100 protein-coding genes, 1 tRNA gene and 2 riboswitches (1 of these 103 only partly in view) are annotated in these 115,343 nt (G+C 66.1%); of the genes, 57 read left to right on the forward strand and 44 right to left on the reverse strand.

The features are described 5' to 3' along the window. Nucleotides 1-171 precede the first annotated feature (171 nt). Nucleotides 172-870: a 50S ribosomal protein L25/general stress protein Ctc gene (locus sphst_RS06810; RefSeq protein WP_043156676.1), complete on the reverse strand. Its 699-nt coding sequence runs from the start codon at nt 868-870 to the stop codon at nt 172-174. 255 nt (nt 871-1,125) lie between these two features. Then, nucleotides 1,126-1,992, reverse strand: a complete 867-nt coding sequence (locus tag sphst_RS06815; protein WP_051916317.1) for a TraB/GumN family protein — start codon at nt 1,990-1,992, stop codon at nt 1,126-1,128. A 203-nt stretch (nt 1,993-2,195) separates the two neighbouring features. On the opposite strand from sphst_RS06815, the gene sphst_RS06820 reads away from it, so the two are divergent. The 3 genes from sphst_RS06820 to ppdK all read left to right on the forward strand — a co-directional run bounded on the left by sphst_RS06820 (nt 2,196) and on the right by ppdK (nt 8,103). Then, nucleotides 2,196-3,035, forward strand: a complete 840-nt coding sequence (locus sphst_RS06820; protein ID WP_031393692.1) for a glycine--tRNA ligase subunit alpha — start codon at nt 2,196-2,198, stop codon at nt 3,033-3,035. Nucleotides 3,036-3,159: 124 nt separating this feature from the next. Further along, nucleotides 3,160-5,376 (forward strand): glycine--tRNA ligase subunit beta, encoded by a 2,217-nt coding sequence (glyS, locus tag sphst_RS06825; protein WP_031393691.1) that lies wholly within the window; start codon nt 3,160-3,162, stop codon nt 5,374-5,376. A gap of 63 nt (nt 5,377-5,439) precedes the next feature. Continuing rightward, nucleotides 5,440-8,103, forward strand: a complete 2,664-nt coding sequence (ppdK, locus tag sphst_RS06830; RefSeq protein WP_031393690.1) for a pyruvate, phosphate dikinase — start codon at nt 5,440-5,442, stop codon at nt 8,101-8,103. 205 nt (nt 8,104-8,308) lie between these two features. Here ppdK and sphst_RS06835 read toward each other — a convergent pair whose 3' ends face one another. The 8 genes from sphst_RS06835 to sphst_RS06870 are packed head-to-tail and all read right to left on the reverse strand — an operon-like array spanning nt 8,309 to nt 15,955. Beyond that, nucleotides 8,309-8,710 carry a hypothetical protein gene (locus sphst_RS06835; protein ID WP_043156674.1) on the reverse strand — a complete coding sequence of 134 codons (402 nt, stop codon included), beginning with the start codon at nt 8,708-8,710 and terminating at the stop codon, nt 8,309-8,311. A 54-nt stretch (nt 8,711-8,764) separates the two neighbouring features. After that, a complete protein-coding gene (locus sphst_RS06840; protein WP_192070668.1) occupies nt 8,765-9,760 on the reverse strand; it encodes a type II secretion system F family protein in 996 nt (331 codons plus the stop codon). A gap of 7 nt (nt 9,761-9,767) precedes the next feature. Continuing rightward, nucleotides 9,768-10,739 (reverse strand): type II secretion system F family protein, encoded by a 972-nt coding sequence (locus tag sphst_RS06845; RefSeq protein WP_107045335.1) that lies wholly within the window; start codon nt 10,737-10,739, stop codon nt 9,768-9,770. 53 nt (nt 10,740-10,792) lie between these two features. Then, nucleotides 10,793-12,085 carry an AAA family ATPase gene (locus sphst_RS06850; protein ID WP_107045336.1) on the reverse strand — a complete coding sequence of 431 codons (1,293 nt, stop codon included), beginning with the start codon at nt 12,083-12,085 and terminating at the stop codon, nt 10,793-10,795. After that, nucleotides 12,085-12,720: a CpaD family pilus assembly protein gene (locus sphst_RS06855; RefSeq protein WP_031392856.1), complete on the reverse strand. Its 636-nt coding sequence runs from the start codon at nt 12,718-12,720 to the stop codon at nt 12,085-12,087. Before sphst_RS06855 ends, sphst_RS06850 begins: the two co-directional genes overlap by 1 nt. A gap of 35 nt (nt 12,721-12,755) precedes the next feature. Next, nucleotides 12,756-14,354, reverse strand: a complete 1,599-nt coding sequence (locus tag sphst_RS06860) for a type II and III secretion system protein family protein (protein WP_234387499.1) — start codon at nt 14,352-14,354, stop codon at nt 12,756-12,758. Nucleotide 14,355: 1 nt separating this feature from the next. Next, entirely contained in the window at nt 14,356-15,411 is a 1,056-nt protein-coding gene (cpaB, locus tag sphst_RS06865; RefSeq protein ID WP_107045338.1) for a Flp pilus assembly protein CpaB, read from the reverse strand. Between the two features lie 49 nt (nt 15,412-15,460). Next, nucleotides 15,461-15,955 carry an A24 family peptidase gene (locus sphst_RS06870; protein ID WP_031395063.1) on the reverse strand — a complete coding sequence of 165 codons (495 nt, stop codon included), beginning with the start codon at nt 15,953-15,955 and terminating at the stop codon, nt 15,461-15,463. Nucleotides 15,956-16,003: 48 nt separating this feature from the next. Here sphst_RS06870 and sphst_RS06875 point away from each other — a divergent pair, with 48 nt between their 5' ends. Together sphst_RS06875 and sphst_RS06880 are read left to right on the forward strand one after the other, a co-directional pair. Next, nucleotides 16,004-17,020, forward strand: a complete 1,017-nt coding sequence (locus tag sphst_RS06875) for an alpha/beta fold hydrolase (protein WP_107045339.1) — start codon at nt 16,004-16,006, stop codon at nt 17,018-17,020. Continuing rightward, nucleotides 17,017-18,099 (forward strand): NAD(P)/FAD-dependent oxidoreductase, encoded by a 1,083-nt coding sequence (locus sphst_RS06880; RefSeq protein WP_107045340.1) that lies wholly within the window; start codon nt 17,017-17,019, stop codon nt 18,097-18,099. Before sphst_RS06875 ends, sphst_RS06880 begins: the two co-directional genes overlap by 4 nt. Before the next feature lie 17 nt (nt 18,100-18,116). Here the strand turns inward: sphst_RS06880 and rnhA are convergent, their stop codons facing one another. The 3 genes from rnhA to ispH are packed head-to-tail and all read right to left on the reverse strand — an operon-like array spanning nt 18,117 to nt 20,552. Beyond that, a complete protein-coding gene (gene rnhA / locus sphst_RS06885; RefSeq protein WP_051916473.1) occupies nt 18,117-18,593 on the reverse strand; it encodes a ribonuclease HI in 477 nt (158 codons plus the stop codon). Continuing rightward, a complete protein-coding gene (gene thrB, locus sphst_RS06890; RefSeq protein ID WP_107045341.1) occupies nt 18,590-19,540 on the reverse strand; it encodes a homoserine kinase in 951 nt (316 codons plus the stop codon). The genes rnhA and thrB overlap by 4 nt, the downstream gene beginning before the upstream one ends. Nucleotide 19,541: 1 nt before the next feature. Next, the gene (ispH, locus tag sphst_RS06895; RefSeq protein ID WP_081877646.1) at nt 19,542-20,552 is read right to left on the reverse strand and encodes a 4-hydroxy-3-methylbut-2-enyl diphosphate reductase; all 1,011 of its coding nucleotides are present in this window, start codon (nt 20,550-20,552) and stop codon (nt 19,542-19,544) included. Between the two features lie 119 nt (nt 20,553-20,671). Here ispH and sphst_RS06900 point away from each other — a divergent pair, with 119 nt between their 5' ends. The 5 genes from sphst_RS06900 (at nt 20,672) to gcvPB (ending at nt 26,547) form a co-directional block, all read left to right on the forward strand. Beyond that, a complete protein-coding gene (locus tag sphst_RS06900) occupies nt 20,672-21,310 on the forward strand; it encodes a hypothetical protein (protein WP_234387500.1) in 639 nt (212 codons plus the stop codon). 288 nt (nt 21,311-21,598) lie between these two features. Next, a riboswitch (glycine riboswitch) is annotated at nt 21,599-21,717 on the forward strand. A gap of 1 nt (nt 21,718) precedes the next feature. Further along, nucleotides 21,719-21,823, forward strand: a riboswitch (glycine riboswitch). A 46-nt stretch (nt 21,824-21,869) separates the two neighbouring features. Next, the gene (gene gcvT, locus sphst_RS06905; RefSeq protein WP_081877647.1) at nt 21,870-23,117 is read left to right on the forward strand and encodes a glycine cleavage system aminomethyltransferase GcvT; all 1,248 of its coding nucleotides are present in this window, start codon (nt 21,870-21,872) and stop codon (nt 23,115-23,117) included. 1 nt (nt 23,118) lies between these two features. After that, nucleotides 23,119-23,490, forward strand: coding sequence for a glycine cleavage system protein GcvH (gene gcvH / locus sphst_RS06910; RefSeq protein WP_031395016.1), 372 nt, complete (start codon nt 23,119-23,121; stop codon nt 23,488-23,490). A 121-nt stretch (nt 23,491-23,611) separates the two neighbouring features. After that, complete coding sequence (gcvPA, locus tag sphst_RS06915) at nt 23,612-24,970, forward strand: aminomethyl-transferring glycine dehydrogenase subunit GcvPA (protein WP_107045342.1); 1,359 nt, start codon at nt 23,612-23,614, stop codon at nt 24,968-24,970. Next, entirely contained in the window at nt 24,967-26,547 is a 1,581-nt protein-coding gene (gene gcvPB / locus sphst_RS06920; RefSeq protein WP_031396530.1) for an aminomethyl-transferring glycine dehydrogenase subunit GcvPB, read from the forward strand. Before gcvPA ends, gcvPB begins: the two co-directional genes overlap by 4 nt. A 179-nt stretch (nt 26,548-26,726) precedes the next feature. Here gcvPB and sphst_RS06925 read toward each other — a convergent pair whose 3' ends face one another. Then, nucleotides 26,727-27,623, reverse strand: a complete 897-nt coding sequence (locus tag sphst_RS06925) for a DMT family transporter (protein WP_107045343.1) — start codon at nt 27,621-27,623, stop codon at nt 26,727-26,729. Between the two features lie 186 nt (nt 27,624-27,809). Here sphst_RS06925 and sphst_RS06930 point away from each other — a divergent pair, with 186 nt between their 5' ends. Beyond that, on the forward strand, nt 27,810-29,345 hold the full coding sequence (locus sphst_RS06930) for an aminoacyl--tRNA ligase-related protein (protein ID WP_107045408.1): 1,536 nt from the start codon (nt 27,810-27,812) through the stop codon (nt 29,343-29,345). Here sphst_RS06930 and sphst_RS06935 read toward each other — a convergent pair. Beyond that, complete coding sequence (locus sphst_RS06935) at nt 29,339-30,301, reverse strand: cation diffusion facilitator family transporter (RefSeq protein WP_031396525.1); 963 nt, start codon at nt 30,299-30,301, stop codon at nt 29,339-29,341. The two genes, sphst_RS06930 and sphst_RS06935, sit on opposite strands and share 7 nt — an antisense overlap. A 146-nt stretch (nt 30,302-30,447) precedes the next feature. Next, nucleotides 30,448-30,606 carry a hypothetical protein gene (locus sphst_RS20880; protein WP_166746134.1) on the reverse strand — a complete coding sequence of 53 codons (159 nt, stop codon included), beginning with the start codon at nt 30,604-30,606 and terminating at the stop codon, nt 30,448-30,450. Nucleotides 30,607-30,797: 191 nt separating this feature from the next. Between sphst_RS20880 and sphst_RS06940 the strand changes: the two genes are divergently transcribed. Then, nucleotides 30,798-32,183 (forward strand): helix-turn-helix domain-containing protein, encoded by a 1,386-nt coding sequence (locus sphst_RS06940; protein WP_031396524.1) that lies wholly within the window; start codon nt 30,798-30,800, stop codon nt 32,181-32,183. Between the two features lie 198 nt (nt 32,184-32,381). Next, entirely contained in the window at nt 32,382-32,741 is a 360-nt protein-coding gene (locus tag sphst_RS06945) for a response regulator (RefSeq protein WP_031396523.1), read from the forward strand. A 38-nt stretch (nt 32,742-32,779) separates the two neighbouring features. Here the strand turns inward: sphst_RS06945 and sphst_RS06950 are convergent, their stop codons facing one another. Beyond that, nucleotides 32,780-33,727, reverse strand: a complete 948-nt coding sequence (locus sphst_RS06950) for an aldo/keto reductase (RefSeq protein ID WP_031396522.1) — start codon at nt 33,725-33,727, stop codon at nt 32,780-32,782. A gap of 334 nt (nt 33,728-34,061) precedes the next feature. After that, complete coding sequence (locus sphst_RS06960) at nt 34,062-34,433, reverse strand: hypothetical protein (RefSeq protein ID WP_031396521.1); 372 nt, start codon at nt 34,431-34,433, stop codon at nt 34,062-34,064. A 207-nt stretch (nt 34,434-34,640) separates the two neighbouring features. Between sphst_RS06960 and sphst_RS06965 the strand changes: the two genes are divergently transcribed. From sphst_RS06965 to metH, 4 genes are all read left to right on the forward strand, one after another. Next, nucleotides 34,641-35,594, forward strand: coding sequence for an ArsR/SmtB family transcription factor (locus sphst_RS06965; protein ID WP_031396520.1), 954 nt, complete (start codon nt 34,641-34,643; stop codon nt 35,592-35,594). After that, nucleotides 35,591-36,535: a methylenetetrahydrofolate reductase [NAD(P)H] gene (gene metF, locus sphst_RS06970; protein WP_107045344.1), complete on the forward strand. Its 945-nt coding sequence runs from the start codon at nt 35,591-35,593 to the stop codon at nt 36,533-36,535. The genes sphst_RS06965 and metF overlap by 4 nt, the downstream gene beginning before the upstream one ends. Nucleotides 36,536-36,664: 129 nt before the next feature. Further along, nucleotides 36,665-37,723, forward strand: a complete 1,059-nt coding sequence (locus sphst_RS06975; RefSeq protein WP_031396518.1) for a homocysteine S-methyltransferase family protein — start codon at nt 36,665-36,667, stop codon at nt 37,721-37,723. A 134-nt stretch (nt 37,724-37,857) separates the two neighbouring features. Next, entirely contained in the window at nt 37,858-40,485 is a 2,628-nt protein-coding gene (gene metH / locus sphst_RS06980; RefSeq protein WP_107045345.1) for a methionine synthase, read from the forward strand. A 56-nt stretch (nt 40,486-40,541) separates the two neighbouring features. Here metH and sphst_RS06985 read toward each other — a convergent pair whose 3' ends face one another. Continuing rightward, nucleotides 40,542-41,750 carry a cation:proton antiporter gene (locus sphst_RS06985; RefSeq protein WP_107045346.1) on the reverse strand — a complete coding sequence of 403 codons (1,209 nt, stop codon included), beginning with the start codon at nt 41,748-41,750 and terminating at the stop codon, nt 40,542-40,544. Nucleotides 41,751-41,987: 237 nt separating this feature from the next. Here sphst_RS06985 and sphst_RS06990 point away from each other — a divergent pair, with 237 nt between their 5' ends. Continuing rightward, a complete protein-coding gene (locus sphst_RS06990; RefSeq protein ID WP_031395765.1) occupies nt 41,988-42,920 on the forward strand; it encodes a hypothetical protein in 933 nt (310 codons plus the stop codon). 120 nt (nt 42,921-43,040) lie between these two features. Here sphst_RS06990 and sphst_RS06995 read toward each other — a convergent pair whose 3' ends face one another. Then, entirely contained in the window at nt 43,041-44,729 is a 1,689-nt protein-coding gene (locus sphst_RS06995; RefSeq protein ID WP_199848939.1) for an alkaline phosphatase family protein, read from the reverse strand. A gap of 70 nt (nt 44,730-44,799) precedes the next feature. Between sphst_RS06995 and sphst_RS07000 the strand changes: the two genes are divergently transcribed. The 4 genes from sphst_RS07000 to sphst_RS07015 all read left to right on the forward strand — a co-directional run bounded on the left by sphst_RS07000 (nt 44,800) and on the right by sphst_RS07015 (nt 50,175). After that, nucleotides 44,800-46,833 (forward strand): protein-disulfide reductase DsbD family protein, encoded by a 2,034-nt coding sequence (locus tag sphst_RS07000; RefSeq protein ID WP_031396664.1) that lies wholly within the window; start codon nt 44,800-44,802, stop codon nt 46,831-46,833. A 71-nt stretch (nt 46,834-46,904) separates the two neighbouring features. Next, a complete protein-coding gene (locus tag sphst_RS07005) occupies nt 46,905-48,428 on the forward strand; it encodes a circularly permuted type 2 ATP-grasp protein (protein WP_031396663.1) in 1,524 nt (507 codons plus the stop codon). Further along, on the forward strand, nt 48,428-49,363 hold the full coding sequence (locus sphst_RS07010; protein ID WP_031396662.1) for an alpha-E domain-containing protein: 936 nt from the start codon (nt 48,428-48,430) through the stop codon (nt 49,361-49,363). Before sphst_RS07005 ends, sphst_RS07010 begins: the two co-directional genes overlap by 1 nt. Beyond that, nucleotides 49,363-50,175 (forward strand): transglutaminase family protein, encoded by an 813-nt coding sequence (locus tag sphst_RS07015; protein ID WP_031396661.1) that lies wholly within the window; start codon nt 49,363-49,365, stop codon nt 50,173-50,175. The genes sphst_RS07010 and sphst_RS07015 overlap by 1 nt, the downstream gene beginning before the upstream one ends. Nucleotides 50,176-50,185: 10 nt before the next feature. Here the strand turns inward: sphst_RS07015 and sphst_RS07020 are convergent, their stop codons facing one another. Together sphst_RS07020 and sphst_RS07025 are read right to left on the reverse strand one after the other, a co-directional pair. After that, nucleotides 50,186-50,959, reverse strand: coding sequence for an arginyltransferase (locus tag sphst_RS07020; RefSeq protein WP_031396660.1), 774 nt, complete (start codon nt 50,957-50,959; stop codon nt 50,186-50,188). Nucleotides 50,960-51,082: 123 nt separating this feature from the next. Then, entirely contained in the window at nt 51,083-52,339 is a 1,257-nt protein-coding gene (locus tag sphst_RS07025) for a threonine ammonia-lyase (RefSeq protein ID WP_031396659.1), read from the reverse strand. Between the two features lie 57 nt (nt 52,340-52,396). On the opposite strand from sphst_RS07025, the gene sphst_RS07030 reads away from it, so the two are divergent. Continuing rightward, nucleotides 52,397-53,251: an NAD(P)-dependent oxidoreductase gene (locus sphst_RS07030; protein ID WP_107045347.1), complete on the forward strand. Its 855-nt coding sequence runs from the start codon at nt 52,397-52,399 to the stop codon at nt 53,249-53,251. Beyond that, the gene (locus tag sphst_RS07035) at nt 53,248-54,933 is read left to right on the forward strand and encodes an amidohydrolase (RefSeq protein ID WP_107045348.1); all 1,686 of its coding nucleotides are present in this window, start codon (nt 53,248-53,250) and stop codon (nt 54,931-54,933) included. Before sphst_RS07030 ends, sphst_RS07035 begins: the two co-directional genes overlap by 4 nt. A 13-nt stretch (nt 54,934-54,946) precedes the next feature. Here the strand turns inward: sphst_RS07035 and sphst_RS07040 are convergent, their stop codons facing one another. The 4 genes from sphst_RS07040 to sphst_RS07055 all read right to left on the reverse strand — a co-directional run bounded on the left by sphst_RS07040 (nt 54,947) and on the right by sphst_RS07055 (nt 58,790). Continuing rightward, on the reverse strand, nt 54,947-55,294 hold the full coding sequence (locus sphst_RS07040) for a hypothetical protein (RefSeq protein WP_159043542.1): 348 nt from the start codon (nt 55,292-55,294) through the stop codon (nt 54,947-54,949). A 109-nt stretch (nt 55,295-55,403) separates the two neighbouring features. Then, nucleotides 55,404-56,105, reverse strand: coding sequence for a response regulator transcription factor CtrA (gene ctrA / locus sphst_RS07045; RefSeq protein WP_031396653.1), 702 nt, complete (start codon nt 56,103-56,105; stop codon nt 55,404-55,406). A 185-nt stretch (nt 56,106-56,290) separates the two neighbouring features. Next, on the reverse strand, nt 56,291-57,784 hold the full coding sequence (gene zwf / locus sphst_RS07050) for a glucose-6-phosphate dehydrogenase (RefSeq protein WP_056406099.1): 1,494 nt from the start codon (nt 57,782-57,784) through the stop codon (nt 56,291-56,293). 112 nt (nt 57,785-57,896) lie between these two features. Next, a complete protein-coding gene (locus sphst_RS07055) occupies nt 57,897-58,790 on the reverse strand; it encodes a LysR family transcriptional regulator (protein WP_031396651.1) in 894 nt (297 codons plus the stop codon). Nucleotides 58,791-58,905: 115 nt separating this feature from the next. Here sphst_RS07055 and sphst_RS07060 point away from each other — a divergent pair, with 115 nt between their 5' ends. After that, nucleotides 58,906-59,625, forward strand: a complete 720-nt coding sequence (locus sphst_RS07060; protein ID WP_031396650.1) for a pirin family protein — start codon at nt 58,906-58,908, stop codon at nt 59,623-59,625. 65 nt (nt 59,626-59,690) lie between these two features. Further along, entirely contained in the window at nt 59,691-60,290 is a 600-nt protein-coding gene (wrbA, locus tag sphst_RS07065; RefSeq protein ID WP_031396649.1) for an NAD(P)H:quinone oxidoreductase, read from the forward strand. Nucleotides 60,291-60,322: 32 nt separating this feature from the next. Here wrbA and sphst_RS07070 read toward each other — a convergent pair whose 3' ends face one another. After that, entirely contained in the window at nt 60,323-61,078 is a 756-nt protein-coding gene (locus tag sphst_RS07070) for a M15 family metallopeptidase (protein WP_107045349.1), read from the reverse strand. Between the two features lie 46 nt (nt 61,079-61,124). Here sphst_RS07070 and sphst_RS07075 point away from each other — a divergent pair, with 46 nt between their 5' ends. From sphst_RS07075 to sphst_RS07090, 4 genes are all read left to right on the forward strand, one after another. Next, nucleotides 61,125-61,850, forward strand: coding sequence for an RluA family pseudouridine synthase (locus sphst_RS07075; RefSeq protein ID WP_051916423.1), 726 nt, complete (start codon nt 61,125-61,127; stop codon nt 61,848-61,850). Continuing rightward, entirely contained in the window at nt 61,843-62,256 is a 414-nt protein-coding gene (gene arfB / locus sphst_RS07080; RefSeq protein WP_031394492.1) for an alternative ribosome rescue aminoacyl-tRNA hydrolase ArfB, read from the forward strand. Before sphst_RS07075 ends, arfB begins: the two co-directional genes overlap by 8 nt. Nucleotides 62,257-62,275: 19 nt before the next feature. Continuing rightward, nucleotides 62,276-62,758 carry a GAF domain-containing protein gene (locus tag sphst_RS07085; RefSeq protein WP_031394493.1) on the forward strand — a complete coding sequence of 161 codons (483 nt, stop codon included), beginning with the start codon at nt 62,276-62,278 and terminating at the stop codon, nt 62,756-62,758. 130 nt (nt 62,759-62,888) lie between these two features. Beyond that, nucleotides 62,889-63,758, forward strand: coding sequence for an RcnB family protein (locus sphst_RS07090; protein WP_107045350.1), 870 nt, complete (start codon nt 62,889-62,891; stop codon nt 63,756-63,758). Nucleotides 63,759-63,761: 3 nt separating this feature from the next. Here sphst_RS07090 and sphst_RS07095 read toward each other — a convergent pair whose 3' ends face one another. After that, entirely contained in the window at nt 63,762-65,045 is a 1,284-nt protein-coding gene (locus sphst_RS07095) for a M20/M25/M40 family metallo-hydrolase (RefSeq protein WP_031394496.1), read from the reverse strand. 94 nt (nt 65,046-65,139) lie between these two features. Further along, nucleotides 65,140-65,595, reverse strand: coding sequence for a universal stress protein (locus sphst_RS07100; RefSeq protein ID WP_031394497.1), 456 nt, complete (start codon nt 65,593-65,595; stop codon nt 65,140-65,142). A 134-nt stretch (nt 65,596-65,729) separates the two neighbouring features. Here sphst_RS07100 and sphst_RS07105 point away from each other — a divergent pair, with 134 nt between their 5' ends. From sphst_RS07105 to sphst_RS07175, 15 genes are all read left to right on the forward strand, one after another. Next, nucleotides 65,730-67,109 (forward strand): pyruvate dehydrogenase complex dihydrolipoamide acetyltransferase, encoded by a 1,380-nt coding sequence (locus sphst_RS07105; protein WP_107045351.1) that lies wholly within the window; start codon nt 65,730-65,732, stop codon nt 67,107-67,109. 111 nt (nt 67,110-67,220) lie between these two features. After that, the gene (locus sphst_RS07110; protein WP_031393452.1) at nt 67,221-67,433 is read left to right on the forward strand and encodes a hypothetical protein; all 213 of its coding nucleotides are present in this window, start codon (nt 67,221-67,223) and stop codon (nt 67,431-67,433) included. 44 nt (nt 67,434-67,477) lie between these two features. Then, nucleotides 67,478-67,819 (forward strand): acyl-CoA thioesterase, encoded by a 342-nt coding sequence (locus sphst_RS07115; RefSeq protein ID WP_042466532.1) that lies wholly within the window; start codon nt 67,478-67,480, stop codon nt 67,817-67,819. A gap of 21 nt (nt 67,820-67,840) precedes the next feature. Continuing rightward, nucleotides 67,841-69,235 (forward strand): dihydrolipoyl dehydrogenase, encoded by a 1,395-nt coding sequence (gene lpdA, locus sphst_RS07120; protein ID WP_031393450.1) that lies wholly within the window; start codon nt 67,841-67,843, stop codon nt 69,233-69,235. A 202-nt stretch (nt 69,236-69,437) separates the two neighbouring features. Continuing rightward, complete coding sequence (locus sphst_RS07125) at nt 69,438-69,959, forward strand: DUF2975 domain-containing protein (RefSeq protein WP_043156533.1); 522 nt, start codon at nt 69,438-69,440, stop codon at nt 69,957-69,959. After that, nucleotides 69,959-70,189, forward strand: coding sequence for a helix-turn-helix domain-containing protein (locus sphst_RS07130; protein WP_031393448.1), 231 nt, complete (start codon nt 69,959-69,961; stop codon nt 70,187-70,189). Before sphst_RS07125 ends, sphst_RS07130 begins: the two co-directional genes overlap by 1 nt. 17 nt (nt 70,190-70,206) lie before the next feature. Then, complete coding sequence (locus sphst_RS07135; protein ID WP_043156530.1) at nt 70,207-71,154, forward strand: ABC transporter ATP-binding protein; 948 nt, start codon at nt 70,207-70,209, stop codon at nt 71,152-71,154. After that, nucleotides 71,151-72,650 carry an ABC transporter permease gene (locus tag sphst_RS07140; RefSeq protein WP_031393446.1) on the forward strand — a complete coding sequence of 500 codons (1,500 nt, stop codon included), beginning with the start codon at nt 71,151-71,153 and terminating at the stop codon, nt 72,648-72,650. Before sphst_RS07135 ends, sphst_RS07140 begins: the two co-directional genes overlap by 4 nt. 60 nt (nt 72,651-72,710) lie before the next feature. Then, nucleotides 72,711-74,756, forward strand: a complete 2,046-nt coding sequence (locus sphst_RS07145) for a M13 family metallopeptidase (RefSeq protein WP_031393445.1) — start codon at nt 72,711-72,713, stop codon at nt 74,754-74,756. A gap of 405 nt (nt 74,757-75,161) precedes the next feature. Beyond that, a complete protein-coding gene (locus sphst_RS07150; protein ID WP_031393444.1) occupies nt 75,162-78,269 on the forward strand; it encodes a TonB-dependent receptor in 3,108 nt (1,035 codons plus the stop codon). A gap of 55 nt (nt 78,270-78,324) precedes the next feature. Further along, on the forward strand, nt 78,325-79,875 hold the full coding sequence (locus tag sphst_RS07155; RefSeq protein ID WP_031393443.1) for a tryptophan halogenase family protein: 1,551 nt from the start codon (nt 78,325-78,327) through the stop codon (nt 79,873-79,875). Next, nucleotides 79,872-81,407: a tryptophan halogenase family protein gene (locus sphst_RS07160; RefSeq protein WP_031393442.1), complete on the forward strand. Its 1,536-nt coding sequence runs from the start codon at nt 79,872-79,874 to the stop codon at nt 81,405-81,407. Before sphst_RS07155 ends, sphst_RS07160 begins: the two co-directional genes overlap by 4 nt. Nucleotides 81,408-81,566: 159 nt before the next feature. Further along, nucleotides 81,567-83,117: a GH39 family glycosyl hydrolase gene (locus sphst_RS07165; protein WP_325049446.1), complete on the forward strand. Its 1,551-nt coding sequence runs from the start codon at nt 81,567-81,569 to the stop codon at nt 83,115-83,117. 21 nt (nt 83,118-83,138) lie between these two features. Further along, nucleotides 83,139-84,695, forward strand: a complete 1,557-nt coding sequence (locus sphst_RS07170; protein ID WP_107045354.1) for an alpha-L-fucosidase — start codon at nt 83,139-83,141, stop codon at nt 84,693-84,695. Nucleotides 84,696-84,828: 133 nt separating this feature from the next. Further along, the gene (locus sphst_RS07175) at nt 84,829-86,877 is read left to right on the forward strand and encodes a beta-galactosidase (RefSeq protein WP_234387501.1); all 2,049 of its coding nucleotides are present in this window, start codon (nt 84,829-84,831) and stop codon (nt 86,875-86,877) included. A gap of 58 nt (nt 86,878-86,935) precedes the next feature. Here sphst_RS07175 and sphst_RS07180 read toward each other — a convergent pair whose 3' ends face one another. From sphst_RS07180 to sphst_RS07190, 3 genes are all read right to left on the reverse strand, one after another. Then, complete coding sequence (locus sphst_RS07180; RefSeq protein WP_107045355.1) at nt 86,936-87,928, reverse strand: SDR family oxidoreductase; 993 nt, start codon at nt 87,926-87,928, stop codon at nt 86,936-86,938. A 107-nt stretch (nt 87,929-88,035) separates the two neighbouring features. Then, a complete protein-coding gene (locus sphst_RS07185; protein ID WP_031393998.1) occupies nt 88,036-88,965 on the reverse strand; it encodes an AEC family transporter in 930 nt (309 codons plus the stop codon). Continuing rightward, entirely contained in the window at nt 88,962-90,455 is a 1,494-nt protein-coding gene (locus sphst_RS07190) for an FAD/NAD(P)-binding protein (RefSeq protein WP_081877533.1), read from the reverse strand. The genes sphst_RS07185 and sphst_RS07190 overlap by 4 nt, the downstream gene beginning before the upstream one ends. Nucleotides 90,456-90,702: 247 nt before the next feature. On the opposite strand from sphst_RS07190, the gene sphst_RS07195 reads away from it, so the two are divergent. Continuing rightward, on the forward strand, nt 90,703-91,974 hold the full coding sequence (locus sphst_RS07195; protein ID WP_031394000.1) for a PQQ-dependent sugar dehydrogenase: 1,272 nt from the start codon (nt 90,703-90,705) through the stop codon (nt 91,972-91,974). Then, the gene (locus sphst_RS07200; protein ID WP_051916353.1) at nt 91,971-92,849 is read left to right on the forward strand and encodes a hypothetical protein; all 879 of its coding nucleotides are present in this window, start codon (nt 91,971-91,973) and stop codon (nt 92,847-92,849) included. Before sphst_RS07195 ends, sphst_RS07200 begins: the two co-directional genes overlap by 4 nt. A 490-nt stretch (nt 92,850-93,339) precedes the next feature. Here sphst_RS07200 and sphst_RS20420 read toward each other — a convergent pair whose 3' ends face one another. Both sphst_RS20420 and sphst_RS07210 read right to left on the reverse strand, forming a co-directional pair. Beyond that, nucleotides 93,340-93,765, reverse strand: a complete 426-nt coding sequence (locus sphst_RS20420; RefSeq protein WP_128082073.1) for a hypothetical protein — start codon at nt 93,763-93,765, stop codon at nt 93,340-93,342. A 366-nt stretch (nt 93,766-94,131) separates the two neighbouring features. After that, nucleotides 94,132-94,680, reverse strand: coding sequence for an FxDxF family PEP-CTERM protein (locus sphst_RS07210; RefSeq protein WP_107045356.1), 549 nt, complete (start codon nt 94,678-94,680; stop codon nt 94,132-94,134). Nucleotides 94,681-95,080: 400 nt separating this feature from the next. Between sphst_RS07210 and xrtV the strand changes: the two genes are divergently transcribed. The 6 genes from xrtV to sphst_RS07240 all read left to right on the forward strand — a co-directional run bounded on the left by xrtV (nt 95,081) and on the right by sphst_RS07240 (nt 103,072). Then, nucleotides 95,081-95,974, forward strand: coding sequence for an exosortase V (gene xrtV, locus sphst_RS07215; RefSeq protein WP_159043543.1), 894 nt, complete (start codon nt 95,081-95,083; stop codon nt 95,972-95,974). Nucleotides 95,975-95,978: 4 nt separating this feature from the next. Beyond that, entirely contained in the window at nt 95,979-96,668 is a 690-nt protein-coding gene (gene epsI, locus sphst_RS07220; RefSeq protein WP_159043544.1) for an exosortase-associated protein EpsI, V-type, read from the forward strand. Between the two features lie 257 nt (nt 96,669-96,925). Further along, a complete protein-coding gene (locus sphst_RS07225; protein ID WP_031393054.1) occupies nt 96,926-97,786 on the forward strand; it encodes a hypothetical protein in 861 nt (286 codons plus the stop codon). 1,399 nt (nt 97,787-99,185) lie between these two features. Further along, nucleotides 99,186-100,202 (forward strand): endonuclease/exonuclease/phosphatase family protein, encoded by a 1,017-nt coding sequence (locus sphst_RS07230; protein WP_051916195.1) that lies wholly within the window; start codon nt 99,186-99,188, stop codon nt 100,200-100,202. A 290-nt stretch (nt 100,203-100,492) separates the two neighbouring features. Then, nucleotides 100,493-101,800 (forward strand): mechanosensitive ion channel family protein, encoded by a 1,308-nt coding sequence (locus tag sphst_RS07235; protein WP_234387502.1) that lies wholly within the window; start codon nt 100,493-100,495, stop codon nt 101,798-101,800. 249 nt (nt 101,801-102,049) lie between these two features. Then, nucleotides 102,050-103,072 (forward strand): potassium channel family protein, encoded by a 1,023-nt coding sequence (locus tag sphst_RS07240; RefSeq protein ID WP_031393057.1) that lies wholly within the window; start codon nt 102,050-102,052, stop codon nt 103,070-103,072. Nucleotides 103,073-103,146: 74 nt separating this feature from the next. On the opposite strand, the gene sphst_RS20425 is transcribed toward sphst_RS07240, so the two are convergent. Next, complete coding sequence (locus tag sphst_RS20425) at nt 103,147-103,317, reverse strand: hypothetical protein (protein ID WP_159043545.1); 171 nt, start codon at nt 103,315-103,317, stop codon at nt 103,147-103,149. Here sphst_RS20425 and sphst_RS07245 point away from each other — a divergent pair. The 3 genes from sphst_RS07245 to sphst_RS07255 all read left to right on the forward strand — a co-directional run bounded on the left by sphst_RS07245 (nt 103,310) and on the right by sphst_RS07255 (nt 106,177). Further along, nucleotides 103,310-103,567, forward strand: a complete 258-nt coding sequence (locus sphst_RS07245; RefSeq protein WP_159043546.1) for a glycoside hydrolase family 97 N-terminal domain-containing protein — start codon at nt 103,310-103,312, stop codon at nt 103,565-103,567. The genes sphst_RS20425 and sphst_RS07245 overlap by 8 nt on opposite strands. Nucleotides 103,568-103,939: 372 nt before the next feature. Beyond that, the gene (locus sphst_RS07250; RefSeq protein WP_107045357.1) at nt 103,940-105,928 is read left to right on the forward strand and encodes a BCCT family transporter; all 1,989 of its coding nucleotides are present in this window, start codon (nt 103,940-103,942) and stop codon (nt 105,926-105,928) included. 45 nt (nt 105,929-105,973) lie between these two features. Next, nucleotides 105,974-106,177, forward strand: a complete 204-nt coding sequence (locus tag sphst_RS07255) for a hypothetical protein (RefSeq protein ID WP_031394312.1) — start codon at nt 105,974-105,976, stop codon at nt 106,175-106,177. On the opposite strand, the gene sphst_RS07260 is transcribed toward sphst_RS07255, so the two are convergent. The 7 genes from sphst_RS07260 to sphst_RS07290 all read right to left on the reverse strand — a co-directional run bounded on the left by sphst_RS07260 (nt 106,163) and on the right by sphst_RS07290 (nt 111,866). Further along, a complete protein-coding gene (locus sphst_RS07260) occupies nt 106,163-106,507 on the reverse strand; it encodes a hypothetical protein (RefSeq protein WP_051916399.1) in 345 nt (114 codons plus the stop codon). The genes sphst_RS07255 and sphst_RS07260 overlap by 15 nt on opposite strands. Nucleotides 106,508-106,764: 257 nt before the next feature. Continuing rightward, a tRNA-Glu gene (locus tag sphst_RS07265) sits at nt 106,765-106,839 on the reverse strand. Between the two features lie 47 nt (nt 106,840-106,886). Then, the gene (recJ, locus tag sphst_RS07270; RefSeq protein WP_031394310.1) at nt 106,887-108,638 is read right to left on the reverse strand and encodes a single-stranded-DNA-specific exonuclease RecJ; all 1,752 of its coding nucleotides are present in this window, start codon (nt 108,636-108,638) and stop codon (nt 106,887-106,889) included. An 84-nt stretch (nt 108,639-108,722) separates the two neighbouring features. Continuing rightward, nucleotides 108,723-109,406, reverse strand: coding sequence for a prolyl hydroxylase family protein (locus tag sphst_RS07275; RefSeq protein WP_031394309.1), 684 nt, complete (start codon nt 109,404-109,406; stop codon nt 108,723-108,725). A gap of 91 nt (nt 109,407-109,497) precedes the next feature. Then, nucleotides 109,498-110,394: an RcnB family protein gene (locus sphst_RS07280; RefSeq protein ID WP_107045358.1), complete on the reverse strand. Its 897-nt coding sequence runs from the start codon at nt 110,392-110,394 to the stop codon at nt 109,498-109,500. A gap of 124 nt (nt 110,395-110,518) precedes the next feature. After that, complete coding sequence (locus tag sphst_RS07285) at nt 110,519-111,064, reverse strand: (2Fe-2S)-binding protein (protein WP_107045359.1); 546 nt, start codon at nt 111,062-111,064, stop codon at nt 110,519-110,521. Between the two features lie 40 nt (nt 111,065-111,104). Next, a complete protein-coding gene (locus sphst_RS07290) occupies nt 111,105-111,866 on the reverse strand; it encodes a class II aldolase/adducin family protein (RefSeq protein ID WP_031393685.1) in 762 nt (253 codons plus the stop codon). 172 nt (nt 111,867-112,038) lie between these two features. Between sphst_RS07290 and sphst_RS07295 the strand changes: the two genes are divergently transcribed. Next, nucleotides 112,039-113,346, forward strand: a complete 1,308-nt coding sequence (locus sphst_RS07295) for a sugar MFS transporter (protein ID WP_031393684.1) — start codon at nt 112,039-112,041, stop codon at nt 113,344-113,346. Nucleotides 113,347-113,425: 79 nt separating this feature from the next. Here the strand turns inward: sphst_RS07295 and sphst_RS07300 are convergent, their stop codons facing one another. After that, a complete protein-coding gene (locus tag sphst_RS07300; RefSeq protein ID WP_051916316.1) occupies nt 113,426-114,631 on the reverse strand; it encodes a CaiB/BaiF CoA transferase family protein in 1,206 nt (401 codons plus the stop codon). A 50-nt stretch (nt 114,632-114,681) separates the two neighbouring features. Beyond that, nucleotides 114,682-115,343 carry the 3' portion of an acyl-CoA dehydrogenase gene (locus sphst_RS07305; protein WP_031393682.1) on the reverse strand. Its footprint extends 535 nt past the window's final position, so 662 of the gene's 1,197 nt are visible here — the last part of the coding sequence; its start codon lies beyond the right edge, outside the window; its stop codon occupies nt 114,682-114,684.

The raw sequence follows: 115,343 nt of genomic DNA on the forward strand, positions 1-115,343 counted from the left end.
GGCGGGAACCCATAGTGGCAAACCTCTCGATTCCATAGGAAGGTCCGAGGGTCTGGATCCCCGCCTGCGCGGGGATGACGGTTTTTTGGGTGGGCGGAATGGCTTACAAAACGAAACGGGCGGGAAAGCCCTAGCTTTCCCGCCCGCCAGATCGTCCGAAGACGAAGGAGATTAGTCCTTCTTCTGCGGCGTGATCTTGTCGTCGTCGTTGTGATCGTCGTTAGGCTCGACCACGGGCTCTTCGTCCGAAGCAGCCTCGGCAGCCTGCGCCTCGGCGACTTCAGCCTCGAGCTCTTCGTCCTCGACGGTCGGGACGGTCGGCGGCACGATCGTGGCGATCGCGAAGTCGCGGTCGTCGATCGCGGGCGTCGCGCCCTTGGGCAGCGTCACGTCGCTGATATGGATCGAATCACCGATTTCCATGCCGGCTAGCGAAATCGAGATCTCGCTCGGGATGTCCGATGCGTCGACGACCAGCTCGACCTCATGGCGCGTAATGTTGAGGACGCCCTTGCCCTTCTTGATGCCCGGTGCGTCGTCCTCGTCGGTGAACACGATCGGCACGGCGACCGTGACGGTCGAATGCTCGCCGATGCGCAGGAAGTCGACATGGATCGGGCGATCCGTGACCGGGTGGAACGCAACGTCCTTGGGCAGCGTGCGCACGCCGTTGACCATCACGACCGAATTCATGAAGTGGCCGGTCATCAGCGCCTTCATCAGCGCCTTTTCCTCGAGGTGAACCGAGGTGGGTTCCTTGTTCAGGCCGTAGATCACGGCAGGCACGCGGCCATCACGACGCAGCGCCCGGGAGGCTCCCTTGCCAACCCGGTCACGCGTCTCGGCTGCGAGCGTCAACTGGTCGCTCATCGATATTCTCCGAAACTCGTTTGTTGTTCTTCCCGCCCACGCCTCCAGGGATGACCATGGACCGGAAGCGCGGGCGCATAGCGGAAGAAGAGCGCAAACGCAATATTCCCCCTCTCCCCTCAGGGGAGAGGGAGGGGCCCGCACGCACGTGCGTGCGGAAGGGTGAGGGCACGGTCCGCCACAGACGCGTGCCCTCACCCTTCCGTCGCCTACGGCTCCTCCCTCCCTCTCCCCCGAGGGGAGAGGGTAAGTCGCTCAATACTTCACCCGCTCCGCCTTCACGCCAAGCTTCGCCAACTGCGCCTGAACGCTGTCCTGCCCCGCCAGATGGCCGGCGCCGACCGCGACGAACACCGTCCCCGGCGACTTCATCCGGTTCGCGACCCACTCCGCCCATCGGGCGTTGCGATCGATCAGCAGGGCCTTTGCCACCTCGGGCGAGTCCTTCAGGCTTTCGTTCATTTCGCGCGCGAGCGCCTCGGGATCGCCCTTCGCCCATTCGTCGACCATCGTCGCCATCGTCGTCTCGAGCTTGGGGAGTTCGTCGATCGTGCTGCCGAGGAACTGCAGCTGCGCCTGTTGCGACAGCCCGCCGAAATAGCCCAGCTGCTGCTCCGCGGTCTCCAGCCCCGTCACCGGCTTGCCCGCCGCCTTGGCCGCGGCAGTGATCACCTGCTCCGGCCCGTTCGCCGCATCATAGCCAAGCTTCGACAGTGGCGCGATCGACAGGTTCGTTGCCGCGAGCCACGGGCGGAACCGATCGAACGCGTTCGCCGGCAACCCCAGATCCGTCACCGCCTTGGCATAGGCCGCGCGCTTGTCCGCGGGCAGCTGTTCGGTCAGCGTCGGCCCGTCCTTCGTCACGCCGGTCGCCATGACCAAGGTCTGCATCTTGGCGGGATCGGGCATCACCAGCTCGAGCACGACCTGCTGCGAGCGGTCGAACGCGGTCTTCACCGCCTCGTCGAACCACGTCATGCCGGGTTTGAGCACATGGATTGTCCCAAACAGGTAGATCGTCGTGTCCTTGTCCTTCACCACCCACAGGGCGGGATCGGCATCGTTCGCCGCCTCCACGGGCTTTGGCGCGACCTGTGCGCAGGCGGGCAGCGCGAACGCCATCGCGATGGCGGACAGCGTCGAGCGCAGCGGGGCGGAGCGAAGCGACGCGAGTCGGGAAAACAGCTTCAAGGGGAGGGCATCCTCATCGTTGGTCGGCCCCATGTAGGATGCGCGATCGCAACGCACCACTTGCCTCGCGCACCCCCATCCGCCAAAGCCCGCGCGTGACCCAGCCCCTGAAAAAGCCTCTTAGCTTCCAGCGCATGATCCTCACGCTCCATGACTATTGGAGTGATCACGGGTGCCTGATCCTGCAGCCCTATGACATGGAAATGGGTGCGGGCACGTTCCACACCGCGACGACGCTGCGCGCGCTCGGTCCGAAACCGTGGAACGCCGCGTTCGTCCAGCCCTGTCGCCGTCCCACGGATGGCCGCTACGGCGAAAATCCGAACCGGCTCCAGCATTATTACCAGTATCAGGTGATCCTGAAGCCATCGCCGGCGAACCTCCAGGAACTCTATCTGGGCTCGCTCGCTGCGATCGGCATCGACATGCTGAAGCACGACATCCGCTTCGTCGAGGATGATTGGGAGAGCCCGACGCTCGGTGCCTGGGGGCTCGGCTGGGAGGTCTGGTGCGACGGCATGGAGGTGACGCAGTTCACCTATTTCCAGCAGATGGGCGGCTTCGACATGAAGCCCGTCGCGGGCGAGCTGACCTACGGGCTCGAGCGGCTGGCGATGTATATCCAGGACAAGGACAGCGTCTACGACCTCGCGTTCAACGACGCAGGCGTGACCTATGGCGAGGTGTTCCTGGAGAACGAGCAGGAGATGTCGAAGTGGAACTTCGAGATCGCCGACACGGACTCGCTGTTCGACCAGTTCCGCAAGCACGTCGCCGAATGCGAGAACAGCTTGAGCCACAAGCTGCCGATCCCGGCCTATGAGCAGGCGATCAAGGCCAGCCACGTCTTCAACCTGCTGCAGGCGCGCGGGGTGATCTCGGTCGCCGAACGCCAGGCCTATATGGGCCGCGTCCGCGACTTGGCGAAAGGCGCCTGCGCCGCCTGGATGGACAAACACGGATGGGCGGCGTGATGCGCCCCTGCGCCGCAGGCTGTATCTCTTCTTCTCTCCGCGTTCTCTGCGCCTCCGCGCGAACAGATTGTCGCGCAGAGACGCAGAGAACGCAGAGTGTTTTTGCTCCGACCGGTGAGCCCGAATGACCGACTTCCTCCTGGAGCTCCGCTCCGAAGAAATCCCCGCCCGTATGCAGGCGAAGGCGCGCGAGGATCTCGCGAAGCTGTTCACCGCCGAGCTCGCCAAGGCCGGGATCGCCACCAGCGTGCTCGTCACCTATGCGACGCCACGCCGCCTGGCGCTGATCGCGCGCGATCTGCCGATCGAGACTGCTGCGGTGTCTGAAGAGGTGAAGGGCCCCAAGACGTCGGCCCCCCCGCAGGCGCTCGAAGGGTTCCTGCGCAAGACCGGTCTCACGCGCGAGCAACTGGTCGATCGCGGCGGCACGTTCTTCGCGGTCACCGAAAAGCCCGGCCGCGCCACCGCGGACGTGCTTGCCGAGGCGATCCCCGCGATCGTCCGCGCGTTTCCCTGGCCCAAGTCGATGCGCTGGGGCGATGCCTCCGCCAGCACCGAATCGCTGCGATGGGTCCGCCCGCTGCAGGGCATCGTCGCGCTGCTCGGCGAAGAGATCGTGCCGTTCGAGATCGCCGGCATCGCAAGCGGCGCCGCCACGCTCGGCCATCGCTTCCACCATCCGTACCAGATCACGATCGGCGGCGCACACGACTATGTCGAGAAGCTGCGCGCCTGCCACGTCATCGTCGACCAGGACGAGCGCGCGACGCTGATCCGCGATCACGCGCGCGAGGCTGCGATGCAGGCCGGGCTCGAACTGATCGAGGACGAGGGCCTCGTCGCCGAGAATGCCGGGCTCACCGAATGGCCGATCCCGCTGCTCGGCCGGTTCGATCCGGCGTTTCTCGACGTGCCGCCCGAGGTGATCCGGCTTACCGCGCGCGTGAACCAGAAATATTTCGTGTGCCGCAGCGCCGACGGGACGCTGGCGAACGCGTTCGTCTGTACCGCTAACATCGCCGCGCACGACGGCGGCGCGAAGATCGTCGAGGGCAACCGCAAGGTCCTCGCCGCTCGTCTGTCGGATGCGAAATTCTTCTACGACACCGACCTGAAGGTGCCGCTCGAAGAGCAGGCGGGGAAGCTCGAGAAGATCGTCTTCCACGAAAAGCTCGGTACGGTGGCGGACAAGGTCGACCGCGTCGCCAAGCTCGCACGCTGGTTGGTCGAAGAGGGTATCGTCGGGGGTACGAGTTCGTCCTCCGCTACCTCTTTGTTCCCCGGCGAAGGCCGGGGCCCAGTTGGGAACGGCGCCTTGGCTGAGGCCGGCGCGCCGTCACAACAGGCTTCCCACCTGGACCCCGGCGTCCGCCGGGGAACAGAAGAAACGCCCGAGGCCCGGGCGGAACTCGCCACCCTCGCCGAACGCGCCGCGCGTCTCGCCAAGGCGGATCTCGTAACCGGCATGGTCGGCGAGTTCCCCGAATTGCAGGGCCTGATGGGCGGCTACTACGCCGCAGCCCAAGGCGAGCACCCCGCCGTCGCCGCCGCGATCCGCGATCATTACAAGCCGGTCGGGCAGGGCGATGACGTCCCGACTGACCCGGTGACGGTCGCGGTCAGCCTGGCGGACAAGCTGGATACGCTATTCTCGTTCTTTGCCGTCGAGCTGTTTCCAACTGGCTCGAAGGACCCGTTCGCTTTGCGAAGGGCAGCTCTGGGTGTCTTGCGGACGATTCAAACGGCCAATCTCAAGTTCAAGATCGACGCGGCAGCTCGCGCTTGGTCTGGGGAAGAGAATGCTGCGCTCGGTATAGTACTCTCCGACTTTCTGCATGATCGTCTCGGCGTTCAGCTGCGTGAAGCCGGCATCCGCTATGACTATGTCCAAGCTTCCACCGGTTGGGGCACTGGAAGCGACGACCGCGTTGATCGGGTCGAAGCGCGGGCCAAAGCGCTCGCGAATTTTATATCGACCGAGGATGGGAAGAACCTGCTCGCCGGCTACAAGCGCGCGGCCAATATTCTGAAGAAGGAGGCCCCTTCTGCTCCCCCTCTCCGCGCAGGGGAGAGGGAGCAGTATGCGCCCGAATCCGCAGAGGCCGCGCTCCAGTCCGCGCTCGACGCCGCCGAACCCCGCGCAACTGCAGCAATCGCGGCCGAAGATTTCGCCGCGGCGATGGCCGCGCTCGCGTCGCTGCGGGCGCCGATCGATGCGTTCTTTGATAGCGTTATCGTCAACGACCCCGATCCCGCCAAGCGCTCCGCCCGTCTCGCGCTACTTGAGCGTATTCGCGCCGCAGTGCACAACGTCGCGGACTTTTCGAAGATCGAGGGCTGACCCGCCCCGCTTGCAAAGACATTCTCTGCCGCCTTGCGCGCAACAACACCTAGAGGACCTGCGATGACCCAATATGTGTACCGTTTCGGCGGCGGTGTTTCGGACGGCGGCAAGGGCGACAAGAACCTGCTCGGCGGCAAGGGCGCGAACCTCGCCGAGATGGCGTCGATCGGCCTGCCGGTGCCGCCGGGTTTCACGATCTCAACCGATTTCTGCGCGGTCTATTATGACGAGGGCGGCCAGTTCCCGCAGGGCCTGCGCGACGAGGTCGCCACCGGCCTCGCGCATATCGAGGGCGTGACCGGCAAGGTGTTCGGCGACGCCGCCGACCCGTTGCTCGTTTCGGTCCGCTCGGGTGCCCGCGCCTCGATGCCGGGGATGATGGACACCGTCCTCAACCTCGGGCTCAACGACGAGACGGTCGAGGGCCTCGCCGCCAAGTCCGAGGACGCGCGCTTCGCCTGGGACAGCTATCGCCGCTTCATCCAGATGTATGCCGATGTCGTCCTCGAACTCGATCACGGCGCGTTCGAGGAGGCGCTCGAGATCGCCAAGGAAGACCAGGGCTTCACGCTCGACACCGAGCTGAGCGCGGACGACCTGCGCGCGCTGGTCACCGAATATAAGGGCCTCGTCGAAAAGCTCTGGGGCAAGCCCTTCCCGCAGGACGTCCACGACCAGCTCTGGGGCGCGGTCGGTGCGGTGTTCGGCTCGTGGCAGTCGGAGCGGGCGAAGGTCTATCGCCGGCTCAACGACATTCCCGCCAGCTGGGGCACCGCGGTCAACATCCAGGCGATGGTGTTCGGCAACATGGGCGACACCTCGGCGACCGGCGTCGCGTTCACGCGCGATCCGTCGAAGGGCGACCGCGCCTATTACGGCGAGTTCCTGATCAACGCGCAGGGCGAGGACGTCGTCGCCGGCATCCGCACCCCGCAATATCTGACCAAGGTCGCGCGCGAGGATGCCGGCGCCAAGGCCGCCTCGATGGAAGAGGCGATGCCCGAGGTGTACGGCCAGCTCGCGGGTGTGTTCGACACGCTCGAAAACCATTACCGCGACATGCAGGACATCGAGTTCACGGTCGAGAAGACCAAGCTCTGGATGCTCCAGACGCGCGCGGGCAAGCGGACCGCCAAGGCCGCGCTCAAGATCGCGGTCGACATGGCGAATGAGGGCCTGATCACGCGCGAGGAAGCGATCCTGCGCGTCGAGCCGATGGCGCTCGACCAGCTGCTCCACCCGACGCTCGATCCCAATGCCAAGCGCGACGTGCTGACCAAGGGGCTTCCCGCCTCACCGGGCGCGGCCTCGGGCGCGGTGGTGTTCGATGCGGATGCGGCGGAGAAGAAGGCTGCCGACGGCGTCGCGGTGATCCTCGTCCGGACCGAGACCTCGCCCGACGACATTCATGGGATGCACGCCGCGCGCGGCATCTTGACCGCACGCGGCGGGATGACCAGCCATGCGGCTGTCGTCGCGCGCGGCATGGGGCGCCCGTGCGTTTCGGGCGCGGGCACGCTGTCGATCGACACCAAGGCGAAGATCATGCGCTGCGGCGGCCGTGAGGTGAAGGAGGGCGACCTGCTCACGATCGACGGCAGCACCGGCGAGGTGATGATCGGCGCGGTTGCGACTGTGCAGCCCGAGCTGTCGGGTGATTTCGGCACGCTGATGACCTGGGCGGACGAGGTTCGTCGCCTCAAGGTCCGTGCCAATGCCGAGACGCCCGAGGATTGCCGCGTCGCGCGCGAGTTCGGCGCGGAAGGCGTCGGGCTGTGCCGCACCGAGCACATGTTCTTCGAGAGCAGCCGCATCACCAACGTCCGCCAGATGATCCTGGCGAGCGACGAGAAGGGCCGTCGCGCCGCGCTCGAGAAGCTGCTTCCAGAACAGCGCAAGGACTTCACCGAGATCCTCGAGGTGATGGCCGGGCTGCCGGTGACGATCCGTCTGCTCGATCCGCCGCTCCACGAATTCCTGCCGCACGAGGAGTCCGAGTTCGCCGAGGTCGCGACCGCGGCGGGGATCGACGTCGACACGCTGAAGCGTCGCGCGGCCGAGCTGCACGAGTTCAACCCGATGCTCGGCCATCGCGGCTGCCGTCTCGGCGTGACCTATCCCGAGATCTACGAGATGCAGGCGCGTGCGATCTTCGAGGCGGCGGTCGACGTCGCGGAGAAGTCCGGCGCGGCCCCGATCCCCGAGGTCATGATCCCGCTGGTGGCGACCCGCCGCGAGCTGGAGCTGATGAAGGCGGTCGTCGACAAGGCCGCGCAGGCGGTGTTCGCCGACAAGGGCCGGACGATCGAATATCTGGTCGGCACGATGATCGAGCTGCCCCGCGCCGCGCTGCGGGCAGGGGAGATCGCGGAAGTCGGCGAGTTCTTCTCGTTCGGCACCAACGACCTGACGCAGACGACGCTGGGCGTCAGCCGCGACGATGCGGCGCGGTTCCTCGGCGCCTATGTCGAACAGGGCATCTATGCGAAGGACCCGTTCGTCAGCATCGACGTTGAGGGTGTTGGCGAACTGATCGAGATCGCCGCCGAGCGTGGCCGCAAGACGCGATCGGGCATCAAGCTCGGCATCTGCGGCGAGCATGGCGGTGACCCGGCGAGCATCGCATTCTGCGAGAAGGTCGGGCTCGATTACGTGTCGGCAAGCCCGTACCGCGTGCCGATCGCGCGGCTTGCGGCGGCGCAGGCGGCACTGAACAGGGAATAAATAACCACCCCGGCGAAGGCCGGGGCCCAGGTGGAATGTCCAGAGTAACTAGGACCCGTCCACAGTTACCTAACATCCCCAACTGGGCCCCGGCCTCCGCCGGGGTAGTGAAAAATAGACTGCCTCCCCGCGAAGGCGGGGATCCAGACTGGGTTCCTGCCTTCGCGGGAGTACGAGGAGTGGGGGAACACCGCCCCCCGAACGCTCACCGACGCTGGTTGAAGTCGAACCAACCGCGCTTGGTGCCGTCGGTCACATAGCCCGGCCGGCCCGTTGCATAGCCGTCCGAATAGGCCACATCCCGGTCACGCGAGACGGGCGCCGCCGTCGTCCGTGCGACGGGCGCTGCCACTGGGGCCGCCACCGGCGCTGCCGCTGCCGCCTTCACCAATCGCGCATTCTCATGCTCCGCCTCGACCGCACGCTGTTCGGCGGCACTCGCGCGCAGGTCGGTCTCCTTGCGGGTCGCGCCATGGGCATCGCGCTCGGCGAGGTAGCGCGCCTTCCACTTCTTGCCGCCGGGATGGCTGGCGAGGCCCAGCAGCCAGCCCGCGATCAGGACCAGCCCCAGTGCGGCGAACTGCGTCGGTGTGGAAAACAACGGCATCGTGAAAACCCTCCTGTTACGGGGGCTCAACGAACCGCTGCGGCTGCGGTTGCCTCAGCTCTTGAGCAACGCATCCGAGATCGAACAGGCCGCCGGCCCGAGGATGACGACGAACAGCACGGGCAGGATGAACAGGATCAGCGGCACGGTCATGATCGCCGGCAGCCGCGCGGCCTTTTCCTCGGCGCGCATCATCCGTTCGTTGCGAAACTCGTTCGACAGCACGCGGAGTGCGGAGGCGAGGGGCGTGCCGTATTTCTCGGTCTGGACCATCGTCGTGACGACGCCCTTTACCGCGTCGAGCTTCACACGGCCGGCGAGATTCTCGAACGCGCTGCGCCGGTCGGTCAGGAAGCCCAGTTCGATCGCGGTCAGCGTGAATTCCTCGCCCAGTTCGGGATAGGCGCGGCCGAGTTCGCGCGCGACGCGGTGGAACGCCGCATCGATCGTCAGCCCCGCCTCCGCACAGATCACCAGCAGGTCGAGCGCGTCGGGCAGGCCCTTGCGGATCGCATCGGTGCGCTTGGTGATCTTGTTGTCGAGATACAGGTCGGGGGCCTTGTAGCTGAGGATGAAGCTGACCGCGACGAGCCCGTATTTCTTGAGCGGGCTCCACGTCGCGAAGCCGTCCGTGCCATAGACCCAGATGACCATCGCGCCGCCGATCACGATCGGCAGGACGAGCCGCCCGAAGATCACCGCGGGCGCCCATTCCTTCGACCGGATCCCCGCCTGCGCCAGCTTGACCTGGACCGCCTTGACCTGGCTGTCCTGCAGGACCTTCATCGACGACAGCCAGCCGCGCATACGGTCCGCGGCATCGTGGCGCTGCACGAGCTTGGCACGCCGCTTGGTCGACGCCGTGATGCCAGCTTTCAGCTGTTCACGACGATCGTTGAGCGCCTTGACCCGCTTGGCCATCGGATCGCTGACCGTGGTGGCGGCATAGATCGCCACCATCACCGCGAAGGCGGCGATTCCCGACAGGATCGTCGCGACCCAAAGGACGTCGAATCCGAGCAGCATAGGTCCGGCGGTCTCACCCATCATCCTGATCCTAAATCTCGAAGCTGATCATCTTGGACATGATGAACGACCCGATCGCCATCCAGCACAGCCCGCCCATGCCGATCACCATCAGCCGTTCGTCGATGAAGAACTTCTGCATGTACGTACCGTTGATGAACCAGATCAGCCCGAACACGATGAACGGCAGCGCGCCGATGATATAGGCCGATGCCTTGGACTCGGACGACATCGCCTTGATCTTCAGCTTCATCTGCGCGCGCATCCGCAATACGTGGGCGAGGTTGGCGAGCGTCTCTGCCAGATTGCCGCCGGTCTCGCGCTGGATCGCGATGGTGATGACGAAGAACTGGAATTCGGGCGTGCCGAGCCGGTCCGCGGTTTCCTGCAGCGCGACGTCCATCGTCCGGCCGATCTTCATCTTGTCGCTGACCGATCGGAATTCCTCGCCGACCGGACCATCGACCTCGGCGCCGACGACGCCGATCGTCTCGCTGATCGGCAGACCGGAGCGCAAGCCGCGCACCAGCAGCTCGATCGCGTCGGGAAACTTCTGCGTGAACTTGGCGACCCGGCGCTTGAGGACCTTGCCGACCACCAGATGCGGGATGCCGATGCCGACGAACAGGCCGACGAACAGCGCGAGGAAGATCGGCATGCCACGCACCAGCATCAGGAATGCGACGACCAGCGTCAGCCCGGCGGTCGCCATGCCATATTGGCCGACGGTCCAGTCCTTGCCGGTCATCGCCAGCCGCTTGGCAAGCTCGGCACGGTTGGGCAGGAACCGCCCGACCGCCAGATCCATCCGCGTGTCGCCTGCCATCGCGATCCGGCGCATCTGCGCCTCGGGCATGGCGACGCCGTCGCCGTGGCGCATGCGCAGCGACGCGACCCGGCGCGTCTGCGCGCGCCCGGCGGAGGGGCCGGCGAAGGCGTACAGCAGCAGGCCGAGCACGGTGCAGCCGCCCAGCGCGACCATGATGACGGGAAGCATGTCCATCGTCGCCTAGGCCTTCCGTGGCCGATCGGCGTGCATCCGCGGCCAGCGCGGCGTCACGACTTGGTCGCCCGCTTGGCCATCAGCCCCTTCAGGTCGCTGAACTTGCCGAGCAGCGAGACGCCGCCCGACCGGCGGGGCGTCTTGGCGCTCGCAGCCTCCGTACCGGTGGCATCGACCGCGACCATCAGTTCGGTGACGAGCGCGACGATCGGCGCGATCGTCTTCGACGTCTTGCCGGCCTCGACGATCGGCTTGCCGAGCTTGGCGGCCTGCGCCGCGAGCTTCTGGTCGAACACCACGACATGATCGATCCGGCGCTCGATCGAGCCCTCGAAATCCTTGCGGCTGATCTCGAGCTGGCCGCCGGCATGCATCCGGTTGGCGAGCACGAGCACCCGGGTCTTGGGCGCGTTGGACTTCATCCACGACAGCAGGCGGATCGTGTCGCGCGCCGCCGCCAGCGTCAGATCGGTGACGAGCACCGCGAGGTGGACCTCGCTGATCAGATGCGGATGCTGGACCAGCATGCCGCGCGGCAGGTCGACGATGGTGCAGTCGAACGCCGCACACATCTCCTCCTGCAGCTGATAGAAGGCGGCGCCGTCGGTCATCAGCGGCGCGTTGATCGGCGCCTCCGCGCTCAGCACCGACAGCTTTTCCGACGCCTTGACCATCGCGCGCTCGATGAACAGCCCGTCGATCCGGCTCGGATTCTCGATCGCATCGGTCAGCCCGCGGCCCGGCTCGAGATCGAGCGACAGCGCGCCGGTGCCGAAATGCACGTCGAGATCGAGCAGCGCGGTCGCGCGTTGTTCCTTCTCCGCGATCAGCCAGGCGACCGAGGTCGCGATCGTCGATGCGCCGACGCCGCCGCGCGTGCCGATGATCGCGATCGAGCATTGCGGTCGCGCGGGGGCATGCTCGACATGCTTGGGCGCGCTGAGCATCGCCTGCGCATGGCCGAACGCCTCGCGCAGCATGTCGGGGTGCAGCGGCTTGAGCAGATAGTCCTGGATCCCGCTGGCGACGAGATCGCGGTAGAGCCGGACGTCGTTCACCTGGCCCGCCGCGATCACCACCGTGCCGGGCTCGCATACTTCGGCCAGCGCGTTGATGTCGTTGAGCGGATCGCCCGATTCGGCGAGGTCGACGAACAGGATCTGCGGGCTGGCGGACACCGACAGCGACTGGATCGCGTTGCGCAGGCCACCCTTGCTGACCTTGTCGACCGACCAGCCGAGTTCGGCCGCGATCGGGCGCAGCGCCTCGGCGGTCGGTTCATCGCAGACATAGGCGGCGAAGGGCTCGCGGTGCGCGATGCCTGCGGGCTTCCAGGGTGCGTTCATCACTTGCCCCCTGCGGTTTCGGACCGCAGCGCGTTGTTTGCGCCAGTCGGCACCGCGCGGCGATACACATCGATCGCCTTGAACGAGGAGGCCGGGTCATAGGTCTCGGCGTCGCCGGAGCCGCGGACCAGATCCTCGGGCCGCGCGACCATCGCCGCGAGGTTGCGGTTCATCGCGCACCCATAGTTGGACGAGGTGTGGCTGGCGATGTCGATGCTCGCGTCGCGCGACCAGTCGGGGCAACCGGGGACATCGGCGCGCATCCGCGTGACGACGATCCGGATCGCGCCGGGGCTGACCGGCGCCTGCGTGACCGGGGTGTCGGGGGACAGCAACAGGCCATAGCCCGCGACGACGTCGGCGATCTCGGCGCGCGCCATCGGTGCTTCGCCCGCAGGATCGTCGATCGCGACGCGGTCGCCATAGCCGACCCGCATCGTCGTCATCCATCCCGCCAGCCGCCGCGCCTCGCCCTGCGCCAGCGTGCCGCCGGCGGTGCCGAGGTCGACCGCATAGTTGGCGCGGCTCACGACCGGCTGGTGGACCGATTCGAGACCGCGATTCTCGGTTCCCATACAGCCGCCGAGCAGCAGCGCGGATCCGAGCGATAGCAGCAGGATCGGGTGTTTCGTCATCGTGCGAAGTCCTTGAAACATGGCGCGGCGCGGGATCAGTTGGAGAAGCCGGGCATCGGCGTGGCGCCCTTGCTCGTCTTCGTGCTCGGCTTGGTGCCCGTCGTGAGAGCCGGCTGCTGCGGGTCGCGGGTCGGGATGGGGCCGACCGGGGCGGCAGCGCCGATTGCGGGGTTCGCATAGCCCATCGGCGCGACGCTCGGCACCGGCCGGCGCCCGCCCGTCGTTCCGCCGCCGAGATCGCCGAGCAGGACCCGGCCGGCATCGGTCGGTGCCTTGTAGCCGTCGGTGGGCAGCGCGATGTCCGCCGGGTTGTTGACCGGCTTGACCAGATAGGGGGTGATGATCACCACCAGCTCGGTCTCGTTGCGCTGGAAGCTGTTGGAGCGGAACAGCGCGCCGATGATCGGCAGGCTCGCGAGCCCCGGCGTCTTGTCATAGGTGTTGTTGTGGTTGTTCGACAGCAGCCCGCTGATCATCATGCTCTGGCCCGAGCCGAGCTCGACCGTCGTCTCGGTCCGCCGCGTCGTCAGCCCCGGCACGCGGGTGCCGTTCAGCGTGACCGCATTGGAATAATCGAGCTGCGAGACCTCCGGGCGGACGCGAAGCGAGATGCGGCCGTCAGAGAGTACGGTCGGGGTGTAGGCCAAGCTGACGCCATATTGCTTATACTCGACCGACACCGTGCCCAGCGCCTGCGCAATCGGGATCGGCACTTCGCCGCCCGCGAGGAACGTCCCGGTCTCGCCCGACAGCGCGGTGAGGTTCGGGTTGGCGAGCGTGGAGACCTGTCCGGTCTGCTCGCCCAAATCGATCGCCGCGAGCAGGTCGAGCCCGAGCAGGCGCCCGGCCATCCCGATCGTGGAGCCGGTGGTGGACTTGGCAGGGAAGCCGAACAGCGTGTTGCCGGGCACCGCGCCGTTCACGTCGACTGCCGCGCCGGGGATGCCGACGACGCCGGGCACGGTGGTGATCGTGCCTTGCCGCCCCTGCGCGATGTTGAAGAGGAAATTGCCCGATCCGCGGCTGGTCAGGTTGACGCCGATCGTCTTGACGAAGCTGCGCGAAACCTCGGCGACGCGGACCTGCAGATTGACCTGGAGCGGCGTCGCGGTCTTGAGACGCGACAGGACCTTGGTCGCATCGCCGACGAACGCCTGGACCAACCGTTCGGCCTCCGCCGCATCCTCGGGCGCGGCGACCGTGCCGGTGAGCAGGACCAGCCCGTTCATCGGCGTCGCGACGACCTGCGCCTCGGGCATCGCCAGCCCGAGCATCTGCTGGATCGAATCGAGATTGTTGCCGACCCGCACCGTCGAGCTGTAGACAATCGCGCCGCCCTTGGCCGTCGCCGAGATCGTCGTCTCGCCGGTCTTCTTGCCAAAGATGTAGAGCTGGGTCGGCGAGCGGACCTGGACGTCGGCGATCGTGTCGTCGGCGACGAAGAGGTCGCTCATCGGCCGCGACAGCGTCACCAGCCGGCCACGCCCGGTATTGACCTGAACCAGCCCGGCGGGAGCGGCCGAGACCTGCGCCTGCGCGATGGCCGGCGCGGAGGGCGCGGTGCCTGCCGCGGCGAGCACCGCGGCGAACGACCAGCCGAGCGACGCCCGCATCCCTGTCTTGCTCGTACGCATCTTACTTCCCCCCCACCGGAACGATGGTCATGCTGTTGCCGCGGGCGACCCGGACGACCGGGCCCGACGCGATCGCGCCCGAAGGGCCTCCCGCCGGCGCGCCGCCGGGTACGCCAGCCGGCATCATCATCTGTGCCGAGCCGCCCGGACCGCCGGACGCGACCGCCTTGCCCGGCACGGTGCTGCGCTGGTAGCGCGACACGTCCGCGCCGGTGACGTAGCTGCTCGCTCCCGACGAGGGCTGGCTCGCGAGACGCAGCAGCACGCGCGCATCCGCCTTGGGATCCGACCCCGCGGGCACGCTCACGCTGCCCGACGCGATCGCGTCCTCGAGTTCGCCCGCATTGTCCGCGATCGACCGCAGCGACAGCGACAGCGTGCCCACCGTCTGCGCGACTGCGATCTCCTCGGCCATCTTGGGCGTCGTCTCGACCGTGACCGTCGAGAAGGTGCTGACGACGGTCTTGCCGTCGTCGCCGACCTTGTTGTCGGTGCGCTGGTCGGTCGCGAGCACGCGCACATTGCGCATGATCGTCTCCGACACCTTCAACGGATCGCCGTCGCCGCCGCCCGCCACCGCCTGGGTCAGCACCAGGTCGATCCGGTCGCCCGGGAACACGAAGCCCGCGACCGACGCCTGTTCCGAGACGGGGACCGTCACCGCGCGCATGCCGGGCCCGAGCGCGGCCGCGAGGAAGCCGCGGTCGCCGGGCTTGACCAGCGCGCCCTGCGTCACCGGCTGGCCCGCGGTGATCATGTTGCGCACCACGGTGCCCTGCAGCGCCTTCAGGTCGGTCTTGTCCTTCAGGTAATAAGCGTTGTCGACGAGTTCCTTGGGCCAGGGCTGGAACTTCAATGCGGTCGCGTCGAGGATCGTGCCGACCGGCAGCGCGCGGGTCGCGACCAGCACTTCCGGGCCGTCGATCACCACGGGCTGCATCGCCACCGCGGTCGCCTGCGGGGCTGCGCTGCCCGCGATCAGCGTGCGGGCGAAGAAGGCCGTGACCGCCGCCACGATCAACGCACCGACCAGCAATATGAGCTTGCGACTATCCATGACTCATCGTGCCTTTCGGGCGCCGTGTGATTGATCGAACATTAAGTATCTACCGCAGGGAGTTAAGGAGTGGTTCGTGGACCGCGACGAGCCCTGCAAAGGCGATCGCGATGCCATAGGGCACCTCGATCGCGGCGTTTTCGACGCCCGAATCGGCGCGGCGCATGGCCAGCTTCCTTGCGATCAGCATCCCCGCGGTCAGCACGCCGCCCGCGATCGACATGACCATCAGCATCGCCATGAACGCGCCGAACGGCAGCCACAGCGACAGCGCGACGATCAGCTTGACGTCGCCGCCGCCCATCAGCCCGAAATGAAAAGCGATGCAGAACAGCGCGAAGACCGCCGCGGCGATCCCGATCTGGATCGCCATGTCGGGCCAGGGTGACAGGCCGTTGGCCCACCACCACAAGGGCGCGAGCAGCACGATCGCGGCGGTCTTCGCATTGGCGATCTCCCGCGTCCGTGCGTCCTCGATCGCAGCGAGGACAAGCAGCCCGGCGAGCAGAAAAAGTAGAATTGGAAGAGTAAACGTCGACCCCATGCACTACATTTAGCGGGTATGGCTTTCGAAAAAGTAACTGTGTCGCCGATGTTCGATTCTGATCCGACCTCCGGGCCCGTCTCCGGTCCGGCCCGTCCGCATGCCCGCACCACCGTCGTACCGATCGTGCCCGCCGCGAGTCGGCGCGCGATTCCCGACGATGCCCGCGTCAGTCGCTGGGTCGCTGCCGATGGCTGGAGCCTGAGGCGGTTCGACTGGCCGGCACCGAATCCGCGCGGACGTTTTCTCTTCCAGGCCGGTCGCGGCGACAGTTTCGAGAAATATCTCGAGACGATCGCGCATCTGCGCAGCGTCGGCTGGTCGGTGACCTCGCTTGACTGGCGCGGGCAGGGCGGGTCGGGGCGGCTGTCCCCCGACCCCTATGTCGGCCATGTCGACGACTTCGCGACCTACGATGCCGATCTCGCCGGCTTCTGGCATCAATGGCGCGGCGAAGGCGATGGCGGCATCCCGACGGCGATCCTAGGCCATTCGATGGGCGGGCTGATGGTGATGCGCGCGCTGACGGCGGGGACGATCGACCCGGCGGCGGCGATCCTCGTCGCACCGATGCTGGGACTGCGCTCTCCACTCGGCGCGCGGCTGAGCGGCCGGATCGCGCGCTACATGGCGCGGCGTGCGCCGATCCGCGCGGCCTGGCGCCAGAACGAGCGGCCCGGCCCCGTCGCTTCGCGCCAGCGTCTGCTCACCCACGACGCCGACCGCTATCACGACGAACGCTGGTGGCACGAGGCGCAGCCCGACCTGCAGCTCGGTCCGCCGAGCTGGACTTGGCTGTCCGAAGCATTCGCCGGGTCCGCTGCGCTCGCCTGTGATCCGCGCGTCGAGACGATCGCTACGCCGGTGCTGATGCTGCTCGCGGATGCCGACAAGCTGGTCGATCCGCATGCCGCGGTCCGGATCGTCGAGCGGCTGCGCGACGCGCGGCTGGTGCGCTTCGGACCTGAATCGGCGCATGAAATCCTGCGCGAATCGGATGCTGTGCGTGACCGCGCGCTCGCCGCACTCGACGCGTTCCTCGACGACACGGTGCCGCGCCGATGAAAGTCTACGACGTCGCGATCGTCGGCGCGGGAATGGCCGGGGTTAGCCTCGCCGCGATGCTCGCGCCGCATGCGCGCGTGCTGCTGCTCGAGGCGGAGGACATGCCGGGCTACCACGCGACGGGGCGGTCCGCGGCCTTCTGGTCGGAAACCTATGGTGGCCCCGACATCCAGCCGCTGACGACCGCGTCGGGCCCGGTGCTCAGGGCCGGGGGGCATCTCCAGCCGCTGGGCTCGCTTCATATCGGCCGTGCGCAGGACGCGCCCGCGATCGACCGGTTCCTCGCCGAATTCAGCGATAGCGACGTGCAGCTCGACCGGGTCGATCCGGCGGCGTTCCTTCCGGGGCTGCGCCCCGACTGGACGCTCGGCGTGCGCGAGCCGAGTTGCGCCTATATCGATGTCGCCGGGTTGCATGCGCACGACCTGGTGACCGCGCGGCGGGGCGCCGCCGATCTCGTCACTGGGGCCGCGCTGAACGCGGCGCGCCGCGACTCGGGGCAGTGGAGCATCGAGACGTCCGCGGGGACGTTTCGCGCCGCCGTGCTGGTCAATGCGGCGGGGGCCTGGGCCGATACCGTCGCGCAGCGCGCGGGCGTTGCACCAATCGGACTTCAGCCCTACCGGCGGACGATGGTCCAGCTGCGGACTGATCCCGCAGCCGCGGCGGGCATGCCGCATATTGCCGACATTTCAGGTGGCTTCTATTTCAAGCCCGAGCCTGGCGGGCGCCTCTGGCTGAGCCCGCATGACGAGACGCCGACCGACCCCTGCGATGCCGCGCCCGAGGAGATCGACGTCGCGATCGCGATCGACCGGCTCGAACAGGCGGTCGACTGGCAGGTCACACAGGTCGAACGCCGCTGGGCGGGCCTGCGGACCTTCGCGCCCGACCGGCTGCCAGTTTATGGTTTCGACCCGAGCGAACCCGGCTTCTTCTGGTGCGCGGGGCAGGGCGGCTTTGGCATCCAGACTGCACCGGCGGCGGCGCGTCTTGCGGCCGCGTTGCTGCTTGGGACGTCGCCTGATCCTGCGGTGGCGGGGATCGATCCGCACCGCTATTCGCCCCGTCGTTTCTAACGCCGTTTCGTGTCAGCCTAGCGGCGGCCCGGTGCCATAGCGGCGATCGCGGCGTTGCTGGCGAGCGTATCGGCGCGTTCGTTCTCGGGGTGGCCGGCATGGCCCTTGACCCATTGCCACTCGATCTTGTGCCGCGCGACCGCGGCGAGCAGCGCGTGCCACAGCTCGGCGTTCTTCACCGGCTTCTTGTCCGCGGTCCTCCAGCCGTTGCGCTGCCAGCCCTTCACCCATTTGGTCAGGCCATCCATCACATATTTGCTGTCAGTGTACAGCGTCACCGCGCAGGGCCGGGTGAGGATGTTGAGCGCCTCGATCGCCGCAGTCATCTCCATCCGGTTGTTCGTCGTCTGCGGCTCGCCGCCCGACAATTCCTTCTCGTGCGCGCCCATCCGGATCACCGCGCCCCAGCCGCCCGGTCCCGGATTCCCCTTGCAGGCGCCATCGGTATAGATCTCGACCTTGGTCATCGTTGTCGCGGCAGCGTCGTCGGTCATGCGAACAGGTCGTCCTTGAGATAGGCTTCGAGCCGCCGCCAATAGGCGAGCGGATCCTTGCGCGTCACCAGCGCATCGGCCGGCGTGTTGACCCAGTCCCAGGCGCGCGTCAGCAGGAAGCGCAGGCAGGCGCCCCGCGCGAGGATCCGCAGTGCGGCGCGCTCCGCATCGGACAACGCGAACCGGCTTTCATAGCCCGCGATCAGCGCCGCGCCGATCGCGGGATCGTAACGCTCGCCGGTCGCGTCGAACGCCCAGGCGCTGTGCATCACTGCCAGGTCATAGGCGCGGATGTCGGTGCAGGCGAAATAGAAGTCGATTACCCCGGTCACGCGGTCGCCGAGCATCAGGACATTGTCGGGGAACAGGTCCGTATGGATCGCCGCCACCGGCAGGTCGCGCGGCCACTGTGCCAGCACCCGCGCCAGCGCTGCCTCAATCCGCGCGAACAGCCCGGGTTCGATCGTGTCGATCCCAGCACCGCACCGCTCGAGCAGCGGGCGCCAGGTGTCGGCGCCCAGCGGGTTGGCGCGGGTCGGTGCGAAGTCCGCCAGCCCGGCATGGAGCTGGCCCATCGCCGCACCGGCCGCGCGTGCCTGTGCGGGTGTCGGGTGCGACACCGACACGCCGGTCAGGAACTCGATCAGACAGGCCGAGCGCCCGGCGAGCTGCTGGATCGCGATACCGTCGCGATCGGGCAGCGCGCGCGGCACCGGATTGCCCGCCGCCGCCAGATGATCGAGCATCGCGAGGAAGAAGGGCAGGTCGTCGGTCGACGTCCATTCCTCGTACAGCGTCAGGATGAAGCGGTCCGCGGTGGTCTCGACGAGGTAGTTGCTGTTCTGCACCCCCTCGGCGATCCCCTTGGCAGAGACCAGCGCGCCCTGGTCGTACCGCGCGAGGAACGTTCCGAGCGCCTCGGCCGAGACCTGCGTATAGACCGCCATGCTAGGCGGCGGCTTCGAGCCCGCGGGGCAGCTTGAAGGCGATCGTCTCGCGCGTCGTCTCGACCTCGCGCTCGGACACCTCGAACCGCTCGGCGAGGCGCGTGACGAGTTCGCGGACCAGCAGCTCGGGCGCGGACGCACCTGCGGTGATGCCGAGCGTGCCGACCCCGGCGAGGAAATCCCAGTCGAGTTCGCTGGCGCGCTGGATCAGCATCGCGGGCGTGCCTTCGCGCTGCGCGACCTCGACCAGCCGCACCGAATTGGACGAATTGGGCGCGCCGATCACCAGCATCGCGTCACACCCATGCGCGATCGCCTTGACCGCGGCCTGGCGGTTCGAGGTCGCGTAGCAGATGTCCTCGCCACGCGGCGGCAGCATCTCGGGGAAACGTCGCTGCAGCGTCGCGACGACCGCCGCGGTGTCGTCGACCGACAGCGTGGTCTGCGTCAGGAAGGCGAGATTGGCGGGGTCGATCGGCGCGAAGACTTCCGCATCCTCGACCGTTTCGATCAGCGACATCGCGCCCTCGGGCACCTGGCCGAAGGTGCCGATAACCTCGGGATGGCCGGCATGGCCGATGAACACGATGTGCCGCCCCTGCGCGACCAACCGCTCGGCCTGGCGATGGACCTTCGAGACCAGCGGGCAGGTCGCATCGAGATATTCAAGCCCGCGCGCCTGCGCGTCGAGCGGCACCGACTTGGGGACGCCGTGCGCGGAGAACACCACCGGCGCATCGTCGGGCACCTCGCTCAGATCCTCGACGAACACCGCGCCCTGCGCCTTCAGCGTGTCGACGACGAACTTGTTGTGGACGATCTCGTGGCGGACATAGACCGGCGCGCCGTGCTTCTCGATCGCCAGCTCGACAATGCGGATCGCGCGGTCGACGCCGGCGCAGAAGCCGCGCGGCGCCGCGATCAGCAGTTCGAGCGCGGGTTTGTCGCCGCGCACGGTCGGCTCTGCGAGCGTGGTTGCGGGGTTTGCGATGGGCTCTGGGGGGATGCTCATAGTCGTCGGGCTCTACGCGATTGCTTGCCTGGACGAAAGCCGGTTCCTATGGTGCGCGATGACAGGGGCCGGTGCGGTTGCGCAGGCCCTTTCGCTCGTTCGAGAAGGTACGCGTCCCCGTGAAAGCCCCCATCCTTGCCGCATCGATCCTCGCGCTCGCCCTCGGCGGTTGCGCTTCCAAGGGAGAGATCGACGCGACCGGCGGCATCTCCGCGATCCGCACCGCATGCCCGACCGTCGCGGTGCCCGCCGCGACCGGGGACATCACCGTGTTCGACCCCGTCACCAGCCGCGACCAGTCGGCGATCGACGTCACCGCGCTGATGACCAATGTCCGTTCGACCTGCGTCGACGCGAACGACCCGATCCTGACGAACGTGACGTTCACCGTCCAGGCGCGGCGTGCGCGGGCCGATGCGGCGCGCGACGTCGTGCTGCCCTATTTTGTGACCGTGGTGCGCGGCGGCAGCGCGGTCGTGGCCAAGCGCGTCGGCCGTGTGACGCTGCACTTCGATGCAGGCCAGCTGCGGGCGGAGGCGAATGCCCAGGGTACGGCAACGATCACGCGTGCAGCGGCAACGCTGTCGGCGGACGTCCGCGAGAAGCTGACGCGCAAGCGCAAGGCCGGCGACGAGGATGCGGCGGTCGATCCACTGAGCACGCCCGAGGTGCGGCAGGCGGTGCTGCGCGCCAGCTTCGAGACGCTGGTCGGGTTCCAGCTGACCGCCGACCAGCTGAAGTACAACGCCACCCGCTGAGTCGCCTTCTGAAACCGGGGCGGGCATCCGGTGATGGGGTGACAACCTTCCATGTCATCCCCGCGCAGGCGGGGATCCATATTGGCGACCGCCAATGATGGAGACTTGACGGTATATGATATGGGTCCCCGCTTCCGCGGGGATGACGGCGGGTACGGGCGTCGTTCGGCTCGCAACTTGACGTCAGTCACGAATTTCACGTCTCGCAGGAGCCCGATCGACCAAGCCCGATTGACTAAGATTGTGCGGCGCGGCACAGCTTGACGCGTCGATGTCGGGCAACCGGCATGGCACCGCGCGGGAGAGCGTTTCCTGGTCCTTTTAGGATCGGCCCTGAAAGGGGCAGGGGGCCGCCGAAGGAGCAACCACCCCGGAATCTCTCAGGCACCAGAGACCGCGCGGGGCTGATCGACACTCTGGAAAGCGTCCTGGCGTCTGCGCCGAGGGCCACCGAAGGGGTAAGCCGCCAATCAGGCGGTGAAAGCTCTCAGGTTCCGTGACAGAGGGGGTCGGATCGCAGCACCACAGGGTGCCGCGCGCCCCTTCGACGGAGACCGACATGAGCGACGCCGACATTCGAGACTATGCGAGCATCATCGACGAGGCCGACGATTACGTCGAGCCCGAGGTGCTGCCATTGCCGCTCGACGCGTGGCACCGCGCGAACGGCGCACGGATGGTCGAGTTCGCCGGCTATCAGATGCCGATCCAGTATGACGGCATCATGGCCGAACACGCCTGGACGCGCGAATCGGCTGGCCTGTTCGACGTCAGCCACATGGGCCAGCTCGTCTTCTCGGGCGAAGGCGTCGCGAGCGCGCTCGAAACCGTGCTGCCGGGCGACATCGCAGGCCTTGGCGAGGGCAAGATGCGCTATTCGCTGCTGCTCGCGCAGGATGGCGGCATCCTCGACGACCTGATGGCGACGCGGCTGCCCGACGATCAGCCCTCGCCTTTCTCCGCGCAGGACGTCGAGCCCGAGGCGTATGACCCGCTCCACCCGTCGCCGACCGCCAGCGGCAGCTTTTACGTCGTCGTCAACGGCGCGACCAAATATGACGATGTCAGCTATCTGATCGAGCATCTGCCCGACGACGTCACGATCAACATCCTCGACGATCAGGCGCTGCTCGCGGTGCAAGGCCCCAAGGCCGTCGCGGCGGTTGCGCGGATCGTCCCAGGCATCGACAGCCTCGTGTTCATGACCGCGGGCGCGTTCCACTGGAACGACGTGCCGCTCTGGATCAGCCGATCGGGCTATACCGGCGAGGACGGCGTCGAGATCTCGATCCCCGCCGAGCATGCCGTCGCGTTCGCCGACGCGCTGCTCGCACTTCCCGAGATCAAGCCGATCGGCCTTGGCGCACGCGATTCGCTGCGTCTCGAAGCCGGTTTGCCACTCTACGGCCACGATCTCGATCCCGAGACCACGCCGGTCATGGCAGACCTCGGTTTCGCGTTATCGAAGCGCCGCCGTGAGGCCGCCGATTTCCCCGGCGCCCAGCGTATCCTTTCCCAGCGCGAGAATGGCCCCGCCGCCAAGCGAGTCGGCCTGATCGTCGAGGGCCGCCAGCCCGCGCGCGAGGGGTCCGAGGTGATCGACGACACCGGCGCGACGATCGGCCGCCTCACCAGCGGCGGGTTCGCGCCGACGCTCGGGAAGCCGATCGCGATGGCCTATGTGCCGCTCGCGCTGGCGACGCCGGGCACCCGCATCGAGATCGCACAGCGCGGCAAGGTCCATAGCGCGACCGTCACCGCAATGCCCTTCATTCCCCACCGCTACGTCCGCGCAGGAGCCAAGTGATATGAGCCGTTATTTTACGCAGGATCATGAGTGGGTCGATGTCGACGGTGACGTCGGCACGGTCGGCATCAGCGAATACGCGCAGAGCCAGCTTGGCGACGTCGTGTTCGTCGAGGTTCCCGAGGCCGGCAAGCAGCTGACCAAGGGCGCGGATGCCGCGGTCGTCGAATCGGTCAAGGCCGCGTCGGACGTCTATTCGCCGGTGTCGGGCACCGTCATCGAGGGCAACGCCGCGCTCGCCGACGATTCGAGCCTGGTGAATTCGGACGCCGAAGCCGCCGGCTGGTTCTTCAAGCTGACGCTCAGCGATCCGAGCGAGCTCGACAGCCTGATGGACGAAGCTGCCTACGCGGCGTTCGTCGAAGGGCTTTAATTCGTCAAAGCCCCTCCCCTTCAGGGGAGGGGTTGGGGTGGGACAGTGCGACAGACGCGCCGCCTGTGGAAACGCCCCACCCCCAACCCCTCCCCTGAAGGGGAGGGGCAAGGAGAGTTCCATGCGCTACCTTCCCCTGACCCAGCCCGACCGCGAGGCGATGCTTGCCGTCATCGGTGCCGCGACGATCGACGACCTGTTCGTCGACGTGCCCGAAGCCGCCCGCCTCGACGGCCCCGTCCGCGACCTGCCGATGCATGCCTCCGAAATGGCGGTCGAACGCCACATGTCGGTGCTCGCCAAGAAGAACCTGACCGCGGGTGAAGCCCCGTTCTTCCTCGGCTGCGGCGCGTACAAGCATCATGTACCCGCCAGCGTCGATCACCTGATCCAGCGCGGCGAGTTCCTGACCGCCTACACGCCATACCAGCCCGAGATCGCGCAGGGCACGCTGCAGATGCTGTTCGAGTTCCAGACTCAGGTCGCGCGGCTGCTCGGCACCGACGTCGCCAATGCGTCGATGTACGACGGCTCGACCGCGTGCTGGGAAGCGATCGTGATGGCGCGTCGCATCACCAAGCGCGGCAAGGCGATCCTGTCGGCGGGGCTGCACCCGCATTACGTGTCGGTGTCGAACACGATGGCCAAGTTCACCGGCGACGTGCTCGACACGACCGACCCGCGGCTGGTGCCCGAAATGGACCTCGACCGGCTGATCGCGAAGATCGACGACGACACGTCGTGCGTGGTCGTCCAGTATCCCGACATCCTCGGCCGCATCGCCGATCTGCGTCCGCTCGCGGATGCGTGCCACGCGAAAAAGGCGCTGCTGATCGCGGTCGTCACGGAGCCCGTCGCGCTCGGCGCGATCACCTCGCCCGGCGAGATGGACGCGGACATCGTCGTCGGCGAGGGGCAGTCGCTCGGCGTCGGCCTCCAGTTCGGCGGGCCCTATGTCGGCCTGTTCGGGTGCAAGGACAAATATGTCCGCCAGATGCCCGGCCGGCTTTGCGGCGAAACCGTCGACGCCGATGGCCGCCGCGGCTTCGTGCTGACTCTGTCGACGCGCGAGCAGCATATTCGCCGTGAAAAGGCGACGTCGAACATCTGCACCAACTCGGGGCTGTGCGCGCTGGCTTTCTCGATCCACATGACGCTGCTCGGCGAAGCGGGACTGCGAGAGCTGGCCGAGATCAACCATGCGGGTGCCGTGGCCGCTTCCGAGCGCCTGTCGCAGATCCCCGGCGTCGAACTGATCAACGACAGCTTCTTCAACGAATTCACGCTGAAGCTGCCCGTCGAGGCGCGCCCCGTCGTCCGCACGCTCGCGGACCGCGGCATCCTCGCGGGCGTCTCGCTAGGGCGGCTTTACCCGGGCAAGGACGATCTCGCCAACGGCCTCGTCGTCGCCGTGACCGAAACGACCACCGCGGAGGACGTCGAAACGCTTGCGTCCGCACTCCAGGAGATACTGGCATGAGCATCAACCAGAGCGGCTGGCGCCCGACCGCGCCCGAGCAGGGCAAGGGCAACGTCGCCGCCAGCGTCACCGGCAACAAGGCGCTGATGCTGGAGGAAGCGCTGATCTTCGAGATCGGCGACAGCCACACCACCGGCGTCGACTTCGCGACCGCGCCCGCACGCGCGACGACCAGCAAGCTCGGCGCGCTGGCACGCAAGGCTCCGATCGGCCTCCCCGGTCTGTCGGAGCCCGAGACCGTCCGCCATTACACGCGTCTGTCGCGCCAGAATTACGGCATCGATCTCGGCTTCTTCCCGCTCGGCAGTTGCACGATGAAGCACAATCCGCGCCTCAACGAGAAGATGGCACGGTTGCCCGGATTCTCCGACGTCCACCCGCTCCAGCCGGTCGATACCGTGCAGGGCGCGCTCGAGGTCATCCACCAGCTCGCGCACTGGCTCGTCACGCTCACCGGCATGACCTCGGTCGCGATGAGCCCCAAGGCGGGCGCGCATGGCGAGCTGTGCGGGATCCTCGCGATCCGCGCCGCGCTCGAAGCCAAGGGTGAGGGGCACCGCAAGGTCATCCTCGTTCCCGAGAGCGCGCACGGCACCAACCCCGCGACCGCCGCGTTCGCCGGCTATAGCGTCGAGGATATCCCCGCCACCGCCGAGGGTCGCGTCGACACCGAAGCGCTGAAGGCCCGGCTCGGCCCCGACGTCGCGGGCGTGATGATCACCAACCCCAACACCTGCGGGCTGTTCGAGCGCGACATGCGCGAGATTTCGGACGCAGTGCATGCGGCGGGCGGTTTCGTCTATTGCGACGGCGCGAACTTCAACGCGATCGTCGGCCGCGTCCGCCCAGGCGATCTCGGCATCGATGCGATGCACATCAACCTGCACAAGACCTTCTCGACCCCGCATGGCGGCGGTGGTCCAGGTTCGGGTCCGGTGGTGTTCTCGGCGGCGCTTACGCCCTACGCCCCGCTGCCGTTCGTCGAAAAGCAGGGCGAGACTTTTGTCCTCGTCGAGGAGGAAACCGCAGGCGAACATCATGCCGGCAGCTTTGGCCGGATGGTCGCGTTCCACGGCCAGATGGGCATGTTCACGCGCGCGCTGACCTACATCCTCAGCCACGGCGCCGATGGCCTGCGCCAGGTGTCGGAAGATGCGGTGCTCAACGCGAACTACATCCTGCGCAGCCTCGACGAGACGCTCGACGCGCCGTTCGGCCCGTCGGGTCCATGCATGCACGAGGCGCTGTTCTCCGATTCGGGTCTCGCCGAGGGCTTCTCGACGATCGACATCGCCAAGGGGCTGATCGACGAGGGTTTCCACCCGATGACGATGTACTTCCCGCTCGTCGTCCACGGCGCGATGCTGGTCGAGCCGACCGAGACCGAATCGAAGGCGGCGCTCGACCAGTTCATCGCCGCACTGCGATCGGTCGCCGAACGCGCCAAGGCGGGCGACCCCAGCCTCAAGACCGCCCCGCACTTCGCCCCCCGCGCGCGCCTCGACGAGACGCTCGCGGCACGCAAACCGGTGCTGGTCTGGAAGGATCCCGCACCGCTTGCGCAGGCGGCGGAGTAGGCCCCGAGCCAGCGACACCCCGGCTTCCCGAAGCATGGCGGAGACGGAGCGCGCCCTACGCGCTCCGTCATCCCATCCGCTCCCGTCGTCCTGACGAAAGTCAGGACCCAGGGTAACCGAGCGATACCGGTCGTGGCTCTGGATCCTGACTTTCGTCAGGATGACGGATATGATGCCCGTCAGGCGATCGCGCGGTCGGTTTCGTCCTGGCGGCGGACATGTTCGCGCCAGACGATGTAGAGGCCGCTCGCGACGATGACGGGGGCGCCGAACCAGGTCGCCTCGGCGGGCAGCGTGTCGAACACCAGCCAGCCGAGCAATGTCGCCCATAACAGACTCGAATAATCCATCGGCACCACCACCGATACCGGCCCGAGCCGCAACGATGTCGTCATCGCGATCTGCGCGAGGCCCCCGAAGATCCCGACGCTCGCAAGGCAGGCCCAGGTCACGAGATCATGAGCCTCCGCCGCCCGCGCGTAGATCACCGACAGCGGCACCAGCGACAGCGCGGAGAACCAGAACACCGTCGTCAGCGCGCTCTCGGTCTTGCCGATCTGCCGGAGCAGGATCGACACGCTCGCCGTCCCGAACGCGCCCGCCAGCGCACAGCCTGCGCCCCATAACGGAAAATGATCGCCGCTTCCGGGCTGCGCGACGATCAGCACGCCGGCAAACCCCGCCGCCACCGCGGCCCAGCGATGCCACCCGGTCGGCTCGCGCAGCACCAGCGCGCCGAGGATCGTCGCGAAGATCGGCACGGTGAAGCCGATCGTCGTCGCCTCCGCCAGCGGCAGCGCGACGATCCCGTTGAACGTGAACGCCATCGCCGACAGCCCGACGACCGCGCGGATGATGTGCGCGGGCAGCCGCTTCGTCGCGATCGAGGGCAGGCCGGGTCCGGCGGTGATGACGGCCGACACCAGCAGGCACGCGCCGAACTGGCGGAAGAACAGGATCTCCGACACGCTCGCGCCGTGGCGTTCGGCTAGCTTGATCGCGGTGTTCATCAGGGCGAAGATCACGACCGACAGCAGCCGCATGCCGATGGCGGGAAGGATGCGGTCCGAGGGCATTGCCTGCACCTACGCAAACCGCGCCCGCGATCCCACCCTCAAACCGCCGTCATCCTGACGAAAGTCAGGATCAAGAGCCAGAAGCGCTTCGGGTGGTATCCTTGGTCCTGACTTTCGTCAGGCTGACGGCGGTAGGGGCGGTGGGATGGGGTGACGAAGCGCCATGTTCGCGATAAGCGCGACGCCATGATAAAGCGCGCACTCCCCGTCACCCGCGAGGCAGATTTTTCCGCCTGGTACCAGGCCGTCATCACCGAGGCCGACCTCGCCGAGGAATCCGGCGTCCGCGGCTGCATGGTCATCCGCCCCTGGGGCTATGGCATCTGGGAGCGGATCCAGCGACTGCTCGACGACCGGATCAAGGCGACGGGGCATGAGAATTGCTATTTCCCGCTCTTCATCCCGCTCTCCTATTTCGAGAAGGAGGCCGAGCATGTCGACGGATTCGCCAAGGAAATGGCGGTCGTCACGCATCACCGGTTGAAGGCGGATGGCTATGGCCGACTCGTGCCCGATCCCGACGCCAAGCTCGAGGAGCCGCTCGTCGTGCGCCCCACGTCGGAGATGGTCATCGGCGCCGCGTTCGCGCGCTGGGTCCAGTCGTGGCGCGACCTGCCCGTGCTGATCAACCAATGGGCCAATGTCGTCCGCTGGGAAATGCGCACGCGCATGTTCCTGCGCACCAGCGAGTTCCTCTGGCAGGAGGGGCATACCGCGCACGCGACCGTCGACGAAGCGCGCGACGAGACGCTCAAGATGCTCGAAGTGTACCGCGACTTCGCCGAGGAATGCCTGGGCCTCCACGTCATCGCAGGCGAGAAGCCAGAGAATGAGCGCTTCCCGGGCGCGGTCGCGACCTATTCGATCGAGGCGATGATGCAGGACGGCAAGGCGCTCCAGGCGGGTACCTCGCATTTCCTCGGCACCAATTTCGCCTCGGCGCAGAATATCCGCTTCCAGAACGCAGCCGGCGAGTTCGAGTTCGCCAACACCACCAGCTGGGGCGTGTCGACGCGGATGATCGGCGGCGTCATCATGGTTCACGGCGACGACGACGGCCTGCGCGTGCCGCCGATGATCGCGCCGTGGCAGGTGGTGATCGTGCCGATGCTGCGCGACAATCCCGACGACGCGGCGATCGTCGACTATTGCAAGTCGCTTCAGGCCGAACTCGCCAAGCAGTCCGCACTCGGCGAGCCGGTCCGTGCGCTGCTCGATCTGAAACCCGCCAAGGCGGCGACGAAGCGCTGGGGCTGGGTCAAGAAGGGCGCACCGATCGTGATCGAGGTCGGCGGCCGTGACATGGCGGGCGGCAACGTCTCGGTCATCCGCCGCGACCGTCTCTACCGCGAGGACGGCAAGCTCGACAGCGTCGCGACCCCGCGCGATGCCTTTGTCGAAGCGGTGTCGGGCATGCTGGCGGACGTGCAGGGGGCGTTGCACATCGAGTCGGTGGAGCGGCTGCGCGCCAACATCGTGCCGATCGACGACTTTGCGGCGCTCGAGACGCATTTCGCCGATGGTGTGAAGAATCCCGGCTGGGTCGATGTGCGCTGGGCGAAGCCGACCGGCGCGGCGCTCGACTCGGTCGTCGAGCGGTTGAAGGCGCTCAAGCTGACGATCCGCAACGCGCCGATCGGCCAGACCGGATGCGACGATGGCGCCTGCATCTTCACCGGTCAGCCTGCGGTCGAGCGGATCCTGATCGCCCGCGCCTATTGATCCTCCGGGACGCCCTCGTGAACCACGACGGCGTTCTCGCGCTTTTCGGGACGGATATAGATCGAGGCGAGCATGGGCACCGCAGCGCGGAGCTCGCCTTCCATCGCCTCGATCATCGTCTCGCCTTCGCCCATCGTCAGCGTGTCGACGAAGTCCGCGCTGATCGCTGCGAAGATGCTGTCGGGCGCGGTGTGGATCGTCCGGACATGGTTCACCGCGGCGATCGCCGGGTGCGCCGCGACGATGCCGCGAATCGTCGCGATCACGGCGGAGTCTGCGCGCTCGCCGATCAGCAGCCCCTTCGACTCGCGGGCCAGGATCACCGCGACGAGCGCGAGGATCAGGCCGATCAGGATCGACGCGACGCCGTCGATCCGGGGGTCGGCAAAGGCGTGGCTGGCCCAGATGCCGAGCCCGGCGATCAGCAGCCCCGCCAGCGCCGCCGAATCCTCGAACAGGACGATGAAGCCTGCCGGGTCCTTCGAGCGGTGGATCGCGGTCCACCAGCCCGAATCCCCCTTTGACTTGGCGAATTCGTGAACTGCGATCGTCCAGCTCGTGCCCTCGAGCAGGACAGCGACGCCCAGAACGATATAGGCGATGAGAGGGTCGGACAGCGGCTCGGGCCGCAGCATGTGCCGATACCCTTCATAGATTGACACGCCCGCGCCCACCGCGAAGATCAGGATCGCGACGACGAACGCCCAGAAATAGAGCTCGCGGCCATAGCCGAACGGGTGGGCCGCATCCGCCGGCTGCTTCGCCCGCGATTGTCCGTACAGCAGCAGGATCTGATTGCCGCTGTCGACCAGTGAATGGACACCCTCGGTCAGCATCGACGACGACCCGGTCAGCCCCGCGGCGACGAACTTTGCGACGGCAATGCCGAGATTGGCGGCAAGCGCGCCGTAAAGGACGATATCGTCCTTGATCTTGTTGAGAATTCCATCGGCCATACCGCCTCCTAGGCGAGGACGGGGGCGTCGGCCAGACGCGGAAAAGCCCATCGATGCCTGTGCACCAATGGGCCCTTTTCCTCCCCAGGAAATCGCTCGGTCCGACGTGCGCGCCTGTTGGCGAAATGCCCGTCGAACGGTGGCGGTCAGCCGAGCCGGCCGAGCCGGTGATACAGCGCGCTGAGGCGGCTCAGCTTGACGTCGTCGACCGAAACCTTGGTGATCAATTCGCCAATCGCTTCCTTGAGCAATTCGAAATCTGCGGTCGAGAAAACGGCGCGGGCGCGCATTGGTTCGGTCGTCATGCCCATCTCCTTCATGGCGAATGTGTCTCCCCGTTTACAAACTCGAGCAACCGGGGCGGCGATAGCAGCATAAAGCCTGAGGTTTGCGGGGTTTGGAAGCTGGAGCGGGCGAATGGCCGGGTTGTGCTGTCGTTGGGCGTTGCGCGGACCCTGTCTCTCTGTAACTATCGTGACAAGGACGGGGAGGTGGAATGGCCGAGCGCAAACTACTGGCAGGGCATGCGATCAGGCGGTTGCGACGGGGTGCCGGACTGACCCAGGCCGCGATGGCGGAAATGCTGACGATCAGTCCGAGCTACCTCAATCTGGTCGAGCGCAACCAGCGGCCGATCTCCGCAACGTTGCTCGTCAAACTGGCGGAAAGCTTCGATTTCGATCCACGGACCTTGGCAGCGGCCGAACCGGGCGGCGGTTCGGAGGCGATCCGCCGTCGTCTGGCGCATCCCATGTTCGCCGACCTGGCGATCGACCGCAACGAGGTCGAGGAATGGCTGGCCAGCGCGCCCGGTGGTGCCGAGGCCTTTGCGCGCGTGTTCGACCGGATGGGGGAGCGGGATGGTGCGATCGCGCCATTCGACGACCCGGTCGCACTGGTGCGCCGCGAGATCGAGCGATGGCGGAATCACTTTGCCGATCTCGACGCCGCCGCCGAAGCGCTGGCGGACGAGCTGCGGCTGGGTGCCGGCGACCTTTACGGGGCGATCACCGAGCGTCTGCGCGCCAAACACGGCATCACGATCCGCGTCCTGCCTGCCGACGTGCTGCCCGACACGTTGCGGCGGCTCGATCTCCATGCCCGGCAGCTGCAACTGAGCGAGGTGCTCGATCCCGCCTCACGGACGTTCGCGGTCGCGTTCCAGCTTGGCCAGATTGAGACGCAGGCGGAGGTCGATGCGCTGGCCAAGGCCGCAGGCTTCACCGACCGCGCTGCCGAACGGCTGTATCGGCGCCATCTGCTCAGCTATTTCGCGGCGGCGGTGATGATGCCCTATGCGCGGTTCCTGCGCGGGTGCGAGGCGACCGGCTACGATATCGAACTGCTGCAGCGACGGTTTGGCGCAGGGTTCGAACAGGTCGCGCACCGGCTGACGACGTTGCAGCGGGTAGGCGCGCGGGGGCTTCCCTTCTTCATGATCCGGATCGACCGCGCCGGGCAGGCATCCAAGCGCTATCCTGGCGCGAGCGGCGCGGCACTGGTCGAGGCGGAGGGGCGTTGTCCGCTGTGGCAGCTCCATCACGCGTTCGATCGTCCGGGGGACCTGGTGGTGCAGCTGGTCGAGATGGAGGACGGTGCGCGCTGGCTGACGATGGCGCGGACGGTGCGTCCGCAGGGGCGTCGCTTCGGGGCGGTGCGCGCGGAGTTCGCGATCGGATTGGGGGTCGAGGCGGCACTCGCGCGCGGGCTGGTCGCTGCGAGCGGTATCGATCTGACGGGCGCGGCTATGCCGATCGGCATCGGCTGTCGCGGATGCTTCCGCGCGGATTGCCCGCAGCGCTCGGTAGCCCCCGCAGGCCGCGCGTTGATCGTCAACGAACGCGAGCGTCGCACCTCGGCACTGACGTTCGTCGGCGACTGAACGCCGATACGGCTGGACGCGCCAGGAATGCGACAGGGCGCATGTGATGCGACGAAAATCCGCGTCGGCGATGCGTCCGAATTCGCCGCCGACCGTTCATAGCGGGTTCGCGCCTCACGCGTCCCGACCTGCCTCAGGCGGACCGATCGTGAGCCGACCCTGAATTTGTGTATGGGGTTTCCATTGTTCGCACCGCCATTGATCAGACGCCCCGCTGCGGGGATCGTTCTGATCGTCGAAGATCATCTGCTTGTCCAAATTACCGCAACGGCGCGGATCGAGGATGCCGGACTGTCGACGCTCGTCGCCGACGATGCGGACGAGGCGATGGCGATCCTCACGTCGCGTGACGATGTCGCGGCGGTCTTTACCGATATCGACATGCCGGGCTCGATGGACGGGCTGGCCCTCGCAGCGATCATTCGCCGGCGCTGGCCGCAGATCCAGGTTGTCGTCACGTCCGGCCAGCGGCCGAGCAAAGCCGCAGGTCTGCCCGATGGCGTCGCCTTCTTCCAGAAACCCTACGACTATTCGAACCTGGTGAGCCATTTCCGCTGAGGCATAGACCGCGCCCGGTCACCCGGGCGCGGGACGCATCACGCCCCCGCCAGAGTCAACGCCGAAAGCTGCGCATCCGAAAGCTCGAGCGTCATCGCGGGCAGAAGATCCTCGATCTGACGCGCGCTGGTCGCACTTGCGATCGGTGCGGTAATCCCGGGCTGTGCCAGAAGCCATGCGAGCGCGACCTGAGCGTGGCTGGCGCCCGTGTCAGAGACGACCGCATCCATCGCCTCGAGAACTGCCTTGCCCTTTCCGTCGAGGAGGTCGCGCATGCCACCGCCGCGAACGCTTGCGCCCAGATCGTGGGGCGTGCGGTATTTACCGGTGAGGAAGCCCGATGCGAGACCGTAATAGGGAAGAACGCCGATATTCTCGGTCACGCAATAGTCCTGCAATTCGCCTTCGAACTTTTCGCGGCTGACGAGATTATATTCGGGCTGGAGGACATGATAGCGCGGCAGGTCGCTGGCCTTTGCGGCGTCCACCGCAGACTTCAGGCGTGCGGCGTGGAAGTTCGACGCGCCGATGACGCGCACCTTTCCGGCATCGACGAGCTTGCCGAAGGCCTCGAGGACAGCCTCCTGCGGCACCGTGTCGTCATCCTGATGCGCATAATAGAGATCGATGCGATCCGTGCCGAGACGCTTGAGCGATGCTTCGGCCGCTGCCGCGATACGCGCCGGCTGGAGCTTCTCGCCACCTTCACCCGGCAGCATGCCGACCTTGGTCGCGATCAGCACGTCGTCACGCCTGCCGCTCGTCCGCAGCCAGTCGCCGATCATCGTCTCGGATTCGCCACCCTCATGACCGTCCACCCATGACGAATACATGTCGGCGGTGTCGATCATTGTCCCGCCACCCGCGACGAATGCATCGAGCACCGCAAAGCTGGCGGTCTTGTCCGCTGTCCATCCGAACACGTTCCCCCCGAGAACGAGGGGGGCGATCTTGAGATCGGTCGAGCCGAGGCGGCGATTCATCATTGGGGCTGGTCGCTTTGCGAGGGGGAGGGGGACGGTGTCGTGCCGTCAGCGGTCGAGTTGCCAATAGGGGGTGGGCCGTCGGGGCGCATGCTGTTCGCGTCGAGCATGGTCGCGGCATCGTTGAGTTGCGCTGCCTCGTCCCGCGTGACCGCGCCGGGTTGTTCCGGAGTCGGGGAACAGGCGCCCAGCAGGACGAGAGACAGAACCGCCCCGAGCCGGCCGCCAGAAGCGAATCCTGCCGATAGTCCACGTCCCGACCAGACAGGCCGGGAGCGCAGGACCATCGACTGGATCGCGGTCGGACGACGCGGTGCGGGGCGGTCCGTGACGGGGATCAGTCCTTGATCGCGTTGCCGGCGCGGGTCAGTGCGTTACCCGTGGCGTCTGCTGCGCGGTCGGCGCTGTTGTTGATCGCGGCACCCGCACGGTCGGCGTTGGCCTCTGCGCGCTCGCCGGCGCGGTCTGCGCTGGCGTCGAGACGGTCAGCGGCGTTGTCCATGCGTGCACCGGCATTGTCGAGCGATGCTTCAGCCGAGCCGAGCGCACGATCGCTGGCGGCATCGACATCGGCGACCGCGTTCTGGGTCGTCGCGCTTGCGTCCGCCGCGATGGCGTTCGCCGCTTCCGCGGTCTCGTTCTGCGCATTGTTGCTGCACGCTGCGAGGCCGGCCGTCAGGACCAGCGCGGGGATCAGAAACTTCTTCATGAATAACACTCCCATCATCAAATTCGGCGTCGATCCGGAGGGACCTGACGCTTGTGAGCCGGATGCTTTCCAGTTCATCGCGTGTTCGAACGCGGACCAAGCGTTTCCGATCCGTCGACGTTGGGACGACCTTGGGGTCAGCATTCCTCCAGCGACACGCTACGGCCTGCGTTGACCTCATATAAAGAATTCTTTATATGACTGCCCATGACGATGGCGCTCGAAATCTTCCGTGCGATGGCGGATGCGACCCGATTGCGTATTCTCGCGCTTCTGCGTCGCATGGAGCTGTCGGTTGGCGAACTCGCGCAGGTGCTCGGACAGAGCCAGCCGCGCGTGTCGCGCCATGTGAAGATCCTGTGCGATGCCGGTCTGGCGGAGCGTCGCAAGGAGGGCAGCTGGGTATTCGTCGGCGTGGGGCGCAGCGATGTCGTCGATCCGGTCGCTGCCGCTCTCGATAGCTGGGCCAAGGCTGAACCCGATCACTGGGCGGTTGCCGACGCGGCGCGGCTTGCTGCGGTGCGCGCCGATCGGGCGGCGAGCGCGGCGGCGTGGTTCGAGGGGCATGCCGGCGAATGGGATGCGATCCGTTCGCTGCACGTCGCCGAAAGCGAGGTCGAGGCGGCGATGGCGGCGATGCTCGGCGATGCGAGGGTCGGGACGCTGATCGACATCGGCACGGGGACGGGCCGGATGCTCGAGCTGTTCGGTGGACATGCCCGGCTGGCGCTGGGAATCGATCGCAGTTCGGAGATGCTGCGCCTGGCGCGCGCCAAGCTCCACGACATGGCGCATGCCGAATTGCGGCAGGCGGATCTGTACGCGCTGCCGCTCGACGACGGGGCGGCGGACGTCGCGATCCTGCACCACGTGCTTCATTTTGCGCAGCAGCCCGGCGCCGCAGTCCGCGAGGCGGCGCGCGTGCTGGCACCGGGCGGGCGGTTGCTGATCGCGGATTTCGCGAGCCACGACCGCGAAGAATTGCGGTTGAGCGATGCGCATACGCGTCTCGGCTTTGCCGACGATCAGATGACGGCTTGGTTCGACGCGGCCGGTTTGCAGACCGCGCGGGTCGAGACGCTCGAGGGCGGTGAGCTGACGGTGAAATTATGGCTCGGCCGCAGGATTGGCCTGAGTTTGCGTGAGGTGAAGGCGGCATGACGACAATCACTATTCCCCAACTGGCCGAGGCGCGTCGTGCGCTCGAAGAACCGCTCTTTGCCGACCTCGCAGGCGACGTGGGGATCAGCTTCGAATTCTTCCCGCCCAAGAGCGACAAGATGGACGCCCAGCTTTGGGACGCGATCCGTACGCTCGAGCCGCTCGGTCCCGATTTCGTGTCGGTGACCTATGGCGCGGGCGGGTCGACGCGCGAGCGGACGCACGCGACCGTTGCGCGGATTCAGCGCGAAACGTCGATGAACGCCGCCGCGCACCTGACATGCGTCGAGGCGACCAAGGCCGAGATCGATCAGGTTGCCGAGGAATATTGGGCGGCAGGCGTACGGCACATCGTCGCGCTGCGCGGCGACATGCCGACGCTGGGTCAGCCCTATCAGGCGCATCCCGGCGGGTATGAGAATGCGGCCGCGCTGGTCGCCGGACTGGCACGGCTGCATCCGTTCGAGATTTCGGTCGCGGCCTATCCGGAATGCCACCCCGAATCCGGCGGGCATGACGTCGATCTCGACAACCTCAAGCGCAAGCTCGACGCGGGCGCGACGCGGGCGATCACGCAGTTCTTCTTCTCGCCGGAAGCCTATTTCCGGTTCCGCGACCGGGTGGCCGCAGCGGGAATCACCGCGCAGATCCTGCCGGGTATCCTCCCGGTCTCGAACGTCGCGCAGACGCGCAAGTTCGCGAGCGCGTGCGGGGCGGAGATCCCGGCCTGGATGGACCGGCTGTTCGAGGGGCTCGACGACCACCCTGCGGCCCGACAGCTGGTCGCGGCGACGATCGCGGCCGAGATGTGCCGGCGGCTCTATGCCGGCGGCGTGAAGGATTTCCACTTCTACACGCTCAACCGCGCCGAACTCGCCTATGCTATCTGTCACATGCTCGGCGTCCGCGCGAAGCCGAGCGAAAAGGTCGCCGCGGCATAATTCATCACCCCTCCCGCAGGCGGGAGGGGCCGGGGGTGGGCTCGCGTTCGCCCCCAACGATACCGCCCGAGGATAGCGGGCGCCCACCCCCCGACCCCTCCCGCTTTGCGGGAGGGGGGAGTCCAATCGATGACACCACGTGAACGTTTCAACGCGGAAGCCGCCAAGCGCATCCTGATCACCGACGGCGCGTTCGGCACCGAGATCCAGAACTGGAAGCTCGACGAGGCGGCCTATGCGGGCGACCTCGGGCTCAGCCACGACCAGAAGGGCAATAACGACATTCTGGCGATTACCAGGCCGGACGTGCCCCAGACGATCACGCGCGAATATCTCGACGCGGGGTCGGACATCGTCTCGACCAATACGTTCAGCGCGAACATCATCAGCCAGGCGGATTACGGCGCCGAGCATCTGGTCCGCGCGATCAACGTCGAAAGCGCGAAGATCGCACGGGCGCTTGCGACCGAATATGAGGCGAAGGACGGCCGGCCGCGGTTCGTGGCCGGCGCGATCGGGCCGACGAACAAGACGCTGTCGCTGTCCCCCGACGTCAACGATCCCGGCTATCGCGAGATCGATTTCGATTACCTGAAGGGCGTCTACCGCGAACAGATCGACGCGCTGCTCGAGGGCGGCGAGGGGGTCGGCGTCGACTTCATCCTGATCGAGACGGTGTTCGATACGCTCAACGCCAAGGCCGGGATCATGGCCGCGATCGAGGCGGGCGACGACCTGGGGCGCGACGTGCCGATCATGCTGTCGATGACGCTGACCGATCTGTCGGGCCGCAACCTGTCGGGGCACACGGTCGAGGCGTTCTGGCACGCGGTGCGGCATGCTAAGCCGATCACGATCGGGCTCAACTGCTCGTTCGGTGCGGAGCAGCTGCGGCCGCATGTGAAGACCCTGTCCGGCATCGCCGACACGCTGATCATGATCTACCCGAACGCCGGGCTGCCCAACGAACTTGGCGAATATGACGAGATGCCGGCGACGACCGCCGGGCTGGTCGGCGAATGGGCGGTGGCCAAGCAGGTCAACGTACTCGGCGGCTGCTGTGGCTCGACCCCTGCGCATATCAAGGCGATGGCCGACGGCGTGCGCGGGCTGGAACCGCGGGCGGTCTCGCGGCCGGAGGTGCGGACCAAGCTTGCCGGGCTCGAACCGTTCACGATGGCGGCCTGACTTTCTTCCCCTCCCGCAAGCGGGAGGGGGCAGGGGGTGGGCTCGCGCTCTCCCCCAACGACTAGGCCCGCGGATGCCGGGCGCCCACCCCCCGACCCCCTCCCGCTTGCGGGAGGGGGGGAAGAAATGAACCGATGACCACTCCCTCCTCCACGTCCTTCGTCAACATCGGCGAGCGAACCAACGTCACCGGATCGGCCCGCTTCAAGAAGCTGATCATGGCGGGCGACTATCCTGCCGCGGTCGAGGTCGCGCGCCAGCAGGTCGAGAGCGGCGCACAGGTGCTCGACGTCAACATGGACGAGGGGCTGCTCGACGCGCACCACGCGATGACGACGTTCTTGAAGCTGATCGCCGCCGAACCCGATATCGCGCGCATCCCGTTCATGGTCGACAGCTCGAAATGGAGCGTGATCGAGGCGGGGCTGAAATGCGTCAGCGGCAAGCCGATCGTCAATTCGATCAGCATGAAGGAGGGCGAGGAGCAGTTCCTCAGCCAGGCCAAGAAGTGCATGGCATACGGCGCCGCGGTGGTCGTGATGGCGTTCGACGAGGTCGGGCAGGCGGACACCAAGGACCGCAAGGTCGAGATCTGCGAGCGCGCCTACAAGCTGCTCGTTGGGATCGGTTTTCCGCCCGAGGATATCATCTTCGATCCCAACGTCTTCGCGGTCGCGACGGGGATCGAGGAGCACGATAATTACGGCGTCGACTTCATCGAGGCGTGCCGCGAGATAAAGGCGCGCTGCCCGCACGTCCATATCTCGGGCGGGCTGTCGAACTTCAGTTTCTCGTTCCGCGGCAACGAGCCCGTGCGCCGCGCAATGCACAGCGTGTTCCTGTATTATGCGATCCCCGCGGGCATGGACATGGCGATCGTCAACGCCGGGCAGCTCGACATCTATGACGATATCGATCCTGAGCTGCGTCAGGCGGTCGAGGATGTCGTGCTTAACAAGGATCCCGAAGCGGGTGAGCGGCTCGTCCAGCTCGCCGAGCGCTATCGCGGCACCGATGTCGTCGCGGAGAAGGCGGCGGCCGAATGGCGTTCGCTCGGCGTCAACAAGCGGCTCGAATATGCGCTGGTCAAGGGCATCGACCTGCACGTCGTCGAGGATACCGAGGAAGCGCGGCTGATCATCGACGGCAATGGCGGTCGCCCGATCGAGGTGATCGAGGGCCCGCTGATGGATGGCATGAACGTCGTCGGCGACCTGTTCGGCAGCGGCAAGATGTTCCTGCCGCAGGTCGTGAAATCGGCGCGCGTGATGAAGAAGGCGGTCGCGCATTTGCTGCCTTACATCGAGGCAGCCAAGGAGCCCGGCGCGCGCGGCAAGGGCAAGATCATCATGGCGACCGTCAAGGGCGACGTGCATGACATCGGCAAGAACATCGTCGGCGTGGTCCTGCAGTGCAACGGCTTCGACGTGGTCGATCTGGGCGTCATGGTGCCGTGGTCGAAGATCCTCGAGGCCGCGAACGAGAATGACGCGGACATGATCGGGCTGTCGGGCCTCATCACGCCGAGCCTCGACGAGATGGTGACGGTCGCCGAGGAGATGAAGCGTGCGGGCATGACGATGCCGCTGCTCATCGGTGGCGCGACCACGTCGAAGGTCCACACCGCGCTGCGCATCGCGCCCGCCTATGATGGTCCGGTCGTCCATGTGCTCGACGCGAGCCGCGCGGTGGGTGTCGCGTCGACGCTCGTCAGCGACACGATCCGCGACGAGTTTGTGACCAAGACCGCGGACGAATATGAAGCGGTGAGGGTGGCGCGCGCCAACAAGGGCCAGAGCGAGCTTATCCCGATCGAGACGGCGCGCGAGCGTGGGTTCGTCGCGGACTTCGCGTTGAAGCCCGGGGCGCCGGCGAAGCCCGGCGTCCATGTGTTCGCGGACTGGGACCTGACCGACCTGCGCGACTATATCGACTGGACGCCGTTCTTCCGCGCCTGGGAGCTGGCGGGCAATTTCCCGGCGATCCTGACCGACGAGGTCGTCGGCGAGAGCGCGAGTTCGCTCTATGCGGATGCGCAGGCGATGCTCGACACGATCGTCGCGGAGAAATGGCTGACGCCGCGCGGGGTCGTGGGGCTGTGGCCGGCGCGGCGCGAGGGGGACGATGTGGTCGTCTCGCACACGCGCCGCCACGACATGCCGCACGAGGACGTGCGCCTGCCGATGCTGCGCCAGCAGATTTCGAAGCGCGAGGGGCGCGCGAACATGTGCCTCGCCGATTTCGTCGATCCCGCAGGCGACTGGTTCGGGGGGTTCGCAGTCGGCATCCACGGGATCGACGAGCATATCGCGCGGTTCAAGGCGGGGCATGACGATTACAACGACATCCTGCTCAAGGCGCTCGCCGATCGCTTCGCCGAGGCGTTCGCCGAACGGCTGCACAAGCATGTCCGTCAGGAGCTGTGGGGCTATGCACCCGAGGAACAGCTGACCAACGATGCGCTGATCAAGGAACAGTATCGCGGCATCCGCCCTGCGCCGGGCTATCCCGCATGCCCCGATCACAGCCTGAAGCCGATCCTGTTCGACCTGCTCGATGCCGAGACCGCGACCGGGCTTGAACTGACCGAGAGCTTCGCGATGTTTCCGACCGCGGCCGTCTCGGGCTTCTATTTCGGCCACCCACAGGCGGAGTATTTCGGTGTCGCCCGCGTCGGTCGCGACCAGCTGGAAGACTATGCAGAGCGCCGCGGCGTCGACCTGCCGATCGCGGAGCGCTGGCTGCGGCCGAACCTGGACTGACCCCGAACCGTGACGTCACCCCGGCCTTCGCCGGGGTGGCGCCATGCTTATGGCTGTCAGGCGCTACGCCCGACCAAGGCCGCCAGCCTCTTCAGCTTCGGCGCGACCATCGGCACGCTCAGCATCGTGCTGGCCAACGCCATCAGCAGCAGTGCGGTGAAGGTTTCGTTGGTGATGATCGCCTTGTCGAGCAGGATGTTGACGAAGATGATCATGATCAGCGCCTTGGTCTGAAGCAGCCAGCCGATCGCCGACGCCTCGCCCGAGTGCCATTTGAGGATCCGCCCGGCGGCGTGGACGCCCGCGAGCTTGCCGCCGACCGAGGCGAGCAGCAGCAATGCTGCGGCGGCGAACACCGCAATCCCGCCGACCGCCCATTGCGTCTTCAGGCCGGTCGACAGGAAGAACACCGGCATCACCGCGAGCAGCACGAAGCGGCGGAAATCGTCCATTCGGACCTGGTCGAACCATTTCGCGTCGAGCACCGCGCCCGACAGGAACGCGCCGACCATGAAATGCAGACCCGCCCAGTCCGCGGCAAACCCACAGCCGGCGAGCCAGATCAGGCTGACATACCAGCGATCGCGCTCCGGGATCCGCGCCATCAGCCGGCGGATCAGCAGGGTGGCGACCGAGAAGCCGATCAGAAAGCCAGCCTGCCGGCCCACGCGCTCCCAATCGAGCAGGATCAGCGCGAGCACGCCCCAGATCGCGATATCGTCGAGGCTGGCATAGCGCAGGATGCGCTGGCCGATCGGCTCACGCAGGACCTCGAGCTTTTCAAGGAACAGCACGAGGATCGGCAGCGCGGTGACCGCGCAGGCCATGCCGATGCCCAGAACGACCTGCCACCGCGCGCCCGACACGCCTGCCCAGCCCGGATAGCGCAGCATCAGCGCGGCGGCGATGCTGCCGGTCGCGAGCGGCACTGCCAGCGCGAGGCCGGCGGTGACCGCGGTCTCGCGGCGATGTCGCCATGCCGCGCCGAGATCGAGTTCGATGCCAGCGACCCACACGAACATCATCACCGCCCACCACGCGACGCCGTTCAGCGAGCCGATTGTCGCAGGCGTGAAGATCGTCGCATAATAATCGGGGAAGAGCGCGCCGAGCACGCCCGGTCCGAGCAGGATGCCGCCGAAGATCTGCACCACGACCAGCGGTGCCCAGTAATCGGTCCGGCCCAGCCGCCAGACCAGATAGGGGACGCTGAAGATGATGAGCATCGCAAGGAGGAAGACCTCCGTCGGTGTCATGGCGTGCATGCATTCCCCCTCTCGCGCAGTCGGGGGCCCCCCGCCGGCTTTATGCTGCGGGGTGGTATGCGGCCGGGCAGGCGGCGGCAATATGCTTCGCTACGGTCGAACCGGTGTCGATCCGTTTGCAGGCTGCGCCATTGCGGGACGCGGGGCGGGCCCCCGCTATCGGCAGCCGGGGCGCATCCGCGCTAAGCACGGGGCGTGGCGGCGCAATCGTGGCTGGCCGATGAGGGAGTGCCCTGCTTGAACCGATCGCTCTTATTGCTCGTGCTGGTTGCTGCGTCCGCCTCGGCCCAAGCGCCGGTGCGGCGCGCGTCGCCCTTCACCGTCGACGGGCAGGGCTTTGCGACGCTGCAGGAGGCGGTCTCATCGATCCGGCTCGGCACCGCGACGATCCTGATCGCGCCCGGCACCTACCGGCAATGCGCGGTGCAGGCGGGCGGGCGGATCACCTTCAAGGCGGTGGAGCCGGGCACCGCGATCTTCGAAGGCGTGGCTTGTGAGGAGAAGGCGGCACTGGTGCTGCGCGGGCAGGGATCGGTCGTCGATGGCCTGGTCTTTCGCGGCTACAGCGTCCCCGACGGCAATGGCGCGGGGATCCGCACCGAGATGGGGGACCTCAATGTCGTCAACGCGATGTTCCTCGACAGCCAGGAAGGCATCCTCGGCGGCGAGCCAAGCGAGCAGCGGATCACGATCGACCGGTCGACCTTTTCGGGGCTAGGCCAGTGCGACCAGTCGCCGAGCTGCTCGCATGCCGTGTATCTGGCGAACCAGGGCAGCGTGACGATCACCCGCTCGCGGTTCGAGCGCGGGACCGGCGGGCATTACGTCAAACTGCGCGTGCCGACCGTCTCGATCACCGACAACAGCTTCGACGACAGCGCGGGGCGGAAGACCAATTACATGATCGACCTGCCCGAAGGCGCGACCGGGCTGATCGCGCGCAACACCTTCGTGCAGGGGCGGCAGAAGGAGAACCACACCGGGCTGATCGTCGTCGCGGCGGAAGCGAAGACCTATCGCTCGACCGGGTTGCGCGTCGAGGACAATGACGCGCGGCTGGCACCGGGCGATGCGACCAGTCCCGCATTCCTGGCGACTTACAGCCATGACCGGCTGGCGCTCGGGGCGAACCGGCTGGGCCCGGGGTTGCGGGCGTTCGAGACGCGCTAAGTCGAGGCTGCGGGGGAAGCGGGGGGTTCGTACCGCCGCCGCTCAAGACCCCGTCGTCCCAGCTTTCGCCGGGATGACGGGCGGCGGGAGGACAGGGTCCAAGCGGTCCGACGGGGCTCCTCAGCTCGGGCAGGTGCTCGCCGCGCCCGCGTCGAGGTCGAGGCAGCGGCCGTCGAGCCCCGATACCGGCAGGCCGATTGTCGCGGCGAGCGTCGGCACGATGTCGACAGTCTCCACCGACAGCGGCTGTTCGAACCCGGCGATCCCCTTGCGCCAGAACAGCATCGGCACGCGGCGATCATAGTCCCACGGGCTGCCGTGCGTTTCGACATAGCCGCCGGCGGGCGACACGATCGTCGTCACGCGCGGCTTGAGGAGCGTGACGAACTGGCCCGAGCGGCCCTCGGCAAAGGAGGCGCGCGCGCGTTCGATCAGCGTCCAGGTCTCGGGCGGGGTGGTCGGCATCGGCGTCGCCATGATCTCGGCAGCCGAGAAGGCAGCGGCGACCTGCGGCAGCGCGCGATAGCGGCGCAGCGCCTCGGTCAGCACCTTGGCGCGTGTCTTGGCGGGCAGCGCATCGTCGATATAGACGTCGCCCTCGGTCCCGAGCAGGACGCTGCCGGGCAGGCCCAGATCCTTGGCGATCGCGGTGCCGACCTGCTTGGCGAGCACATTCTCATCCATATGCGCCTCCATCGGCATCGCGCGCTGCTGCTGCCGCTCGGTCGCGTCGTGCGCGCCGTGATCCGCGGTCAGCACGACCTCGTAATCCACGCCGGTCTCGTCCAGCACCGCGAAGAAGCCGCCGAGCGTCTTGTCGAGCTCGGCCATCTGGATGCACATCTCGGACCCCTGCGTGCCGTAGGTGTGGCCGATATAATCGGTCGCCGACGCGCCGATGTCGATGATGTCGGTCTGCGGCCCCTGGCCGAGCTTCATGTCCTGTACCAGCGCCGCCGCCATCGCGAACACCGCGGCATCGGACGCCGGCGACACGCGGAAGCCCTTGGCGTCGCCCGCCTCGCGCTCGAAGCGGCCCTGGCCGTAGGTCTTGCCCGCGATCACGATCGGGTGGTTCACGCCTGCGCAATAACCGGGCAGCGGCAGCGCGGCCTGGGGCAGCGCGATCAGCCCGGCGACCGCGGTGCGCGTGCGCTGCACCGCCGGCGGTACCGCGCGGCCCGCATAGGAGACATAGGTCTTGCCGTCCCACCACCAGAGCTCGTCGACCTTGTGGCCGCCCATCATCACCGCCGCGCGATCCTTGCCCGCGACCGAGACCGAGCGGGTGCGCGGATCCCGCGCCTTCATCATCTCGCCAAGCGTCGGCACCTTCAGGTGCATGTCGGACACGGTGTAGCTGTCATGCGTGCTGCCGGCGACGCGCTCGTCCTCCGAGCAATAGACGATCTTGTCGGGGCGGCCGGCGCGCTGGTCGACCCAGTTGTTCGCGATGATCCCGGTATGCGCGGGCCGCATGCCCGTCAGGATGGTCGAGTGGCCGGGGCAGGTCTCGGTCGCGGCATGGCTCTGATAGCCGCTCGGAAACACCACCCCGTTCAGCAGGCGGGTGAAGCCACCGGTGAAGTGGTTGCGATATTGCTGGAACAGGTCGGCCGCGAACTGGTCGACCGAAATCGCCACGATCAGCTTTGGCGGCGTGGCGGGCGTCGGTGCGGCAACCGCCGGGGCCGGGGCCGGGGCCGGGGCCGGAGCGGTCTGCGCGGACGCGGTCACGGACGCGGCCGGGGTCAGGAGCAACGCGGCGATAAGTGCTTTCACGGACAGTCCTTTGACGAGCAGCAGCATGACTGCTTTCGGATGTAATGCGGTGTCGTCCTCGCTATGGCTGTGGCCGATGAACGAAACAAGGATGGCCATGCGCAGTTTACGTTGCGTCCTGATGACGATGCTGCTCGCGCTGTGCAGCCTCGTGGCGACGCCGGCGCTGGCGGACTCGCTCGACGGGTCGAGCCGGCATCTGAGCATGCGCCTCGTTGCCGAGAGCGACCATCCGAAAGCGGGCGCGCCGCTGACCATCGCGATCGCAACGACCCCTGATACGGGCTGGCATGGCTATTGGGCCAATCCGGGCGATGCGGGGTTTCCAGCGACGTTCGACTGGACGCTGCCGCGCGGGGCGACGGCGGGGCAACCCGAATGGCCCGTTCCGACGACGCTGCTGATCGCGGGGCTGATGAACTATGTCTACGAGGCGCCCTATGCGCCACTCGTGACGATCCAGGTGCCTGCGGGGCTGGCGGCGGGCGCCAAGCTCCCGATCCGGCTGAAGACGTCCTATCTGGTCTGTTCGGCGACGATCTGCGTGCCCGAGGAGCAGGCGCTGTCGCTCGACCTGACGATCGGCGACGGCGCGGCGTCGCAAGCAAGCGCCTTTGCCGGATGGCGGCGGGCGATCCCCAAGCCGCTCGATGCGGGCGCGACCTATGCGGTCGACCAGGGCGTGCTGCGTGTCGCGGTGCCGTTCCCCGCCGGGGCCAGGGCGCAGGACGCCTATTTCTTCCCGCTCACCACCGGCGTGATCGACAATGGCGCGCGCCAGACCGTGTCGCGGTCGGGCGATACGCTGACGATCGCGACGCGACTGGCGGCCAATGGCAAGGCCAATGCGCCGATCGAGGGTGTGCTGCGGATCGGCGACGCGCAGGGGCTCGCGGTCAGCGCCGCGCCCGGGGTCGTTGCGGCAACGCCATCGGATGAGGCGGGCGGGCTGTGGGCGACCGCACTGGCGGCGTTTGCGGGCGCGGTGCTCGGCGGGCTGATCCTCAACATCATGCCCTGCGTGTTCCCGATCCTGAGCCTGAAGGCGCTCAGCCTCGCGCGCGGTGGCGCAAGTGAGCGCGAGGCGCGGCACGAGGCGCTCGCCTATACCGCGGGCGTCGTGCTGGTGTGCCTCGGCCTTGGCGCGGCGATCCTCGCGCTGCGTGCGGGCGGGTCTGCGGTCGGCTGGGCGTTCCAGTTGCAGCATCCCGCGGCGATCATCGTGCTGCTGCTGCTGAGCACCGCGATCGCGTTCAACCTGGCCGGGCTATTCGAGGTGCCGACGCCCCGATTCGCGGGCGAGAGCGGTGCGAGCGGCGCGTTTGCGACCGGCGCGCTGGCCGCATTCATCGCGACGCCGTGCACCGGGCCGTTCATGGGCGCAGCGCTGGGCGCTGCGCTGGTGCTGCCCTGGCCCGCGGCGATGGCGGTGTTCGCTGGGCTGGGACTCGGGCTGTCGCTGCCGTTTCTCGCGATCGGCTTCGTGCCGGCGTGGCGGCGCTGGCTGCCCAAGCCCGGCGCGTGGATGGAGACGTTCCGGCATGTGCTGTCGGTACCGATGTTCCTGACCGCGATCGCACTCGCCTGGGTGCTGGGCCGCCAGACCGGCGTCGACAGCCTGACGCTCGCGCTCGTCGCAGTGCTGGCGATCGGCGCGGTTTTGTGGGTCGGCGGCACCCGGCAGCGCAAGGGCAAGGCGTTCGGCGCGGCGACCCTTGCCGCGCTGGCGGTCGTGTTCGTCGGCAGTGCGGTCGTCATCGCCCGCGCGCCGCCGGCCGCGGCCAAGATGGCGGTCGCCGGCGACGAGGCGTTCAGTGAGGCGAAGCTTGCCGCGCTGCGCGCCGAGAAGCGCGGCGTGTTCGTCTATTTCACCGCCGACTGGTGCCTGACATGCAAGGTCAACGAGAAGGCGGCGATCGAGACCGCGACGGTCCGCGACGCGTTCGCCAGGAACAAGGTCGCGGTGCTGATCGGCGACTGGACCGATGGTGACCCCGTCATGGGCCGCTTCATCGAGGCGCATAACCGTGCCGGCGTGCCGCTCTATCTCTATTATGCGCCGGGCGCGGCCGAGCCGACCGTCCTGCCGCAGGTCCTCACCCCGGCGCTGCTGGCGGGGCTGGGCGTCTAATCCGGCTTGTGCAGCGCGGTGAAGCGTTGCAGCATGGAACCGCAACGCTTGATGGGGAATTTACCATTTCGATGGGGAAACAAGCGTTCGACGAAATCATGGGGGCACCGGGTGATACCCGCGTCCGTCCCGAACTGGCCGCCTTGGGCCGCTGGATCGAGGAGACGCCCGACGCCGAGTTGCGGCGTCGCCAGCAGGCGGCTGAAACGACGTTTCGGCAGCTCGGCATTACCTTTGCCGTCTATGGCGAGAACGAGGCGGCCGAGCGGATCATCCCGTTCGATATCGTCCCGCGGGTGTTCCTGCATGACGAATGGACGCGGCTGTCCGAAGGGCTAGTCCAGCGCGTCGAGGCGATCAATGCGTTCCTCGAGGATATCTATGGCGAACGGCGCATCCTGAAGGAGGGGATCCTCCCCGAGGATCTCGTCATGGGCAATGCGCAGTTCCGTCCCGAAATCGCCGGGATGCGCCCGCCGCACGGGGTATGGGCGCATATCTGCGGGATCGATCTGGTACGTACCGGGCCCGACGACTTTTTCGTGCTCGAGGACAATGCGCGGACGCCATCGGGGGTCAGCTACATGCTCGAGAACCGCGAGGCGATGCTGCGGCTGTGCCCCGAGCTGTTCCGCGAGTTCCGCGTGGCGGCGGTCGACAGCTATCCCGACCGGCTGCTCGAGACGATGAAGTCGGTCGCGCCACACGGCGTCAGCGCACCGACCTGCGTTGTGCTGACGCCGGGCCATTACAACTCGGCCTATTACGAGCACAGCTTCCTCGCCGATACGATGGGCGTCGAGCTGGTCGAGGCGGCCGATCTGGTGGTCGACGATGATGTCGTATGGATGCGGACGATCGCGGGGCGCGTGAAGGTCGACGTGATCTATCGCCGGATCGACGACGATTATCTTGACCCGCTGGTCTTCCGTCCCGACAGCGCGCTCGGCGTGCCGGGGCTTATCGCCGCCTATGCCGCGGGCAATGTCGCGATCATCAACGCGCCGGGCAACGGCATCGCCGACGACAAGGCGATCTACAGCTACATGCCCGACATCGTGAAATTCTATTCGGGCGGCGAGTGCAAGCTGCCCAATGTCGAGACATGGCGGTGCCGCGAGCCGCAGGCGCTGAAATATGTCCTCGACAATCTCGAGGACGTCGTCGTCAAGCTGGTCGACGGTTCGGGCGGCTATGGCATGCTGGTCGGCCCGACCGCGACGAAGCAGGAAATCGAGGATTTCCGCGCCGCGCTGATCGCCGAGCCGCACCGCTACATCGCACAGCCGACGCTCGCGCTGTCGACCGTACCGACGATGGCCGAATCCGGGCTGTGCCCGCGGCATGTCGATTTCCGGCCGTTTGTGCTGACCGGGTCGAAGGGCGTCCAGGTCGTGCCAGGCGGGCTGACCCGCGTCGCGCTGAAGCAGGGATCGTTGGTCGTGAATTCGAGCCAGGGTGGCGGCACGAAGGACAGCTTCGTCCTGATGGCGGATCAATCGCAGCGCATGGGGGCGGGCGGCATGACGCAGACGCTGGGCGGGATGACGCAGACGCTTGGCGGCGGCATGCCCGGGCCGGAGGCGCAATCCTGATGCTGGCGAGGACCGCCTCGTCCCTCTACTGGCTGGGACGCTATTTCGAACGTGCCGATTTCATCGCGCGGCTGGTTGAGGCGACGGTGCGCCTCGACGTGCTGTCGTCGCAGCCTGCGGGCGAGGCGGCCTGGGCATCGGCGCTGGCGGTCACCGAAACCGACGAGGCCTTTGCCAAGACCGGGGTGCCGGTCGGGCAGCGCGACGTGGTGCGCTTCCTTACGCTCGACGCCAGCCATCCGGGATCGATCGTCCGCTGCCTCGACATGGCGCGCAACAATGCCAAGGCGGTGCGGACCGCGCTGACGCGGGAATCATGGACCGCGATCAACCGTGCGTGGCTGTTGTTCGAAAACCGCGCGACCCCCGGCAGTACGACCGCGCAACTCAACTTGGTCGAGGCGGTCAAGACCGAGACGCGCGGGTTCGAAGGTGCGATCCACCGCATGCTGCGCAACCAGACGACCTGGTTCATCCGGCTCGGCCAGGCGGTCGAGCGCGCGGACAACACCGCGCGGCTGCTCGACGTCAAATATCATATCCTGCTGCCGGAAGGGCAGAAGCTGGGCGGCGCGATCGATCGCGACCAGTGGACGACCATCCTGCAGACCGTGTCGGCGGTGACCGCCTATCGCTGGATGTACAATGATGGCCTCCGGCCGGCCGACGTGATCGATTTGTTGCTGGCGCGCGCGGAGTTGCCGCGTAGTCTTGCAGCCTCGGTCGAGGAGACGGTGGACGTGCTCAATCTGCTTGCGAAACGTACCGGCCAGCATGGCGAGGCGGACCGGATGGCGCGGCTCCGTGCCTCGCGGCTGGGGCGAACCCGATCCGGCGAGGTGATCGCATCCGGCCTGCACCAGTATCTGCAGGCCTTCATCCAGGAGAATGCGCTGCTCCACGGCGCGATCGGCCGGCAGTTCAAGTTCCTTTGATGCGGTTGTCGGTCGATCACCGCACGATCTATCGCTTCACCGAGCCGCAGAGCCGACTCGTCCAGATGCTCCGCATGACCCCGCAGAACACGCATGATCAGACGGTCGCGCAGTGGCGAATCGATATCGACTGCGATGCCCGGCTGCGGCAGGGGCGCGACGGGTTCGGCAATGCCATCACGATGCTCTATATCGACGGCCCGATCGACGGGATCGAGATCGACGTCACGGGCGAGGTGCTGACCAGCCATTCCGACGGCGTCGTCCACGGCGCTTATGAGGTGCTGCCGCCGGCGCTGTTCCTCCGGCCCACCGAGACCACTGCGCAGGACAAGGCCATTGCCGATTTCGCCGCACGCGTCACGACCCCTGCGCAGGGCCGGATCGGCGCGCTGCACCGGGTGAACGAGGCGTTGCACGAACGCTTTGCCGCCAATCCCGGCCGTCCCGAGCCAAACCTCGGCGCGGCGGCGGCGTTCCGGCTCGACAGTGCCACCTCGCGGGACTTCGCGCAGATGTTCATCGTCGCCGCGCGGTCGCTGGGGGCGCCGGCGCGCTATGTGTCGGGCTATCTTCTGACCGAACGCGAGGATGATCACCGTCCGACGCCGCATGGCTGGGCAGAGGCGCATGTCGACGGGCTGGGCTGGATCGGTTTCGACCCGTTCACCGGGGACTGTCCCGAGGAGCATCATGTCCGGGTCGCGGTGGCGCTCGATGCCGCAGGGGCCGCGCCGGTAGCGGGCTCGCGGCTCGGCGAAGGCGGCGAGCGGCTGGAGGTCGATGTCGTCGTGTCGCGGGACGGCCAGTGACCGTCGGCGACTAGTCCTTCCCCTGCCCTGGGGCGGCGGCCAGCAGGTCCTCCTCGCTCAGGCGGCTCCATCCGCCCGGGCCGAGTGCCTCGATCGGACGATAGCGGATCTTGTATTCCATCCGGCCCGATCCCTTCACCCAATAGCCCAGATAGACATAGGGTAGCCCCGCACCGCGTGCGCGCAGGATGTGGTCGATGATGATGTAGTTGCCGAAGCCCGGCCGCGAGGCGTCGTCCGCTGCGAAGAAGCTGTAGATCATCGACAGCCCGTCGGCCTGGCGATCGGTGAGGCAGGCGCCGACCAGCCGGCCGGGGGCACCGCCGATGCCCGGTTCGCGATATTCGACGATCAGCGAGTCGACGGGCGAATGCTCGACCATGTCGGCATAATCGTCCTCGTCCATCCCGGCCATGCCGCCGTCCGGATGACGCGCCGACAGATAGCGGCGCAACAGCTGGAACTGTTCGTCGGTCGCCCATGCGCGACAGACGGTCGCGGTGATGTCGCCGTGCCGCTTGAGCAACTTGCGCTGCGTCGCGTTTGGCGTGAATTCCGGCGTCACGACACGGACCGACACACAGGCGCTGCAGCCGGTGCAACTCGGCCGATAGGCGACGCCTTGACTCCGTCGAAACCCGATCCGGCTCAGCGCGTCGTTGAGCTCGACCGCATGCGGGCCGTTCAGCTCGGTGAAGACCTTCCGCTCCTCCCGATCGGGCAGATAGGGGCAGGGGCCGGGGCTGGTCACGAAGAACCGGGGAAACCGAAAAGGCGCAGTCATCGCGAAGTGCCCCTCTCTCGGCTTCAGCGCTCTCAAGGCGCGGGCGGTATATGATTCCTGTGCGGGCCGCTGGAAAGTGGGGCGGCCCGCGGTGGTAAAAGAAATTCCCGGCGGCGCCGGGGATCAGGCCAGTTCGACGGTGCTCGTCTCATAGCCCGCCGCCTTCAGCGCGGTGACCAGCCGATCGAGATGCGCACGATCGCGCGCCTCGCATTCGATATCGGTGATCAGCCCCTTTGCCGGCAGCGTCGTGAAGACGCGCTGATGATACACCTCGATGATGTTCACCCGCTCCTGATCGAAGATCCGGGCGACGTTGTACAGCGCGCCGGGCTGATCCTGCAGGCGGATGCGCAACCGTGCGAGCCGGCCCGAGCGTGCGAGATCGCGCAGCAGGACGTTGGCGAGCAGCCGCGTGTCGATATTGCCGCCGCACAGGATGATTCCGACGGTCCGCCCCTTGAAGCGCTCGGGATGCTGGAGCAGCGCGGCGAGGCCGGCGGCACCGGCACCCTCGACGACCGTCTTCTCGATCTGGAGCAGCAGGCTGACCGCCATCTCCAGGCTGCGCTCGCTGACCAGGACGATGTCGTCGACGAGTTCGGCGACCATCTTGGAGGTGATGCCGCCGGGCTCCTTGACCGCGATCCCCTCGGCCAGCGTGTCGCCGGCGCAGGGCATCGTCGTCCCGTTGATGCGGTTGTACATCGACGGGAACAGCTCGGCCTCGACGCCGACCACCTCGATCGCATGACCGCCCTGCGCGGCGTTCGCCCGCGTCACGGTCGCGACGCCCGAGATCAGACCGCCGCCGCCGATCGGGACGACCATCATGTCGATGTCCGGCACGTCCTCGAGCATCTCGATCGCGGTCGTGCCCTGGCCGGCGATGACGCGGGCGTCGTCGAACGGATGGACGAAGGTGAAGCCGCATTCGCCCTCGAGGATGCGGGCATGCGCATAGGCGGCGTCGAAGGTGTCGCCGAACAGCACGACCTTGGCGCCGTGCCCTTCGGTCTGCGTCACCTTCACGGTCGGTGTGTTGGTCGGCATGACGATCGTCGCGGGGATGCCGAGCCGGTTGGCGTGATAGGCGAGACCCTGTGCGTGATTGCCCGCCGACGCGGCGATCACGCCCTTTGCGCACGCTTCGGGCGACAGCTGCAACAGCGTGTTGAGCGCGCCGCGTTCCTTGTAGGCCGCGGTGAATTGGAGATTCTCGAACTTCAGATAGACGGTCGCGCCGGTCATCTGGCTCAGCGTGCGGCTGATCAGCGTCGGCGTGCGGACGATCGAGGCGCGGATCCGGTCATGCGCGGCGCGAACGTCGTCGATGGACACGGGAAGGGTGGGTGCCGCTACGGCAGCGAGGGTAGCCATAGGCGTTGCGCTAGACCATCTGGCGCGCAGGGGAAACACCGCTTATGCGCTTGATCCATGGCAAAACTGGCATTCATCGGGACTGGCGTGATGGGCGCGCCGATGGCGGGGCATCTCGTCGCGGCAGGGCACGACGTCACCGTCTATAATCGCTCCCAGGCCAAGGCTTTGGCATGGGCCGATAAATATGGCGGATCGGTCGCGGGCACGCCTGCTCTGGCGGCGCGCGATGCGGATGCGGTGTTTACCTGCGTCGGCAATGACGATGATCTGGCGGCAGTGACATTGGGTGAGGACGGCGCGTTCGCGGCGATGCGCGACGATGCGGTGTTCGTCGACCATACGACCGTCTCCGCCGCGATCGCGCGCCGCTTGGCGGACGCCCGCGCGCTTGTCGTCGATGCGCCGGTGTCGGGCGGGCAGGCGGGGGCCGAGAACGGCAAATTGTCGATCATGTGCGGCGGTTCCGCCGACGCCATGGCGAAGGCCGAGCCGTATATGCAGGCCTATGCCGCGCGCATCGTGCATGTCGGCGACGCGGGCGCGGGCCAGACAACCAAGATGTGCAACCAGATCGCGATCGCCGGGGTGATCCAGGGCGTGTCCGAATCGATCTGCTTCGCGCAGAATGCCGGGCTCGACCTCGACAAGGTGTTCGAGGCAATTTCGGGCGGCGCGGCGCAGAGCTGGCAGATGGTCAATCGCTGGCCGACGATGGCGAAGGAAGACTTCGACTTCGGCTTTGCGGTCGACTGGATGCGCAAGGATCTGGGGCTCGCGCTCGACGAGGCGCGGCGCAACGGCGCGGTTCTGCCGGTCGCGGCGCTGGTCGATCAATTCTATGCCGATGTGCAGGCCATGGGCGGCGCGCGGCAGGATACGAGTGCGTTGGTGCGGAGATTGCCGAAGTGAAGCCTGTCCTGTTCGCAAGTGCCGCCCTGTCGCTGTTCGCCACCCCGGCGCTGGCCGACGGGATCGTCGACAACGTCAACGGCCTGACCATCACCGAGGGCGGCAAGATCGTCCGGTTCAAGGCGATCCTGGTCGACAAGGACGGCCGCGTGACCCGGCTGGTGCCGCCGGGGGAGGAGCCCCCCAAGCTCAGCCGCAAGGAATTGAAGAAGAACGCGGGCAAGCCGCTCTATGACTGGCGTACCGACATGGGCGGCAAGACCGTGCTGCCCGGCTTCGTCGATGCGCATGGCCATGTGATCGAGCTCGGCTTCGGCGCGCTGTCGCTCGATTTGTCGGCAGCGACCTCGCTCGACGACGCAAAGTCGCGGATAGCCGCCTATGTCGCGGCCAATCCCGATCGCAAATGGGTGCTCGGCCGCGGCTGGAACCAGGAAGCCTGGGGGCTCGGGCGGTTTCCGACCGCTGCGGATCTCGACTCGGTTTCGGGTGGTCATCCGATCTGGCTGTCGCGCGCGGACGGCCATGCCGGCTGGGCGAACAGCGTCGCGATGCGCGAGGCGGGAATCACCGGCGCCACGGTCGCCCCGGCCGGCGGGCGTATCGAAAAAAGCGGCGGCGCGCCCTCGGGCGTGTTCGTCGATGCCGCGCAATCTTTGGTCGAGAAGGTCGTGCCGCAGCCCTTGCCCAAGGAGCGCGATGCGGCCTTCCTGACCGCCCAGCGGATCCTGCTGGGGTACGGCGTCACCGCGGTCGCCGACATGGGCACCACGCTCGACGACTGGCTGACCTATCGCCGGATGGCGGATATCGGCGGGTTGCGCGTGCGGATCATGAGCTATGCGCTGGGGGTCGAGACCGCAGGGCGGATCGGCGGCAAGGGGCCGACGCCGTGGCTGTATGACGACCATCTGCGGATGGGCGGGGTGAAGCTCTATGCCGATGGCGCGCTCGGCTCGCGCGGCGCGTGGTTGCTGAAACCCTATGCCGATGCGCCGGGGCAGACCGGGCTGGGCTTCCTGACCGATGCGCAGCTCCAGAACCAGATGAGCCGCGCGGCAATGGACGGGTTCCAGGTCGCGGTGCATGCGATCGGCGATCGCGCGGACCAGCAGGTGCTCGACGCGATCCAGGTCGAGAGCGAGACCTACAAGGGCGACCGGCGCTGGCGTGTCGAGCATGCGCAGATCGTCGATCCCACCGACCTGCCGCGCTTCGGCAAGTTCGGCACGATCGCGTCGATGCAGCCGACGCACCAGACCAGCGACCGGACGATGGCAGAGGCGCGGCTCGGACCGGGGCGGCTGACCGGCGCCTATGCGTGGAAGTCGATGCTGGCTAACGGATCGAAGCTTGCCTTCGGGACCGATTTCCCGGTCGAGAAGCCCGATCCGTTCGCCACTTGGGCTGCGGCGTTCACCCGGCAGGATGCGAACGGCCAGCCGCAGGGCGGGTGGCAGCCGCAGGAACTCATCTCGCGCGAACAGGCGTGGTGGGCGATGACCGGTGCCGCCGCCTATGCAGGGTTTGCTGAAACCAAGTTCGGTGCGCTCGCTGCCGGGCAGCGCGCGGACTTCATCGTCGTCGACCGCGATCCGATGATCGCTTCACCGACCGAACTGCGGGCGATCAAGGTTGCCGAAACCTGGGTCGGGGGCGAGAAGGTCTGGGTTCGGAAATAGCCGGCCGGTAGCGTCAAAGGTCGCCGCTGGCGTCCTTCGATGCGCGCGCGCTGATCCGCGCCCAGACCGCCTTGTGTTCGGCCTTCGCGTAGAGCGCAGCCCGTTGGCGGGGCGGTGCGGCTGCGAGAGTGGTCGGCAGGTCGGGGAACGTCGCCAGGACGAGCCGCAACCGCGCCTCGCGCTCGCGTTGCATCGTCGGCGTGATCGACGGGGGCGAAATGTTCGTGCGCGGCGTCCAGCCGGGATTTCCGGGAAACGGCGCGCTGGTACCTATCAAGCCGCTGGGGCCAGGAACGCCGAGTTGCGCAGAAGCAGCCGCAGAACAGGCAATCAGTGCGACAGCGAGCAGGATAGTCTTCATGGAACACCTCCGATGAAGACTAAACTGACACCATCAGGCAAGGTTGCAAGCCTAAACCTGTGAAGTGAAGCGGCGCGACCTTGGCCTTTGGGTCGCGCAGCCGAGCAGATCAGGCGACTTGCGCTTCGACCATCTCGTCGGGTTCGCGCAGGACATAGCCGCGGCCCCAGACCGTCTCGATGTAATTCTCACCGTCGCACGCCAGGCTGAGCTTCTTGCGCAGCTTGCAGATGAAGACGTCGATGATCTTGAGTTCCGGCTCGTCCATCCCGCCATAGAGGTGGTTGAGGAACATTTCCTTGGTCAGCGTGGTGCCCTTGCGCAGCGAGAGCAGCTCGAGCATCGCATATTCCTTGCCCGTCAGGTGGACGCGGCTGCCATCGACTTCGACCGTCTTGGCATCGAGGTTCACGGCGAGCTTGCCGGTGCGGATGACCGACTGCGAATGGCCCTTCGAACGGCGCACGACGGCGTGGATCCGCGCGACGAGTTCTTCACGGTGGAACGGCTTGGTGACGTAATCGTCCGCACCGAACCCGAAGCTGCGAACCTTGGAGTCCATTTCGTTGACGCCCGACAGGATCAGCACCGGCGTCGCAACACGCGCAACACGAAGACGCTTCAGGACATCATAGCCGTGCATGTCAGGCAAGTTCAGATCGAGCAGGATGATGTCGTAATCATACAGCTTGCCAAGATCGAGGCCCTCTTCGCCCAGATCGGTGATGTACACGTTGAAGCCCTCGGTCGTGAGCATAAGCTCAATGGCCTTGGCGGTGGTAGGCTCATCCTCGATCAGCAGCACGCGCATGGGTTGTCCCCCGTTTAGCGAAAACGCCAGCCCCTGCTAAGCGATCCGCCGTTGATTCATTAACCAAAGAACATCTGAAAGCAAAAGGTTAATTCCGTCTTAAATGAGAGCGTTATACGAACTCTTGGTACGGAACCGACCAAAACTCCGTGATCAGAGCCCGGCAACCGAGTCGCGGCGCGGGCTCACGTCTTCGCCGGGTCGAGCGTGTGCCAGGCAAACCCGTCGCGCGCGAGCAGTTCGTCTGCCGCCGCCGGTCCGGTCGTACCCGCGGCGTAAGTGTCGGGTGCGCCTTCGCTTGCCCATGCGTCGAGAAACGGCTGGACTGCGGCCCATCCCGCCTCGATCGCGTCGGCGCGCTGAAACAGCGTCTGGTCGCCCGCGAACAGATCGTGGATCAGCGACTCATACCCGGTCATCGCGCCGATATCGAACGAGTCGGCATAGCGGAAATCGAGCGCGATCGGCGCAGTGTCGACCTCGAGCCCGGGGCGCTTGATATTGATATCCATGCTGAGCCCCTCGTCGGGCTGGATCTGGATGATCAGGCGGTTGGGCGGCAGCTTCTCGGCGGCGGTCGCGTGAAACTGTGCGAACGGCACGGGCTTGAAGGTGATCACGACCTCGGTATCGCGAATCTCCATCGCCTTGCCGGTGCGAAGATAGAAGGGCACGCCCGCCCAGCGCCACGTGTCGACCATCAGCTTCAATGCGACATAGGTCTCGGTGGTGCTGTCGGGGGCAATGTCGGGTGACGCGGTGAAGGCGGGGACGGCGCGCTCGCCGATCGTCCCCGCACCATAGGCGCCGCGGACGCCGTTGCGGCGCGCCTTGGCGGGCGAATAAGCCCGAACGGCTTTCAGCACCTTGCCCTTTTCGTTGCGGATGGCCTCCGCGTCGAAACTCGCAGGGGGCTCCATCGCGACCATCGCCAGCAACTGGAACAGATGGTTCGGGACCATGTCGCGCAACGCGCCCGTCGCGTCGTAGAACGCACCGCGCGTGCCGACGTCGACGGTCTCGGCGGCGGTGATCTGGACATGCGCGATGCAGTCGGCATTCCAGACCCGCTCGATCATCATGTTCGCAAAGCGCGCGGTCATGATGTTCTGGACGGTTTCCTTGCCGAGGAAATGGTCGATCCGGTAGATCTGCGTCTCGGCGACGTGCGACAGGATGCGCGCGTTCAGCGCCTGCGCGGAGGCGAGGTCGTGGCCGAACGGCTTCTCGATCGCAATCCGGCGAAACGCGGATTTGCTCTCATGCGTCAGCCCGTTGGCCGCGAGCCGATCGACGATGTCGCCGAAGAACCGCGCGGGCACCGCGAGATAGAAGGCGGCGTTGCCCGATAGCCGGTCGCTCAGCCGTGCATAGACGTCGTCCTGTGTGAAATCGCCCTGCATATACTCGACGCGCGCCTGCAACCGGTCCCAGGCGGCTTCCTGCTCGGGCGATTTATGCGCCGTGGAAGCGCTGGCGCGAAAGGTGGCGAGCGCGGTGCGCAGCGTGTCGTCGTCGCCGGGTTCGATACCGATCCCGAGGACCGAGAAATCGTCACCGATCATGCCGAGCCGGGTCATGTTGGTCAGCGCGGGCATCAGCAATCGGCGGGTCAGGTCGCCCATCGCACCGAAGATGACGAGCGTGGTCGGCGGGGCGGGATGGATCGCGCCGGTCATGCGCGGCGGGTCCGGGGCGCGGTCTGGTAGGGGAGCATCGACATCCTTCCGTGGTGACGCAGAGCAATAGCCTGGCGACGGGCATTGTTCCGTCGGGCTCAACCTGCGCGGTTCAGCCGGGGTCGCGAAGCCGCGCGCCGAGGAACGCGATGAGCGCTTCGACCCGGGCCGGGCGGAGCGGGCTGGGTGGGGTGAGCAGGTGGAGGCCGATTGGCGCGGGCGCCCAGTCATCGAGCAGCGTCACCAGCGCACCGGACGCGAGCTGCGCCTCGATGATGAAATGGGGCAGCCGCGCGATGCCGAGACCGGCGACGAGCGCCGGGACGACCGCCTCGCCGCTATTGGCGGTGAGCTGACCCTGCAGCCGCACCGAAACGTCGCTTTCACCGGGGCGCTGAAACCGCCAGGGACCGACGACGTTCGAATAGCCGATCAGGCGGTGCTCGCCGAGCTGCGCGGGATGCGTCGGCGTTCCGTGCGCCGCCAGATAGGCAGGCGCGGCGACGGTGTGCGCCTGGATGCTGCACAGCCGTCGCGCGCGCAGCGAACTGTCAGGCAGCTCGGCGATCCGCAGCGCCACGTCGAACCCTTCGGCGACGATGTCGACTCGCGCGTCGGACAGATGCAGGTCGATCTCGATGCCGGGATGCGCTGCCAGGAACTCGGCCAGCAGCGGCGCGACATTGGTGATGCCGAAACTCATCGGCGCCGCCAGCCTCACGCGACCCGTCGGCGCGCTTGCGGCATCGTTCGCCGATTCCTCTGCGAGGCGCGCTTCGCCGAGGATCCGCGCGGCGTGCTCGGCAAGCGGCTTACCCGCCTCGGTCAGCGCGAGCCGGCGCGAGGTGCGATGAAACAGCGACTGGCCGAGATGCGCCTCGAGCCGCGTGATCGCCTTCGATACGGTCGCCTTGCTCAGTCCGATCGCGTCGGCGGCGGCGCTGAACGAGCGATGTTCGACGACGCTGGCAAAGATCGCCCAGGCTTCGAGGTCGGGAAGGCGCATCATTCACTCTCCGCAGCGGTCACGTTTGCTAGCAATCGAAACGATCGGTTTCCAGCGTTTCTATTTACGGTGCGATGCCAGTGTCTATCTTGGTGGCAACAAGTGGAGACCTCTCATGACGACCACGACTCTCAACACCGTAGACCGCCGCCCCTTCGACAGCCTGGGCCATGCCGATCATGGCTGGCTGAATGCGCGGCATCATTTCTCGTTCGCGAGCTATTATGATCCTGCGCGGATGGGCTGGGGCGCGATCCGCGTCTGGAACGACGACCAGATCGCCGCCAATTCGGGTTTCCCGCCGCATCCGCACCAGGACATGGAGATCATCACCTATGTCCGCAGCGGCGCGATCACGCATCAGGACTCGCTCGGCAACAAGGGCCGCACCGAGGCTGGCGACGTCCAGGTGATGAGCGCCGGTTCGGGCGTCCGCCATGCCGAGTATAATCTAGAGCCCGAGACGACGACGATCTTCCAGATCTGGATCGAGCCCAGCCGCAAGGGTGGCTCGCCAAGCTGGGGTGCAAAGCCGTTCCCCAAGGGCGAGCGCTCGGGGCAGTTCGTGACGCTGGCAAGCGGCTTTGCCGACGACGGCGACGCGCTGCCGATCCGGGCGAACGCGCGGGTGCTGGCCGCGACGCTGAAGGCGGGCGACAGTGTCGACTATGCGGTGGGCGAGGGGCGTCACGCCTATCTTGTCCCGGCGACCGGCGCGATCACGATCGACGACGAGACCATCAAAACCCGCGACGGTGCGGCACTTTCGGGCGGCCGGACGGTACGGATCACGGCACTCGAAGAGGCCGAGATCGTTCTGGTGGACTCCGAGTAATTTTACCGATCATCCTATGACCATTCCGGCCTGCGCCGGGATGGTCTGCCTTTGAGGAGACTGACATGACCAAGGTTCTGGTTCTCTATTATTCGTCCTACGGCCATATCGAGCAGATGGCCGATGCCGTCGCCGAAGGCGCGCGCGCGGGCGGCGCGGAAGTGGACATCCGCCGGGTCGCCGAGACCGCACCGCAGTCGGTCGTCGAGTCTGCGCATTTCAAGACCGAGAGCGCGCATGCCGAGATCGAGGGCCCCGATGCGCTGAAGGACTATGACGCGATCATCGTCGGTGCGCCGACCCGGTTCGGGCGGATGCCTGCACAGATGGCGTCCTTCTGGGATACGACCGGCGGCCTGTGGTTCTCCGGCGCGCTGGTCGGCAAGGTCGGCGGTGCGTTCACCTCGACCGCGAGCCAGCATGGCGGGCAGGAGACGACGTTGTTCTCGATCCTGACCAACCTGCTCCATCACGGCATGACGATCGTCGGTCTGGACTATGGCTTCCAGGGGCAGATGGGCGTCGACGCGGTCAAGGGCGGCTCGCCCTACGGCGCGACGACGATCTCCGATGGCGATGGCAGCCGGATGCCGAGCAGCGTCGAACTCGACGGTGCGCGCTATCAGGGCAAGCGGATCGCCGAGACGGCCGCAAAGCTGAAGTAAGCGCGAACGATCCCTCCGGGCGACCGGGGGGATCAGCGCCTGCGGCGTTTGCCCTTTTCGGACGGAAGCGCCGGGACGGGCGCGGCCGGCACCGCGGGTGCGACGACCGGCGGGGGCGCGGGCGGCAGGATCGAAGGGTCGGCGGGATAGAGCCGCCGCGCCTTGGCGAACACGAACCGCGCCTTTGCCGCGCCGGGTGCAGCGGCGGTCACGCCGACCCAGCGCCAGTGCCAGGGCTCCCATTTGACGTTCTGCTTGTTCCCGCCGGGGAAGGATTGTTCGAATCCAAACCGCGTCGCGTTCGCGCGCAGCCAGCGCGCGGCGGGAGTTGCCGCCATGCACGCCTCGGCATCGCGACAGCCATTGGCAGGACGGATGGCGAAGTCGACGACATAGCCGGTCGAATGTTCGCTATAGCCCGGCGGCGCGACCGAGATCGCCCGCTCGGCCGCCGATGTCCCCGACTCGCGGCAGAACACGCTGCGCTGCTGCGCGATCGAACGCTGGCACGACAGGCCGCGCAACTCGCCCATCACCGCCGGGTCCGCTTTGGCTGCGGCGAGCAGGCGAAGCAGGTCGGGCAGCATGTCGCGGCGGACCACGCAGGTCTGGCGGACGCCGAAGTCGGACGGGGCGGCGACCAGCTCGGACGGGGCGGCGTCGCCATAGGGCAGATGCCCGAACGCGCGACCATCGGCGGCGATCGCCGCGCTCTGTTCGGCACAGAGTTGCGCATTGGCGGCGGCCGGGATCAGCAGCAACGAAAGAACTAGGGGGCTACGCAACATCGTGCGGGCTCTGGCATGCGGGCGCAGATGCTGGCAAGGGAGGCACATGCATGGTGAACGCGTACTTTTCCTCGACGGCGAGGCCCTGATCATCGACAAGCCCGCTGGGCTGCCGGTCGATCCTCCTCGTGACGGCTCGCTGAGCCTCGAGAATCATCTCGAAAGTCTCAAATTCGGATTCCAGCGCTGGCCGATGCCGGTGCACCGGCTCGATCGCGACACGAGCGGCTGCCTGTTGCTGTCGCGCAATCCCAAGGCGCATGCGCGGTTGCAGCAGGCGTTCGAGCAGGGCCTCGTGTCGAAGCGCTATCTCGCGGTGCTCGACGGTGTCCCGGCCGAGGAAACCGGGACGATCGACATCCCGCTCGGCAAGATCAGCAGCGCCGAAGAAGGCTGGCGGATGGTCGAGGACGCCAAGGGCAAGGCGGCGCGGACCGGCTGGCGGGTGCTCGCAACCCGCGACGGGCGCTCGCTGGTCGAATTCATCCCCCAGACCGGGCGGACGCACCAGATCCGTGTCCATGCCGCACTGGGCCTCGGCGCAGCGGTCGTGGGTGATCCGGTCTATGGCCAGAAGGATCGCCTGGGGATGATGCTCCACGCGCAGCGGCTGGTTGTACCGCGGCCGGGCAAGGCCGATGTCGTCGGTATCGCGCCGCTGCCAGAACGGTTCGCGACCGCGGGCTTCGGCGAGGAACCGGGCGTCGAGGCGACGCCGTCCCCGCAGGACGCGTCCGCGCCGGATCCGCGTCCCGAACCCGATAATGGCTGACGTGATCGACGCCTCCCTGCTTGAGGGGGCGATCGAGGAGAAGTTCCTCGCGGCCTCGGGGCCGGGCGGGCAGAACGTCAACAAGGTGGCGACCGCGTGCCAGTTGCGCGTCGACATATTCGCGCTGGGCCTGCACCCCGAAACCTATCGCCGGCTGAAGCTGGTCGCGGGCAGCCGGATGACCGCGGCGGGGGTGCTGGTCATCACCGCGCGCCGCTTCCGCACGCAGGAGGCCAATCGCGCCGATGCGCGCGACCGCGTGCTCGAACTGATCGCACAGGCGCAGCACCGCGACGCGCACCGGGTCAAGACCAAGCCCTCCAGGGCCGCCAAGGCACGGCGTGTGGATACGAAGAAGGTCCGCAGTTCGGTCAAGGCCGGGCGCGGGCGGGTTCGCGAAGACTAACCGCAGACAAGAGGCGATGATGTACCAGTTCGATATTTCCGGCGGTTCGAAGGCCGATCTGTACCGCGACCTGCTCGCGGCGCTCGACGCGCTGACCGTGGACGAGCGCGATCCGATCGCGAACATGGCGAATGCGGCCGCGCTGGTCTGGGAATTTCTGCCCGATCTCAACTGGGCGGGCTTCTACCGTGCGGTCGAGGGCGAGCTGGTCCTGGGGCCGTTCCAGGGCAAGGTCGCCTGTATCCGGATCGCGATGGGCAAGGGCGTGTGCGGCACCGCGGCGGCGGAGCGGACGACCCAGCTGGTCGAGGACGTGCATGCCTTTCCCGGGCATATCGCCTGCGACGCGGCAAGCCGGTCCGAGCTCGTCGTGCCGGTCGTCAGCGACGGGCGGTTGATCGGCGTGCTCGATCTCGACAGCCCCGAGCCGGCACGGTTCGATGCCGAGGATGCAGCCGGGTGCGAAGCGCTGGTCGCGTTGCTGGCGTCGCGGATCAGCTGACGCCCCAACCTGACGCCTGCTCCGAATCGGGACCGGGTTGCGGCTGGCCGCGCCATGGCGGCTTTGGTACGCCCTGCATCAGCATAGGACGCGGCCCTGGAGCGTGTCGTGCGTCAGGAGAGAAGATGTCATGCGCATGAAGGTGATCGTCGGTCTCGCACTGATCATGGCGGTGGCGGGCACGACGGCCGAGGCGCAGCGGCGTCCGGACGGGGCATCGCAGCCCGGTGCGACTTATCCCGTTCCTGCCCGCAACGCGGTCAGCGTAAGCCCGGAGCCCGCCGCGTCCAGCGACGCGCGCCGGGGCAGCAGCGTCGATGGTCGCTGGTCGGCAGGGGCGAACGCGCCGGGCGGCTGGAGCGGTTATCGTCGGCCGTACCGGGGCTGGGCGCTGCCGGCCTATTGGATCGCGCCGCGGTTCGGGATCGTCGACTGGCGCGGCTATGGGTTGGCATCGCCGCCGGCGGGCTATCGCTGGACGCGCTATTATGACGATGCCGTGCTGATCGATGCGCGGGGATCGATCTTCGATACGCGTGCCGGGGTCGAATGGGACGGCGCCAATGGAGGCGATTCCGCCCCGCCCTATGACGTGCAAAGCTTTGACGGGCGGGCGGACGACCGGGTCTATGCCCGCCGCCAGCCGCGGCCGGTAACGCGGCGGACCTATGTGACGACCCGCGTCGAAGCGGCGCCGGACTTTGCGGGGGCCGCCTATCGCGACCAGCCATTGCCCCCCGTCCAGCAGCGTGGCGGGACATGGGTGTCGCCCGACGGGATGACCACCGTGACGACGACCGGCGGCGGCTATCCCGGCAGCGACGCCTATGCCGGCGACGGGACGACGACGGTCACCGTACAGTCGGTGCCGGTCACGACGACCACGACGACGACCGAATATATCACCGAACCCGTGACCTACCGGCGGACGACCCCGCGTCGTGGACCGAGCCGGACGCGGGGCCGGACGCGGGGCGGCACCCTGGGGTCGGCGAGATAGCGCTCAGCGGCGGCGTTCGCGACCCGCGAAACTGACGACGCTCTCGCTGCCATCCGCGCCGAGTGCGGACACGCCGACGAAATGGTCGTCGACGGGGGTCTGGGCGAGCAGCGTCTCGGTGCCGGTGACGTCGCGCACGTCCTTCCAGTCCTGCGTGTCGTTGCGCCGCCAGCGGACGCGGTAGCCTGCCGCACCCGGAACCGCGGCCCATTTGACCTGGGTGTCGCGCGACAGGGCACCGGCGATCGATACGTCACCCGGTGCCGCGGGCGCGGCGGCGAGGCGGGCGAGCGTGGCGATGTTGATCGCGGTCACCTTGGCCAGATAGGGGAAGTCCATCCCGGCGATCGTGTCGCCATAGTCGACACCGTTTTCGGTGCGCAGATCCTGGTGCTGGCGATCCCAGTTCTCCGCCGCGACCGAGAAGCGGACCGCGGGATAGCCGAGCTTCAGAAACGGTTCGTGATCGCCGCCGCGGCCGAAACGGTCGGGGCGACGGTCGAGCATCACGTCGAGCCCGCCGGGAATCGTCCCCGCGACGCCGTCGATCGTCTTAGCGAGCGCGCGGCTGGGGCCATCGTCCTCGCCACCCTCGGCGCGACGACCGATCTGCGCGGCAAGGTCTTCGGACGCGCGAATGCCTTCGGAAAAGACGCGGACGCTCGACGCCATGCGGACGCCGCCCTGGCCGATCGTGTTGCCGACTATGTCGTTGTTGAGCATTGCGGTGACGGTCCAGCCGCGCGCCTTGGCGGTGTCGGCGAGCAGCTCCGCGCCCCACAGGCCCTGTTCCTCACCCGAAAACACCGCATAGACGATGGTCGCGTCGAACTGCCGCTTAGACAGCGCGCGGGCGGCTTCGAGCACCAGCGCGACGCCCGACGCATTGTCGTTCGCGCCCGGCGCGTCGCTCGTCACGTTCATGACGTCGGTCACCCGGCTGTCGATATGCGCGCCGACGATCATGACGCGATTCGGGTCGCGCCCCTTCTGGATGCCCAGCACGTCCTCGACATAGACGCCGGTCGGTGCGCGCGGACCCGACACGGTGCGGCCGATCCGCTCGACCGTGACGCAGCCGCCACAGGCGCGGCCGATCTCGGTGAAGCGCGCCGCGGCCCAGCTGCGTGCGGCACCGATGCCGCGCTTCGGATCGGTGGTGGTCGATGCGGTGTGGCGCGTGCCGAACCCGACCATCGCGGTCACATCGGCCTTGAGGCGGGTGGCGGAGGGCGCGGGAAGCGCGGCGGCGGCTGCGGCGAGCAGCGGAAGGGCGAGGATCGGCATCGGCGTCACCGTGGCGGCTTCGGCCGGGGAGCTCAAGCGGGGAGTGTTGGATTCGCTCGGTTTAGCCCTCCGCCTCCGTCATCTCCCGCCGCCGTCAACTGAGCCGGTCGATCGCCTCGCTGGTCAGCGACCCCGGGATGATCATGACCGGCACGGGCAGCGCACCCGCATCGGTGCCGGAGAAATGCGCGATCAGCGCACCCGGCGCACCGCTCGCCGCGGCGCCGAGCACCAGCGCGGCAATATTGGGGTTGGCAGCGATCATCTCGCGGATGATCTTGGGGCCTTCGCCCTCGCGAACGGTGATCGACGGGCGCAGATCCGATTCCTCGATCAGCGTGCCCGCTGCGGCGGCGACGAGGCCCTCGGCATGCAGCCGCGCCTCCTCCTCGATCGTCGCCTGGACGCCGCCGAACGCGATGAATTCCTGCGGCGGGATCAGCGTGAGGATCTCGACGCCGCCGCCGGTCTTCACCGCGCGCCGCGCCGCGAAGCGCAACGCGATACCCGCCTCGGGCGACTCGTCGATGACCACCAGATAGACACGCATCATATTCCCCTGTTTATCGGGCTTAGGTGCCGTGCAGATGCGGTTCGCGCAAGGGGAAGGCGGCTTCGCGGGGTTGACCCGGGCGGGCGAGGGCGCGAGTAGGCATGCCGTTACGTAACGCCCTGGGGACCTCCATGTCGATCGAGATCAAAATGCCTGCCCTGTCGCCGACCATGGAGGAGGGCACCCTCGCCAAATGGCTGGTGAAGGAAGGCGATACGGTGAAGTCCGGTGACATCATGGCCGAGATCGAGACCGACAAAGCGACGATGGAATTCGAAGCGGTCGACGAAGGCGTGATCGCCAAGATCCTGGTCGCCGAGGCGACCGACAATGTGAAGGTCGGCACCGTCATCGCGATCCTGGCCGAGGAAGGCGAGGATGCGTCCTCGGTGTCCGCGCCGACCAAGAGCGAGACGCCCGTCCCCGCGGCCAAGGAATCGGAGGCCAAGCCCGATCCCAAGGATCCCAACGACACCGGCAGCGAGGCCAAGCCCGTCGCCCGGACCGAGACGTCGGCCGAGGATCATGGTCGTCCCGCCGATGCGGGCGCCGCGTCGGAGTCCAAGCCTGAATCCAAGCCTCAGTCGAAGCCCGCCAGCGGTGACCGTGTGAAGGCGAGCCCGCTCGCCCGCCGCCTCGCCGCCGACAAGGGGATCGACCTTGGTTCGGTGTCGGGGTCGGGGCCGAAGGGTCGCATCGTCAAGGCCGATGTCGACAGCGCGAAGCCCGGGGCCGCGCCTGCCGCCGCGCCCGAAGCCGCCGCACCGGCCGCCTCTGCTGCCGCGCCAGCACCCGCCGCCAAGCCCGCGGTCGTGCCGGATATCCCACACGAGTCGACCAAGCTCAGCAACGTGCGCAAGACGATCGCGCGCCGCCTGACCGAATCGAAGCAGACCGTTCCGCACATCTACCTGACCGTGGACGTGCGTCTCGACGCGCTGCTCAAGCTGCGCGGCGAGCTGAACAAGAGCCTCGAAGCGCGCGGCGTGAAGCTGTCGGTCAACGATCTGCTGATCAAGGCGCAGGCCGTCGCGCTGATGCAGGTCCCGACCTGCAACGTGATGTTCACGCCCGACCAGCTGATCAGCTTCCAGCGCGCCGACATCTCGGTCGCGGTCAGCACGCCATCGGGTCTGATCACGCCGATCATCGTCGGTGCGGACACCGCCTCGCTGTCGTCGATCTCGACGCAGATGAAGGACCTCGCCGCCCGCGCACGCGACGGCAAGCTGAAGCCCGAGGAATATCAGGGCGGTACCGCCTCGATCAGCAACATGGGCATGTTCGGCATCACGCAGTTCGATGCGGTCATCAACCCGCCCCAGGCGATGATCCTCGCGATCGGTGCAGGCGAGAAGCGTCCGTACGTGATCGGCGACGAGCTCACCGTGGCGACCGTTATGTCGGCGACCGGCAGCTTCGACCACCGCGCGATCGACGGCGCGGACGGCGCGCAGTTCATGAAGGCGTTCAAGCATCTGGTCGAGAACCCGCTGGGCATGCTGGCGTAAGACCGTGACCGCTGTGGCCCCTCTCCCGTTCGCCCTGAGCGAAGTCGAAGGGCATGAGTCCCATATGCCTCGACTTCGCTCGGCACGAACGGGGTTGGGCCGGCGCGCGTCATGACCAGGACGCTCATCGAGATCCTGCACATCCTCGTCGGGCTCGGCGTCGCGGTCGCGATCACCTGGGCGGCGGCCTGGTCCTATCCGCTCGGGCAGGACGTGATCTGGTGGTGCGGGGCGGCAGCGATGGTCGTGACCGTGATCATGGGAATCGGGCCGCTTAGGCAGGCCCGCATCCTCGACCGACAGACCAGCAGGAGCCACGCGTGACCGACCTGCCCCCCGACAAGGCGCCGACGATCCGCGTCACCGCGATGCCCGCCGATGCCAACCCTTACGGCGACATCTTCGGCGGATGGCTGATGGGGCAGATGGATCTGGCCGCCGGTTCGGTCGCCTCGCGCCGCAGCGGCGGGCGTGCGGTGACCATTGCGGCGGACGCCATGAAGTTCCACATGCCCGTCGTCGTCGGCGACGAGGTGTCGGTCTATGCAGAGCTGATCGCGGTCGGCCGCACGTCGATGACGATCGAGGTCGAGGCATGGCGCCGCGCGCGGCACAGCAACGACAGCTGCAAGGTGACACAGGCGCGCTTCATCTTCGTCGCGGTCGGCGACGACCGCAAACCGCGGCCCGTGCCGCCCGCTTCCAACTGATTCACTTGAAGGACTCTCCACGTGGCTGACACCTATGATCTGGTCATCCTTGGTTCGGGCCCCGGCGGCTATGTCGCGGCAATCCGCGCGAGCCAGCTCGGCCTCAAGGTCGCGATCGTCGAGCGCGAGCGCCTGGGCGGCATCTGCCTCAACTGGGGCTGCATCCCGACCAAGGCGCTGCTGCGCACGTCGGAAATCTATCACTACATGCAGAACGCCGAGAGCTATGGTCTGAAGGCGGACAATGTCGGCTTCGATCTCGCCAAGGTCGTCGACCGCAGCCGCAAGGTCGCGGGCCAGCTGAACGCAGGCGTGAAGGGCCTGATGAAGAAGAACAAGGTGACCGTCGTCGAAGGCGTCGGCACCGTGACCGCAAAGGGCAAGCTGAGCGTCAAGCAGGGCGACAAGACCGTCGAGCTTCTGGCCAAGAACATCATCGTCGCGACCGGTGCCCGTGCGCGCGACCTGCCGTTCGCCAAGGCCGACGGGAAGACGATCTGGACCTATCGTCACGCGATGGTGCCGACCGAGATGCCGACCAAGCTGCTGGTTATCGGATCGGGCGCGATCGGTGTCGAGTTCGCCAGCTTCTACAACGACATGGGCGCCGACGTGACGATCGTCGAGATGCTCCCGCGGATCCTGCCGGTCGAGGACGAGGAGGTCTCCGCGTTCATGAACAAGGCGCTGACCAAGCAGGGTATCAAGCTCCTGACCGGCACCGGCCTCGAAGGCCTCGCGCCATCGGGCGGCGGCGTCACCGCGAAGATCAAACACAAGGACGGCAAGGTCGTCGAGGAGACGTTCAGCCACGCGATCGTCGCGATCGGCATCGTCCCCAACACGGAGAATATCGGGCTGGAAGCGCTCGGCGTCGAGACCGACCGCGGGCACATCAAGACCGACGGCTATGGCCGCACCAATGTCGACGGCATCTGGGCGATCGGCGACGTCACCGGCGCGCCGTGGCTCGCGCACAAGGCTAGCCATGAGGGCATTATCGCGGTCGAGAAGATCGCCGGCGGTTCGCCGCACCAGATGGACAAGGCCAACATCCCCGGCTGCACCTATTCGCGCCCGCAGGTCGCGAGCGTCGGCATGACCGAGGCGAAGGCCAAGGAAGCCGGCTATGAGTTGAAGGTCGGCAAATTCCCGTTCATCGGCAACGGCAAGGCGATCGCGCTCGGCGAGGCCGAGGGTTTCGTGAAAACGGTGTTCGACGCGAAGACCGGCGAGCTGCTCGGCGCGCACATGGTCGGCGCGGAAGTCACCGAGCTGATCCAGGGCTATGTCGTCGCACGCCAGCTCGAGACGACCGAGGCCGAGCTGATGGAAACCGTGTTCGCGCACCCGACGCTCAGCGAGATGATGCACGAGAGCGTGCTGGGCGCCTACGGCCGCTCGATCCACTACTGAGCCCGACCGCGTGACGTCACCCGCGCTTCGGCGCGGCGGGTGGCGGCACCGTTTACGATGCGGCGCGCGATCAGACCGATCGTGCGCCGTTTTGCCGTCGCCAACGCGGCGATGAGCGTCCCGACCAAAATGGACCAATGAATCGACTTGCCGTTTATCGATAGGGCCCATATCGTTTTGCAATATGCAGGCGGGGGCGGCGATGAACAGGGATCGGGTTCTTTGGGGGGCGACGGGGCTGCTTCGGCTGATGCTCGTCCTCAATATCGTCTGCGCCGCGGTGTTCGCGCTGGCGTTGCTGCTGTCCTGGCCGATGCAGGGCATGCTGGGCGCGCGGCTGACGCATAAATACGGCGCGCTGCTCGATCTGGACCAGGCGGTGCTGGCGATCCGCATGATGCTGTTCGTCGGCATTGCCGGCGGCGTCGCACTGCATCCGATCTTCTCGAACCTGCTCCGCATCGTCGCGACGGTCGAGGCGGGGGATCCGTTCGTCGACGACAATGCCACGCGGCTCGCGCGGATTGGCTGGGCGCTGCTGGCGCTGCAATGCCTCGATCTTGCCTTTGGCGGCGTGGTCCGCTGGATTTCGCTGCTCAAGCTCGACGTGAGCGGATGGACGCCGTCGCTGGGCGGGTGGATCGCGGTCGTGATGATCTTCGTGCTCGCGCGCGTCTTCCGGATCGGTGCGCGGATGCGCGACGACCTGGCGATGACGGTCTGATGCCGGTCGCGGTCAGCCTGGACGCCATGCTGCATGCGCGGCGGATGACGCTGACCGAGTTGTCGGAGGCGGTCGGCATCACGCTCGCCAATCTGTCGATCCTGAAGACGGGCAAGGCCAAGGCGATCCGCTTCACGACGCTGGAGGCGATCTGCCGCGTGCTCGACTGCCAGCCGGGCGATCTGCTGCGGGTCGTCGACGAGGATGAACGGGGCGAAGACGGAATTTAAACGGGGGGGATGGTCCGATGGACGCACTGGTTCTGGACGGGGTGACGAAACGGTTTGGGGAGCGGACCGCGGTCGACGCGCTGAGTTTTGCGGTACGGCCGGGGGAGATCTTCGGCTTTCTCGGCGGGAATGGCGCGGGCAAGACGACGTCGCTGCGCATGGTGCTCGACATCGTGCGGCCGACGGCGGGACGGATCTCGGTCCTCGGCTGTCCACCCGGCCGCGAGAATGCCGCCGATCTGGGCTTCATGCCCGAGGAGCGCGGACTGTACCGCGGGATGACCGCGATCGACACCGTCACCTATTTCGGGCGGCTGAAGGGCATGTCGGCGGCCGCGGCACGCGCGAAGGGCCATGCGCTGCTCGACCGGTTCGGCCTTGCGGCATCGGCCAAGATGCAGATCGACAAGCTGTCCAAGGGCATGGCGCAGAAGGTTCAGCTCGCCGCGACGCTGGTCAACGGCCCGAAGCTGCTGCTGCTCGACGAACCCTTTTCGGGCCTCGACCCGGTGAATCAGGGGCTGCTGGAACATGAGATCCTGGAGGCCGCGCGGGGCGGGGCGACCGTGGTGTTCTCGACGCATGTGATGCAGCATGCCGAGCGGCTGTGCGACCGGCTGTTGCTGCTCTCGCAAGGGCGCAAGGTGTTCGAGGGTACGCAGGCAGAAGCGCGCGGGCGGTTGCCGGCCCGCCTGACGATCGTCGCGCGCGATACGCCGATGCGGTGTCCCGGCGTCGAGCGCGCGGAGCCCGGCGCGGCCGATGCGCAGGGCTGGCGCGACTATGACGTGACGCTGGCCGAGGGGATCGATCCTGCCGACGTGCTGCAATGCCTGACCGAGCAGGGCGTGACGCTGCGGCGGTTCGACCAGCACCGCGTCAGCCTGCACGACGTCTTTCTCCATCTTGTCGGCACCCCTCCAGCCGGGCTCGCCGACCCGGCTATGGCGGAGCATGCAGCATGACCCACAATATCCTTCTCGTCGCGATGCGCGAGTTCCGACAGATTACGGGCATGCGCAGCTTCTGGCTGACGCTGCTGATCCTGCCGCTGGCGCTGGCGGTCGGGCCGATCGCGAGCCGCCTGACCCAGTCCGAAAAGACCCAGCGCGTCATGCTGATCGATGCCGATGGCCGTGCCGCGGCGGCGATCCGCGCGCGGCTCGATACCGATCACCAGCGCCGGATCCTGACCGCGCTGTCGCGCTACGCACAGCGCTACGGACTCGATCGCGCCGATCCGGGCGCGCTGTGGGCGCAGCATGACCGGCTGTTCGGCGACGCCGATGTCGCGACGTTCGCCAAGGCGGGCGGCCTGCCTGCCGCGCTGGCGGCGATGCGGCCGGCGACGACCTCGGAAACGCCGAAGTTCGACGCGCCCGAGGCCGATTTCGTGGTCCTGCCAACGCCGCCTGCAATTGCGCGCGCGGCGCCCGGCGCGCTCGATGCGCAGCTGAAGCCGCTGCTCCAGCCGGGCGAATTCGGCAACAAGACGGCCAAGCCGCTCGACTATGCAGTCTATATCCCGCGCGTCTTCGGCGTGCAGACCGCCGATGTGCGGCTCTGGTCGAGCGAGCAGCCTGGCGCGAATTTCGTCCAGCCGTTGCAGACCGTGCTCACGCAGGACCTGCGTACCGCCTATCTCGAGTCGACCGGGCTCGCGCGCGATCAGGCGCGCACCGCGACCAGTCTGGTCCCGGCGATCGCGGTCTCGACCCCGACGCCTGGGGGCGGGCGCGAACGGATGCTGGTGCGATCGGTGGTGCCGTTGCTCAGCGCCTATATCCTGCTGATGTCGCTGCTGTTGTCGGGCAACTGGATCCTGCAGGGGCTGGTCGAGGAGCGGTCGAACAAGCTGATCGAGACGGTGCTCGCCTGCATCAGCCCCGACGAGCTGCTCTATGGCAAGCTCGTGGGGACGGTCGCGGTCGGGCTGACGATGGTCCTGGTCTGGGGGCTGTGCGCGACCGGTGCCGCGGTGGCGACGCAGGGCGCGGTCGGCGCGTTCCTGCAGGCGGCGCTCGCGCCGCTCGCCTCGCCCTGGATCATCCTGGTGATGCTGTACTTCTTCCTCGCGGGCTATCTGATGGTGTCGATGATCCTGCTGGCGATCGGCGCGATGAGCGATTCGATGCGTGATGCGCAGAGCTATCTGACGCCCGTGCTGCTGGTCATCGCGATGCCTTTCACGGTCGTCGCGCAGGGCGTCCTGTCGAACAGCGGCGCGACCGCGATCAAGGTGCTGACCTGGATCCCGATCTACACGCCGTTCACGATGCTCGCGCGGCTCGGCAGCGGAGTTTCGACCATGGAGATCGTCGGCAGCGGCGCGCTGCTGGCGGTGTTCATCGGCATCGAGTTCGTCTTGCTCGCGCGTGTGTTTCGCGCCAGCCTGCTCAATGCGGGGCAGAAGCCCAACCTCGCCGCACTGGCCCGGTTGATGCAGCGTACGCCCGCCTGACGCATGCGTACCGTTCATATCATTTCGGGGATCCAACCCCGGTTTTCTGGAGGAGCTATGATGTCGTTCAATCGTATTTCGCGTCTGTCGCTGGGGGTGGCGCTGCTTGCCCTGTCCGCACCCGGTCTGGCCCAGACCGGCACCCCGGCCGGCGCGCGCTATGGCAGCTTCGGGATCGACCTGACCGCCGCCGACAAGGCGGTGAAGCCGGGTGACGATTTCTGGACGCATGCCAATGGCGCGTGGGACAAGCGCACGGCGATCGCACCGGATCGCACGTCCGCGGGCGGCAGCGTGATCCTGGCGGATCAGGCCGAGCAGCAGGTCCGCGCGATCCTCGACGATGCCGCGCGCGATCCCGCCGCGGTCGGCGCCGGGGCCAAGCAGTTCGGCGATCTCTATGCGAGCTTCATGGACGAGGCCGCGATCGAGCGCGCCGGCGCCGCACCGCTCAAGCCCTATTTCGCGAAGATCGACGCCGCCACCGACAAGCAGAAGCTCCAGACCTTGTTCTCGACGGTCGGCTATGCGTCGCCGGTCGAGGTCGGGCAGCTGCCCGATCCCGCCGATCCGAAGCGCTATGCGGTGGCCGCGGGGCAGGGGTCGCTGGGCATGGGCGGCCGGGATTATTATCTCGAGCAGGGCGCCAAATACGACACCTTCCGCACGGCCTATCGGGCCTATGTCGAGAAGATGCTGACGCTGTCCGGCGTGGCGGATGCGTCGGCCAGGGCGGACCGGATCGTCGCGCTCGAAACCGCGATGGCCAAGGTCCAGTGGTCGCCGGTCCAGTCGCGCGACCTGCAGGCGATGCTGAAGCCGATGGACGCGGCGGGCCGCAAGGCGCTGGCGCCCGATTTCGACTGGCCGCTGTTGCTGTCGACCGCGGGCTATGCCCAATTCCCGGTCGTCTACATGACCAACTCGACCGCGCTGACCGAGCTCGGCAAGATCTTTGCCGCGACGCCCGTGTCGACGTGGCAGGACTGGATGAAGTTCCGCCTCGCCTCGGCAAGCGCCGGTGCGCTGCCCAAGGCGTTCGATCAGGCGACGTTCGATTTCTACGGCAAGACGCTGGCCGACCAGCCGGAGCAGCGCGCGCGGTGGAAGCGCGGGATCGCGCTGGTCAACGGCACCATGGGTGAGGCCGTCGGCGAAGTCTATGTGAAGCGGCATTACCCGCCCGAGAGCGAAGCGAAGATGGGCGAGCTGATCGCTAACCTGCGCGCGGCGTACAAGGAGCGGATCACCGCGAACAGCTGGATGGATGGCGCGACCAAGACCCAGGCGCTGGCCAAGCTCGCCGCGTTCGATCCGCGGATCGGCCATCCGGTCAAATATATCGACTATTCATCGCTCGACGTCGTCCGGGGCGACCCGGTCGGCAATGCGATGCGCGCGGGCGAATTCCAGCATCAGCTCGACCTCTCGCGGCTCGGCAAGCCCGTCGATCGTACGCTCTGGGGCATGACGCCGCAGACGGTGAACGCCTATTACGACCCGCTCAACAACCAGATCACCTTCCCCGCGGCGATCCTCCAGCCCCCCTATTTCGATCCCAAGGCGGATGCGGCGGTCAATTACGGCGCGATCGGCGCGATCATCGGGCATGAGATGGGGCATGGTTTCGACGACCAGGGCAGCCAGTTCAGCGCGACGGGCAAGTTCGAGAACTGGTGGACGCCGGCCGCCCGCACCGCCTTCACCCAGCGCACCGCTGCGCTGTCGAAGCAGTTTGACGCCTATGAGCCGATCCCGGGTGTCCGCGTGAAGGGTGCGTTGACGCTGGGCGAGAATATCGGCGATCTGGGCGGCGTCGAGACCGCTTATGCCGCGTATCAGAAGTACCAGGCGGAGCATGGCAAGGCGCCCGTGATCGGCGGGCTGACCGGCGACCAGCGCTTCTTCCTCGCTTACGCGCAGGCATGGCAGGCAAAGCTGCGTGAGGGCGCAGCGCGCGCGCGGCTGCTCACCGATCCGCACTCGCCGCCATTCTACCGCGTCAACGGGATCGTCCGTAACGTCGATGCCTGGTATACGGCGTTCGGGGTCAAGCCCGGCGATGCGCTGTATCTGGCGCCCGGCGACCGCGTTCATATCTGGTAACATCTCGCGGGGCGTGTGGCCGTTCACACGCCCCGATTTCTTGTGCGCACCACGCGCGACCCGGCCGTGATATCGCTATCCAAGATAGCGCCCGACTGCGACCCGAAGGCCGTTGCGCCCGACGAGGCCAGTGGATACGGGACCAGGCTAGCCTGACGGGCCGGCGGGCGCTCAGCAACAAAGGTAAGCACTCGTGTCGCAAAAGTCGGCTCGCAGCTGCCGGTTTGCTTAAATTTAACAAAATCAATTTATGATTTGATTGCTTTCGTTTAAGTCTCGCATCCTCGCTTTGTCTCTATTGTCTTCTAAATCAGATCAGCCTAACGGCGGTAGCGGTAGCATTCGTTTACAGATGCGCCGTTGCTGATGTGGTGCGTCTGATGCGCTGCGGCATGGGGAGGGGTTATGAAGGCGTTCGTTCTGAATTCGGGGCCACGTGGGCGTGTGGCGATCGCGATGCGGGTCGGTGTGTCGCTTGCGGCGCTGCTGGCAGCAGGCGCGGGCAGCGCTGCATGGGCGCAGGCGGAAACGCAGACCGTGTCGCCCGACACGACCCAGGCCGCGACGCCGGGACAGGAGGTCGGTCAACCCGCGGCCGATGCGGCCGGGGACGGTGATATCGTCATCACCGGCCGTCGCGCCGCGCTCGAGGCTGCCGACGAGCGTAAGCGTCGCAGCGAGACGATCGTCGATTCGGTCGTCGCCGATGATGCCGGCAAGCTGCCCGACAACTCGATCACCGAAGTCCTGCAGCGCGTCTCGGGCGTTTCGATCGTCCGTTTTGCCGCGCTGGGCGATCCCGACCATTATTCGGTGCAGGGGTCGGGTGTTCAGGTCCGTGGCCTGACGGGCGTCGCGTCGCGGCTGAACGGCCGCGAGATCTTCAGCGCGAACAACGGCCGCGCAATCCTGTGGAGCGACGTCACGCCCGAACTGATGGCAGCGGTCGACGTCTACAAGGCATCGACGGCCGACCTGATCGAGGGCGGCACCGGCGGCCAGATCGACCTGCGCACCAAGATGCCGTTCGACTTCAACGGCAAGTTCCACATTGCTGGCACCGGCGAACTCGCGCTCGGCGACATGGCGAACAAGGCGGATCCGTCGGGGTCGGTGCTGATCACCGATTCGTTCGATACGCCGATCGGCCGGATCGGCCTGCTCGGCGACGTGGCGTTCAGCCAGTTCAGCTCGCTGTCGCAGTTCATCCGCGTCAGCCCGTATTTCAAGACCAAGCTCAGCGATGGCAACGAGCGGTACGTCCCCAGCGGCTTCGCCTATGGCGACGAGGCGTTCCAGTACAAGCGCTACGGCATCTATGGCGCGGCGCAGTGGCAGCCGGCCGAATCGCTGACCTTCACCGGCAGCTTCTTCCAGTCGCGCTACAAGAGCCAGTCGAGCGATTACGGCACGCAGCTGGACTCTCAGACGCTGGCGGTCGATCCGGCGAGCAGCTCGTTCGACAGCAACGGCCTGCTCACCAAGACGAGCGCGCTGTTCAACCGCGACACGGCGACGTTTGCCCCGACGGGTGGGGCGGTCAACAGCAGCGGCAACAAGGGGTTCGTCGAGAGCAACACGCGGACGCGCGATTATTCGCTGTCGTTCGTCTGGGCGCCGACAGACAGCCATGTGTCGCTGAAGGGATCGCTGCAGCGCGTCGATTCGCGGCAGATCTATGATCGCCTCGACATCTTCCGCGACGTCGGTTTCGGCCAGAGCTTCGGCATGGACCTGACGGGCGACCTGCCGCAGATCACCGTCAGTCCTGCGACGCAGGCGTCGTTCGCCGATCCGGCCAATTATTTCTGGACGGCGTCGATGCCGCACAACGAACGGAACAAGGGGCGGCTCGATTCAGGGCAGCTCGATGCCGAATATACGTTCGACAACAGCTTCTTCCGGTCGGTCAAGGTCGGCGGCCGCTATGCCAAGCGGACCGAGCGCGATCTGTCGAACGGGTATAATTGGACCGCGCTGGGTCGCGGTTGGAACGGTGATCCGCAGCTGACCTATGCCAACGCCGCGCCGGGCGACGTCGCCAGCCATGCATTCAAGGACTTCTTCCGCGGCAACACGACGCTGCCGGGCAACCTGATGTTCGCATCGGAGGATCTGGCGTCGCGCTTCAATGAAAATCGTACCGGGCTGGTGACTGCACCGCCTGCCGGCTTCTGCACCGGCAATGAATTCAACTGCTCGGTTGCGGGGCAGCTCCCGGTCACCGGCTATGGCGGCCAGTTCAACCCCGACGGCACGCTGGCGATCCGGCCTGTCGGGTTCGTCCTGCCGGGCGATCAGGTGAATAACCGTACCGAGAATATCGCGGGCTATGCACTGCTCCGCTTCGGGCCCGAGGAAGGCGCACGCGGCATTTCCGGTAACGTCGGCGTGCGTGTCGTGCATATCGAGAATGAAGGCAGCGGGTTCATCCAGCAGAATGGCGGGACCGTCTTCATCCGCAACGGCGCGCAGGTGACACTGGCGAACACGTTCCTCGCCCGCGGCGGCAAGGCGGACTTCACGCGCGTGCTGCCGTCGATCAATCTCGAATATTCGCCCACCGACCGGATCAAGGTTCGCGGCGGCTACAACATCACGATGGATCTGCCGAGCTTCAACGCACTGCGCGCGTCGGGTTCGATCGGCGTGGCAACGACCCCCAGCCAGACGCCCGGCGGGATCGGGACGTTCAACAACTTCACCGCGGACACCGGCAATCCGTTGCTGAAGCCGACGCTGTCGAACAATGTCGACCTCTCGCTCGAATATTACGGCCGGGCAGGGACGTCCTTCCATCTGGCCCCGTTCTACAAGCGGCTGACCAACCTGCCGATCTATGCGCTGACCAGCCGGCAGGTCACGATCCAGTTCACCGACGGTACGACCGAGAATGTGGCGGCATCGGCCACCGACTACGTCAACTCGACCAAGGCGGCGACCGTCAAGGGCGTCGAGGCCGGTGGCCGGTTCTTCCTCGACATGCTGCCCGGTGCGCTTGCCGGGATCGGGTTCGAGGGCAACTACACCTTTATCAAGAGCAGCAATCCGGGCGATGTCTACCGCGACATCACCGGTGCCGCTCGCAACGACGCGCCGCTGGTGGGTCTGTCGAAGCATAATCTGAACGCGACGCTGTTGTACGAGCGCAACCCGATCTCGTTGCGCGTCGCCTATTCCTGGCGCTCGCGCTATCTGTTGTCGACGAACAGCAACGGCACGAACGGCACCTATACCTATTACAGCGTGCCGGGTGTCGTGACCAACCAGGATGGCGGCCTCGATGCGTCGACGCAGATCGCGTTGCCGATCTATGGCGGCAATTATGGCTCGGTCGATGCCGGTGTGCGGTTCAAGGTGAACGACCAGTTCTCGTTCGGCGTGCAGGGGACCAACCTGACCGCCGCGACGCAGCGGACGCTGATGGGTGGGTATCCCGGCGGCAAGCTGGTCGGGCGCAGCTGGTTCCAGGCCGATCGCCGTATCAGCACTGGCATAAACCTCGCCTTCTGACGATGATGCGTCCCCTGTCGACACGCTGTCGGCAGGGGACGGAGCGGAGCGCGTGATGCGGAAGAGGATCCTGATCGTTGGCGGCGGGACCGCCGGCTGGCTGACCGCGGGCTATCTCGCGAAACGGCTCGGCGCCGATCTGGCGGGCGGGGTCTCGATCACGCTGGTCGAATCGCAGGACATCGGCATCCTCGGCGTGGGCGAAGGGACCTTCCCGACGATCCGGCGGACGTTGGCGACGATCGGCATCGACGAGGCCGAGCTGATCCGGCGATGCGGCGCGACGTTCAAGCAGGGGGCGAAGTTCGTCCACTGGCGCCACGCGCCCGGGCAGGGCCGCACCGATCATTACTCACACCCGTTCCAGGTCGCCGATGCGAGCGACGGCCTCGACCTGCTGCCCTATTGGCTGCTGGGGCATGGCGGCGCGGAGAATTGGGACGAGGTCTCCAATCCGCAGAAAAAGGCCGCGGACGCGATGCGCGCGCCCAAGCTGGCGACCAACCCCGATTATGTCGGGCCGCTCAACTACGCGTTTCATTTCGATGCGGTGGCGCTCGCCGGGCTGTTGCGCGAGCATGCGGTCAGGAACGGTGTCCGGCATCTGACCGATACCGTGTCCGAGGTGCTGCTCGCGGAGGATGGGGCGATCGGCGGGGTGCGCACCGAGTGGAACGGGATGCTCGACGCCGATCTCTATATCGACTGCACGGGCTTTCGCGCAGAGCTGATCGGCAAGGCGATGAAGGTGCCGTTCCGGTCGTGCCGCGAGGTGCTGTTCTGCAACCGCGCGATCGCCGCGCAGCTGCCCTATGCAAAGCCCGGCGATCCGATCGCGTCCTATACGATTTCGACCGCGCAGGAGTCGGGCTGGATCTGGGACATCGGGCTCGATCGCAGGCGTGGCATCGGGCACGTCTACTCGTCCGACCATAGCGACGACGAGACCGCCGAACGCGTGCTGCGTGGCTATCTGGGCGCCGGCGGCGACGAGGCCGACGTGCGCCATTTTAAGTTCGATGCGGGGTACCGCGAGGTCAACTGGGTCAAGAATTGCGTCGCGGTCGGGCTGTCGAGCGGGTTTTTCGAGCCGCTCGAGGCTACGGGAATCGCCTTTGCCGAGGTCTCGGCAGGGATGATCGCGAACCTGTTTCCCTGGGGCGGCGACTACGAGACGTCGGCGCGCCAGTTCAACGCCAACATGCTGCGCCGCTACGAGCGTGCGCTCGATTTCATCAAGCTGCATTACTGCATCTCGGAACGGCGCGACACGGCGTTCTGGCGCGACAATGTGGCCGACACCTCGATCCCCGACAGCCTGCTCGAGCTGCTCGACCGGTGGCGGTTCCGGCCACCCAACGAGCTCGACATCGACGGGCAGGTCGACATCTTCACCGATGCGAGTTGGCAATATGTCCTGTACGGCATGGGCTGGAAGACCGACCTGAGCGCAAAGGCCGGCGCGCTGCGCTATGCCGAGGATGCGCGGCGTGCGTTTGCCGAGGTCCGGCGTCAGGCCGACTATGCGGTCCGCAACCTGCCGTCGAACCGCGATCTGGTCACCTATGCGCAGCACCATCATTTCGGTGCGCGAGCGGCGGCGTGACGGATCCCGGCCCGGCCCGCATCACCCGGATCGTCATCGTCGGCGGGGGGACGGCGGGGTGGATGACCGCCGCCGCGATGGCGCGGCTGGTCGAGAGCGGCGTCGCGGTGACGTTGGTCGAATCCGAGGAGATCGGCACGGTCGGGGTGGGCGAGGCGACGATCCCCTCGCTGCTAGACTATAACCGGATGCTCGGCATCGACGAGGACGACTTCGTCCGCGCGACGGGGGCGACGTTCAAGCTGGGCATCGAGTTTCGCGACTGGGGGCGGCTGGGCGACGCGTATTTCCATCCGTTCGGCACGCATGGCCGCGACGTCGAGGGGGTGGCTTTCCATCAGCTCTGGCTGCGTCAGGCGGGCCTCGCGCAACCCGGAATGCCGGAAGCCATCGGCGACTATTGCCTGTCCACGGTCGCGGCGCGCAACGGGCGTTTCACGCGACCTTCGGCCAATCCGCAATCGGTCCTGTCGACGCTGTCCTATGCCTTCCACTTCGATGCCGCGCTCTATGCCAGATATCTGCGCGACCTTGCCGAGGCGGCGGGTGTGGTGCGGATCGAGGGGCGCGTGGTGGCGGTCGATCGGCAGGCCGGGACCGGCTTCATCGAAGCGGTCCGGCTCGCGGACGGACGTGCGATCAACGGGGACCTGTTCATCGATTGCAGTGGGTTTCGATCGCTGCTGCTCGGCGATGCGATGGACGTCGGGTTTACGAGCTGGCAGCACTGGTTGCCCTGCGATCGTGCCTGGGCGGTGCCGAGTGCACCCCGCGATGCGCCGGCCCCGCATACGCGCGCGACCGCGGAAGCGGCCGGCTGGCGCTGGCGGATCCCGCTCCAGCACCGCGTCGGCAACGGCCATGTCTATGCGAGCGACCATGTCGACGACGAGACCGCGCTGCGGGTGCTGCTGGACGGACTGGACGGCCCGCCGCTCGCCGATCCGCGCCAGTTGCGGTTCGTCGCGGGGCGGCGCGACCGGCTGTGGGAGCGCAATTGCGTCGCGATCGGGCTAGCCGGCGGCTTTCTCGAGCCGCTGGAATCGACGAGCATCCATCTGATCCAGTCGGGTATCGCGCGGCTGATGAGCCTGTTCCCCGATACCGGGTCCAGCGCGGTCGAGATCGCCGAATATAACCGGCAGATGCTCCGGGAGTATGATCAGGTCCGCGACTTCATCATTCTTCACTACCATGCGACGACGCGGACGGACTCGGCGTTCTGGCGTCATTGCCAGAGCATGACGCTGCCGCCGTCGCTACAGGCCAAGCTCGATCTCTGGGCGGGACGGGCGCGGATCTTTCGCGAACAGGGCGAATTGTTCACGCCCGACAGCTGGATCGCGGTCCTGCTCGGGCAGGGTATCCGGCCGGCGTCGGTCGATCCGCTGACCGCGGGGCTACCGGTGGCGGAGAGCGCCCTGTTCCTCGACCATGTGCGGGAGATGGTCGCCAAGACCGCCGAGGCGATGCCGCGCCACGCTGACTTCATCGCCCGGCATTGTGCGGCACCGCTGCGGACCGCGGCATGATACGATCCGCACGTATCGGCGACCGCTAAAAAGCTTATTTGTCGGACAAAGCTTGCCCTTCCGCCTGATCGCGCTACCATCATGGCAATTCGTATAAGAACGGGAGCGGGTATGCGGTGGGCGTCGAGCGCGGGAATGGCTGCGTCAATAGTCGCAGCGTTGAGCACTCTGCCGGCCGCAGCGGCCCCCGTTGCCCGTGGGGGCGAACGTCGCGTCGTCATCGATGCCGCCAAGGCGGCAGATCCGGTCGATCGATCCTTCGACCTGTCGATCGGCTCGGATTTCCCGGGCACGCTGATCCGCAGCGACAGCCAGGCGCAGCTCAAGACCGCGGTCGACGAGCTCGGCTTCCGCTACATCCGCTTCCACGACATCTTCCACGACGTCCTCGGCACGGTGCGCAAGACCGATGCGGGGATCGTCTATGACTGGACGAAGATCGACCAGCTCTATGATGCGCTGCTGGCGAAGAAGATCCGGCCCTTCGTCGAGCTCGGTTTCACGCCCAATGCGATGCGGACGTCGGAGCAGACGATCTTCTACTGGAAGGGCAATACCTCGCATCCCGATCCGGCTTTGTGGCGCGGGCTGATCGATGCCTATGTCCGCCATGTTCGGCAGCGTTATGGCGCCGACGAGGTTCGCCGCTGGTATTTCGAGGTCTGGAACGAGCCCAATCTCGACGGGTTCTGGGAAAAGGCCGATCAGAAGGCGTATTTCGATCTCTATGCGGACACCGCGCGGACGATCAAGGCGATCGATCCGGCGTTGCGGGTCGGCGGGCCATCGACCGCGGGCGCGGCCTGGGTGCCCGAGCTGCTCGCCTTTACGAAGCGGAACGCCGTGCCGATCGATTTCGTGACGACGCACACCTATGGCGTCGAGGGTGGTTTCCTAGACGAGGAGGGCAAGCAGGACACCAAGCTGTCGGCGTCGCCCGACGCGGTGGTCGGCGATGTGCGCCGCGTTCGCGAGCAGATCGAGGCGTCGGCCTATCCGGGGCTGCCGCTCTACTTCACCGAATGGAGCACGAGCTACACGCCGCGCGACTTCGTCCATGACAGCTATATCAGCGCGCCGTACATACTGACCAAGCTGAAGCAGTCGCGGGCCTATGCGCAGGGCATGAGCTACTGGACCTATACCGACCTGTTCGAGGAGCCGGGCCCGCCGCCGACGCCCTTCCATGGCGGGTTCGGATTGATGAACCGCGAGGGCATCCGCAAGCCGGCCTGGTTCGCGTATAAATATCTGAACGCGCTGAAGGGCCGCGCGATACCCGTGGCGGACGACACGGTGCTCGCCGCCGCCGATGGTCAGCGGATCGCAGCCGTGGTCTGGGACTGGCAACAGCCGGTCCAGACGCTGAGCAACAAGCCCTTCTACACGCGGCAGGTGCCCGCGGTCGCGGCCCGGCCGATCGCGCTGACCTTCGATAACGTGCCTGCGGGGACGTACCGGCTGACCATCCGCCGGACCGGTTATCGCCGGAACGACCCGCTCTCGCTCTATATCGACATGGGCATGCCCGCGTCGCTCGATCCCGCGCAGCGCAAGGGGCTTGAGCAGGCCACGCAGGATCTGCCCGAACAGGCGCGGACCGTCCGGGTCGGTCTCAACGGATCGACGCGCGTCACGGTGTCGATGCGCAGCAACGACATCGCGCTCGTCACGCTGGAACCGGCAGGCAGCGCGGGCATCGAACAATAATCGGGCAAAAGGGGAGAAGACATGGCGGGATTTAGCAAGCGCGACGTGCTGGCCGCACCGCTGCTCGGCGCCTTGGGGGTCGGCGCGGCGCGGCTGGGGGCTGCGGCGGCTCCGGCAGGCGCAGCACGCGGCGGCCCGGCAATCCCCGCGGGACGGTTCGATGCGTCGGTCGCCTCGCTCAAGACCTATCAGACGCCCGACTGGTTTCGTGATGCGAAGTTCGGGATCTGGGCGCATTGGGGCCCGCAGGCGGTACCGCGTCAGGGCGACTGGTACGCGCGCTTCATGTATGTCCCCGGCCACCCGCATTACGAGCATCATCTCAAGACCTACGGCCATCCGTCGGAGCACGGCTACAAGGACCTGCTGCCGTTATGGACCGCGGCGCGGTTCGACCCGGACGCGCTGATGGACAAATATGCCGCCGCGGGCGCCAAATATTTCGTCTCGATGGCGGTGCATCACGACAATTTCGACCTGTGGCGTTCCAAGCATCAGCGCTGGAATGCGGTGGCGATGGGGCCGAAGCGCGACGTGGTGGGGGAATGGAAGGCCGCGGCCACGCGGCGCGGGCTGCGCTTCGGCGTGTCCGAACATCTCGCCGCGAGCTATACCTGGTGGTATCCGAACCAGATGTACGATCAGTTCTGGCCGAAGCTCGGGCTGGACTATGACGGTGCCGATCCCGCCAACGCGGATCTCTATCACGGCAATCGCGACGAGCCTTACCGCAACACGCCCGCCTCCTGGTACACCACGAACGCCGCCTATCAGCGGCACTGGTTCGACCGGATCGTCGATCTGGTCAACAGCTATCAGCCCGACCTGCTCTATTCGGATGGCGGGCTGCCGTTCGGGGCCGTAGGCCGCGCCCTTGTCGCGCATCTCTACAATGGCAGCATCGCGCGGCGCGGCCGGCTCGAAGCGGTCTATACCTGCAAGAATTCGGGGTCGGGGGAGTTCCACCGCGAGGCGTCGGTCGAGGATGTCGAGCGCGGGGTGCTCAAGGGCATCAATGCGCTGCCGTGGCAGACCGATACGTCGAATGGCGACTGGTTCTTCAATGACCGCCACCCCTACAAGACGACCAGCCAGATCGTCACGATGCTCGCCGATATCGTGAGCAAGAACGGCAACATGCTGCTAAACGTCGTGATGTATCCCGATGGCAGCCTGCCGCCGGAGTCCGAGACGCTTCTGGCGGAACTGGCGCCGTGGATGGCGGTCAACGCGCCGGCGATCCACGGCACGCGGCCCTGGAAGATCTTCGGCGAGGGGCCGACCGAAACCGCCGCGGGCATGTTTTCGGAAAAAGCGGATTACACGCCGCGCGATATCCGCTTCACGACCAAGAAGGACCAGCTGTTCGCGATCACGCTCGGCGAGCCTGCCGGGACCGTGGCGATCACCGCGCTGGCGCTCGGTAATCCGAACGAGCCGCGCGCGGTGCGGGCGGTCCGCCTGCTCGGCCATCGTGGGCCGATCCGCTTTCGTCAGACCGGGCAGGCGCTGGTCATCGACGTGCCCGCGACACTCCCGACCCGCCACGCCAGCGCGTTCCGGATCGACTTTGCCTGAGCGTCAGGTCCCGGCGTCACCGATCCACGCATGCGCCAGCTTGGCGCAGTACCGGCGCCCCCCGACCGGGGGCACCGCTTCGATAAGGACGACCATCTCCATGTTACGCCGCCGCGCGCGATCCATTGCCCTGATGTTGACCCTTGCAACGGCGGCGCCGGCGCTGCTCGCGGCCCCAGCGGGTGCGCAGAGCGCCGCCGGCCATCCCGGCTGGCTCGGCAAGGGGCAGCTGTTCGTCGGCACCTGTTATCAGCCCGTCGACCGCAGCCCGGCGCAGATCACCAGCGATATCGCGGTGATGAAAGCGGCCGGGTTCAACATGGTCCGGATGGGGGATCTGGCCTGGGACTATTTCGAACCCGAAGAGGGGCGGTTCACCTTCGAGCGCTTCGACGATGTGCTGCGTCAGATGCAGGCGGCGGGCATCCGGGTCATCGTCGACATTCCGGGCCAGCCGGCGCCGATCTGGCTGCACAAGCGCTATCCGGGCGTTGACATCGTCACGCAGGACGGGGTGCGGGTCAACGCCGCCTCGCGCTACTGGGACAATATCAGCGATCCCGATTATCGCCGCCTCGCCGGTCGGCTCGCCGAGCGGATGATGCAGCGTTATGCCAAGCATCCCGCGGTGATCGCGCTGGGCTATGACAATGAGATCGGCAATGGCCAGATGTCCTATTCGGCGGCGGACCGGGATCGGTTCGTCGTCTGGCTGAAGCAGAAATACGGGACGGTCGACGCGCTCAACACCGCATGGGCGACGCAGCGCTGGTCCCGCCGGATCGGCGACTGGGATCAGGTCGACCTGCCCTATGGCCGGGGTCCGGGGCCCAATGAGCGGTATCTCGACCTGCGCCGCTTCTGGTCGGACGACACGATCGGCGCGTTGAAGGACCTCGAATCCATCCGCAAGCGCTTTGCCCCGAACCTGCCGGTCGCGTCGAACTTCTGGCCGACCGCAGGGACCAAGGGGTTCGATTATCTCCGCTCCTGGGAAGATGTCTCGACCTATGGCGCGCAGGGATTTTACCCCGGCGACCCGCTCGGTGCGGGGTTCGAAGTCATGATGAACCGGGCCGGGCACCAGACGCCGGTCTGGTTCAACGAGTTCACCGCCGGCGGCGGGGGCTATTACGGCACGCCCGGGCGGTCGCGGATGTGGGCGTATTTCGGGCTGCTGCATTATGCACAGACGGTCCTCGCCTGGACCTTCAATTCTCATCTCGGCGGAGAGGAGCAGGCCTTGTTCGGGCTGGTCGACCATGACGACCGGCCGTCGTGGAAGGTGGGCGAATTCGCGCAGATCGCACGCGAGTTCCGCCAGCTCCAGACGATGGGTTTCCCCCGCTACGACCCGCCACAGGTTGCGGTGCATTATTCGTTCGACACGATGTGGCTGACCAGCCCGCCGCCCGGGCCCAATACCACGCCCGAATATTTCAAGACGGACTACACCACCGCGGTCAAGGCCGCCTTTGCGCCGCTGTACCGCGACAATATCGATGCGGCGGTGATCGACATCGGCCACGACCCGATCGACAGCTACAAGCTCGTCATTGTGTCGAGCGCGTATCTGATCGATGCGAAGATCGCGGCGGCGCTACGGGGTTACGTCGAGCGCGGCGGCACGGTCGTCATGACGGGCTATTCGGCGAAGGTGGACGCGACCGGGAAATGGTTCGGCACGCCCCTGCCGGGCGGCATGACCGACGTGTTTGGGCTGCGGACCAACGCCTTTTACCGATCCGAACAGCCGCTGCGCGTCCGCTTCGAGGGCCGCGAACTCAGCGGCACGGACCCCTATTACGAGGTGCTCGAGCCGAGCACGGCAAAGGTCCTGGCGCGGTTCGAGAACACGCCCGACAAGAGCCCGGCGATCACCGTCAACACATTCGGCAAGGGGCAGGCGATCTATCTTGCGACCGCGGCGCAACCGGGGTTGATCGATCCGCTGATCCGGTCGCTCTACGCCCGCCTGAAGATCCAGACGGGGCCGGCAACTCCCGACGGGGTGGTCGCGCGGACGGTCGAAGGACGGACGCTCTACGTCAATACGACGTCCGGTGCGCTGAGCGTGGCGATGCCCGGCGCGAAGTCGGGTACGGCCCGCGACGTCCTCACGGGGCGGAAGCTGCCCGGCGCGCTCGACCTCGCGGGCTATGGCGTCGCCCTGGTCGAGTAAGGGGCGTCGCGCTGGGGGCTCGAGGCTGATGCTTCGAGCCCCAGCGCGACAACACTCGTCAGGCGGGCTGTCCGTTGCCGCCGGTCGACCCGAAGATCTGCCCGGTCGAATAGCTGAGCGACGGATCAGCCGCTGCGACATAGAGCGCGGCGATTTCGGCCGGCTGGCCTGCACGCGCCATCGGCGAATCGCCGCCGAAGCTGCGCAGCTTTTCAGGCGTCGCGCCGCCGCTGACCTGCAACGGAGTCCAGAACGGGCCCGGCGCGACCGCATTGACGCGGATGCCGCGGCTCGCGACTTGCTTTGCCATGCTCTTGGTGAAGTTCAGCACTGCCGCGCGTGTGAGTGCATAATCGACGATGTCGGGCGACGGGTTGCCGGCCTGTTCCGACGAGGTGTTCACGATCACCGCGCCTGCACCCATCCGCTCGAGCGCGGCCTTAGTCAGCCAGAACGGCGCATAGACGTTGGTCTTCATCGTATCGTCGAAATCCTGGCTCGAGATATCGGCGATACCCGGGCGGGTCTGCTGGCGCGCGGCATTGTTGACGAGGATGTCGAGCCCGCCAAGCTGTTCGGCGGCCTGCTGCACCAGCTTGCGGCAGAAGCGTTCGTCACGCAGGTCGCCGGGAATCGCGACGGCCTTGCGCCCCTCGGCCCGGATCAGCGCGATGACTTCACGCGCGTCGGGTTCTTCGGCCGGCAGGTAGTTGATCGCGACGTCCGCGCCCTCGCGCGCATAGGCAATCGCCGCGGCACGCCCGATCCCGCTATCGCCGCCGGTGATTAGCGCTCGCTTGCCGGTCAGCTTTCCCGACCCTTTGTAGCTCGTCTCGCCGTGATCGGGCCGCGGCGTCATCTTCGACGCAAGACCCGGCCAGGGCTGGCGCTGGACGGGATAGGGCGGCTTGGGATAGGCGGCAGCGGCAGGCGTCGGCGCGGCGGCGGGCTTGCCCCCGCCCTGAGCCGCAGCGGCAACGGTGGTCGCGGCGAGCGCGCCAGCGGTGACGGCGGCGCCCGACACGAAGGTGCGGCGTGTTGGATCGGTCATGGTTCAGCTCCCGGGATGCGTGACATCCAAAGCGCCAAGTGACTGTGTCTGTTCCGGATCCTACCGAGATTGTTTCCGGGCGCGCACCGCGGTGCTTTGCGCAATCCTCAAGTAGGTATCGCCGAGTGAAACACGCCGACGACCAGCAGGACAAGCACCAGCGAGACGACGCTCGAGAGTGCGACAAGGACGGCCGCGGCCTTGCGGTTCGTGTCGAGGAGGGTCGCGAACAGCGTGACGTTGCTCGCGATCGGAAACAGTGCGATCAGCCCGACAATGACGCGGTCGCGGGGCGCGAGGATGCCGATGAACGCGGCTTCGAGCGCAAGTGCGGTGGCGATCAGCACGAGTCCGCTGGCCTGCCTGACGCCAAGGATCCGCGTCATCAGGCGGGGCCGCCAGTCGTCGCGGCCGGTCTCGGCGAGGTTGAGGCCGATGACCGCCATGCCGAGAACCGACACCAGCGTACCGGCGACCGACAGGATCGGCGACGCCGCCTCGGGCATCGTGACACCCGCCGACTTTGCAATGATCGCGCCGACGATCACATAGACGACGGGCACGCGCAGCGCCTTGGTCGCGGCCTTGCGCGTACCCTCCTTGGTCCGCGCAATCAGGAAATAGCCGATCGTGTCGCCGTACAGCGCGCTGCCGATATAGGCGCAGATCACCGTCGAGACGCCGACCTCGCCGAACAGCGCCTGGCTGACCGGCACGCCAAAGAACGCGACGTTGAAGAACGAGAACGAGGCCGACAGCAATTTGGGATCGAAATCGTCGCCAAGCCGCTTGGCCAACCGGTAGGCAGGGATGCTCATCAGCGCCGCGACCGCGAACATCAGCGGGGGGATCACCAGCAACTGCTGCGTTTCCGCGCCGAGCACCTTGTCGATGACCAGCAACGGGATAAGGCCGAAGACGAGGATGGTCGAGAACAGCTTCGCCGCCCAGGGCACACGCGCCCCGACGCCCCAGGCGAGCAGGATCACGCCATAAAGCGGCAGCAGTGCCGCCGCGATGTTGCCGAGCGCGCTCATTGCTGGCGCAGGATATCGTCGATGGCGCGGCCTGCGCACTCGACGTTGAACCAGACCGCATTGGTGTCGCGCAACTCGCCGTTGAGCAACTGGCCGAGCGCGTAGATGCGTGGTGCGTCTCGGCTGGCGGAGATGATCCGGCAGGTCGCGCGGTGTGCGATGGCACCACCGACCGGGTGTGGTTGCAGCCAGTCCTTGGCGAGCAGATCCTTGACGAGCGTTTCCTTCATCTCGGCGAGGGTTGTCGCCTGGCCGGTGGCGTTGACGACGACCGGCGTCTCGAGCGTCTCGCCCGCCGTGAACCGGACGACGAAGCCGGTGCCGGTCGGGCTGGCGACGGTTTCATCGACCCGCCCGCGGACGCTGAGCTGCCCGCGCGTCATCGCATCGGCGAGGCGTCGTGCGTTCACCATCGGCGTGACGAACCGCGCCGCGGCGAAATGCGGCGCCAGCCATTGTCCGAACCGTTTCTGGTCGGCGGGTCGCAACAGGTTCCAGATCGCGGTGGAATCATGGCGGGCGGCGGTCAAGATGCGCTGGAACGGCTCGTCGCCGGCGTCAGCCGCGGCGATGTCGTGGAGCAGGGCGGCTTGGGCGTCACCGTCGGCGCGATCCTCGGCCTGCCAGTCGATCGCGCGTCCTGCGGCGGTCTCGGCCTCCATGCGGAAGAGGCGGAACAGGTCCACGACCGAGAAGGCGGCGCCGCGTTCGCGGATATGCCGGTGGACGTTTTCAAGCGTGAGATGCTGGCGGTCATATCTCGTCTCGGGTGCGGGAATTTCGACCCGCGGCAGCAGGCCTTCCTTCGAAATCAGATGTATATGTCCGCGGTGCCCTTCGTCGAGCAGCGTCATCACCGCGTCGATCGCGCTGAGACCGCTGCCCAGGATGACGACGGACTGATCGCTGTCGATCCCCCTGATCATGCGATCGGCCGGGTAGGGCGAGTCGAAATAGCCGGGCTTGACGTTCAGGGTGCCGAACCGGTCGGGATCGGGCGTGCCGATCGTCAGTAGCACGACGTCCGTCGCGATCGTCGATCCGTCCGAGAACGCGACGGTCGCCGCATCATGGTCGCCCTCGATGCTGACGGCTTCCTGATGGTGGATACGAACGTCGATCCCGGCGCGCCGCGCCTGGTCGAGCGCCTGGTTGAGGACCTCCTGCATATAGAGGCGATATTCACGGCGCTCGGGATATTCGACGCCATCGGGATCGAGCGGCGTCCCGGCTGCCGCGCGCCGTGCCTCGAGCCAGGTCCGGAAGTGACCCGGCTCGCGGTCATAGAGCCCCATGAGACGGGATTCGGTGTTCAGGCGATGCCCCGGCTGTTCCGTGCCGAAGGCCAGACCGCGCGCAAGCTCGTCGTCCCGCTCGACCAGATGGAGGATCCATCCGTCGCCCGGATCATAGCATAATCGCGTGACGGCTTCGGCGAAGGCGGCAACGCCGCAGGCGCCCATGCCGATAATAGTCAATGTTTTCGGCATGATATCCCATTCTCTGACGAACGGCGACAACGCGCGGGCGCTATATGGTGCCACGGCCGAGATGAAAATTTTGTCATGTCGGCGGCAGCTCGCTCCGGCGGCGGTTCGGTGGCTTCGCGGTGGTGACCGGGGGGCGTTGCCGAGGAAAGCGGTCGCGACATCGCCAAATTAATCCGCGGCGCTGGTAGCCTCATGGATATCGTTGATTGTGAGAGGGTTACACTCTTGTCATGTTCCGGGAGACATTATGAGGACGATCCTTGCCGCCGTCAGCGCATTGGGTTTGGCAGCTGGCGCGATGGCCCAGACCCCACCGCCGGTGCTGGGTTTGAAGACGCAGGCCGAGCCCTATGCGACTGCGTCCGTGGTCAACCATCCCAAGACGATCGGCTGGCCCGACGGGCGCAAACCCGTGGCGCCGCGAGGGTATGAGGTCATCAAGTTTGCGGGCGGTCTGGACTATCCGCGTCAGGCGCTGCTGCTGCCCAACGGCGACATGCTGGTCGCGGAGGCGCGCACGAAGCCCAAACTGGATGCCGAACCCGACGTTCAACGCGGTCAGGCGCTGTCGAAGACGACGGGCTTCAGCGCCAACCGTATCACCCTGTTGCGCGATGCGGACCGCGACGGGGTCGCGGAACAGCGTTTCGTGCTGATCGAGGGGCTCAACCAGCCGTTTGGGATGCAATATGCAAACGGGCGGCTGTACGTCGCCAATACCGACGGCGTCGTCAGCGTTCCGTTCTCGCCCGGCCAGACGCGCGTGACCGCAACCCCGCAGCCGCTCGTGTCGCTGCCCGCGGGGGGCTACAACAACCACTGGACGCGCAACCTGTTGCTGAGCGCCGATGCACGGACGCTGTACGTATCGGTCGGTTCCGCCTCGAATGTCGGCGAGCATGGCATGGACGAGGAGAAGCGACGAGCGGCCATCCTCGCGATCGATCTGCGTACCGGGCGCGAGCGTCTCTACGCGTCGGGGCTCCGAAACCCGGTCGGCATGGCCTGGGCGCCTGGTACGAACACTTTATGGGCTGCGGTCAACGAACGCGACCAGCTCGGCGACGATATCGCGCCCGACTATCTCGTCGGCGTTCGCGACGGCGGGTTCTATGGATGGCCTTACAGCTATTACGGCAAGCAGGATCCGCGTCACGCCAATACCAAGCGCGAGTTGCTGGCGACGACGTTGCTTCCCGATGTTGCCGTCGGGCCCCATGCCGCGGCGCTGGGCGTGGCGTTCGCCAAGGGAACGTCCGCCGCGCAACAGGTCGCCTATGTTGCGCGGCACGGATCGTGGAACCGGTCCGCGTTCATCGGCTATGACGTCCTCGCGGTCCCCTTTGCCAATGGCAGGCCGACCGCCGCGCCGCAGCCGTTCCTGACGGGGTTCGTTGCGAACGAGAAGACGGGCGAAGTCTATGGTCGACCGGTGAGCGTGCAGACGCGCGATGATGGCGCCATCTTCGTCGTCGACGATGCCGGGGATACCGTCTGGCTGGTGCGACGCACCGCGTGACCGCCAAGGCGCTGATCGTTCTGGCGGCGATGTGTGGGTGTTTCGACGCGTCCCGGGTGTCGGCGCAGACCGTGCCGTTCATCGATACCGAAGACGCGACGCTGTCGGAGGTCGATGTCGGCGACGGGACGGTCCATCCGATCGTCACGGTCGACGTCCGCAACGGCGATTATGCGCGCGGCGCCTATGACGACGATGATGCCGGCCTCGCCAGGGTCCCGGTCCATCTCTCGGTCGGTGGTGCCGCCGTGCTGACGCGCCGCGCGGACGGGCAGGGGACCTTGTTTCTGGTTGGGCAAAGTTCGAACGGCTTTCACGCACCGCGCGCCGATGAGCGGTCGCGCCCGCGCAGTTGGTATGAAAGCAACACGATCGTCGCTCTTGCATGGCGGCCTGTCGATGGGCTCTCCGCCGCGGCGGCCTATGCCATTAAGGCCAGCCCCAACGGGGTGGCGAACACGACTCACGAGGCCAGCCTGACGATCCTCTACACCGGCGATAACGCAGTGGGATTTCTCGCGCCGCGTTTCGCCGCGACGAAGCGGACCAAAGGCGAGGGGGGCTTCTACACGATCGCCGGCATCGCCCCCGCCTTTGCGCTGACACGCGCAAAAGACGGTCCGACGCTCACGATGCCGGTCTCGGCCGGCGTCGGCTGGCGGGGCTTCTATGCAGCGGACAGCGGCGACAGGGTATATGGCAGCGCCGGGGTGGCGGTCGCGCAGCCCGTCAAGATCGCTGGTGCGGCGGCATCGTTGCAGGGCGAAATCCTTGCCGTGGTCCGTGACCATCAGCTGGCCCGGCTCGACGCTCCCGGTGGCACGACCGCCGATGTCGTGCCCTTGGCGACCCTGTCGATCACCATGGCCTGGTGACTTCCGCGCGCAAGCGGTTGCAGCCTCCCATTTTGGCGGCGAGGCTCGGGTGCCCTGTTCACGGGTGAAGGCTCCGAGAGCATCAGTGCATCATCATACGCGCAGCAAATTGAAATTCACAATTTGCGGTTAATGCACTTTAAACCGCTTGCAGTCGCAATTACGAAATGAATTTGCTGCATATGTCTCCTTGTCGAAAGACAGACACTTTTTCAATGAGGGGGATTCACATGCGCTACTGGCCAATCGGCAAGCCCATCAGGGGCTAAACAGTCAACAGCCTGTGCTTTTATATTCTTTAATTAACGCATCCTGCACGGCATAATGCAATGTGTTACTAGAGAAATAGTAAGGCGTACAGGAGTGATGACTGGCAAATATTGTCATGAATAAAATCATGAGCCAATTTGCGATATTGGAATACCGTGAAGCCCGATAACGGCTGAACTCGAAAATGCCCGGCTTACCAAGCCGGGCATTTTTTTTGCCATCAAGACCTGGCCATAGCCTTTACCGGCATCTCAAAGGTGAATGCCCGGGGAACAAGCCCAAGTACTTTTACAGCCTTTTGCATGGCTTCGTTATGCGTCGATATCGTGAAGTGGATTTCGGTGAACCAACCGTTCAGATGAGTTTTCCGAAATCGCGATAGCACGGCAGCAAAGGCTGCGGGAGCGGTAGGCGAACCCCACGCGAACGTAATTGTGAGCGTTCGATCATCATGGTCCTCGCCCCAATTGATACCGCCAACGCACGTTCCGCTTTCGTCAAAAGCCAGAATTGCGGGATGATCCCATTTGCATGGGGGATATCTCAGCCAGCCATTCTGCTGATGATCAACACCCGCGGCGTAGGCAGCTCTCAGGCCTTCTTTGCTGTGTGCAAGTTTGGTAACATGCTCCAACCGTAAACTCATGTTACAGCTCTCCGCCTGTACTTGAGGATCTAAAGATCGCAGAACGGCGCACAAGGGTGCTCATTGCCACTCGCAGCCGCCTACCTGGCTGGGAGCGGTTGTCGACCGATCGGTGCCGATACCAGGCCTTGTGCTTAGTAACTGGCGGCATCCATTCAGGCGCGTTCGCGATCTCGGGGTTTGTGCCTTTGGGCGCAGCATGGACCATCCCGCCTGCCCAAGTATCGATCAACGGCGCTGGTCGCGCCGCATGGATCCTTTCGTCGACCCGTCCGCGCCGTAGACTAAACAAAAACAGCCGCCAACCTCGAAAGGTTGACGGCTGCCTTCACACAGATGGACACTGAGACCAGCTGTGAAATGCGCTTAGGCGAATGCGATCTTCGCCTGGCGACGACGAACGCGCATCGATGCGCCGATGCCGCCGATACCGAACAGCATGATTGCCCAGGTACCAGCCTCGGGAACTGCCGAAGGCTCAAAGGTTGCGGTGCCGGCATAGGAGCCGTTGCCACGCGACATGCCGTTCACGACAATCTTGTTCGTCGCACCCGATGTGATCGCGACGTTGTTGATCTCGAAGAACTCGGCGTTGCCGACGATGGTCTTCGTGGCTGCGAAGCCATTGATGAACACCGACAGGATGTCGAGATCGGTCGAGCTCGTCAGCCGCGTGGTGTTCGTGCTCAGCGTGCCGCTGGCCAGACCAGTCTGATCGATGATGAAGTTGAAGGTATCCGTGAACATGCCCGACGCAATGCCCGAACGACCGAAGTCTGCCGAAACAGTACCGTCCGTGATGTCACCGCTTACGGTGAACTCGGGGTTGCCCGGAACGAAATCCGCTGCGTGAGCTGCAGGGGCCATCGCGAAAGCCGATGCGAATGCCATGGTCGAGAGTAGTAGACGCTTCATGATGGTTCCCTCTATTTGATACTTAACAAGCTGTTACCGGGGGGCATGGCGATTCGCAAACCGATATAACGCTGAGATTTCCCCATGATCTCAATAATGTCCAAGTTTGGGACAATCGGCCTTCCTTCGTCGCAGACGGGGCCGGAAGGCACGTTCCGCTTCACGCGCCGCTAGGCCTTATGCTCTTCTGGGGGCCGGCCCCTAGGCAGCCGGAAAGCGCGATTTCGGCGCATGGGCGCGCGCTGCTTGATAGGGGTGGTATGGCCTCGCCTTGTCCCGGGGCGATACGGGTGGCCTATCAACGGTGCGGGCGATGGCATTCTCGACGATCGTGGCGATGGCTTTGAATATTGGGTAAAAGACGCTAGCTTTACCGCTCATAAGTCGTCGGGAGAAATGCGTGATACGGGTAGAGGCGCGGCCGCAGCCAAGCGGGTCGTGGACTGACGTCGGTAGCGACCTGGCGCGCTGGACAGCGCGGTGGTGGCCGCTTCTGATAGGATTGGCGTGCCTCATCCTGCCGACGCTGAGCCGGCTGGCGACCGTTAGCTGGTCCACTGAACAGGGCGCACATGGGCCCATTATCTTCATTTCCGCGCTGTGGCTGATCTGGCGTGCGCGGCCGTGGGAGGTCGCCAAGCGCCAATCCTTCCTTCCTGTCGGCTTGCTGCTGGTCCCCGCGCTGCTCCTCTATTCCGTAGGGCGAATTACCAGCATCTTGGCGATCGAGGCCCTGTCCCTCTACACCGTGATCGTAGTATTATTATGGACTTATCTCGGTAAGGAGGCGCTCAAGAGGCTGTGGTTCCCTTTGGTGTACCTGCTGTTCATCATCACGCCGCCGGAGAACTGGGTTTTCGTTGCTACGCGTCCCATCAAGGACTTGATCTCCGATGCTTCCGTAAACTTGCTGGCTGCATTCGGTCTCCCCATCGGGAGTACCGGAACGGTTATTCAGATTGGCGGATATCAGTTGCTGGTCGCGACGGCGTGCTCCGGGATAAACTCCCTGATCGGCATTTGTGCGTTGGGTGTTTTCTACGTCTATCTTCGGCATGGCAATGCGCCGCGCTACGCGCTCTTGCTAATATCGCTGATGATACCATTGGCTATAGCGGCAAACTTTCTGCGTATCATCATCTTGGTCTTAATGACCTATTACATCTCGGAAGAGGCCGCGCAGGGCCTGGCGCATGAGCTGGTCGGCATGGGCATGTTTATCCTGGCATTGCTTATGCTGCTGGGACTGGATGCGGTGCTGCATCCTATTGTTTCACGTTGGGCCCGAAAGTAACGACATGACAATCGCTCGATTTACCCGACGAGAAGCTGCCCTGGGTCTCGCCTTCGGCATCACCGCAGGCGCCACCTATGCTCGACGCCCTACCGAGCTCGTCGTTGCCATTCCTTCCGGAAACCTGAACGACGCCATTCCAAAGCAAGCAGCACCCTGGGCGATGGTGCCGGATGTCAGCTTTGTTCTACCCCCCGAGGATGAAGCAAAAGCGGCCGCTGTCTATGAGAAGCAGTTGATGCGCAGTTACGGTGCCGATGGCGCTCCGCCCATCATGCTTTTGATCGCCTATGCGTATCGGCAGAGCGGCATGTTGATGGTGCATCGTCCTGAGTCCTGCTACCCGGGATCCGGTTTTACGATCACCGATATACGAGACGTGGATATTCCACTGGGCAATGGCATCAGTGCACCAGGGCGCTTCCTAACGACAGTGCGCGATACCCGTACAGAGCAGGTTCTTTATTGGACTCGCCTGGGGAATCGTTTTCCGGTGTCGTGGGACGATCAGCGACGGTCCATCGCAATGCAGAACCTGGCCGGCCTCGTCCCAGATGGGGCGTTGATACGATTTTCGATCATCGATCCCGATGCCAAGGCTGCAGAGGCAACCATGATGGGCTTTGCGAAAACATTGTTCGAGTCCTGCGGCCCCTCTGGCCGCGCACTTCTCGCTGGCCCGATCAACGCATAGGCGATGAGGGTCGCAAGGCACCGAATATATCGTCAAGTCTCGCCGCGACCATAATATGGTGGGAGCGGCAGCGCCCTCATTGTCACGTCACTTGCTCAGCGCGCACAGCAAATAGCACCACACCGTATCAACCGGCTTTTCATCCATCGATCGCCGCAGGTATAAAACGCGCAAGCCCTGCAAAAATCACGACGCTTAACCAGTTCTATACGGTTCCCATCTCGTTTCCTTCTGCATTATGTCTAAGGTAATTGCTTATGTCAGCATCCTCCAGGTTCCTCATCACCAAGCGGCAAACCCTGTCTGCCGCAGCACTCGCACTCACGCTGGCGGCAGCGGCCTGTAATAAGGCCGGACCGAGCGGTCAGACGGTTGCTACGGTCAATGGCGAAGCCATCACGCAAAGCGAACTCAATTTCGAGCTGGGGTTGAGCGGGGCCAACGCGCAAAACTCGAAAGACCTTCAGCCAAAGGCCCTGCAGGCCCTTATCGATCGAAAGCTGGTCATCCAGGCCGGCGAGCGTGATGGTCTTTACAAGAAGCCGAACGCTGTTCTTGCCGTGGAGCGTGCCAAAAATATCGTGATGGCGAACCTTGCGCTGCAATCGGTCGCAGCAGGTGTGCCTCAACCGGTCACGACGCGCGACGTCGAGACGTATCTGGCGAAGCATCCCGAACTGAGTAGGGAGCGCCGGACACTGTCGGTGGAACAGATTCGTTTTCCAGCACCAAATAACCCGAGCCTGATCTCGGCTATGAAGCCGGCAAAGACACTGGCGGAATTGACAGCAGTTCTGGATAGCCGGGGCGTGAGCTATCAGCGGGCAACGGTGGAGCTCGACAGCGCAAGTCTGGATCGTAACGCACTCAGTCGATTGATGACGACGGTGAACGGTGAGCCTCTGGTTATTCTCGAAGGTGCAACGGCGATCGCCAATCATGTTATAAGCGTCCGTCCAGCCGAAGCGAGCTCCGCTGCTATCAATGAACTCGCCAAGCAGGGGATCGCACGTGATCGCATCCAGGCAGGCATCGTTCAGCATCAGGCGGCGCTGCGGAACGCGGCGAAGATCGAGTATGCTAAACCCCTCGATCCCAAGGCGAAGGCTTCTCAGTAATTCCGATTGAAGGCTCTTTCGATCGGCGCCCGTTGGCGCGGAGTGCGTCAGCCTCCGCTACAACGGGCAAGGACGTGCCGCTGACGTCCGCGACAGAGGGGACTCTGCGGATCTGACATGCCGCTGGGTGAAGTTTCGTCTGAGGGCAGCAGCGTCGCGGACGTATGCGGGCGCGGCCGCGATACCGTGTCGACTCTATGTCAGGCAAGCGTCGCCGGCTTGGATAGGACCGGCAGATGTATCGCGGGTTGCACCGTTTGCCAGCGGACGCCTCGGTGCGATCAGGCCGTCGTTCACGCCGCCGCACCGACCCGCGGCGCGATCGTAATACGTAAAATGATGAACTTGTATCGCCCGAAGTCTGGTGAACTGACCGCTTTGCGGTTCGGTAAGGTCGCGCCGATGCGGACCAAGAGTGCCTCGCCGCCTTTGCGTGCGATCCTGCCTACGCGCTGGAAAGCAGCGAGTACTTATTCTCGGTGTGTATCAAGCTGAGTTCAAGTACGGCGTTCACTCTGTCGAGCAGCGTCAGCCACCTGATAAGATCCGCGAATTAGCGCTGGGTGAAAGGGCCCTGAAGAGCCATCGGCGCCGTCATTAGGCGCTAAATTACTGGTTACCGCGCAATGTGGGCAGCAGGAGGTAAAGATGATTTAGATCATGGTCGGCAGAGCATGTCTCATGCCTGGCGCCAACATCTTCGGTATCATCACAGCAACCCTAAGGCGGCTGAAAACCGTCAGACAGGCTATTCCGATCCAAAAGTTATCCGGGATAAGAACTCAGAAGCTGTCGCTTGTCGCAAGAATGGATCTTTTCCAGTCGATTCATCATAACGTAAAAAAACTGTAACAATTTTATCAATGCCGTAGCATGCAAAAACAAAGGACGACCCACTATCAGATAGCGAGTCGTCCTTTATGCTCGACTTAACCCTTGAAAGGCTTGCCGTTCTGCCAATAACGCATAAAATTTCCTTTGAGTTAAATGGATTATGCTGCCGCCCCGCGGCAAGACCGTCCTGCCCGGTCGTGGTTAATATGGCAATCTACTAAAACCGAGTCGGGATCCAATATTCGTTGAACAGAGCGTTTTGGCCGACGAATCGGTGGAACTCCCGTTACTAGGGTGACGACTCGTTAATCAGTGTTACACCAGGCCCGTGGTGGCGAGGTCGATTGCGGAGAGGAAGGCCTTCGGGCATCGATCGTCGCGACTGACGACGCCGCGCCCGTCTCTAAAACGACCGAACATGGCCTCGATACGGCTCCGGCTTCGGCAGCGGCGCCGGTGATATCTCGGCCTGAAGGTTATAGGGCTTGGTCCAAGGCAAGGCCGCTCTTAGGCATCAGCAATGCGGCTAGCTACATTTCCGATCCGTGCCCTCACAGGCGTATTGATGCTCGTAACCGGGCTCAGCATCATCGAGTCCAATGAATGGTGGATCAGGATCTGGGACTTTCCCCGGGTTCAGATACTCGGCCTCCTGCTGTTGGGCGGAGGCCTGGCGCTGTGGCTGGATCGACAGGCAGGACGATGGATCGCGTTGGGGTGCGCCGTCGCAGCCGGGTGGCAACTCTATCGCATCTATCCGTATACACCGCTTGCGAAGACGGAGCTGGCCTTTGCGGATGATGCCGCAACCGCGCAGAGCCGGTGTTTCGGCGTCCTTTCGCTGAATGTGTTGGAGTCCAATCGAGACTATGGGCGAACGGCGCGGCTGATCGATCGGGTTCGGCCTGATATCCTGCTATTGATGGAGACCGACCAGCGCTGGGCCGATGCATTGGCCAAGCAGCTTGCGCGCTATCCACACCGGCTCGAACAACCGATCGGCAACACCTACGGCATGATCTTCGCCACGCGGCTGCCGATGCGCGATGGGCGGATCGAAACGATCGCACAGAAGGATACGCCGTCGGTCCATGCGGAGCTGACGGCCGGTGATCGATTTCGCGTGATAGCGCTTCACCCGCGCCCGCCCGTTCCCGGACAGGATACCGAGGCACGGGACGCCGAGATCGCGATCGCGGCGAGTCGCGCCGCCCGTACGAAGCTACCGGTATTGGCCATCGGCGACTTCAACGATGTCGCATGGTCGCACACCTCGCAGCTGTTCAAACGGGTCGGAGGCTATCTCGACGCTCGGATCGGCCGGGGCACGTTCGCAACCTTCCCCGCGCGCACGCCGCTGCTCGGTTGGCCGCTCGACCACATGTTCGTCACACCCGAGTTCAAGGTACATAGCCTGGAGGTGCTGGAAGATGTGGGTTCAGACCATCTTCCGATACATTCGCGTCTTTGCCTGACCGGCCGGTCAGGCGCCAACAAGGCGCCTGACGCAGTGTCGAACGAAGACCGCAAGGACGTAAAGGAGGTCCTTCAGGAGTATCACGAGGACCGGCGCGAACGGTAAGCCAAGCTCACCGATTTGACGTACGTGATTGGGGCAGAGCCGTTGCACGACGACCAACTCAAGACATTGGTATCTGACGAACGGCTTTGGCATCGCATGACAGGGCAGGGGGCACAGAGATGGTGCCGAGCAACTCGCCCGTGCTTCGCGTTGCTTCACCAGCGATCCCTTGCCCGGAATGGCGCAAACGGCACGGCGGTAACGCGCATGACGTACAAGGGCTGACCGGGGTGCCAAGTCCGTTTAACAGGGATCTGGCGACCAGATGGGAATGACGCCGTGATTGTCGGGTGACCGACGCCGACGAGATGGCATTGGAGAACCGGTTGGAACATGATGCCTGGTGGCAGACCTATCTGGATCAATGGACGGCGCTGCCGTTTCATGACCTGATCGCGGCTGTCGCAATCCTGAGCACGGCCCTTCTGCTGGGTATCATTGCAGCGCGCCTTGCCTGTAGATACCTCCTGCCGGCCTTGGCGCCGCGCCACGCCGACGTGGTCGCGCCGCGCCTGATGGCGATTACCCGCGCCGGCGTGACGGCGCTGGTCCTGACGGCGTTTCTGGGCGTTCGGGGGCTCAACCCCGGCGCCGATCTTCTTCTTGCTGCGGGTCTTGGCATCGCGGTCGCGGCGCTGGCCTATCAGTTCGGCCGTGCGCTTGGCCTGCAAAGCCGACCGGCGTCGCTGATTGCCGCCACCCTGTTTCTCATCGTGCTGGCAAGTCGACTGGGCGGCCTCGCTCCGTTGATCGCGGGACTGGACCGCGCCAGCATGGGGGTCGGCACCCGGCGTATTTCGCTGCTCGATATCGTCAACGCGGTCGGCTTGTCGCTGCTTCTGTTCCTCGCCGCTCGCGCGCTGCTCGGGCTGATCCTGCGCTGGATCGGGCAGGCTCGACTGCTCGACGCGGCGCAACGCGTGCTGTTCCAGAAACTCGCGCAGATTGCGGTCGTCACCGTCGCGATCTTCGTCGGTATCGATCTTCTCGGCATTGATCTCACGGCGCTGGCCGTGTTCTCCGGCGCGTTCGGGCTCGCGATCGGTTTCGGGTTGCAGAAGACGCTCGGCAATCTGATCGCCGGCCTCATCCTGCTGCTCGACCGATCGATCAAGCCCGGCGACGTCATCGCGGTCGGCGATACCTTCGGCTGGGTCAACAAGATCGGCGTTCGCGCTGTCTCGGTCCTGACCCGCGATGGCAAGGAGCATCTGATCCCGAACGAACGGCTGATGACCGACGAAGTGGAAAACTGGTCTTTCTCGAGCCGGGACGTCAGGGTTCATGTCGGGTTTCGGGTGTCGTTCGATTGCGATCTGCGACTGGCGCAAAGGCTTGCCGTCGAGGCAGCTTCCGTCTCGCCACGTGTGCTGACCGAACCCGCCCCCGTCTGCTGGATCAAGGAATTCGGCGACAATGGGGTGGAATTCGACCTGCGGATCTGGATCGACAGCCCCGAGGCGGGGGTTGGCAACGTCACAAGCGACGTGTTCTTTCGCATCTGGGACCTGTTCAAGGAACACGGCGTCACCATTCCGGTGCCTCAGCGCGATTTACGATTACATTCTACATCAGGCGAGCAAACGCCCTCGACCTAGGCAACCGCCGCCGTGATCAGGGTGTTCGGTTGATGATGGGATGCAGCAGGGTTCGCCGGGTGTCCGTTCGATGAGGCGGGCAGGGCTCCGCAGCGTACGGCCCTGATCCTGCTCAGGATCCTCATGTCGATCCACCGTAGGCGATTGCAGACAGGCGCTGTCGAGAGTCTGTAACCTCCCCAAATGCCAACCAATGAAGCGGATCACCGAAAGACTTCACAGCGGCACAGCGGAGAGGCAAGAGACGGCATGCACACTGACGATGCAGACACGGTGCACTATCGCCTGCGCCGCCAGAGCCGAACGCCGGCGTGGCTGGCCCTGTCCTGGCGGGCGCTGGTCGCGTTGGCGCTGATCGGCATCGCGCTCGCGGTGCACTGGTTCGATCGCGGCGGCCTGCGGCAAAATTCGGGCGAGCCCGTGACCTTCGCCGACATCCTGTATTTCACGATGATTACCGTGACGACGGTCGGCTACGGCGACATCGTGCCTGTAACCCAGCAGGCGCGGATGTTCGATACCTTCGTCGTGACGCCGATCCGGCTCTTCGTATGGCTCATCTTTTTAGGTACCGCATATGATTTTCTGCTCAAGGGCGTGTGGGAGAAATGGCGTATGTCGGTGATCCAGCGACACCTCGAAGACCATGTCGTGGTCGCCGGGTTCGGCACGAGCGGGTCTGAGGCCGTCAGCGAACTCATCCGTCGCGGCGCCGATCCGGGCATGATCGTGGTCGTTGACGAGCGCGCCGCGGCGTTACGCACGGCGGAGAGTTGCGGCACGACGGTGATGGAGGGAAACGCCACGCGCAACGCCGCGCTGGAGGCAGCCCGTCTCTCCAAGGCTCGCGCGCTCATCGTCTCCGCCGGCCGCGACGATACCTCGATCCTTATCGTGCTGACAGCGCGGCGGATCGCGCCCGATCTACCGATCAGCGTGGTGATCCGGTCGGAGGACAATGAAGCGATTGCGCATCAAGCCGGCGCAAACGTCGTCATCAATCCGGCCAGCTTCGCCGGCCTTCTGCTCGCCGGGTCCACGCACGGCGCTCACACCGCCGAATACATGGCCGATCTTGCCGCGTCGGGCGGGCGTGTAGTCCTGCGGGAACGCGAAGTCGCTGCCGACGAGGTCGGCAAACCGCTTGCCGCCATCACCACCGGACTCGGCCACCGCATATATCGTGGGCATCAGGACTTCTGCTTCTGGGAACCCGAGGCCGCCCGTCTGGAAGCGGGCGATATTATCGTTGAGGTTGTCCCCCGGCGCTAAATTACCACCACGTGTCCGGCCAGCGCCTTTTTTTTGCGGGGGCACCTCGTCTACCGGGTCCATGGCGTTCTTCATCAAGATAGTGCGAGGCCTCGTTTCGATCGCCTGACGGCCGAACCGAAATCGTCGCCGGCCGGCTGAAAAATGGCGGATTGGCCGTTCGGATCCGGCATGATGATCGCGATGTCGTCGCCCCCTCGGATGTCGGCTTGCGGCCAGAGGGCAATGTACGGCCCCATGATCATCGAAGGCTCGGAGGCTGTTGTGTCGTCCAGCAACGGTAACGCGCGACACGGGGAATTGCTGGTCAGGGCGCGCGAACTCAATGGCGGTAAACGGGCACTTCTGCTGCGCCTGCGGGCCTATGATCAGGGCGCAGCGTTCAGGCTCGAGATTCCTGCCGAGCCAAGACAGGGAGAAATACGGCTTTCGTCCGAGACGACCGCGCTTCGCTTCCCGCGCGATACGCATGCCGAGGGCGAGACGTATCGATAACAAGTTTCCGACACCGTCCATCGCTTGTCGAGCTCAATCGACGCGCCGGCATAGAGGTCGGTTTCGTACCAGCCCGGCAGGGCGCCATCGTTCGGCTGGCCGAGCCCGGGCTTCGCCCCCTGGATACTGTTTCATGTTCCGGCAAGCACACTGGCCTTCTTCTCGGCCGGCAGCATCGTCTCGGTCGGACGCTCCTCGCTTTGCTTAACCTGGCGTCCTGCGCTGCCGCCGACGACAGCACCACCGACAGGGCGAGGCCGCAAGCGAGAGGCTAGGTCAATCGTTCCCGTATCGTAACACTCGTTCGCAACTGACAAGGCCCAGCGTCGTTCCATTCACTGGACAGGACATTAACCATGAATAGGGGGTACATTGACCGAGCCGGTACCGAGTGATTCGCGACAGCCAGCCGCGGGACGCAAGGCGGAGATCAATCCGCCGGTATTCTTCGTCTCGGCTGGCCTGATCCTGGCCTTCGCCCTCTTCGGCGCGCTCGCCCCGAAGACCGCGAACCGGGTGTTCACGACCGTGCAGGCGCTGATCGTCGCAGATTTCGGCTGGTTCTACATCGCCGCCGTCGCGGGGTTCCTGATCTTCGCCATCTTCCTGATGTTCAGTCGTTATGGCGATGTGAAGCTCGGGCCCGACGACAGCGAACCGGATTACAGCTACCTGTCCTGGTTCGCGATGCTGTTCAGTGCGGGGATGGGGATCGGCCTGATCTTCTTCGGCGTGGCCGAGCCGATCCAGCATTACGCATCGCCACCCGTGGGTGAGGGGAAGACGATCGCGGCCGCGCGCGAAGCGATGGTCCTCACCTTCTTCCACTGGGGCTTGCACGCCTGGGCGATCTACATCGTGGTCGGGCTGGCGCTTGCCTATTTCGCGTTTCGCCGTGGACTACCGCTCACCATCCGCTCGGCACTTTACCCGCTGATCGGCAAGCGGATCTATGGCCCGATCGGCCACGCCGTCGACATCTTCGCGGTGCTGGGTACGATGTTCGGCGTTGCGACGTCGCTTGGCCTCGGCGTGCTCCAGGTGAATGCCGGGTTCAATTACCTGTTCGGCCTGCCGACGAGCATCCCCGTTCAGCTCGTCCTGATCGCCGCCATCACCGGCATGGCCACGCTGTCGGTCGTTGCCGGGCTGGACAAGGGCGTGAAGCGCCTGTCCGAACTCAATATCATCCTGGCCGGACTGCTGCTCGCCTTCGTCCTCGTCACCGGGTCGACGGTGTTCCTGCTCCAGGCCTTTGTGCAGAACATCGGCACCTATCTCGGCGAAGTCGTGCCCCGCACCTTCCGCCTCTACGCCTATGAACCCAACCCGTGGCTGGGCAATTGGACGTTGTTCTACTGGGGTTGGTGGATCGCCTGGTCGCCCTTCGTCGGCATGTTCATCGCCCGCATCTCGCGTGGGCGCACGATCCGTGAATTCATCGGCGGCGTGCTGCTGGTGCCAACCCTTTTCACCTTCCTGTGGATGACGGTGTTCGGCAACACCGCGATCGCGCTGGACATGGCTGGTACGGCCGCCATCGCCGACACCGTCGCCAACAATCTGCCGGTGGCGTTGTTCGAGACACTGGAGCAACTGCCCTTCGCAACGATTGTCTCAGGTATTGCGACACTCTTGATCATTACCTTCTTCGTCACGTCGGCGGATTCCGGGGCATTGGTCATCGACATGATCACGTCGGGCGCGGCGGAGAACCCGCCGGTGTGGCAGCGTGTGTTCTGGGCGGTATCCGCGGGCGGCGTCGGTGCTGTGCTGCTGGTCGCCGGCGGACTCCAGGCCCTTCAGACCGCCGCGATAGCCAGTGCATTGCCATTCGCGGTGGTGATGGTGTTCATCTGCTATGGGCTGCTGCGCGCCCTGCAGACCGAGGGTCAGGAAGCGATGGACCTGTCCGCCGCGAGTTCCGATCCGATCGCCGAAACGCCGTTGAGCTGGCAGCAGCGCTTGGCGACCATTACGCGCTTCCACGACAAGCGTGAGGTTGCGGCGTTCCTCACCGATACGGCAAGCCCGGCGCTCGACGCGGTAGCGGCACAGATGCGCGACAGCGGCCTCTCGCCAACCCTCGTTCAGGACGAAAACCAGGTCGAGCTTCGCATCCCGCACGGCGAGCGTGGCGAGTTCCGCTACGGGGTTCGGGCACGCGGCTTCCGCCAGGCAAGCTTCGCCTGGGCGGCATCGCGCAAGGCGAACGAACAGGAGCGTCTCCACTACCGGGCGGTGGCGCATTCCTCGGAGGGAGAGCCGGCGCACGATGTGACCGGCCTGAGCGACGAACAGCTGATCAACGATCTCCTCAATCGGTATGCGCGGTTCCGCCACGCCCGGCGGATGACCTGAGCAGGGGCTGTTCGCCGACCAGGAGCCGCCGCCGCCGAGAATGACATGCCGAACAGAGAGAAGATCACGGACAGTGCCAACGAGCGCGCCATCGACGAGCCGATTGCCGGCACCCCGCAAGGCCGCCCCGATGGCGCGCTCTCGCCTGGCGAGGACCTGCCGGAGGAGCGAAGCGACAAGGACGTTGCGTGGGTCGCGGCCAAGCTCGGTGCGCCTGACCAAACCAAAAACTTCCTAGGTCTGCGATAGGCCTGGTTTTTCCGGGTCAATCGGCGTGACTTCGTCGGCAGGTTCGAAGCGCAGGGTCCACTGGGGGTAGCCTTCCGGTGAAATCTCGATGTCGGGCAGGCCGACCGGGTCCGAGCCGGTTTCTACCCATCCAGCGCCATGGCACCGATCGCAGGCAGTGCGCTTGCAGCGGAAGCTTACGAGATCAATCTCGGTATTCCACTGGCCCCGGCCTTTGCAGAATGCGCACATTGCATCCAAGCTCCCCTTACGGGGCTGGATCGGAACGATGTCGAAGGCGTGGGGGCTGTCTGGACCGTCGCAATAGACGATGTTGCTGGCGTGAGGCATGCGCCGCAGTCGCGGAACAGCCGTCTCAATGCAATACGGCCTTGGTGCGCTTAGTGACCATTTGTCAGGCGATTTTCCGACGGCGGATTGGTGATTGCCCCCTCGGACACCCCCCGCAACAATCATTCGAAACCGTGAGAAACGCGATCTGCCACGCTTGACGAACGCAAGATGCGACGCCCATCTGCAGCAATCGGCGCCTCGCGAGGCGTTGATTCTATTGGTATATCGCCAATCTCTGCCGCTTGGCGATGAGATGGTGACCCCTACGGGAATCGAACCCGTGCTTCAGCCGTGAAAGGGCCGCGTCCTAACCGCTAGACGAAGGGGCCTGCGTGGTTGGAGGCGCCTAAGGCCAAGTGGCTGGCCCGTCAACCCTTCAATCGGCCCAAGCGGCATCTTCGACGTGCAATTCTGCTGCGGGGCGCGATGCCCAGTCGTCGATCTTGGCGCGACCGGCGAGCCAGAGCTTGCGGTGCGGGGCCGCGCCGAGCAGCGCCTGGCCGAGCGGCGTCTCGGCGGCGCGGAACGCCATCGCCTTGACGCTGCGGCCGTCGTCGCCCGCGACGATCGTGCGGACATGGCCATTGCCTACCACATCCGCCTTGATCACGCGGACCGGCCCCATCGCGACGCGAGGTGCGGGCCAACCCATGCCATAGGGTCCGCCTGCGTCCATCGATTCGACCAGCGCCGGATTGACCCCGCCCGCGGCAAGGACCGCATCGAGCAGCAGCGCGCGGCCGTCATTCGACTGCGCGACCGCCGCGGCGAGCCGGTCCTCGAGGAAATCGGCGAAAGCCGGGATAGCCGCTTCGGCGATCGTCAGCCCGGCCGCCATCGCGTGGCCACCCCCCGACACGAGGAGGCCCTGCTCGCGCGCCGCCATCACCGCCGCGCCGAGATCGACGCCCGGGATCGACCGGCCCGATCCCTTGCCGATGCCGTATTCGTCGATCGCGATGACGATCGCGGGCCGGCCGAGCTTTTCCTTCAGGCGACCCGCGACGATGCCGATGACGCCGGGATGCCAGCCCTGTCCGGCGACGACCGAGACGCTGCGGTCGCGACTGGCGAGCAGGTCGGCGGCTTCCTGCACGGCGGTCTCGATCGCGCGGCGTTCCTCGTTGAGACGGTCGAGCTCCTCGGCGATCCCGCGCGCCTCGTCAGGGTCCTGCGTCGTCAGCAGGCGGACGCCGAGATCGGCGCGGCCGACGCGCCCGCCGGCGTTGATCCGCGGGCCGAGCGCGAAGCCGAGATCGGTGCAGGTCGGGTTGCGCGTCAGCCGCGACGCCTCGATCAGCGCGGCAACTCCGATGTTGCGGCGCGCGCCCATGACCTTCAGCCCCTGCGCGACGAACGCACGGTTGAGCCCGCGCAACTGCGCGACGTCGGCGACGGTGCCGAGCGCGACGATGTCGAGCAGGTCGATGAGCTTGGGCTCGGCGCGGTTCTCAAAGAAGCCGCGCGTGCGCAGCGTGCGGACGAGCGCGGCAGCAGCGAGGAAGCACATGCCGACCGCGGCGAGATGGCCGTGCGCGGCGCCCTCGTCCTCGTCGAGCCGGTTGGGATTGACGAGCGCCAGCGCGTGCGGGAGCGCGGTCGAGCATTTGTGGTGATCGATCACGATCACATCGACCTTCGCATCGCGCGCGGCATTGAGAGCGTCGAACGCCTGTGCACCGCAGTCGACGGTGACGATCAGCGAGGCGCCTTCGCCCGCGAGCCGGACCATGGCCTCGCCCGACGGGCCATAGCCTTCGAGCAGACGGTCGGGGATATAGGCGCGTGCCTCGATCCCCAGATCGCGGAGCACGAGGATCATCAGCGCGGCGGAGGTCGCGCCGTCGACGTCGTAATCGCCGAAGATCGCGACCTGTTCGCCCGCCTGCACCGCATCGGCGAGCCGATCGGCGGCGCGGTCCATGTCGCGGAAGATCGACGGGTCGGGCATGAACGCGCGGATCGACGGCGTGCGGTGCGCGTCGAGCGCCTCGCGCGGACAGCCGCGTGCGAGAAGGAGCTGGGTCACCAGATCGTCGCCGCCGAACCCGTCGCGCGCGTCCGCGGCGAGCGAGCGCCAGCGCCAGGGCTGGCCAAGGATCGAGGAGGTTACGCCGAGAACTGTCATGCGCCGGAGGTAGTGGCTGCGGGGGGATTGTCGAGCGGGTTCACCGACGCGGGCAGGCGATCCTCCCTCGACGGGGGAGGGGAATCACTTGATCCAAGGGCGTTCGCGAAACCATTTCGTGACGATGTATTTGACGCCCTCGACCACCGGCATGCCTTCGTGGAGCGTCAGGCCGTTGGGGCTGCCGTCGGGGCTCATGTTGTTCCACGCGAGCAGCAGCCCGCGCTTGGGCGCGACCTTGACGCCTGCCTGCGGGAACCACGTGGCGCCGCCCTCGGGCACGTCGTTCAGATAGACCATCGCGGTCCAAGTGCGCTGGCCGCCCTGTTCCTGCATCTTGTCCCAATAGCTTTCGCTGGCGTGGAAATAATCGTGATGCGCGCGGAATTGCTGGCCGGGGGCGTAACGCTGACCCTGCATCGTCTCGCCATGCGGCAGATCGATGCCGAGCAGCGCGGCGATCGCCTCGTCGGTGGGTTGCACATCGGGGGACCAGCGATCCATGTCGCAACTCTCCGACGTGCGGAAACTGCTGTTCGGGCGGTCGGACAGCAGCGTCGACGGCCGCCGCTTCGAATCAATCAGCGCGATGAGCGCGCGACAGGTCGCGGCGTCGAGGAAGTTGGCATGGTGATAGAATTGCACCCCGTCGATCGCGACCCGCTGGACCTTCGAATTGGCGTCGAGCCGCGCGGCGACGCTGGCGCCGGCCGCCTGCCGTGTCGGCGCCATCGGATCCTGCGGCTTGGCTTTGGTGAATAAACCCATGGATCCGAATTTGCGCAGCCGTCCGCGAAACGCAAGGGGGCGCAACGGGTACGCCACGACGGGCGGGGTGGCCCGTCGTGGCGCGCAGCACTTACCAGAAGATGTCGTAGACCGTGTCGACCACCCGCCCGCTGTCGAGATCGACGAGCAACGCGTCGTTGTAATAGCGGACCCAGCGATACGGGCCGTAAGCCTCGGGCAGGCGATAGGTGTAGGGATCCTGGATCCAGTAATTCTGGTTGTACAGAATGCTGTTCAGCGAAAAGCCGATGCCGAAGCGACGATAGCCCGAGCCCCATCCGTTCGGCGCATAATAGCGCGGCAGGCGGTAGGCGCCGCGGTTGCTCGCGCGATAGTCGCTCCAGCCATAACGAGTGTCGCTGCGCCAGCCGCGGTTCCATGCGCCGCGCTGGCCATATCCGCCGCGGCCATAGCCCTGGACGGTGCCGTAGCCGCCGAAATACTGGCCGTTGCGATCCCGATCGCCGTCGCGGCCACGCCAGTCGTCGCGCCCCCGCCCATCCGGGCGGCCGCGAAGGTCGTCGCGCCCGCGTGGATCGTCACGATAGCCGCGGTCCTCGCCGGGGCGGCCGTCGAAGCGGGCGCGGTCGGGCTGACCGCGGCGATCGTTTCGGACGTCCTGGCGGGCGGCATCGCGCTGCGCGTTACCGCGAACCCAGTTCTCGCGAACCTGGTCGGCCTGCCGGTCCGACCCCACACGCGCATTCCAGTCCTGCCGGGGGCCGTCCGGTCGGCCGTTGCGCGCATCGGGCGTATCGCCGCGTGCCGTACCCTGCACGATCGCCCCCCGGTCGGGACGCTGCGGCCGATCGCCGCGATCGCCGCGATCGCCGCGATCGCCGCGATCGCTCCAATCACCACGCATCTCGCCATTCCCCGGCGCCTCGGCACCGAACCGCTGCGCCTGTGCGGCAACCGGCACCAGTGCGGATGCCACGAGCAAGATCTTCAGGAAACTCCGCGTCATTGCCGTCGTCCTCGACTGCCGGCGCACGAGCCGGCTCCTATGGTGCACCCCGTCTAGCCTTACGGGCGTGAGGCGACGCTGAATGGCTTGGTCAGCGATCCGACAGGATTCGTGCGCGGGCGCCCTAGCGCGCGGGCGGTGGGACGAGCGCGGGGACGAGCCGTGCGGAATCCGCCGGGTCGATCCCGGGGCGCGGGCCGGCGGGCAGGACCTCCTCGCCGCGGGTCGCGCGGCCCGCGCGCTGGATCGCCTCGACGACGCGCGGATAGACGCCGCAACGGCACAGATTGGTGATCTGTTCGCGGATCAGCGCCTCGCTGGGGTCTGCATCGCGTTTCAGCAGCGCGGTGGCGGCCATGATCATGCCGGGGATGCAGAAGCCGCATTGCGGGACCGCTTCGGCGATGAAGGCGAGCTGCAGCGGGTGGTTGCGTTCGTGCGACAGCCCCTCGATCGTGGTGACGTAGCGCCCCTCGATCGACCCGATCGGCACACGGCAGCTGCGCACCGCACGACCGTCGATATCGACCGTGCAGGCGCCGCAATGGCCGGTGCCGCAGCCATATTTTGTCCCCGTCAGATTCGACGCGTCGCGCAAAGCCCAGAGCAGCGGCGTCGCGGGATCGAGCCGATATTCGATCGCCTGGTTGTTGACGGTGAAGCGGGTCATCCCCGCGCGCTAGCCGATCCCCCGGGCGGAGGGGAGGGGGCTATTGCCGCCAGCTTGTGTCGCGCTTGTCGATCAGCCGGACCATCGCCTCGAAATCCGCCTTGCCCGCACCACCGGGCATCGAGACCTTGCCGAGATCGCGCTGGTGCACCTTGACCACATCGTCGGGGATCAGGATCGGCGTGCCCATCGACGCCGTCGCGACCTGGATCTCGCAGGCGCGCTGCAGCGACCAGTGCTTGATGAACGCCTCGGGCAGCGTCCGGCCCATGACCAGGATGCCGTGATTGCGCAGCAGCATCACGCGCTTGTCGCCGAGATGCTCGATCAGCCGTTCGCCCTCTTCCGACCGGACGGTGACGCCCTCGAAATCATGATAGGCGATCTGGCCGATGAAATTGCAGGCATAGAAATTGGTCGGCTGAAGCCCGCCCTCGACCGCGCTGACCGCCATCCCCGCGGTGGTGTGCGTGTGCATGATGCAATGCGCGTCGGGCAGGTGCTTGTGGAACAGCGCGTGCTGCGTGAAGCCCGCGAGATTGACCGGATAGGGGTTCTGGTCGAGCTTGTTGCCATCGATGTCGATCTTGACGAGGCTCGACGCGGTCACCTCGCTGAAATGCAGCCCGAACGGGTTGATCAGGAACGCGCCGTCCTCGCCGGGGATCTTCAACGTGATGTGGTTGTAGATCATCTCGGACCAGCCGAGCATGTCGAACACGCGGTAGCAGGCGGCAAGCTGCTGGCGGGCCTCCCATTCCGCGGGTGAAACCGTCGAATTGCGCAGCGCTGCGGTCGCCATCTCATGCTCTCCCTTGTCGCGTTTGCAAACGGCATACCCGATGCCCGAAAGCGCGGCAATCGACGGGTGGCACGCCGCAGCCGGGCGCGCGAACGCGCCTCTGCCATTGCCACGCGCGGTCGCCCCGGCTTATGCCGCCGCCCAACAAGACCGCGAGAGGGCGCAATTTATCATGCATGTCGACACCCATCACACCGCCGCCGCGGGAGGCGCCGCCGCAGAGGGCGATGCCAATCACGGTTACGACGCCCCCGACCTGCGCGTCTTCGTCTTCGCCCTGTTCTTCATCTTCGGCGGCATCACCTCGCTGAACGACATCATCATTCCGAAGATGAAGGAGCTGTTCACGCTCGACCATGCGACCGCGATGCTGGTCCAGTCGGCCTTCTTCCTCGCCTATGCGCTGTTCTCGATTCCTGCCGCGGCGATCGTGCGCAAGGCCGGTTATATGCGCACCGCCTCGATCGGGCTGGTGACGATGACCGTCGGGTGCCTGTTGTTCATCCCGGCGGCGGGCAAGGCCAGCTTCGAGATGTTCCTGTTCGCGCTTTTCGTGCTGGGCGCGGGCATCACGGTCGTCCAGGTCGTCGCCAACCCGCTGATCTCGGCGCTCGGCGCGCCGAAATCGGCATCGAGCCGGCTGACCTTCGCGCAGGCGTTCAACTCGCTCGGCACGACGATCTTCCCTTATGTCGGTTCCGCGGTCATCCTTGGTGGTCTCGCGACGGTGGATTCCTCGACGCTGACCGGCGCCGCGCTTGACGCCTACCGGACCGAATCGTCGCGGACCGTCGTGCACACCTATATCGGCCTCGCGATCGCGCTGCTGATCGTCGCCGCCGTCGTCTGGACGCGGCGGAACCGGCTGAACGAGGAGCAGGAGCAGACGGGCAGCATCCTCCACGCCTTCACGCTGCTCAAGCGCCCGCGCTTCGCGATGGGGACGGCGTGCATCTTCCTTTATGTCGGCGCCGAGGTCGCGGTCGGCTCGCTGATCGTCAACTACCTGATGCAGCCGAGCGTGATGGGCCTGAGCGATGTCGCTGCCGGCCAGCACGTGCCCTTCTACTGGGGCGGCGCGCTGATCGGGCGGTTCATCGGGGCCTATGTCCTCAACAAGGTGTCGCCAGGCAAGGTTCTGGCCGGTGTCGCGACCGGGACGCTGGCGCTGATCCTGATCTCGGCGAATACCGAGGGTGCCGTGTCGGGCTGGGCGTTGCTGTCGATCGGGCTCATGAATTCGGTGATGTTCCCGACGATCTTCGCCTTGGCATCCGAAGGCCTTGGCAAGCGTGCGGCCGAGGGGTCGGGCGTGATCGCCACGGCGATCGTCGGCGGCGCGATCATTCCCTATTTCACGGGCGTGCTCGCGGACTCGTCGGGCAGCCTGCACTTCGCGTTGCTGCTCCCGGCGATCTGCTACGCGCTGATCCTTGCGTACGGGGTGTATGCGCGCAAGCCGGTGACGGCCGCCGCCTAATCCCCGTCGTCATCCTGGGCTAGACCCAGGATCCAGAGCCACGACCGCTACCGTCCGTGGCTCTGGATCCTGACTTTCGTCAGGATGATGGGTGTTTTGGCAGCATTGGTGCCGCGCGCCCGGTCGCGAGATCGGCATCCGAGAAGCGGATCGGCGTGCGGAGACCCGGGACGGTCGATCCATCCGGACGCACGACGTCGATCGCCATGCCGCGCGCGATCACCTGTGGATCGTCGAATGCCTGCGCGACGGTGTTGATCGGCCCGGCGGGTACGCCGACCGCCTCCAGCCGCGCGAGCAGCTCAAGTTTAGGCACCAGCGAGGTCGCCGCCTCGATCCCTGCAAACAAGATATCCTTGAAGGCGAGCCGCCCGGCATTGGTCGCGAACCGCGGATCGTCGCGCATTTCAGGTAAGCCCATCGCATCGCAGAACCGCCGGAACTGCCCGTCATTGCCGACCGCGAGGATGAACCACCCGTCGCTCGTCGGGAAGACGGCATAGGGGCATACGTTCATGTGGGCGTTGCCGACCCGCGTCGGCGAGACGCCGCTCGCGAACCAGTTCATCGCCTGATTGGCGAGCACCCCGGTCATCGTGTCGAGCAGCGCCATGTCGATCTGCTGCCCCCGACCGGTCCGCTCGCGCATCGCCAGCGCCGCCTGGATCGCGATCACCGAATAGAGCCCGGTCATGATGTCGGCGAACGCGACGCCGATCTTCTGCGGGGCGCCACCAGGCTCGCCGGTGAGATCCATGATCCCGCCCATGCCCTGGACGATGAAGTCATAGCCCGCGCGTGGTGCGTAGGGTCCGTCCTGTCCGAAGCCGGTGATCGAGCAATAGACGAGCCGCGGATTGATCGCGGCGAGCGTCGGATAGTCGAGGCCGTATCTGGCGAGCCCGCCGACCTTGAAATTCTCGATCACGACATCGGCGTCAGCGATCAGCGCACGAACCGCGGCCTGTCCCTCGGGCGTCGTGAAGTCCGCGACGACCGAGCGTTTGCCGCGGTTGGCGGCATGGAAATAGGCAGCGTCGCGGGTGCCGTCGGGGTTGTCGATGAACGGCGGGCCCCAGGTCCGGGTGTCGTCGCCCGCGGGGCTCTCGACCTTGGTCACGTCGGCACCGAGATCGGCGAGCACCTGGCCAGCCCAGGGGCCGGCGAGGATGCGGGCGAGTTCGACGACCTTGAGGCCGGCGAGGGGCGGCGATCTTCTTAGCCCCTCCCCTTCAGGGGAGGGGTCGGGGTGGGGCAGCGCCCCAAAATCCTCGGCTGCGTTCATGGAAAACCCCCACCCCAACCCCTCCCCTGAAGGGGAGGGGCTTGTCGCTCTCAAAACGCTGCAATACCCGTGATCGCGCGGCCGAGGATCAGCGCGTGGACGTCGTGTGCGCCCTCATAGGTGTTGACCGTCTCGAGGTTCATCATGTGACGCATCACCTGATATTCCCCCGAAATGCCGTTGCCGCCGTGCATGTCCCGACTCATCCGCGCGATGTCGAGCGCCTTGCCGACATTGTTGCGCTTGACGATCGAGACCATCTCGGGCGCGAACCGCCCCTCGTCCATCAGCCGCCCGACGCGCAGTGACGCCTGGAGCCCGAGCGCGATCTCGGTCTCCATGTCGGCGAGCTTCTTCTGATAGAGCTGCCGCCCGGCGAGCGGGGTGCCGAACTGGTTGCGATCGAGGCCATATTGCCGCGCGGCGTGGAAGCAGAATTCGGCGGCACCGAGCGCCCCCCACGAAATCCCGTAGCGCGCGCGGTTGAGGCAGCCGAATGGCCCCTTCAGCCCCTGGACGTCGGGGAGCAGCGCGTCCTCGCCGACCTCGACCTCGTCCATCAGGATCATGCCGGTGATCGACGCACGCAGCGACAGCTTGCCCTCGATCTTGGGCGTCTCGAGCCCCTTCATCCCGCGTTCCAGGAGGAAGCCGCGGATGCCGCCGCCATGCTCGTCGGACTTGGCCCAGACGACGAACACGTCGGCGATCG

This window comes from Sphingomonas sp. STIS6.2 (assembly GCF_000732685.2).
GTDB lineage: Bacteria > Pseudomonadota > Alphaproteobacteria > Sphingomonadales > Sphingomonadaceae > Sphingomonas > Sphingomonas aerolata.

Excerpts from the sequence above, each read along its gene's own strand:
- sphst_RS07170 (WP_107045354.1), top strand. The coding sequence starts at position 83,139 with ATGGCGGGATTTAGCAAGCGCGACGTGCTGGCCGCACCGCTGCTCGGC.
- sphst_RS07095 (WP_031394496.1), bottom strand. The coding sequence starts at position 65,045 with ATGCCGATCCTCGCCCTTCCGCTGCTCGCCGCAGCCGCCGCCGCGCTT.
- sphst_RS07025 (WP_031396659.1), bottom strand. The coding sequence starts at position 52,339 with ATGGCTACCCTCGCTGCCGTAGCGGCACCCACCCTTCCCGTGTCCATC.
- sphst_RS06940 (WP_031396524.1), top strand. The coding sequence starts at position 30,798 with ATGGCCGAGCGCAAACTACTGGCAGGGCATGCGATCAGGCGGTTGCGA.
- sphst_RS07150 (WP_031393444.1), top strand. The coding sequence starts at position 75,162 with ATGAAGGCGTTCGTTCTGAATTCGGGGCCACGTGGGCGTGTGGCGATC.
- sphst_RS07240 (WP_031393057.1), top strand. The coding sequence starts at position 102,050 with ATGCACACTGACGATGCAGACACGGTGCACTATCGCCTGCGCCGCCAG.
- sphst_RS07290 (WP_031393685.1), bottom strand. The coding sequence starts at position 111,866 with ATGGCGACCGCAGCGCTGCGCAATTCGACGGTTTCACCCGCGGAATGG.
- sphst_RS06855 (WP_031392856.1), bottom strand. The coding sequence starts at position 12,720 with ATGACGAAACACCCGATCCTGCTGCTATCGCTCGGATCCGCGCTGCTG.
- sphst_RS07300 (WP_051916316.1), bottom strand. The coding sequence starts at position 114,631 with ATGAACGCAGCCGAGGATTTTGGGGCGCTGCCCCACCCCGACCCCTCC.
- sphst_RS07180 (WP_107045355.1), bottom strand. The coding sequence starts at position 87,928 with ATGACCGATCCAACACGCCGCACCTTCGTGTCGGGCGCCGCCGTCACC.
- ispH (WP_081877646.1), bottom strand. The coding sequence starts at position 20,552 with ATGAGCATCCCCCCAGAGCCCATCGCAAACCCCGCAACCACGCTCGCA.
- sphst_RS07190 (WP_081877533.1), bottom strand. The coding sequence starts at position 90,455 with ATGCCGAAAACATTGACTATTATCGGCATGGGCGCCTGCGGCGTTGCC.
- epsI (WP_159043544.1), top strand. The coding sequence starts at position 95,979 with ATGACAATCGCTCGATTTACCCGACGAGAAGCTGCCCTGGGTCTCGCC.
- sphst_RS06995 (WP_199848939.1), bottom strand. The coding sequence starts at position 44,729 with ATGCTGCTGCTCGTCAAAGGACTGTCCGTGAAAGCACTTATCGCCGCG.
- sphst_RS07255 (WP_031394312.1), top strand. The coding sequence starts at position 105,974 with ATGCCGAACAGAGAGAAGATCACGGACAGTGCCAACGAGCGCGCCATC.
- sphst_RS07285 (WP_107045359.1), bottom strand. The coding sequence starts at position 111,064 with ATGACCCGCTTCACCGTCAACAACCAGGCGATCGAATATCGGCTCGAT.
- wrbA (WP_031396649.1), top strand. The coding sequence starts at position 59,691 with ATGACCAAGGTTCTGGTTCTCTATTATTCGTCCTACGGCCATATCGAG.
- ppdK (WP_031393690.1), top strand. The coding sequence starts at position 5,440 with ATGACCCAATATGTGTACCGTTTCGGCGGCGGTGTTTCGGACGGCGGC.
- sphst_RS07260 (WP_051916399.1), bottom strand. The coding sequence starts at position 106,507 with ATGCCTCACGCCAGCAACATCGTCTATTGCGACGGTCCAGACAGCCCC.
- gcvT (WP_081877647.1), top strand. The coding sequence starts at position 21,870 with ATGAGCGACGCCGACATTCGAGACTATGCGAGCATCATCGACGAGGCC.
- sphst_RS06880 (WP_107045340.1), top strand. The coding sequence starts at position 17,017 with ATGAAAGTCTACGACGTCGCGATCGTCGGCGCGGGAATGGCCGGGGTT.
- cpaB (WP_107045338.1), bottom strand. The coding sequence starts at position 15,411 with ATGGATAGTCGCAAGCTCATATTGCTGGTCGGTGCGTTGATCGTGGCG.
- sphst_RS07075 (WP_051916423.1), top strand. The coding sequence starts at position 61,125 with ATGCATGGTGAACGCGTACTTTTCCTCGACGGCGAGGCCCTGATCATC.
- sphst_RS07085 (WP_031394493.1), top strand. The coding sequence starts at position 62,276 with ATGTACCAGTTCGATATTTCCGGCGGTTCGAAGGCCGATCTGTACCGC.
- sphst_RS06985 (WP_107045346.1), bottom strand. The coding sequence starts at position 41,750 with ATGCACGCCATGACACCGACGGAGGTCTTCCTCCTTGCGATGCTCATC.
- recJ (WP_031394310.1), bottom strand. The coding sequence starts at position 108,638 with ATGACAGTTCTCGGCGTAACCTCCTCGATCCTTGGCCAGCCCTGGCGC.
- sphst_RS07000 (WP_031396664.1), top strand. The coding sequence starts at position 44,800 with ATGCGCAGTTTACGTTGCGTCCTGATGACGATGCTGCTCGCGCTGTGC.
- gcvPA (WP_107045342.1), top strand. The coding sequence starts at position 23,612 with ATGCGCTACCTTCCCCTGACCCAGCCCGACCGCGAGGCGATGCTTGCC.
- gcvPB (WP_031396530.1), top strand. The coding sequence starts at position 24,967 with ATGAGCATCAACCAGAGCGGCTGGCGCCCGACCGCGCCCGAGCAGGGC.
- sphst_RS07110 (WP_031393452.1), top strand. The coding sequence starts at position 67,221 with ATGACCAGGACGCTCATCGAGATCCTGCACATCCTCGTCGGGCTCGGC.
- sphst_RS07185 (WP_031393998.1), bottom strand. The coding sequence starts at position 88,965 with ATGAGCGCGCTCGGCAACATCGCGGCGGCACTGCTGCCGCTTTATGGC.
- zwf (WP_056406099.1), bottom strand. The coding sequence starts at position 57,784 with ATGACCGGCGCGATCCATCCCGCCCCGCCGACCACGCTCGTCATCTTC.
- ctrA (WP_031396653.1), bottom strand. The coding sequence starts at position 56,105 with ATGCGCGTGCTGCTGATCGAGGATGAGCCTACCACCGCCAAGGCCATT.
- sphst_RS06960 (WP_031396521.1), bottom strand. The coding sequence starts at position 34,433 with ATGAAGAAGTTTCTGATCCCCGCGCTGGTCCTGACGGCCGGCCTCGCA.
- sphst_RS06950 (WP_031396522.1), bottom strand. The coding sequence starts at position 33,727 with ATGATGAATCGCCGCCTCGGCTCGACCGATCTCAAGATCGCCCCCCTC.
- sphst_RS06810 (WP_043156676.1), bottom strand. The coding sequence starts at position 870 with ATGAGCGACCAGTTGACGCTCGCAGCCGAGACGCGTGACCGGGTTGGC.
- sphst_RS07130 (WP_031393448.1), top strand. The coding sequence starts at position 69,959 with ATGCCGGTCGCGGTCAGCCTGGACGCCATGCTGCATGCGCGGCGGATG.
- sphst_RS07105 (WP_107045351.1), top strand. The coding sequence starts at position 65,730 with ATGTCGATCGAGATCAAAATGCCTGCCCTGTCGCCGACCATGGAGGAG.
- sphst_RS07175 (WP_234387501.1), top strand. The coding sequence starts at position 84,829 with ATGTTGACCCTTGCAACGGCGGCGCCGGCGCTGCTCGCGGCCCCAGCG.
- sphst_RS07140 (WP_031393446.1), top strand. The coding sequence starts at position 71,151 with ATGACCCACAATATCCTTCTCGTCGCGATGCGCGAGTTCCGACAGATT.
- sphst_RS06875 (WP_107045339.1), top strand. The coding sequence starts at position 16,004 with ATGTTCGATTCTGATCCGACCTCCGGGCCCGTCTCCGGTCCGGCCCGT.
- sphst_RS07100 (WP_031394497.1), bottom strand. The coding sequence starts at position 65,595 with ATGCGTGTCTATCTGGTGGTCATCGACGAGTCGCCCGAGGCGGGTATC.
- metF (WP_107045344.1), top strand. The coding sequence starts at position 35,591 with ATGACGACAATCACTATTCCCCAACTGGCCGAGGCGCGTCGTGCGCTC.
- sphst_RS06930 (WP_107045408.1), top strand. The coding sequence starts at position 27,810 with ATGATAAAGCGCGCACTCCCCGTCACCCGCGAGGCAGATTTTTCCGCC.
- sphst_RS07135 (WP_043156530.1), top strand. The coding sequence starts at position 70,207 with ATGGACGCACTGGTTCTGGACGGGGTGACGAAACGGTTTGGGGAGCGG.
- sphst_RS07015 (WP_031396661.1), top strand. The coding sequence starts at position 49,363 with ATGCGGTTGTCGGTCGATCACCGCACGATCTATCGCTTCACCGAGCCG.
- sphst_RS07090 (WP_107045350.1), top strand. The coding sequence starts at position 62,889 with ATGCGCATGAAGGTGATCGTCGGTCTCGCACTGATCATGGCGGTGGCG.
- sphst_RS20880 (WP_166746134.1), bottom strand. The coding sequence starts at position 30,606 with ATGACGACCGAACCAATGCGCGCCCGCGCCGTTTTCTCGACCGCAGAT.
- sphst_RS06845 (WP_107045335.1), bottom strand. The coding sequence starts at position 10,739 with ATGGACATGCTTCCCGTCATCATGGTCGCGCTGGGCGGCTGCACCGTG.
- sphst_RS07225 (WP_031393054.1), top strand. The coding sequence starts at position 96,926 with ATGTCAGCATCCTCCAGGTTCCTCATCACCAAGCGGCAAACCCTGTCT.
- sphst_RS06815 (WP_051916317.1), bottom strand. The coding sequence starts at position 1,992 with ATGGCGTTCGCGCTGCCCGCCTGCGCACAGGTCGCGCCAAAGCCCGTG.
- arfB (WP_031394492.1), top strand. The coding sequence starts at position 61,843 with ATGGCTGACGTGATCGACGCCTCCCTGCTTGAGGGGGCGATCGAGGAG.
- metH (WP_107045345.1), top strand. The coding sequence starts at position 37,858 with ATGACCACTCCCTCCTCCACGTCCTTCGTCAACATCGGCGAGCGAACC.
- sphst_RS07195 (WP_031394000.1), top strand. The coding sequence starts at position 90,703 with ATGAGGACGATCCTTGCCGCCGTCAGCGCATTGGGTTTGGCAGCTGGC.
- sphst_RS07155 (WP_031393443.1), top strand. The coding sequence starts at position 78,325 with ATGCGGAAGAGGATCCTGATCGTTGGCGGCGGGACCGCCGGCTGGCTG.
- sphst_RS07145 (WP_031393445.1), top strand. The coding sequence starts at position 72,711 with ATGTCGTTCAATCGTATTTCGCGTCTGTCGCTGGGGGTGGCGCTGCTT.
- sphst_RS07230 (WP_051916195.1), top strand. The coding sequence starts at position 99,186 with ATGCTCGTAACCGGGCTCAGCATCATCGAGTCCAATGAATGGTGGATC.
- sphst_RS07005 (WP_031396663.1), top strand. The coding sequence starts at position 46,905 with ATGGGGAAACAAGCGTTCGACGAAATCATGGGGGCACCGGGTGATACC.
- sphst_RS06965 (WP_031396520.1), top strand. The coding sequence starts at position 34,641 with ATGACGATGGCGCTCGAAATCTTCCGTGCGATGGCGGATGCGACCCGA.
- sphst_RS20425 (WP_159043545.1), bottom strand. The coding sequence starts at position 103,317 with ATGATCATGGGGCCGTACATTGCCCTCTGGCCGCAAGCCGACATCCGA.
- sphst_RS07280 (WP_107045358.1), bottom strand. The coding sequence starts at position 110,394 with ATGACGCGGAGTTTCCTGAAGATCTTGCTCGTGGCATCCGCACTGGTG.
- sphst_RS06925 (WP_107045343.1), bottom strand. The coding sequence starts at position 27,623 with ATGCCCTCGGACCGCATCCTTCCCGCCATCGGCATGCGGCTGCTGTCG.
- sphst_RS07055 (WP_031396651.1), bottom strand. The coding sequence starts at position 58,790 with ATGCGCCTTCCCGACCTCGAAGCCTGGGCGATCTTTGCCAGCGTCGTC.
- thrB (WP_107045341.1), bottom strand. The coding sequence starts at position 19,540 with ATGGCGGTCTATACGCAGGTCTCGGCCGAGGCGCTCGGAACGTTCCTC.
- sphst_RS07115 (WP_042466532.1), top strand. The coding sequence starts at position 67,478 with ATGCCCGCCGATGCCAACCCTTACGGCGACATCTTCGGCGGATGGCTG.
- sphst_RS07040 (WP_159043542.1), bottom strand. The coding sequence starts at position 55,294 with ATGAAGACTATCCTGCTCGCTGTCGCACTGATTGCCTGTTCTGCGGCT.
- sphst_RS07060 (WP_031396650.1), top strand. The coding sequence starts at position 58,906 with ATGACGACCACGACTCTCAACACCGTAGACCGCCGCCCCTTCGACAGC.
- sphst_RS07210 (WP_107045356.1), bottom strand. The coding sequence starts at position 94,680 with ATGAAGCGTCTACTACTCTCGACCATGGCATTCGCATCGGCTTTCGCG.
- sphst_RS06975 (WP_031396518.1), top strand. The coding sequence starts at position 36,665 with ATGACACCACGTGAACGTTTCAACGCGGAAGCCGCCAAGCGCATCCTG.
- sphst_RS07125 (WP_043156533.1), top strand. The coding sequence starts at position 69,438 with ATGAACAGGGATCGGGTTCTTTGGGGGGCGACGGGGCTGCTTCGGCTG.
- sphst_RS07010 (WP_031396662.1), top strand. The coding sequence starts at position 48,428 with ATGCTGGCGAGGACCGCCTCGTCCCTCTACTGGCTGGGACGCTATTTC.
- sphst_RS07295 (WP_031393684.1), top strand. The coding sequence starts at position 112,039 with ATGCATGTCGACACCCATCACACCGCCGCCGCGGGAGGCGCCGCCGCA.
- gcvH (WP_031395016.1), top strand. The coding sequence starts at position 23,119 with ATGAGCCGTTATTTTACGCAGGATCATGAGTGGGTCGATGTCGACGGT.
- sphst_RS06835 (WP_043156674.1), bottom strand. The coding sequence starts at position 8,710 with ATGCCGTTGTTTTCCACACCGACGCAGTTCGCCGCACTGGGGCTGGTC.
- sphst_RS06820 (WP_031393692.1), top strand. The coding sequence starts at position 2,196 with ATGATCCTCACGCTCCATGACTATTGGAGTGATCACGGGTGCCTGATC.
- sphst_RS07030 (WP_107045347.1), top strand. The coding sequence starts at position 52,397 with ATGGCAAAACTGGCATTCATCGGGACTGGCGTGATGGGCGCGCCGATG.
- sphst_RS07245 (WP_159043546.1), top strand. The coding sequence starts at position 103,310 with ATGATCATCGAAGGCTCGGAGGCTGTTGTGTCGTCCAGCAACGGTAAC.
- sphst_RS06850 (WP_107045336.1), bottom strand. The coding sequence starts at position 12,085 with ATGAACGCACCCTGGAAGCCCGCAGGCATCGCGCACCGCGAGCCCTTC.
- glyS (WP_031393691.1), top strand. The coding sequence starts at position 3,160 with ATGACCGACTTCCTCCTGGAGCTCCGCTCCGAAGAAATCCCCGCCCGT.
- sphst_RS06935 (WP_031396525.1), bottom strand. The coding sequence starts at position 30,301 with ATGGCCGATGGAATTCTCAACAAGATCAAGGACGATATCGTCCTTTAC.
- sphst_RS20420 (WP_128082073.1), bottom strand. The coding sequence starts at position 93,765 with ATGAGTTTACGGTTGGAGCATGTTACCAAACTTGCACACAGCAAAGAA.
- sphst_RS06870 (WP_031395063.1), bottom strand. The coding sequence starts at position 15,955 with ATGGGGTCGACGTTTACTCTTCCAATTCTACTTTTTCTGCTCGCCGGG.
- sphst_RS06840 (WP_192070668.1), bottom strand. The coding sequence starts at position 9,760 with ATGATGGGTGAGACCGCCGGACCTATGCTGCTCGGATTCGACGTCCTT.
- rnhA (WP_051916473.1), bottom strand. The coding sequence starts at position 18,593 with ATGACCGACGACGCTGCCGCGACAACGATGACCAAGGTCGAGATCTAT.
- sphst_RS07070 (WP_107045349.1), bottom strand. The coding sequence starts at position 61,078 with ATGTTGCGTAGCCCCCTAGTTCTTTCGTTGCTGCTGATCCCGGCCGCC.
- sphst_RS07275 (WP_031394309.1), bottom strand. The coding sequence starts at position 109,406 with ATGGGTTTATTCACCAAAGCCAAGCCGCAGGATCCGATGGCGCCGACA.
- sphst_RS07020 (WP_031396660.1), bottom strand. The coding sequence starts at position 50,959 with ATGACTGCGCCTTTTCGGTTTCCCCGGTTCTTCGTGACCAGCCCCGGC.
- sphst_RS06860 (WP_234387499.1), bottom strand. The coding sequence starts at position 14,354 with ATGCGTACGAGCAAGACAGGGATGCGGGCGTCGCTCGGCTGGTCGTTC.